102 protein-coding genes (1 of these 102 running past the window's edge) are annotated in these 115,343 nt (G+C 37.2%); 64 read left to right on the top strand and 38 right to left on the bottom strand.

Annotation, left to right across the window (positions count from 1 at the left end; all coding sequences use genetic code 11):
• From PVK70_RS07185 to PVK70_RS07175, 3 genes are all read right to left on the bottom strand, one after another.
• Window positions 1-1,102, bottom strand: the 5' portion of a protein-coding gene (locus PVK70_RS07185) for a methyl-accepting chemotaxis protein (protein ID WP_130048153.1). It extends 527 nt beyond the left edge of the window; the window shows 1,102 of its 1,629 coding nt (coding positions 1-1,102); its start codon is at window positions 1,100-1,102; its stop codon lies off the left edge, out of view.
• Between the two features lie 184 nt (window positions 1,103-1,286).
• The gene (locus PVK70_RS07180) at window positions 1,287-1,532 is read right to left on the bottom strand and encodes a DUF2164 domain-containing protein (RefSeq protein ID WP_130048152.1); all 246 of its coding nucleotides are present in this window, start codon (window positions 1,530-1,532) and stop codon (window positions 1,287-1,289) included.
• 9 nt (window positions 1,533-1,541) lie between these two features.
• The gene (locus PVK70_RS07175; RefSeq protein WP_130048151.1) at window positions 1,542-2,858 is read right to left on the bottom strand and encodes an MATE family efflux transporter; all 1,317 of its coding nucleotides are present in this window, start codon (window positions 2,856-2,858) and stop codon (window positions 1,542-1,544) included.
• Between the two features lie 286 nt (window positions 2,859-3,144).
• On the opposite strand from PVK70_RS07175, the gene PVK70_RS07170 reads away from it, so the two are divergent.
• On the top strand, window positions 3,145-3,756 hold the full coding sequence (locus PVK70_RS07170; protein WP_130048150.1) for a class I SAM-dependent methyltransferase: 612 nt from the start codon (window positions 3,145-3,147) through the stop codon (window positions 3,754-3,756).
• Window positions 3,757-3,860: 104 nt separating this feature from the next.
• Here the strand turns inward: PVK70_RS07170 and PVK70_RS07165 are convergent, their stop codons facing one another.
• The 5 genes from PVK70_RS07165 to PVK70_RS07145 form a co-directional block, all read right to left on the bottom strand.
• On the bottom strand, window positions 3,861-4,334 hold the full coding sequence (locus tag PVK70_RS07165; RefSeq protein WP_130048149.1) for an FKBP-type peptidyl-prolyl cis-trans isomerase: 474 nt from the start codon (window positions 4,332-4,334) through the stop codon (window positions 3,861-3,863).
• A gap of 29 nt (window positions 4,335-4,363) precedes the next feature.
• Window positions 4,364-4,987 carry a thiol:disulfide interchange protein DsbA/DsbL gene (locus PVK70_RS07160; protein WP_165367162.1) on the bottom strand — a complete coding sequence of 208 codons (624 nt, stop codon included), beginning with the start codon at window positions 4,985-4,987 and terminating at the stop codon, window positions 4,364-4,366.
• 118 nt (window positions 4,988-5,105) lie between these two features.
• Window positions 5,106-5,993, bottom strand: a complete 888-nt coding sequence (locus PVK70_RS07155; protein WP_130048147.1) for a peptidoglycan binding protein CsiV — start codon at window positions 5,991-5,993, stop codon at window positions 5,106-5,108.
• Between the two features lie 89 nt (window positions 5,994-6,082).
• A complete protein-coding gene (gene mfd, locus PVK70_RS07150; RefSeq protein WP_130048146.1) occupies window positions 6,083-9,538 on the bottom strand; it encodes a transcription-repair coupling factor in 3,456 nt (1,151 codons plus the stop codon).
• A 15-nt stretch (window positions 9,539-9,553) separates the two neighbouring features.
• Window positions 9,554-10,123, bottom strand: coding sequence for a PilZ domain-containing protein (locus tag PVK70_RS07145; RefSeq protein ID WP_130045833.1), 570 nt, complete (start codon window positions 10,121-10,123; stop codon window positions 9,554-9,556).
• Between the two features lie 171 nt (window positions 10,124-10,294).
• Between PVK70_RS07145 and lolC the strand changes: the two genes are divergently transcribed.
• The 6 genes from lolC to gnd all read left to right on the top strand — a co-directional run bounded on the left by lolC (window position 10,295) and on the right by gnd (window position 17,336).
• Window positions 10,295-11,503, top strand: a complete 1,209-nt coding sequence (gene lolC / locus PVK70_RS07140; protein WP_122033529.1) for a lipoprotein-releasing ABC transporter permease subunit LolC — start codon at window positions 10,295-10,297, stop codon at window positions 11,501-11,503.
• The gene (gene lolD, locus PVK70_RS07135) at window positions 11,496-12,212 is read left to right on the top strand and encodes a lipoprotein-releasing ABC transporter ATP-binding protein LolD (RefSeq protein WP_130048145.1); all 717 of its coding nucleotides are present in this window, start codon (window positions 11,496-11,498) and stop codon (window positions 12,210-12,212) included. The genes lolC and lolD overlap by 8 nt, the downstream gene beginning before the upstream one ends.
• A complete protein-coding gene (gene lolE / locus PVK70_RS07130) occupies window positions 12,212-13,456 on the top strand; it encodes a lipoprotein-releasing ABC transporter permease subunit LolE (RefSeq protein ID WP_130048144.1) in 1,245 nt (414 codons plus the stop codon). The genes lolD and lolE overlap by 1 nt, the downstream gene beginning before the upstream one ends.
• 187 nt (window positions 13,457-13,643) lie before the next feature.
• Window positions 13,644-15,146 (top strand): glucose-6-phosphate dehydrogenase, encoded by a 1,503-nt coding sequence (gene zwf / locus PVK70_RS07125; protein WP_130045837.1) that lies wholly within the window; start codon window positions 13,644-13,646, stop codon window positions 15,144-15,146.
• Complete coding sequence (pgl, locus tag PVK70_RS07120) at window positions 15,143-15,859, top strand: 6-phosphogluconolactonase (protein WP_130048143.1); 717 nt, start codon at window positions 15,143-15,145, stop codon at window positions 15,857-15,859. Before zwf ends, pgl begins: the two co-directional genes overlap by 4 nt.
• 28 nt (window positions 15,860-15,887) lie before the next feature.
• Complete coding sequence (gene gnd / locus PVK70_RS07115) at window positions 15,888-17,336, top strand: decarboxylating NADP(+)-dependent phosphogluconate dehydrogenase (protein WP_130048142.1); 1,449 nt, start codon at window positions 15,888-15,890, stop codon at window positions 17,334-17,336.
• Between the two features lie 79 nt (window positions 17,337-17,415).
• On the opposite strand, the gene PVK70_RS07110 is transcribed toward gnd, so the two are convergent.
• Window positions 17,416-18,081 (bottom strand): DedA family protein, encoded by a 666-nt coding sequence (locus PVK70_RS07110; RefSeq protein WP_130045840.1) that lies wholly within the window; start codon window positions 18,079-18,081, stop codon window positions 17,416-17,418.
• A gap of 631 nt (window positions 18,082-18,712) precedes the next feature.
• Here PVK70_RS07110 and PVK70_RS07105 point away from each other — a divergent pair.
• The 9 genes from PVK70_RS07105 to PVK70_RS07065 all read left to right on the top strand — a co-directional run bounded on the left by PVK70_RS07105 (window position 18,713) and on the right by PVK70_RS07065 (window position 29,811).
• Window positions 18,713-19,336 (top strand): outer membrane protein, encoded by a 624-nt coding sequence (locus PVK70_RS07105; RefSeq protein ID WP_130048141.1) that lies wholly within the window; start codon window positions 18,713-18,715, stop codon window positions 19,334-19,336.
• A gap of 378 nt (window positions 19,337-19,714) precedes the next feature.
• Window positions 19,715-20,191 carry a winged helix-turn-helix domain-containing protein gene (locus PVK70_RS07100; protein WP_274441300.1) on the top strand — a complete coding sequence of 159 codons (477 nt, stop codon included), beginning with the start codon at window positions 19,715-19,717 and terminating at the stop codon, window positions 20,189-20,191.
• Window positions 20,192-20,923: 732 nt separating this feature from the next.
• Window positions 20,924-22,606 carry a bifunctional diguanylate cyclase/phosphodiesterase gene (locus tag PVK70_RS07095; RefSeq protein ID WP_130048139.1) on the top strand — a complete coding sequence of 561 codons (1,683 nt, stop codon included), beginning with the start codon at window positions 20,924-20,926 and terminating at the stop codon, window positions 22,604-22,606.
• A 17-nt stretch (window positions 22,607-22,623) separates the two neighbouring features.
• The gene (locus tag PVK70_RS07090) at window positions 22,624-23,937 is read left to right on the top strand and encodes a diguanylate cyclase domain-containing protein (RefSeq protein WP_130048138.1); all 1,314 of its coding nucleotides are present in this window, start codon (window positions 22,624-22,626) and stop codon (window positions 23,935-23,937) included.
• Between the two features lie 70 nt (window positions 23,938-24,007).
• Window positions 24,008-25,360: a diguanylate cyclase domain-containing protein gene (locus tag PVK70_RS07085; protein WP_130048137.1), complete on the top strand. Its 1,353-nt coding sequence runs from the start codon at window positions 24,008-24,010 to the stop codon at window positions 25,358-25,360.
• Window positions 25,360-26,673: a glycosyltransferase family 2 protein gene (locus PVK70_RS07080; protein ID WP_130048136.1), complete on the top strand. Its 1,314-nt coding sequence runs from the start codon at window positions 25,360-25,362 to the stop codon at window positions 26,671-26,673. Before PVK70_RS07085 ends, PVK70_RS07080 begins: the two co-directional genes overlap by 1 nt.
• Before the next feature lie 5 nt (window positions 26,674-26,678).
• Window positions 26,679-27,722, top strand: coding sequence for an HlyD family secretion protein (locus tag PVK70_RS07075; RefSeq protein ID WP_130048135.1), 1,044 nt, complete (start codon window positions 26,679-26,681; stop codon window positions 27,720-27,722).
• Window positions 27,723-27,868: 146 nt separating this feature from the next.
• Complete coding sequence (locus PVK70_RS07070) at window positions 27,869-28,114, top strand: hypothetical protein (RefSeq protein ID WP_130048134.1); 246 nt, start codon at window positions 27,869-27,871, stop codon at window positions 28,112-28,114.
• A gap of 68 nt (window positions 28,115-28,182) precedes the next feature.
• The gene (locus PVK70_RS07065; protein ID WP_165367161.1) at window positions 28,183-29,811 is read left to right on the top strand and encodes a methyl-accepting chemotaxis protein; all 1,629 of its coding nucleotides are present in this window, start codon (window positions 28,183-28,185) and stop codon (window positions 29,809-29,811) included.
• Between the two features lie 48 nt (window positions 29,812-29,859).
• On the opposite strand, the gene gltS (PVK70_RS07060) is transcribed toward PVK70_RS07065, so the two are convergent.
• The 8 genes from gltS (PVK70_RS07060) to PVK70_RS07025 all read right to left on the bottom strand — a co-directional run bounded on the left by gltS (PVK70_RS07060) (window position 29,860) and on the right by PVK70_RS07025 (window position 39,689).
• Entirely contained in the window at window positions 29,860-31,083 is a 1,224-nt protein-coding gene (gene gltS / locus PVK70_RS07060) for a sodium/glutamate symporter (RefSeq protein WP_130045841.1), read from the bottom strand.
• Window positions 31,084-31,300: 217 nt separating this feature from the next.
• On the bottom strand, window positions 31,301-32,380 hold the full coding sequence (gene rodA, locus PVK70_RS07055; protein WP_130048132.1) for a rod shape-determining protein RodA: 1,080 nt from the start codon (window positions 32,378-32,380) through the stop codon (window positions 31,301-31,303).
• A gap of 241 nt (window positions 32,381-32,621) precedes the next feature.
• A complete protein-coding gene (locus PVK70_RS07050) occupies window positions 32,622-34,325 on the bottom strand; it encodes an RluA family pseudouridine synthase (protein ID WP_422836533.1) in 1,704 nt (567 codons plus the stop codon).
• A 1-nt stretch (window position 34,326) separates the two neighbouring features.
• A complete protein-coding gene (locus PVK70_RS07045; protein WP_130048131.1) occupies window positions 34,327-36,030 on the bottom strand; it encodes an RluA family pseudouridine synthase in 1,704 nt (567 codons plus the stop codon).
• A 136-nt stretch (window positions 36,031-36,166) separates the two neighbouring features.
• On the bottom strand, window positions 36,167-36,403 hold the full coding sequence (locus PVK70_RS07040; protein WP_130048130.1) for an RNA recognition motif domain-containing protein: 237 nt from the start codon (window positions 36,401-36,403) through the stop codon (window positions 36,167-36,169).
• Between the two features lie 168 nt (window positions 36,404-36,571).
• Complete coding sequence (locus PVK70_RS07035; protein ID WP_130048129.1) at window positions 36,572-37,510, bottom strand: porin; 939 nt, start codon at window positions 37,508-37,510, stop codon at window positions 36,572-36,574.
• A 180-nt stretch (window positions 37,511-37,690) separates the two neighbouring features.
• A complete protein-coding gene (locus PVK70_RS07030; protein WP_130048128.1) occupies window positions 37,691-38,554 on the bottom strand; it encodes a (2Fe-2S)-binding protein in 864 nt (287 codons plus the stop codon).
• 31 nt (window positions 38,555-38,585) lie between these two features.
• On the bottom strand, window positions 38,586-39,689 hold the full coding sequence (locus tag PVK70_RS07025; protein WP_130048127.1) for an anhydro-N-acetylmuramic acid kinase: 1,104 nt from the start codon (window positions 39,687-39,689) through the stop codon (window positions 38,586-38,588).
• Window positions 39,690-39,861: 172 nt separating this feature from the next.
• On the opposite strand from PVK70_RS07025, the gene nagZ reads away from it, so the two are divergent.
• Window positions 39,862-40,857: a beta-N-acetylhexosaminidase gene (gene nagZ / locus PVK70_RS07020; RefSeq protein WP_130048126.1), complete on the top strand. Its 996-nt coding sequence runs from the start codon at window positions 39,862-39,864 to the stop codon at window positions 40,855-40,857.
• 72 nt (window positions 40,858-40,929) lie between these two features.
• Here the strand turns inward: nagZ and PVK70_RS07015 are convergent, their stop codons facing one another.
• The 3 genes from PVK70_RS07015 to queE all read right to left on the bottom strand — a co-directional run bounded on the left by PVK70_RS07015 (window position 40,930) and on the right by queE (window position 45,299).
• A complete protein-coding gene (locus PVK70_RS07015; RefSeq protein WP_130048125.1) occupies window positions 40,930-42,717 on the bottom strand; it encodes a hypothetical protein in 1,788 nt (595 codons plus the stop codon).
• A 350-nt stretch (window positions 42,718-43,067) separates the two neighbouring features.
• On the bottom strand, window positions 43,068-44,513 hold the full coding sequence (gene pyk / locus PVK70_RS07010; protein ID WP_130048124.1) for a pyruvate kinase: 1,446 nt from the start codon (window positions 44,511-44,513) through the stop codon (window positions 43,068-43,070).
• Between the two features lie 105 nt (window positions 44,514-44,618).
• On the bottom strand, window positions 44,619-45,299 hold the full coding sequence (gene queE, locus PVK70_RS07005; RefSeq protein ID WP_130048123.1) for a 7-carboxy-7-deazaguanine synthase QueE: 681 nt from the start codon (window positions 45,297-45,299) through the stop codon (window positions 44,619-44,621).
• 183 nt (window positions 45,300-45,482) lie between these two features.
• On the opposite strand from queE, the gene mlc reads away from it, so the two are divergent.
• Complete coding sequence (mlc, locus tag PVK70_RS07000; protein ID WP_130045852.1) at window positions 45,483-46,697, top strand: sugar metabolism global transcriptional regulator Mlc; 1,215 nt, start codon at window positions 45,483-45,485, stop codon at window positions 46,695-46,697.
• 85 nt (window positions 46,698-46,782) lie between these two features.
• On the opposite strand, the gene ltaE is transcribed toward mlc, so the two are convergent.
• Window positions 46,783-47,787 carry a low-specificity L-threonine aldolase gene (ltaE, locus tag PVK70_RS06995; RefSeq protein ID WP_207216394.1) on the bottom strand — a complete coding sequence of 335 codons (1,005 nt, stop codon included), beginning with the start codon at window positions 47,785-47,787 and terminating at the stop codon, window positions 46,783-46,785.
• A gap of 489 nt (window positions 47,788-48,276) precedes the next feature.
• On the opposite strand from ltaE, the gene PVK70_RS06990 reads away from it, so the two are divergent.
• Entirely contained in the window at window positions 48,277-49,926 is a 1,650-nt protein-coding gene (locus PVK70_RS06990; protein ID WP_130048121.1) for an ATPase RavA domain-containing protein, read from the top strand.
• A gap of 32 nt (window positions 49,927-49,958) precedes the next feature.
• The gene (viaA, locus tag PVK70_RS06985) at window positions 49,959-51,407 is read left to right on the top strand and encodes an ATPase RavA stimulator ViaA (RefSeq protein WP_130048120.1); all 1,449 of its coding nucleotides are present in this window, start codon (window positions 49,959-49,961) and stop codon (window positions 51,405-51,407) included.
• 9 nt (window positions 51,408-51,416) lie between these two features.
• Here the strand turns inward: viaA and PVK70_RS06980 are convergent, their stop codons facing one another.
• Window positions 51,417-51,662, bottom strand: a complete 246-nt coding sequence (locus tag PVK70_RS06980; protein ID WP_130045856.1) for a DUF2960 domain-containing protein — start codon at window positions 51,660-51,662, stop codon at window positions 51,417-51,419.
• Between the two features lie 47 nt (window positions 51,663-51,709).
• On the bottom strand, window positions 51,710-52,147 hold the full coding sequence (locus tag PVK70_RS06975; protein WP_130048119.1) for a DUF3069 domain-containing protein: 438 nt from the start codon (window positions 52,145-52,147) through the stop codon (window positions 51,710-51,712).
• A gap of 207 nt (window positions 52,148-52,354) precedes the next feature.
• On the opposite strand from PVK70_RS06975, the gene PVK70_RS06970 reads away from it, so the two are divergent.
• The gene (locus PVK70_RS06970) at window positions 52,355-52,981 is read left to right on the top strand and encodes an OmpA family protein (protein ID WP_130048118.1); all 627 of its coding nucleotides are present in this window, start codon (window positions 52,355-52,357) and stop codon (window positions 52,979-52,981) included.
• A gap of 58 nt (window positions 52,982-53,039) precedes the next feature.
• On the opposite strand, the gene PVK70_RS06965 is transcribed toward PVK70_RS06970, so the two are convergent.
• Window positions 53,040-53,510: a CreA family protein gene (locus PVK70_RS06965; protein WP_130048117.1), complete on the bottom strand. Its 471-nt coding sequence runs from the start codon at window positions 53,508-53,510 to the stop codon at window positions 53,040-53,042.
• 383 nt (window positions 53,511-53,893) lie between these two features.
• On the opposite strand from PVK70_RS06965, the gene PVK70_RS06960 reads away from it, so the two are divergent.
• The 3 genes from PVK70_RS06960 to PVK70_RS06950 are packed head-to-tail and all read left to right on the top strand — an operon-like array spanning window position 53,894 to window position 56,640.
• Window positions 53,894-54,316 (top strand): DUF3010 family protein, encoded by a 423-nt coding sequence (locus PVK70_RS06960; protein ID WP_130045860.1) that lies wholly within the window; start codon window positions 53,894-53,896, stop codon window positions 54,314-54,316.
• Between the two features lie 47 nt (window positions 54,317-54,363).
• A complete protein-coding gene (locus PVK70_RS06955; protein WP_165367160.1) occupies window positions 54,364-54,855 on the top strand; it encodes a hypothetical protein in 492 nt (163 codons plus the stop codon).
• 15 nt (window positions 54,856-54,870) lie between these two features.
• Window positions 54,871-56,640 (top strand): HD domain-containing phosphohydrolase, encoded by a 1,770-nt coding sequence (locus PVK70_RS06950; RefSeq protein WP_274441299.1) that lies wholly within the window; start codon window positions 54,871-54,873, stop codon window positions 56,638-56,640.
• A 72-nt stretch (window positions 56,641-56,712) separates the two neighbouring features.
• Here PVK70_RS06950 and gltS (PVK70_RS06945) read toward each other — a convergent pair whose 3' ends face one another.
• From gltS (PVK70_RS06945) to PVK70_RS06935, 3 genes are all read right to left on the bottom strand, one after another.
• Complete coding sequence (gltS, locus tag PVK70_RS06945; RefSeq protein WP_130048115.1) at window positions 56,713-57,936, bottom strand: sodium/glutamate symporter; 1,224 nt, start codon at window positions 57,934-57,936, stop codon at window positions 56,713-56,715.
• A 217-nt stretch (window positions 57,937-58,153) separates the two neighbouring features.
• Complete coding sequence (locus PVK70_RS06940; RefSeq protein ID WP_130048114.1) at window positions 58,154-59,137, bottom strand: Solitary outer membrane autotransporter beta-barrel domain; 984 nt, start codon at window positions 59,135-59,137, stop codon at window positions 58,154-58,156.
• A gap of 214 nt (window positions 59,138-59,351) precedes the next feature.
• A complete protein-coding gene (locus PVK70_RS06935; protein WP_130048113.1) occupies window positions 59,352-61,178 on the bottom strand; it encodes an ABC transporter ATP-binding protein in 1,827 nt (608 codons plus the stop codon).
• A gap of 211 nt (window positions 61,179-61,389) precedes the next feature.
• On the opposite strand from PVK70_RS06935, the gene PVK70_RS06930 reads away from it, so the two are divergent.
• Entirely contained in the window at window positions 61,390-62,361 is a 972-nt protein-coding gene (locus tag PVK70_RS06930) for a CobW family GTP-binding protein (protein WP_130048112.1), read from the top strand.
• 79 nt (window positions 62,362-62,440) lie between these two features.
• Here PVK70_RS06930 and ylqF read toward each other — a convergent pair whose 3' ends face one another.
• Entirely contained in the window at window positions 62,441-63,376 is a 936-nt protein-coding gene (ylqF, locus tag PVK70_RS06925) for a ribosome biogenesis GTPase YlqF (RefSeq protein WP_130045866.1), read from the bottom strand.
• Window positions 63,377-63,441: 65 nt separating this feature from the next.
• On the bottom strand, window positions 63,442-64,245 hold the full coding sequence (locus PVK70_RS06920; RefSeq protein WP_130048111.1) for an EAL domain-containing protein: 804 nt from the start codon (window positions 64,243-64,245) through the stop codon (window positions 63,442-63,444).
• A 452-nt stretch (window positions 64,246-64,697) separates the two neighbouring features.
• Here PVK70_RS06920 and PVK70_RS06915 point away from each other — a divergent pair, with 452 nt between their 5' ends.
• The 3 genes from PVK70_RS06915 to PVK70_RS06905 are packed head-to-tail and all read left to right on the top strand — an operon-like array spanning window position 64,698 to window position 79,291.
• On the top strand, window positions 64,698-74,765 hold the full coding sequence (locus PVK70_RS06915; protein ID WP_130048110.1) for a DUF11 domain-containing protein: 10,068 nt from the start codon (window positions 64,698-64,700) through the stop codon (window positions 74,763-74,765).
• 39 nt (window positions 74,766-74,804) lie between these two features.
• Window positions 74,805-78,332 carry a hypothetical protein gene (locus tag PVK70_RS06910; RefSeq protein ID WP_130048109.1) on the top strand — a complete coding sequence of 1,176 codons (3,528 nt, stop codon included), beginning with the start codon at window positions 74,805-74,807 and terminating at the stop codon, window positions 78,330-78,332.
• 11 nt (window positions 78,333-78,343) lie between these two features.
• Complete coding sequence (locus PVK70_RS06905) at window positions 78,344-79,291, top strand: OmpA family protein (protein WP_130048108.1); 948 nt, start codon at window positions 78,344-78,346, stop codon at window positions 79,289-79,291.
• A 103-nt stretch (window positions 79,292-79,394) separates the two neighbouring features.
• On the opposite strand, the gene PVK70_RS06900 is transcribed toward PVK70_RS06905, so the two are convergent.
• Entirely contained in the window at window positions 79,395-80,222 is an 828-nt protein-coding gene (locus tag PVK70_RS06900) for a DUF2797 domain-containing protein (RefSeq protein WP_130048107.1), read from the bottom strand.
• Window positions 80,223-80,406: 184 nt separating this feature from the next.
• Between PVK70_RS06900 and PVK70_RS06895 the strand changes: the two genes are divergently transcribed.
• Complete coding sequence (locus tag PVK70_RS06895; protein WP_130045872.1) at window positions 80,407-81,789, top strand: DEAD/DEAH box helicase; 1,383 nt, start codon at window positions 80,407-80,409, stop codon at window positions 81,787-81,789.
• Between the two features lie 95 nt (window positions 81,790-81,884).
• Here the strand turns inward: PVK70_RS06895 and ppnP are convergent, their stop codons facing one another.
• From ppnP to PVK70_RS06880, 3 genes are all read right to left on the bottom strand, one after another.
• On the bottom strand, window positions 81,885-82,166 hold the full coding sequence (gene ppnP, locus PVK70_RS06890) for a pyrimidine/purine nucleoside phosphorylase (RefSeq protein WP_130048106.1): 282 nt from the start codon (window positions 82,164-82,166) through the stop codon (window positions 81,885-81,887).
• Between the two features lie 67 nt (window positions 82,167-82,233).
• Window positions 82,234-83,055, bottom strand: coding sequence for a phosphate ABC transporter substrate-binding protein (locus tag PVK70_RS06885; protein ID WP_130048105.1), 822 nt, complete (start codon window positions 83,053-83,055; stop codon window positions 82,234-82,236).
• Window positions 83,056-83,115: 60 nt separating this feature from the next.
• Window positions 83,116-83,913 carry a helix-turn-helix domain-containing protein gene (locus PVK70_RS06880; protein WP_165367159.1) on the bottom strand — a complete coding sequence of 266 codons (798 nt, stop codon included), beginning with the start codon at window positions 83,911-83,913 and terminating at the stop codon, window positions 83,116-83,118.
• 128 nt (window positions 83,914-84,041) lie between these two features.
• Between PVK70_RS06880 and PVK70_RS06875 the strand changes: the two genes are divergently transcribed.
• A complete protein-coding gene (locus PVK70_RS06875; RefSeq protein WP_130048103.1) occupies window positions 84,042-85,754 on the top strand; it encodes an SgrR family transcriptional regulator in 1,713 nt (570 codons plus the stop codon).
• A 56-nt stretch (window positions 85,755-85,810) separates the two neighbouring features.
• Here PVK70_RS06875 and PVK70_RS06870 read toward each other — a convergent pair whose 3' ends face one another.
• A complete protein-coding gene (locus tag PVK70_RS06870) occupies window positions 85,811-86,782 on the bottom strand; it encodes a coproporphyrinogen III oxidase (protein WP_130048102.1) in 972 nt (323 codons plus the stop codon).
• A gap of 125 nt (window positions 86,783-86,907) precedes the next feature.
• On the opposite strand from PVK70_RS06870, the gene PVK70_RS06865 reads away from it, so the two are divergent.
• The 11 genes from PVK70_RS06865 to PVK70_RS06815 all read left to right on the top strand — a co-directional run bounded on the left by PVK70_RS06865 (window position 86,908) and on the right by PVK70_RS06815 (window position 97,396).
• Window positions 86,908-87,159, top strand: a complete 252-nt coding sequence (locus PVK70_RS06865; RefSeq protein WP_130048101.1) for a hypothetical protein — start codon at window positions 86,908-86,910, stop codon at window positions 87,157-87,159.
• 82 nt (window positions 87,160-87,241) lie between these two features.
• Window positions 87,242-88,687, top strand: a complete 1,446-nt coding sequence (gene vxrA, locus PVK70_RS06860; RefSeq protein WP_130048100.1) for a sensor histidine kinase VxrA — start codon at window positions 87,242-87,244, stop codon at window positions 88,685-88,687.
• Window positions 88,662-89,318: a response regulator transcription factor gene (locus PVK70_RS06855; protein ID WP_130048099.1), complete on the top strand. Its 657-nt coding sequence runs from the start codon at window positions 88,662-88,664 to the stop codon at window positions 89,316-89,318. Before vxrA ends, PVK70_RS06855 begins: the two co-directional genes overlap by 26 nt.
• Window positions 89,319-89,323: 5 nt before the next feature.
• Window positions 89,324-90,235 (top strand): DUF2861 family protein, encoded by a 912-nt coding sequence (locus tag PVK70_RS06850; RefSeq protein ID WP_242509745.1) that lies wholly within the window; start codon window positions 89,324-89,326, stop codon window positions 90,233-90,235.
• Window positions 90,232-90,387, top strand: a complete 156-nt coding sequence (locus PVK70_RS06845) for a YoaH family protein (protein ID WP_207215680.1) — start codon at window positions 90,232-90,234, stop codon at window positions 90,385-90,387. Before PVK70_RS06850 ends, PVK70_RS06845 begins: the two co-directional genes overlap by 4 nt.
• A gap of 167 nt (window positions 90,388-90,554) precedes the next feature.
• The gene (locus PVK70_RS06840) at window positions 90,555-91,715 is read left to right on the top strand and encodes a conjugal transfer protein TraF (protein ID WP_130049105.1); all 1,161 of its coding nucleotides are present in this window, start codon (window positions 90,555-90,557) and stop codon (window positions 91,713-91,715) included.
• A 77-nt stretch (window positions 91,716-91,792) separates the two neighbouring features.
• Window positions 91,793-92,329 carry a molybdopterin adenylyltransferase gene (gene mog / locus PVK70_RS06835; RefSeq protein ID WP_130046092.1) on the top strand — a complete coding sequence of 179 codons (537 nt, stop codon included), beginning with the start codon at window positions 91,793-91,795 and terminating at the stop codon, window positions 92,327-92,329.
• Between the two features lie 503 nt (window positions 92,330-92,832).
• Window positions 92,833-94,911, top strand: a complete 2,079-nt coding sequence (locus PVK70_RS06830; protein WP_130049104.1) for a TonB-dependent receptor plug domain-containing protein — start codon at window positions 92,833-92,835, stop codon at window positions 94,909-94,911.
• Window positions 94,901-95,431: a YfiR family protein gene (locus tag PVK70_RS06825; protein ID WP_165367235.1), complete on the top strand. Its 531-nt coding sequence runs from the start codon at window positions 94,901-94,903 to the stop codon at window positions 95,429-95,431. The genes PVK70_RS06830 and PVK70_RS06825 overlap by 11 nt, the downstream gene beginning before the upstream one ends.
• Window positions 95,428-96,066, top strand: a complete 639-nt coding sequence (locus PVK70_RS06820) for a CHASE sensor domain-containing protein (RefSeq protein ID WP_274441294.1) — start codon at window positions 95,428-95,430, stop codon at window positions 96,064-96,066. The genes PVK70_RS06825 and PVK70_RS06820 overlap by 4 nt, the downstream gene beginning before the upstream one ends.
• Window positions 96,014-97,396: a diguanylate cyclase domain-containing protein gene (locus tag PVK70_RS06815; RefSeq protein ID WP_274441293.1), complete on the top strand. Its 1,383-nt coding sequence runs from the start codon at window positions 96,014-96,016 to the stop codon at window positions 97,394-97,396. Before PVK70_RS06820 ends, PVK70_RS06815 begins: the two co-directional genes overlap by 53 nt.
• A 272-nt stretch (window positions 97,397-97,668) precedes the next feature.
• Here the strand turns inward: PVK70_RS06815 and PVK70_RS06810 are convergent, their stop codons facing one another.
• Entirely contained in the window at window positions 97,669-100,350 is a 2,682-nt protein-coding gene (locus tag PVK70_RS06810) for a bifunctional acetate--CoA ligase family protein/GNAT family N-acetyltransferase (RefSeq protein WP_130049101.1), read from the bottom strand.
• 222 nt (window positions 100,351-100,572) lie between these two features.
• On the opposite strand from PVK70_RS06810, the gene PVK70_RS06805 reads away from it, so the two are divergent.
• The gene (locus PVK70_RS06805; protein WP_130049100.1) at window positions 100,573-101,133 is read left to right on the top strand and encodes an SPOR domain-containing protein; all 561 of its coding nucleotides are present in this window, start codon (window positions 100,573-100,575) and stop codon (window positions 101,131-101,133) included.
• A gap of 55 nt (window positions 101,134-101,188) precedes the next feature.
• Entirely contained in the window at window positions 101,189-102,181 is a 993-nt protein-coding gene (locus PVK70_RS06800; RefSeq protein ID WP_130049099.1) for a D-alanine--D-alanine ligase, read from the top strand.
• Between the two features lie 36 nt (window positions 102,182-102,217).
• Here PVK70_RS06800 and PVK70_RS06795 read toward each other — a convergent pair whose 3' ends face one another.
• Window positions 102,218-103,129: a tyrosine-type recombinase/integrase gene (locus PVK70_RS06795; protein WP_130049098.1), complete on the bottom strand. Its 912-nt coding sequence runs from the start codon at window positions 103,127-103,129 to the stop codon at window positions 102,218-102,220.
• Window positions 103,130-103,289: 160 nt separating this feature from the next.
• Here PVK70_RS06795 and PVK70_RS06790 point away from each other — a divergent pair, with 160 nt between their 5' ends.
• Both PVK70_RS06790 and yciH read left to right on the top strand, forming a co-directional pair.
• On the top strand, window positions 103,290-103,640 hold the full coding sequence (locus PVK70_RS06790; RefSeq protein WP_130049097.1) for a DUF3319 domain-containing protein: 351 nt from the start codon (window positions 103,290-103,292) through the stop codon (window positions 103,638-103,640).
• A 36-nt stretch (window positions 103,641-103,676) separates the two neighbouring features.
• On the top strand, window positions 103,677-103,988 hold the full coding sequence (gene yciH, locus PVK70_RS06785; RefSeq protein WP_130046102.1) for a stress response translation initiation inhibitor YciH: 312 nt from the start codon (window positions 103,677-103,679) through the stop codon (window positions 103,986-103,988).
• A gap of 265 nt (window positions 103,989-104,253) precedes the next feature.
• Here the strand turns inward: yciH and PVK70_RS06780 are convergent, their stop codons facing one another.
• Window positions 104,254-104,607 (bottom strand): hypothetical protein, encoded by a 354-nt coding sequence (locus PVK70_RS06780; RefSeq protein WP_130066372.1) that lies wholly within the window; start codon window positions 104,605-104,607, stop codon window positions 104,254-104,256.
• A 131-nt stretch (window positions 104,608-104,738) separates the two neighbouring features.
• On the opposite strand from PVK70_RS06780, the gene PVK70_RS06775 reads away from it, so the two are divergent.
• The 19 genes from PVK70_RS06775 (at window position 104,739) to PVK70_RS06685 (ending at window position 114,692) form a co-directional block, all read left to right on the top strand.
• Window positions 104,739-105,065 (top strand): hypothetical protein, encoded by a 327-nt coding sequence (locus PVK70_RS06775; protein WP_130066371.1) that lies wholly within the window; start codon window positions 104,739-104,741, stop codon window positions 105,063-105,065.
• Window positions 105,065-105,694: a hypothetical protein gene (locus PVK70_RS06770; RefSeq protein WP_130066370.1), complete on the top strand. Its 630-nt coding sequence runs from the start codon at window positions 105,065-105,067 to the stop codon at window positions 105,692-105,694. The genes PVK70_RS06775 and PVK70_RS06770 overlap by 1 nt, the downstream gene beginning before the upstream one ends.
• Window positions 105,695-106,431: 737 nt before the next feature.
• Window positions 106,432-107,013, top strand: a complete 582-nt coding sequence (locus PVK70_RS06765; RefSeq protein WP_130066369.1) for a hypothetical protein — start codon at window positions 106,432-106,434, stop codon at window positions 107,011-107,013.
• Window positions 107,006-107,221 (top strand): hypothetical protein, encoded by a 216-nt coding sequence (locus PVK70_RS06760; RefSeq protein ID WP_130066368.1) that lies wholly within the window; start codon window positions 107,006-107,008, stop codon window positions 107,219-107,221. Before PVK70_RS06765 ends, PVK70_RS06760 begins: the two co-directional genes overlap by 8 nt.
• The gene (locus tag PVK70_RS06755; protein ID WP_130066367.1) at window positions 107,221-107,667 is read left to right on the top strand and encodes a hypothetical protein; all 447 of its coding nucleotides are present in this window, start codon (window positions 107,221-107,223) and stop codon (window positions 107,665-107,667) included. Before PVK70_RS06760 ends, PVK70_RS06755 begins: the two co-directional genes overlap by 1 nt.
• Entirely contained in the window at window positions 107,660-108,118 is a 459-nt protein-coding gene (locus PVK70_RS06750) for a hypothetical protein (RefSeq protein WP_130066366.1), read from the top strand. Before PVK70_RS06755 ends, PVK70_RS06750 begins: the two co-directional genes overlap by 8 nt.
• A complete protein-coding gene (locus tag PVK70_RS06745; protein WP_130066365.1) occupies window positions 108,115-108,852 on the top strand; it encodes a type IV secretory system conjugative DNA transfer family protein in 738 nt (245 codons plus the stop codon). Before PVK70_RS06750 ends, PVK70_RS06745 begins: the two co-directional genes overlap by 4 nt.
• A gap of 259 nt (window positions 108,853-109,111) precedes the next feature.
• Window positions 109,112-109,912 carry a major capsid protein P2 gene (locus PVK70_RS06740; RefSeq protein ID WP_130066364.1) on the top strand — a complete coding sequence of 267 codons (801 nt, stop codon included), beginning with the start codon at window positions 109,112-109,114 and terminating at the stop codon, window positions 109,910-109,912.
• An 11-nt stretch (window positions 109,913-109,923) separates the two neighbouring features.
• Window positions 109,924-110,214: a hypothetical protein gene (locus PVK70_RS06735; protein WP_130066363.1), complete on the top strand. Its 291-nt coding sequence runs from the start codon at window positions 109,924-109,926 to the stop codon at window positions 110,212-110,214.
• Between the two features lies 1 nt (window position 110,215).
• Entirely contained in the window at window positions 110,216-110,407 is a 192-nt protein-coding gene (locus PVK70_RS06730; protein WP_130066362.1) for a hypothetical protein, read from the top strand.
• Entirely contained in the window at window positions 110,407-110,712 is a 306-nt protein-coding gene (locus PVK70_RS06725; RefSeq protein WP_130066361.1) for a hypothetical protein, read from the top strand. Before PVK70_RS06730 ends, PVK70_RS06725 begins: the two co-directional genes overlap by 1 nt.
• Window positions 110,693-111,085, top strand: coding sequence for a hypothetical protein (locus tag PVK70_RS06720; RefSeq protein ID WP_130066360.1), 393 nt, complete (start codon window positions 110,693-110,695; stop codon window positions 111,083-111,085). Before PVK70_RS06725 ends, PVK70_RS06720 begins: the two co-directional genes overlap by 20 nt.
• A complete protein-coding gene (locus tag PVK70_RS06715) occupies window positions 111,085-111,522 on the top strand; it encodes a hypothetical protein (protein ID WP_130066359.1) in 438 nt (145 codons plus the stop codon). Before PVK70_RS06720 ends, PVK70_RS06715 begins: the two co-directional genes overlap by 1 nt.
• The gene (locus PVK70_RS06710; RefSeq protein WP_130066358.1) at window positions 111,519-112,226 is read left to right on the top strand and encodes a hypothetical protein; all 708 of its coding nucleotides are present in this window, start codon (window positions 111,519-111,521) and stop codon (window positions 112,224-112,226) included. Before PVK70_RS06715 ends, PVK70_RS06710 begins: the two co-directional genes overlap by 4 nt.
• Window positions 112,226-112,729, top strand: coding sequence for a tail fiber protein (locus PVK70_RS06705; RefSeq protein WP_130066357.1), 504 nt, complete (start codon window positions 112,226-112,228; stop codon window positions 112,727-112,729). The genes PVK70_RS06710 and PVK70_RS06705 overlap by 1 nt, the downstream gene beginning before the upstream one ends.
• Window positions 112,729-113,490, top strand: a complete 762-nt coding sequence (locus tag PVK70_RS06700) for a hypothetical protein (protein ID WP_130066356.1) — start codon at window positions 112,729-112,731, stop codon at window positions 113,488-113,490. Before PVK70_RS06705 ends, PVK70_RS06700 begins: the two co-directional genes overlap by 1 nt.
• Window positions 113,477-113,953 (top strand): structural protein P5, encoded by a 477-nt coding sequence (locus PVK70_RS06695; protein ID WP_130066355.1) that lies wholly within the window; start codon window positions 113,477-113,479, stop codon window positions 113,951-113,953. Before PVK70_RS06700 ends, PVK70_RS06695 begins: the two co-directional genes overlap by 14 nt.
• 103 nt (window positions 113,954-114,056) lie before the next feature.
• Complete coding sequence (locus PVK70_RS06690; RefSeq protein ID WP_130066354.1) at window positions 114,057-114,395, top strand: hypothetical protein; 339 nt, start codon at window positions 114,057-114,059, stop codon at window positions 114,393-114,395.
• 165 nt (window positions 114,396-114,560) lie between these two features.
• Window positions 114,561-114,692 (top strand): hypothetical protein, encoded by a 132-nt coding sequence (locus PVK70_RS06685; protein ID WP_274441291.1) that lies wholly within the window; start codon window positions 114,561-114,563, stop codon window positions 114,690-114,692.
• Window positions 114,693-114,795: 103 nt separating this feature from the next.
• Here the strand turns inward: PVK70_RS06685 and PVK70_RS06680 are convergent, their stop codons facing one another.
• The gene (locus tag PVK70_RS06680; protein ID WP_165370009.1) at window positions 114,796-115,017 is read right to left on the bottom strand and encodes a DUF3653 domain-containing protein; all 222 of its coding nucleotides are present in this window, start codon (window positions 115,015-115,017) and stop codon (window positions 114,796-114,798) included.
• Window positions 115,018-115,343: the final 326 nt, after the last annotated feature.

The following is a 115,343-nucleotide window of genomic DNA, read 5'->3' as shown; positions in this document are numbered from 1 at the left end:
GCTCTTTTAAGCGGTTAACAACAACTGCTGCATCAGTTAGCGAATTTGCCATGTCTTCACTTGCTTGATTACTTTGAGTGAAAATATCCAATCCTGATTGAGCTAATTTAGTTGTATCACGGGCAGTTTGATCAGCTGATAGCGCATTATCACTTACGTTATCTGCAGTGCTTGAGAGCTCATTAACAGCAGAGGCAACTTGTTCAATTTCACTCAATTCTTTTTGTGAATTGGCTTCTGAATCCGTCATTACAGCAGCAAGCTCTGTTGATGCAGCAGCTACATCTTCACTGATGCGAGATAATGCTTCAACAGTAGTCTGTAATTGAATTGCAGTAGTGTTGATGTCTTTACTCAATACGGCAATTTCATTATCGCCATCAACGTCGGCACGAACGGTTAAATCCCCTTCAGCTAAGCGACGAATAGTTAATTGAATTTTTTTAATTGGGTTCACGATAAGGCCTGATAGCCACCATGCAGTGATCATCGATATAATAAAGACTGCTAAAATAGTTAACCCTGCTGTGATTTTAACCTGAGTGTTTTTCTCATAGCTTTCTTTCATTGCGATATCAGAAAACTCATTTACACGTTGAGAAAGGGCATTGATAGAAGAAACCATGCTATTACCAATATTACGATATTGTGAGATAAGAGCATCGTAACTTTGAGAAACGGCTTGGCCACTTTCTTTTTTATTTAGGTATCCAATAACTTTATGTGAAAACTGAACGTAGTTATTAATGTTAGTGCGAACTAGGTTAACTTCTTTAGCAAACGTTTTTCTTGCTTCTAACTCATCAAGTAATGCATTGATGTCATTCACTTTGTTTCGCAATTCAGTCGTGAATTTCTCACGACGTTCCGTATCGTAAATTGCATAAACAGCGCTTATACGTAGGGGGTAGACTTCATCATCCACTTTTGCAAGTTGGTCTTTATAGAAAACAAAGGAGTCAGTATTGCTTGCTATTATATCTTGTTCTTTTTCAAGGCTAGAGGCGGTAAAACCTAAAGAAATGAACAGCGCTAGTGCAGTAAGAATAACGGGTAGTAAAACTTGAATACGTATTGACGTATTTTTTAAAGAAAATTGCATTAAAGCCTCTTGAATTTGAGAAAGTGAGAAATTCCATTCATTAAGTCTCAAATTCTAGACTTTTGTCACACTTTTGTCGATGGTAAATGTAAATTAATATAATTAATATTGTCTTTAAATATGCATTTACCGGTTGCATTATTGTTTTAAATAATAATGTTACTGGCAATAGAGGAAAGTTCCCTTAATTTTCAACCATTTTGATTTCATAGATCTCATCAGCAATATCTTGTGTTTTTCGCTCAATAATCGTTTGAGCATCAGCCAATCCTTGATTATAAAAAACCGGACCCGCTTGCTTAATTATAAAATCTAATAAGAATTCACCATCAAATTGACCCAGTTCAGTGTCTAGTTCTTGTTCAAAATAATCTTGGAACTTTTGTACAAGCTCATCACGTTTATTTTTAGGTATCGTTATTGTGCTCATGGTATTCCCTTAATTTTGATTGTCTGTTTGAATTTTATTAATCGCTTGATTATACATAACCCATGCAATGAGCCCAGCGAGAGTATTACCAACAAGTGCGCCCATAAAAATACCATGTAAGCCAAATAAACTTGAGCCTAGCCATATCATGGGTAAAAAACAGACGAATAAACGAAGGATTGAAATCGTCAATGCGCGCATAGACACACCAAGGGCGTTGCAGGTTGACACCATTAACATGCAGATACCTAAAGAGCCAAGGCTGACGGGTACCCATAATAGATAATGGTAAATAACATCAATGACATTGCTGTCGGTACTTAGCAGACTTGCGAGTGGCTTAGCAATGATAAACAGAAGAACTGCAAGGCCAATCTGCCAGCTGAGAACAAATTTAGCCGCGATTTTGATTAGCTTTTGAATCTCGTCGAACTGTTTAGCCCCTAACATTCTCCCAACCATTGGTGGAATTGACATAGTAAGTGCAAGTACAACAACAATAGCAAAAAATTCGATACGAGAGGCCATCGCCCAACCCGCAACGGCAGCTGCCCCAAAGCCTGCGATAATTTTTGTGGCCATCATAGAGGAGAGTGGTGGTAATAATTGACTCATCATTGCGGGTGCCATTACGGCATTTAATTCTTTAATAGATTGCAGGATATTAAGATCGTGCCATGAAAAAGAGATCCAATTACGCTTAAAAATAGGGGGCAGAATGATACAAAAACCAATAGTGAAAGAGACTATCGTTGCCCAAGCGGCACCGTTTAAGCCTAAGTTAAATTGAAAGATGAAAATAGGATCAAGGATCATATTTAGGATACTGGTCGCCATCATCATTAAGCCCGGTAGTTTAGTATCACCGTTGGCACGACACACACTGTAAGCAAAATAGATCATAGCTCCTGCCCAGCAACTTGCTAACCATACTGGCCAATAACTATCGATTATGGGAAAGACATTGGCTTCTGCGCCTAGTAGATCAAGTAATAAACCTCGAGAGAACCAAATGAGCAGGCACATGATAAATACCATAGCAGCGCCTAACGTGAGAACTAATCCAGCAAGCTGCTTGGCTTTTTTTGATTGTTGAGCCCCTAATACTCGTGCGATTACCGCAGTTGTAGCAATACCTAACCCTACTTGTAAACCAATGATGACCATCTGTAATGGCATAGTAAAGCCCTGGGCAGCAAGAGGAAGTATGCCTAGTTGGCCAATAAAGGCACTATCGACAAGTTGAAAGCTCATTAAAGAAAGAACACCAAACGTCATTGGCCATGTCATATGAAAAAGTTGTTTTGAGAGAGAAGGACTTGGCATGATTAAAGGGTGCTCTAAAAGTATTGGTCGGCTATTGTACTGATTATAGAGCAAGACTCAAATGCATGAGCGAGAATAGAGGAATACTTTATGTCATAGCCGCATTTTCTTAATCATGAATAAAGAAATTACGGCTATGTTTTGAGGGATTTCTACGTTTAATAGGGATTATAATCATTAAATGAGATTTATACGGAGTAGCTAACGATAAGTAGATGAAAACTAGAATTATCAAGAGTACACTTCAGGCCGTATAATTCTAAGAATAAAATGGTAAAAACAACATATGCACTTATTAGATAGATTGAGTATTCGTCTTTATCATGATGAAAGACTGAAACAATATGCAGGTGATCATGCCAGATCATTAGGTTGGAATTCGACTGAATCTCAATTTCTACGTTTTAAAACCATAGCTAAAGCCGTTAATTTTGATGGTAAACGTGTATTAGATTTAGGCTGTGGTTACGGTGATTTTAAAACCTTTCTTGATATGAGTTGCTGTGTAGAGTCTTATACCGGTGTTGATCAGCAGGGGAGTTTCATTAAACAGGCAAAAAAACATTTTGAGCATCAACAGAATTGCGCGTTTATTAAAGGGGATTTTTCATCAACTACGTTGCCAACGGCAGATATTGTTGTGGCAAGTGGCTCTCTTAACTATCGATCTCGTAACAAAACCTACCATGCAAAAGTAATTAGAACGATGTATGAGAAGGCAGAGGAGGCCGTTGTTTTTAATTTATTAAACCGTAATCATTTTAAAGAAACCAATTTACTCGAAGCGCATGATCCGCAGCAGGTGCTTAGTTATTGTTTAAGCTTATGCCCAAATTGTGAATTGATAGATGACTATGCGGATGAAGATTTTACAATCGTCATGCGTAAATTAAGTTAAATTAGGTTAAGTTAGGTTTATCGACAATTAGATACAAAAAATGGTGGATCAAAGTGATCCGCCATTTTTATTATATGATATTGAATTTTTAAGCTGATAAATGATTATTTAAAATCTAACAGTTCAACTTCAAAAATTAATACAGAGCCAGGTTGGATAGAGCCTGCTGAACGATTACCGTAAGCTAAATCGCTAGGGATAAAGAAACGCATCTTTTGGCCAACAACCATTAATTGAACACCTTCAGTCCAACCTTTGATTACTTGATTTAAACCAAACTCAATTGGTTCACCACGCTCAACAGAGCTGTCAAATACGTTTCCATCGATAGTTGTACCGTGGTAATGAACTTTAACTTTGCTTTTAGCTGTAGGGTGCTCTGTGCCTGTGCCTTCTTCAAGTACTAGGTATTGAAGACCAGAAGCGGTAGTTTGAACGCCTTCTTTTGTTGCATTTTCTGCTAAGAAAGCCTTCCCAAGTTCGATATTGGCTTTTGCTGCTTTTGGATTGTTTACAAAGTGCTGAAACAGCATGTAACCAAGAACGATAACAGCAATGGTGATGATAATTTTAGACACGTTATTTCCTTATATTGGTATTAAATCAATTATTTTTCTAGTAGGTAACGGATAGTTTCAGCGATTTTCTTAGGATCATCATGACCACCAATTAATACGTTGTATTTACCGTTAACCACAAAAGTAGGAACAGAGCTAATACCTGATTGCTCAGAAAGCAATTTAGCAGTATCTACTTTTTGAATAAGAATATCACGTTGCTCTTCATTAAATTCGTAAGGGCTTGTCAGGCCACGCGAGGTAAAGGCTTTAGAATATGCTTCTTGTTGCTCTGTTAATGTTGTGCCTTCACCCATTTGTGTTGCTGCGAATAAGTCTTCCATAAATGCGTGATCGGGTGCGCCGTCTACTTGCATTTCTGCAGCGTAGTAGAACATAGCAGCAACATGTGCTGATTGGTTAAATGTGATGTGCATTTTACCAATGTCAGAGCCTGCTTCTTGGCTAATTACAGGTAAGAAGTTTTCCATGTTACGGCAGTGACCGCAAGATAGGGCAAATACTTCAGTTACTGGTGCTAATGAGTCATTTTGTAAAGTCGTTGAAAGTACTTCGTATTGAACGCCTTCTTTTGGCTCGTTAGTGTCACCACAAGCTGTCAGAAAAAGGGCAGAAGAAAGGACAAGCAATAATGGTTTGATAATAGATTTCATGTTGATTCTCATTGATTATGATTTCGAATGAAAATAGCATGAAATGAAGTAAGTAGAAATAAAATAGGACAACAAATGTTGTCCTATTTTGGTAAATATGTGTAAAGAATTTATATAATTAGACTTTACGCACTTGGATGATCATTCCCATTAGAGGATGGTCAATATAATGAGTTTCACCACTTCGCATTTTACGTCTTTCTTCCATGCGATAAGATTTTAAAAATTCTTTAACTTCGGTTTCTGGTGTTACGTCTTCTAAGTGACCTAACTGAACATCCGCATTTGGATCTTCAATTGCTGTCGTTTCAGTAGACAGTTTTGCGGTTTCCGTGGTTGTTACTTCGTCAGAAGAAGTAGAGGTTGTTTCTGTAAGAACTTCTTTTTCTTCTTTTGGGGTGTTGACAATAAATTCGTGTTGACCAGGAACTTTAAGATCTAAAATGGTATTTACGTATAGGTAATGCTGAACGTAAACCTGCATTGTGCCATCTAATTCAAGAAGAGGACCTGAAGTTGACGCTGTTGTATCAGATTCAATAGTTTCCGATTCTTCAATAAGCGCAGGTTTTGGTGCGTCTAAAGGAACCAGTGATAAATCAGCGTTTGCATCTTCAATAGTTCGGCCATCAGCAACAAAGCGATCAGAAAAATCCTGACCTGCTTGAATGTGGAAAATAGGAGAACGAGATGAGCCTGAATCACCTTGGCGCCAAGCGACATGTACTAACGGTTTAAATCCAGCGTGATTTTGCAGTTTAGTATAAGCTTCATTTAGTTTGTAGTAACCAGAAGGAAGTAGTGACGCACCATTACTGCTCATCATTTTTTTATCGCGGTATGAGAAAGCACGCTCTAGGTTAATAGGGGCGAGAATATCAGGCCATGCTTCTTGGTAAGAAGATGGTTCAACATTGCGTTTAAAAATGATGACTTCAATGTCAAATTGACGAGCAAAAGAAGGCCAACTTGCAAGTAAAATCAACGCGTAAATTATTTTTTTCATTCAAACTCCAGTGAGATGGTTCTATAAAGTCTTAGTTATCCATAACCAAGACTAAACATTAGTATTTTCTTATTATGTAAATCTAATAGTTAGATTCTATTTTCGTAAAACAATTTGAGCAAGTCCATTACGTATTTAATTCGCACTTGTCTCTCAGTTAAGTCTTTTATAAATTTGACCTTAGTTGGACCATCAAGAGCAAAGCCTGTTGGATCTTTTTGCAATAATGACACAAGGAACATAGGGTTTATGTCAGCGGTAGGTTCAAATTCAATATAACCACCATTTCCATGCGCTTCTAATTTCTTCACTTTCAATGATGCTGCTAACATTTTAACTTCAGAAGTGACTAATAGTGTCTGAGTTGCTTCAGGTAATCCGCCAAAGCGGTCAATGATTTCTACTTTAAGCTCATCAAGTTCACCATTATTCGATACGCTAGCAATACGCTTATACAAAGATAATCGTGTGTTTACATCTGGAATGTAGTCTTCAGGAATTAATGAGGGTAGGCGAAGTTCAACTTCAGTTTGCTCACGAAGAAGATCATCCAATGATGGCTCTTTACCTTCTTTTAATGCTTCAACTGCTTGTTCTAGCATTTCCATATACAGAGTAAAACCAACAGATTGAATTTGACCACTTTGGCCATCACCCAATAATTCACCAGCTCCGCGGATTTCTAAATCGTGAGTTGCAAGAGTAAAGCCTGCACCTAAATCTTCCAGTGAGGCGATTGCATCTAAACGTTTTCTTGCATCTTTACTTAATGCTTTTGGATGTGGTGTCAGTAAATACGCATACGCTTGGTGGTGTGAACGGCCGACACGACCACGTAATTGGTGTAATTGTGCTAAACCGAGCTTATCAGCACGATCCATAATAATGGTGTTGGCAGTTGGAACATCAATACCGGTTTCAATAATCGTTGTACACACAAGAACATTGAAGCGTTGATGATAAAAATCACCCATGATACGTTCTAATTCTCGTTCACGCATTTGACCATGCGCTAAGGTAACTCGGGCTTCTGGGATCAGCTTTTCGATCTCTTCTGCTGCATTTTGAATTGTTTCAACATTATTATGTAGAACATAAACCTGGCCACCACGTTTGATTTCACGAAGAATCGCTTCTTTGATCACGTCATCCGCTTTTTCACGTACAAAGGTTTTAATCGCCAATCGACGAGCCGGTGGTGTTGCGATGATTGATAAATCACGCATGCCACTCATTGCCATATTCAAGGTTCTTGGAATTGGCGTTGCGGTTAGCGTTAGAATATCTACGTCTGAACGCATCGCTTTTACTTTTTCTTTTTGACGGACACCAAAGCGATGCTCTTCATCCACAATTAGTAAGCCAAGATCTTCAAACTTGATGCTGTCTTGCAGTAATTTATGAGTACCGATTAAAATATCGACTTTACCTTCCACTGTGGCAGCTAAAATCTCTTTTTGTTCTTTGGCTGACTTAAAGCGAGACAGTACTTCAACGCGAATAGGGAAGTTAGCAAAGCGATCTCGGAAATTCTCAAAATGCTGCTGAGCAAGTAGAGTGGTTGGAACCAATACTGCTACTTGCTTTTCATTGTGTGTCGCTAAAAATGCAGCACGCATTGCAACTTCTGTCTTACCAAAACCCACATCACCACATACTAGGCGATCCATGGCTTTAGCTTGACACATATCGGACAACACATCGTTAATGGCGATTTCTTGGTCATGCGTTTCTTCAAACGGGAAACTGGCTCTAAAGTCGGCGTAAGCGTCGCGATCTTGTTTAAAAGCAAAACCCGGTTTAATCGCACGCTTTGCGTAAACATCAAGCAGTTCTGCTGCAACATCTCTTACTTTTTCTGCTGCTTTACGACGTGCTTTACTCCATGCATCACTGCCCAATTTACTGATTGGTGCAGTCTCATCTGCACCTGCTGAATAGCGACTTATCAGGTTTAATGACGACACTGGAACGTATAATTTGGTTTCGTTTAGGTATTCCAACATCATGTATTCCGCTGGCATGTCACCAACATCTAATGTTTGAAGTCCCATGTAACGACCAATACCGTGATCAACGTGCACAACAGGCTGACCAATTTTTAGTTCAGCAAGGTTGCGGATTAAGGTATTGCTGTTAATTGATTTATTGTCACCGCGGCGGCGGCGTTGTATTACTCGCTCACCTAATAAGTCACTTTCACAGATAAAAGCAACGCATGGATTTTGAAGAATAAAGCCTCGTTCAGCAGAACCAATCACTAACGTTGCTTTATTTTTATGGCCAACGGCGTCTTTCATTGAATCACAAATGGCAGGTTTTAATTTAATACGTGCTAATAATTCAAGAAGGGCTTCACGACGACCTTCAGATTCAACAGAGAAAATAACCTGACCACTGAATTTCTCATAAAACTGACGAAACTGTGCAAATGGTTCTTTATTTTGGTGCTGAATTGCAATTTCTGGCAGTTCTAATAAATCAGGATTAAAACGGCCGGTTTTTTCAATCTCAGGCTCTTTTGCCAGTTTTACACGCGGATATTGTTTGAATAAGCCAAACATATCAGAGGTATTTAACCAAAGTTCATTTACCGGCAACAGCGGACGAAGTGGGTCCACTCGACGTTGATCGTAACGGTACTCGGCATCGGCCAAGAAATCATTGGCTGATTTTTCTATATCACCAATAGTAACCAGCAATGTGTTATCTGGTAGGTAGTCGAACAACGTTTCGGTTTCATCAAAAAACAGTGGTTGCCAGTACTCAATACCTGCAGGCCAAGCACCTTTACTGATTTGCTGATAAACAGACTCTGGCTCACGGCGAGCATCAAAGCGTTGACGCCAGCGAATACGGAAATCTTCTATCGCGACATCATCGGTTGGGAATTCATGAGCAGGAAGCAGGTTTATAGATTTTACTTCTTCAATCGTACGTTGGTTTTCAGGATCAAACTGACGAATGGTGTCAATTTCATCATCGAAAAAATCAATACGGTAAGGATGCGCATTACCCATTGGGAATAAATCAAGAATAGATCCACGGCTAGCATATTCACCATGACTCATGACTTGGTCTACGTGTAAATAACCGGATTTTTCTAGCTGTAATTTTAGCTTATCAAACGATAGGCGATCACCTACCTTTACGACTAATGCGTGTTTGTGTAGGAAAGATTGCGGTGATTGACGTTGTAATAAGGTACTAACAGGAACAATTAGCGTCCCATCTTTTTGCTGAGGCAAATGATATAGGCGCGATAAACGGTCAGAAATAATGTCCTGATGCGGAGAAAAGCTGTCGTAAGGAAGGGTTTCCCAATCAGGAAAAACCTCTACTGAACGTTGGCTAAATTGGTTGATTTCATTTTGTAAACGAAATGCCAACTGCGGTTCAGTAACCGCAACCACGACAGGGCCAGTGTGTTGTTGCTCAATCTCTGCAATCGCAAGCGCTAGAGAAGAGCCCGTAAGATTACCAATTGAGCGTGTATCATTGGCTTTGGTTGGTAACGGTAATGACAGTAAGTTTTTTATAGGCATCAGGATATTCAGTTATTAGGTTAAGTTGCGTTCTTGAGCTCGAAGTTTAAGCACTTTCTGTTGTTGAAAGAGTGCGGCTTTGATTAGTAAATCTTGGTCGATATCACGAAGTAGGTCGTAAGCCATTTCAATGAGGTAGCCAGTTTCTGTTTCTGTGCATTGAGTTACTTTAGCATAACAGTAAATTGCTGCTGGTGGATGCTCAAGAAAAAGTTTTACTTTGGCTTTTTGATCTATATTCAGTGCGTTTTTGCTTTCGAAAGTAAATTTACTCGCTCCAAAGCTTACGGTTTTTTGGCGATAAGCTTCATCGTCTTGTTGAATTAACAAATAAGACAGTAGTAGATTCAGTTTTTGATTTTGATTGTTTAAATAATTAGCAAGGCGTTTGCCATCATCTAACTTTAGAAAAGAAAGCTCATTCTCAGAAACATCGTCAAGTGAGCTGCATTCTTGAGCAACTCGAAATGGTGCAGGTATTTCACGTTCAAACGTTTCCATGTTTGGTAGCGCAGCATCGTTCGACAGAGGTTCAACATTGATGGTTAAATCGTAGTGAACCGAAAAGTATTCATTATGTGACATAAACGTCCCTCTATTATTATTTCTTGATTATGGCGAAGTCACTGGATATCAGCAAGTGTTTAATCGGTAACAATGATGAACAAAAGAGCAAAAAAAGGAATAAATACCAGTATTTTACGTGATAGACTGTATTCATTATTATAGCTTCAAAAAGCATGATTGAGAGAATTTATGTTTCATCCAGTATCAGTATTTATAGGGTTGCGATATTTAAGAGGACGCTCTGGCGATAGATTCAGTCGTTTTATCTCTTACATGTCTACTGCGGGGATCACTATTGGGGTACTGTCCTTAGTGACGGTATTGTCTGTGATGAATGGGTTTGAAGCCCAATTAAAAGATAGAATTCTTGGCGTATTACCTCAAGCGGTAGTATCGACTATCGAAGGTCAGTTAACCCCTTTAGAAGACGACCGTAATTACGTAGCAAGTTTGCCTCATGTTACTCAAGTCACGCCTGTGGTTCGTGGTGAAGCGATTATTCAAAGCGCAAAAGGGTTGAGCGCGGGTATGCTTGTTGGTATTGATCCTAATGAATATGACCCTATTGCTTATGAATTAATTTCAGGCAATGTGCGTCAACTTAAAGCCGGAGAATACGGTATTTTCCTTGGTTCAAAATTAGCGCGAGAGTTAAGCGTTCGTTATGGTGACACCGTACGTATTATGGTAACGAATGCAAGCCAATACACTCCACTAGGGCGTATTCCAAGTCAACGTAACTTTAAAGTTGTCGGTGTATTTAATACGGGATCTGATGTTGATGGCCAATTAATGGTTGCGAACATTCAAGATACCGCTCGTTTGATGAAATTGAAAAAAGGTAATATTACAGGGTGGCGCTTATTCTTTGAAGACCCATTTCAAGTGACAGAGTTAGCTAAATTACCGTTAGAAAAAAATATGACGTGGAGTGATTGGCGCGATCAACGCGGAGAGTTATTCCAAGCAGTAAAAATGGAAAAAAACATGATGGGCTTAATGCTTGGTCTTATTGTCGCTATTGCGGCGTTTAATATCATTTCCGCACTGATTATGGTGGTAATGGAAAAACAAGCCGAAGTTGCGATACTAAAAACACAGGGCATGACGAGTAACCAAGTACTCTCTATCTTTATGGTTCAAGGGGCAAGCAGTGGCGTTATTGGAGCCATTGTTGGTGGTACGTTAGGTGCATTATTTGCTAGTAATATTAATGTTATTCTTTCTACACTTGGATTATCGTTATTTACTGTTGGTGGATCTTTACCTGCACAGGTTGAACCATTACAAGTGTGTGTAGTCATTATTCTAGCAATTTTATTAAGTTTATTAGCGACCGTATTCCCATCTTATCGAGCGGCAGTCGTACAACCAGCAGAGGCATTAAGATATGAGTAATCCATTATTAATTTGTCAGGGTATTCGCAAGGTTTACCAAGAAGGCACGATGGAAACTGAAGTGCTTAAAGGGGTTGATTTTCAAATTAATGAAAGTGAATTAGTTGCCATTGTTGGTTCATCTGGTTCTGGTAAAAGTACATTACTGCACATTCTTGGCGCACTTGATGAGCCAACAGCAGGAACGGTACATTTTCAACAAAATGAACTGACAAAATTGAGTGCGAATAAGCAAGCAAAAATCCGTAATCAACATATTGGATTTGTGTATCAATTTCATCATCTTCTGTCTGACTTTAGCGCGTTAGAGAATGTGGCGATGCCGTTGTTAATTGGTGGTGTTCATAAGAAAGAAGCCGCACTACGTGCAACAGAATTACTTGAGAAAGTAGGTTTAGCTCATCGTATTGAACATCGTCCTTCAGAACTGTCAGGTGGCGAGCGCCAGCGTGTGGCGATTGCTCGTGCGTTAGTCAACAAACCTGCTTTAGTGCTTGCTGATGAACCAACAGGTAATTTGGATCATAAAACCGCATTAGATATTTACAATTTAATGCGCGAACTGAATCAAGAGTCAGGTACTGCATTCTTAGTGGTCACACACGATAATGAATTGGCGGCTAAATTAGATAAACAACTAAGCATGCAAGATGGCCGCTTTATTACTGAAACGGTTCGCTCTACATTAAACAAAGAGCAGGAGGCGTAATGTTTTCACCGCTTTCTCTTTTTATTGGTGGCCGCTTTGCACGAGCTAAACAGCGCAACAAGATGGTGTCGTTTATTTCGATTTCATCCACGCTTGGTATTGCTATTGGTGTTGCAGTGATCATCATTGGTCTCTCTGCAATGAATGGTTTTGAGCGTGAATTACAAAATCGAGTGCTTTCGGTAATTCCACATGCTGAGCTTGAAGGGGTTAAAAACCCAGTATCTGATTGGCAAACCATGATGTTCCAAGCTAAGAAACACCCAAAGGTTACTGGTGCTGCACCCTATGTGCGATTTACCGCCTTACTTGAGCGAGGCAGTAAATTAAAAGCGGTTGAAGTTAGAGGTGTAGAGCCTTTATTAGAAGGGGCGGTTTCTAAGTTACCTGAGTATATTGATAACGAGGCATGGAAGGCGTTCGAAGCCAATAAACAAAGTGTTATCTTAGGCAAGGGCGTTGCGGATACATTAAATGTAAAGGTCGGAGATTGGATCACCGCGATGATCCCAGATGAGAATCCAAGTAAGCAGCTCCGCTCTCCAAAACGTCAACGCTTGCAAGTGGTTGGACTATTGTCTTTAGGTGGGCAGGTCGATCATGGTTTAGCGATTGTTCCTCTAAAAGATGCGCAGCAGTATATTAATCTAGGTGACAGTGTCACTGGTGTATCATTACAAGTTAGTAGCGTTTTAGATGCTCAAAATATTGTCCGTGAGGTAGGGGGAACATTAACGGAATATGTTTACTTACGCAGCTGGGTTCAGAAATACGGTTACTTATACCGAGACATTCAATTGGTTCGTTCAATCATGTACCTTGTTATGGTGCTTGTTATTGGCGTGGCGTGTTTTAATATCGTATCAACTCTCATGATGGCAGTGAAAGATCGCTCTGGTGACATTGCTATTTTAAGAACCATGGGTGCAAATGACGGTTTAATTAAACGTATCTTTGTATGCCAAGGGATATTCTCTGGCGTGACAGGCAGTTTAGCGGGTTCGGCGCTAGGTTCATTTGTTGCACTAAACTTAACACCGATGATTAAAGGGTTAGAGTCACTCATTGGTCATCAGTTTTTATCTGGTGATATTTATTTTGTTGATTTCTTACCCTCAGAGTTAGTTTGGAGCGATGTCGCTATTGTGACAGCGACGGCGATATTTTTAAGTGCTATCGCGACTTGGTATCCTGCAAGAAAGGCAAGTCAGTTACATCCTGCAGCGGTGTTGAGCTCTAAGTAAGTGATATTTCATTTAGAATAAAAAACCTCTAGATTATATAAATTAGGGGTTTTATATCCGCTTTACTTGTAGGGTTATTGTATTGTTCGGTTTTACCTATTGATATAATAACTAAAATTGATTAGAAATCCGTAAAGATTTTCTCTATTATACAGCTTACTTTGCTGTGTATCGGATTAGAGAAATAATGACAATTTCGGACAACAATACCATCGTAATTTTTGGAGCTTCGGGGGATCTTACTTTCCGCAAGCTTATTCCTGCTTTGTATCATCTGTACGCGAGTAATCAACTTTCAGAATCTTTTTCAATCTTAGGCGTGAGCCGCTCTCAATATGACGATGAGACGTATCGTGAAAAGATGAAAAAATCACTGCAAGAGATGGAAAAAACAGATCCAGAAACGCTTATTGCATTTTGTGAGCATTTACATTATCAAGCGGTAAATACCTCAGATGTTGATGATTACAGTAAACTGGCTGTTAAGTTAGACTTATTGGCTGACAAATACCAACTTGAGCAACAGAATACGCTTTTCTATTTAGCAACTCCGCCAAGCCTTTACGGTGTTATTCCAGCTTGCTTAGCAACTCATGGTCTTAACGATGAATCTAATGGCTGGAAGCGTCTGATTATTGAAAAACCATTCGGATATGATCTTGAATCAGCACAAAGCCTTGATAAAGAAATTCATAACCATTTTCAAGAACACCAAATTTACCGCATTGACCATTACCTAGGTAAAGAAACCGTTCAAAACCTACTTGTTCTTCGTTTTTCAAATGCGATGTTTGAGCCGTTATGGAACCGTAATTTTATTGATTATGTTGAAATCACTGGTGCAGAATTCCTTGGTGTTGAAGAACGTGGTGGCTATTACGATGGTTCTGGTGCCGTTCGTGATATGTTCCAAAACCATTTGCTACAAGTATTAGCAATGGTAGGCATGGAACCACCGGCTCAAATTAACGCCGATTCGATTCGTGATGAAGTGGTTAAAGTTCTTCAATGTCTTAAACCGCTTGAAGAAGATGATTTGCGTAAAAACCTTGTGTTAGGTCAATACACTGCATCTGATGTACGTGGCCAACAGTTAGCGGGTTACCGTGAAGAACATGGTGTTGCCGATGATTCTCGAACAGAAACTTACATCGGTTTAAAAGCTTATATCAATAACTGGCGTTGGAATGGTGTTCCTTTCTATGTTCGTACTGGTAAGCGTTTACCGACTCGAGTAACAGAGATTGTTATTCACTTTAAACAAACACCACACCCAGTCTTTGGCCAGAATGCCCCTGAAAATAAATTGATTATCCGTATTCAACCGGATGAAGGCATCCAAATGAGCTTTGGCTTAAAAGAGCCGGGCGCAGGGTTTAAAGCAAAAGAAGTTAAGATGAACTTCTCATACGCAGACTTGCATGAAACTCAAATGCTTACGGCATACGAGCGTTTATTGCTTGATGCCTTAAATGGCGACGCAACGTTATTTGCTCGTACTGATGCAGTGGAAGCCTGTTGGAGATATGTGCAGCCTATTTTAGACTTCAAACAAGACCCTCAATCCTTATTTGGGTATGCGTGCGGTACGTGGGGACCACAAGAGGCCGATGAGCTGCTACAAAGAGATGATCGCGCATGGCGTTTCCCATGCAAAAATTTAACAGATACGGATTACTGCGAATTATGATCAATCACAAAATTTTTGCTACACCAGAATTGGTTGTTGAAAGCTTAGCAAATGAAATGAAATCGTACAGTGAGCAGGGCCAGCCTGTTCATATCTCACTGTCTGGTGGCAGTACACCAAAAATGTTGTTTCAGCTATTAGCTCAAGCACCATATGCTGAAGGTATTCAATGGAATAACCTTCACTTTTGGTGGGGTGACGAACGTTGTGTTGCACCAGACGACGCTGAAAGCAATTTTGGTGAAGCGAATGAATTACTTTTTCGCAAAGTAAATTTACCAGTAGAAAATATCCACCGCATCCGTGGTGAAGATGAACCAAAAGCAGAAGCAGAGCGTTTTGCAAAAGAGATGGCAGATGTCATCCCAACTGAAAACGGTACTCCAGTATTCGATTGGATCCTGTTAGGTGTTGGTGCAGATGGTCACACAGCTTCACTATTCCCAGGTGCAACAGACTACCAAGATGAGAACTTATCTGTATTAGCTTCTCACCCAGAGTCAGGCCAAATCCGTGTTTCTAAAACAGCAAAAGTTTTAGAGGCAGCAAAACGAATCAGCTACCTAGTGCTTGGTGCAGGTAAGGTTGAAATCGTTAAAGAAATTCATACAACTCCTGCTTCAGAGTTGCCTTATCCGGCAGCGAAAATCCAGTCTAAGACTGGTGAAACAGAGTGGTTCCTAGATTCAAATGCAGCAAGTGCTATCGCGTAATCGCAGATAGCCGCAAGGAGATAAAATAATGAAAGGTGATATCGGTGTAATCGGCCTAGCAGTAATGGGTCAGAACCTTATCCTAAACATGAACGACCACGGCTTCAAAGTTGTGGCTCACAACCGTACTGCTGCTAAAGTAGACGAGTTCCTAGAAGGCCCTGCTAAAGGAACTAACATTGTTGGTGCTTACACTCTAGAAGAGCTAGTTGAAAAACTTGAAGCACCACGTAAAGTAATGCTTATGGTACGTGCTGGTGATGTTGTAGATACGTTTATCGATAAGCTTGTACCACTTCTAGACAAAGGTGACATCATCATTGATGGTGGTAACACTAACTTCCCAGACACAAACCGTCGTGTTGCTGCTCTTCGCGAGAAAGGCATTCACTTCATCGGTACGGGTGTTTCTGGTGGTGAAGAAGGCGCTCGTTTTGGTCCTTCTATCATGCCTGGTGGTTCTCCTGAAGCTTGGGAAGCGGTTAAGCCTATCTTCCAAGGTATCTCTGCGAAAACTGACGCGGGTGAGCCTTGTTGTGATTGGGTTGGTAACGACGGTGCAGGTCACTTCGTTAAGATGGTTCACAATGGCATCGAATACGGTGACATGCAACTTATCACTGAAGCATACCAGTTCATGAAAGATGGCCTAGGTATGAACCACGACGAAATGCAGGCTGTATTTGCAGAGTGGAACAAAACTGAACTAGACAGCTACCTAGTTGAAATCACTGCTGACATCCTTGGCTACAAAGATGAAGACGGTGAAGCGCTAGTTGAGAAGATCCTAGACACTGCTGGCCAAAAAGGTACGGGCAAATGGACAGGTATCAACGCACTAGACATGGGTATCCCACTGACTCTAATCACTGAGTCTGTATTCTCTCGTTGCTTATCTGCACTTAAAGATCAACGTGTTGAAGCTGAGAAACTGTTCGGCAAGACTGTAGCTCCAGTTGAAGGCGACAAGCAAGAGTGGGTTGATGCAATTCGTCAGGCTCTACTTGCTTCTAAGATCATCTCTTATGCTCAAGGTTTCATGCTAATGCGTGAAGCGTCGAACGAAAATGGCTGGGATCTAAATTACGGTAACGTTGCTCTAATGTGGCGTGGCGGTTGTATCATCCGTTCTGCATTCCTAGGTAACATTCGTGATGCTTATGAAGCAAACCCAGAGATCGCATTCTTAGGTTCAGATGCTTACTTTAAAGGTATCCTAGATAACTGCATGGGCGCTTGGCGTAAAGTTGCAGCTAAGTCTATGGAATCAGGCATCCCAATGCCATGTATGACTTCTGCACTAACGTTCCTAGACGGCTATACTACAGCTCGTCTTCCAGCGAACCTTCTACAAGCTCAACGTGACTACTTCGGTGCTCACACTTATGAGCGTACTGACCGTCCACGTGGTGAATTCTTCCACACAAACTGGACTGGTACAGGTGGTGACACAGCTTCTACAACGTATGACGTATAATCATAACGTTGATAGATAATAAAAAAGCCCTTAACTTATAATGAGTTAAGGGCTTTTTTTTATTTGAATGAGAGAGCTATTAAATAATGCGCTTTCTGCGGTATCTTTTTACACAGTAGCCACTAATAAAGCTGCCAATCGCAATCGTTAATGTAATCACTGGTGCAGCCATAAGAGCCATTGTGATGTATTTAGCTAATTTCTCAGGCAAGAATGAAAGTGAATAACCAAAGCCAGTTAATAGAAGAATCCAGATAATCGCACTCATCCAAGCAAAATAATGGAAGCGTGATGCTTTTTGCATTCTTAACCCCATCATTAACGGAAGAAGAGGGCGTACAACTGGAATAAAGCGAGCGACGAACAGTGCAATTAGACCATGCTTAGCAAGTAAGGAATCTACCGTTTGTAAACGATGAGCAGGAACCGCATTGATCCACTTTTGAATCATTGGAAACTTATGCAACCAACGGCCTTGAATAAAGGCAAGTTGACTACCTATCGCTGCCGCCATAATGAGACCAGCTACAATCACAGGGTAACTGATCACATTTGCTGCGGCCAGTGAGCCTGCAAGGATTACTACACTGTCACAAGGAAGAGGTGCCGCAGGTATAAAGGCGCTTTCTAACCAAATAAATAAAATTAAACAAAAGTAAATCATCGTCATACTTGCTGGATTTTGTAGTACGGTGAAATCTTGTTGCCAAAGAGCCGTTAAAATCGAAACAAATGAGTCAAACATCGTCATTCTCCAGACGAAATTCAAGTAGTTAACTTGTTGAATAAGATACATGAGAATAAGGTAAGTGATTGATAAAGTCACTATAAAAATTCACTGTCATAAAAACTTCATGAAAAATTCATAAAACTATGTTTCAAGGTGTTTTCTTGCTTATGAAATGAGCGAAAAATCAGGTGTTATATAAATATTATTACCTCTTCCAAGAGGTGAAAGTGATAAATGGAGCAATAAAATTATAAACCATAGATTAAAATAGTTATTATTCAAATAATAAGGTTTTAGTTAATTATAATTTAGGTGGTGAAAGTATAATAAATATGAGTTGTGAAAGTATATTTAAAAAAATATATTTTACTATCTATTGGGTTTTTATCTAACCTGTTGTTTTGCATGTCATTTATTTAAGTGTTGGGTTGTTTGAATTATGTTGTAAGATAAACGTTTGTTATAATTTGCTTGGTTTTTGGATTGATGTATATTTCTAGTGAAATCTAATTCTCACCACTTATACCTATAACTTATGGGAGAATTTTATTTATTAATTGCTTAGTTTCAATGGGTTACTTATTGAAATTAAGCACTGAACTATTATGTTAATGACTTATTTGGTATTTGGTATTTGGTATTTGTTATGAATAAAATACACCTTGCTGCTTTAATTTTTGGTTTGTTTTCAGCTTCATCTTTAGCAAATATGACGCCTTATGTAGGTGTTAATTTAGGTATAGGGGGTATAGAGGCTCCTGATGCTGATATCGATGGAATGAACTATTCGCAAGAGTCGGGGAAGTTTGCTTGGGGGCTTAATTCGGGGGTTTTATTTAATACTGAAATGAATAATAAATTTCAGTATGGTGCTGAAGTTAGCTACTCATCATATGCAACAAATGAAACAAAAATTGAAAATCTAAAATTTGACTATGATGGTTATAACATCGCAGCTTTAGGTGTAACTAAATATAACTTTAATAAAAAGTGGAGTGTATTTGGAAAGGCGGGTGCAGCTTATACTGTTCAAGAGCTTTCAAGTAATGCGAGTAATTTTAATAAAAAAGAATCAAAAGTATTACCAAAAATTGCATTAGGAGGGGCATATAATGTGACTGATAATATGGCACTTAATGTAAGTTTTGAGCATGTTTTTGGTGATGATCTTGCTGAATTCACGAATAAGGCAAATCGTTATCAATTATCAGACTATACCAATGTTGGTTCTGTGACAGCGATGTATATTGGTGCTAGTTATTCATTTTAGCATGCAGTAATTACTTATATGTTATAACCCATACATAGCAATATGTCGTTTATTTATGCCCTTCTTAAAGTAAAGGAGGGCATCGTTAAAGCCGCACTCATTGGCTTTGTAGTTTTTAAGTATGAAATTTGTATTATTAATTGCAATAGCCATACGCACAATTGCTTGTTCTTTAGTCATTAATTGGTAGATAATAACATTACAGTGTAACTTTTAATTATTATTGTTGCGTATGTGTATTTGTTTTGTGTTAGCTATGTGGCGGGGTTTTTATTATTCCCACTATGTTAACTTAGGCAAGTATAAGATGTTGACATTAAATGGAAATAAGTATATCTATACTTATTATTGACGAGGTACTTATTAAGTAAGGTTTTTATGCTTTTTAAACTTAATGAAATCTATTGGAACCCAAAAACTAAAAAACTGTATAATTCATTAGAAGATGCAAGAAATGATTTGAATGAATACGGCTCAACTACTCCTTTAGTATCAGATATACTTAATTTATTAATTAAGGAATACCCTTTAGTTTGTAATAACGAGTATATTAAAAATGAACTTTGGGGTACTCAGTGGATATCTAATGAAAGCATACCTCAATTAATAAAACGAACCAGAGTTGCAATCCGGGATTCAGAAAGAGAAGTTATTGAAAATGTGAAAGGAACGGGTTATAAGATTAATAACCTACAAGTAATTGATTATAAAGAAAAAGTTTTATATGCTGAATGTGAAGTAATTAAAGATAATGTAGAAAAAGTTAAGTTGAAATCTGATGGTAATATCAAACAAAAACAATTTTCAATATTTTTGTTTTCAATTTTCGCATTTTTTTTTCGATGTCATCACTAATTTATTGCATAGAGAAACATGTTTTTTATGAATTGGTCCCTTTAAGTGAAATAGTCGAAGTGAAAGGTTTTGATTTTATAAAGTTATCAGATAATAAGTACATTTTAAAAACGAAAAATCAGGAATGCGAATTCAATCTGACTAAAAAAATAGCTCGATGTAAAGTATGAGAAATAAAATATCAAAAATATTATTATTAATATCTGCCATTAACTTTCTAATTATAATAGTTTGGCATAATGTTTATAGGGTAGATCTTAGTGGAACCATTACGATTAATGATTATGTTAAGTACACTAGATATATAAAGTATTTAGATTCAGTAGAAGTGTTAACAACATATTCGAGTGATGACTGTTCTGTCTCTATAAGCAGTGACACAAGTGAGTTCGTTGTTAATTATGACTTATCTCAGGGGCAAGTTTATGCCCATGATGGCAGTAATTATTACATATTAAACATATACTCATTAGGAGACTATTGCTTTGTTACTTTACCTGCAGGAAGTAAAAGTTTAAAGAAAATCGGATTTTTTTGTACCCATAGCAATTAAAAGAAATAATCAATTAGTAATTTTTATATATAGACTGTTAATAAAACTTCATTTATAGAGAATATAATTGTCTATAATTTGTCTTTCAAAGAAATTAATGTAAATTCTCCCCTGTATCGATGCGCTAAATCCATAGCTAGCATTATTGTGTAATTATACTTTTTGTTCAGGGTATTTTCTTGATTTCTAAATGTTCATTTTTATATCAACCAAAGATTCAACATGGGAATGTGATTGGCGCAGAAGCGTTGCTAAGGATCCCTGGCGTATCAAACATAGAAAACTATATTTCATTAATTACCAATAAGCCCTTGTTTGATTACTCTGTTATAAAGAAAGTACTATTGGAAAGACGTTCGTATTATGAATACCTTGGCATCAGCTTTCCAGTATCTATAAATATTTCAATTCAAAGTTTAGAATCTGACTTCTTTGTTGAAAAAGTCTCTAAACTTTTAGTGAACGAATCTGATATTACTTTTGAAATAACAGAAAATGATAACTATTTGTCATTAAATTGTGTGAAAAATGCGATGGGGAAATTTAAGTCTTTAGGCGTTAAATTCTCTCTCGATGACTTTGGGAAAGGGTTTTCTGACATTGAACATGTTTTAGCATTAGATTTAGATGAAATAAAAATAGATGGCTCTTTAGTTAAAAATATAGAGAATAACTTTTATCACTATAGACATCTTAAGTACATACTAGATGAACTGTCTGACATTCGTGATTTTCATATTGTCATAGAAAGAGTTGAAACTAATAAGCAATTAGATTTAATTGAGTCATATGGTAAAGAGTTATCATATCAAGGCTTTTTATTCTCCAAGCCAGTGAAAATATTTGACTTAAAAATCACTGGGAACCAAGGCGAAGTTGTAAAATCAATTGATGATAAGTTAGTTTTAGAGAAATTAGTTTATGATTTAATAAGAAATGATGACGATAAAATATGTGAGAGCATCATTAATGATATCCATATTGCTGATGAATTTAATAACCTCGGTTCAAAAGTATCGGACAGTTTGAGTATTCCTGAGGTGAAATTAAATTTACTTAAAAAATATAATAAAATAGCAGTAGGATCGAATAGTCCAGAAACTCGATTTTTTAAATCGTACCTGAATTGTACTAGTAGATTAGTAATTATTCGTGATTCAGAAGGCAATGCATTATTTAATAATCAAGCGCATATTGATTTTATGCAAATTGATCTTGTTGGATTGCCTTTGCCTAAAGTTTATGAGAAATTTGAGCAGTATAAAGGCTGTATTGCGATAGATAAAAGCTTAATTGAATCAAAGTCAAATTTTTTAGCTGTAAGAGAATCTGTTGATTTTGATGGAAAGATTAAATCGTATTATACATTTAGGCAAAAAATAACTCATTATGGAAAGATACTAATAATAACAATAGTTTATGATGAAGATGATCGGGATACTTTTCCTCGTGATGCATTGACCAATTGTTTCGATAGAACTATTTTAAATAGCTATTATATGAATAGCTTCAACATGGTTGCTTTTATTGATATGGATGGTTTTAAAAAAATCAATGATAAATTTGGCCATAAATTTGGTGATAATTGTTTGAATAGATTTATTGGATATTTAAGAAACGAATTAAGAGAAGAAGACTTAATTATTCGATACGGTGGTGATGAGTTTTTAGTATTTACTAAATGCAATGAAATTAATGTATTTAATGCTAGGTTGGAGTTAATTCGAAATAAAGTCGAACGTTTATTTAAATCAGATGATATTACTTTGTCTTTTTCTTTTGGTATTGATAATTTAGCTAAAGGCATTGAAAATGCGATTAATTATGCAGATGAGAGAATGTATTTAGATAAAAATAGATGAATTAATTAAGTCATAATATGTTAACTAAGATAAATAAAATTGCTTTAATTAGCTTGTGTGTATGCTATGCTTTTATTGGTACTATTATTTTTAATGTAAGCAATGAATCTGCAAGCTCAACAAATAAAAATAATATGATTCATCTTTTGGGTAAGTATGAAAGTGAGATTTTAATTAAAATAAATGAATATCTTACACTATCTAAGGTCTATCGATATTTAATTTTTACTCAAAACGCTACTATAACTGAGAATGATTTCAATTCAATATCTGAAAATCTTATAAATAATAATATAGCAATAAAAAGTTTACAGCTTGCACCTAATGGTTTTGTTAAATTCGCTTATCCTAAAAAGGGTAATGAAAGTGTATATATTGATTTATTTACAGACGAAAAAAGAAAACAGGATGCTTTTTATGCACGAGATAATAAGGTCAGTATGATGTCTGAACCTCTTGATCTTTTTCAAGGTGGCTCAGGATTAATAATTAGAACTCCAGTATTTGTTGGGAATAAATTCCAAGATTTTTGGGGGTTTAGTATTGTTGTGCTAAATATTGAACGTTTTATAAAAACAATATCCTTAAATGAATTATCAGTTGATGGATTTAATTATAAATTAAGCTTTATAGAAAAAAGTAGTAATAAGAATAAGATGATTAGTGAGTCTTCAGAAGCGGCACTATCTAACACTGTTGAACATCAGTTTTCGGTATTGAACCAGTGTTGGGTACTCTCTGTTAACTCTAAAGATAACTGGATTAATCCAATTGAATACAAATATAAAGTTTATCTTTTGGTTTTTTTTATTGTTGCAATGTGTGTGATTTCTTATATGTTTTTGAATTTATTAGAAAAAAAGAAGGAAATGTATAAGCTTTCACATATAGATTCACTTACTGGACTTTATAATCGACGCTCTTTTGATGAGAAATTTAGCTCATTATTTAAAACATCGATATTGTTATTTTCTGATCTTGATGGTTTTAAAAAAGTTAATGATATTTATGGTCATGAAGTAGGAGATCTGCTACTGATCGAAATTGCTAAAAGAATTAGATTAATTGTTGGTAAACGAGGTTATGTTTTTAGATTAGGTGGCGATGAGTTTTCAATTATTTTAAGGGATACCTTAGATCTAGACTTAGATATTTTTAAAAATGATATTATTAATTCAATATCTGAACCTATCACTATTGATGATGTTTCTTTAAATATAGGGATTAGTATTGGATATAGCCTATATCCTAATGATGGGTTAGATAAAGAGAATCTAATTAGAGTTGCTGACAAAAGAATGTATAAAATAAAGTTTAACAATTCTAAGTAAATGTGTTTAATATAGGGTGTTCATTGTCTGATGATTGCCTTTTTAACTTGAAATTTTAATGGTAACAACTATGAATATACAACCTGGAAGTCTTATTCCTGTCTATGTTATTGGTGAATCTAAATTCATATATGGTAGTGATATTAATATTATACATATCACAAATGTAGATGAACTATTCTTACATGAACCAGCTATTTGTATATTATCTTTACCTTCTGAGGAGCAAGATAGAGCACTAGAGTACTTACATTCTAAGTTAGGGTTATGGAACTGGCGTATTTACGTATTAAAGGCAAGCGTATTAAGTCCACATCTATCTGATGGATTATGGACTCCAACAAATGTAACAGAACAATGGAATTTACACCGTTCAAAACTAGAGCTAATAAAAGAAGAACCAATCGATAAATTATTGGCGTGGCTTTGGTTAGGAAATGAACGATGTTTAAAACCTCTTTGTGATACTACAAAAAATGAGTTGTATCATTACCCATTAATTTCTTCGTATTTAGGTTATAAAAGTACGTTTATTAACTATCTTCAATTAGAAGTAAAGCGAGGAAATTTAAAGAAAGAATATACAGTTGATAGAATCAGGTTGTGTCCAAGTTGCCATAGTGGTCATCAGAACTATATTGAAACTTGTCCTTCTTGTAAAAGTGTAGATATTGAAGAGTCTATTTCATTGCATTGCTTTACTTGCGGCCATGTAGGAAAGCAAGATAAGTTTACGCAACGTGGGAAGTTAGAGTGTCCAACTTGCTTAACTCAATTGAGACACATTGGCGTTGATTATGACCGACCATTAGAAAATTATAAGTGTTTAGATTGCGACTATACGTTTTCTGAATCTGTAGCTAGAGTCAGATGTTTATCGTGTTCAGACAGTAATGAAATCGATGACTTAATTACTCGTCACATTAATACCTATAAAGCTGATGAACAAGTTAAAAACGTAATGATGTATGGTCAAAATTCATTTAACCAAGAATTATCATTAAAAGGTTTGGTTGGTGGGGAGTCATTTGATAATTTATTAGTGTGGGTTAATAAATTAGCGATTAGACATAAGCATAGCCATATTCTGTTAGGTATTAAGTTATCTGGAGTTGAATCTTATTCAAATCAATTTGGAGAGGCTAAATTAGCACAATTAATTGATCAGATATCTAATGATTTGAATGGTATTTTACGTGATACCGATATCTGTTGTCAGTATCGAACTGACATGATTTTATTACTCATGCCAATGACACCCATTGAGTCTCTATCAGTTTTACAGCAAAAAGTAGAAATCATCGCTGACAAAATTGAATCCGAATTAGTTGTTTTGAATGTTCATATTTGGTCCTTGCCTGAACCATCATTAAATGATGATGCCTCTATATGGTTAGTTGAACAACTTGGTGCTATTGAATAATGAATGAGTTTGAATACGTTTTTTATTCTATGATCGGGATGTTGCAACAAGATATAGGGTTAATATTTTTATTTTTCCCTATTATGATTTTTATTGAATTACCATTATTCTTATTAGTTACAACGGGTGTCTTTCGTTGGTCATGGAATTTAAGTGACGAAGAACCAAAGGAATACCCAACGATTAGTTTTATCATTACCTGTTATGGTGAAGGTGAAGCTATTGCTCAAACTATTGATACCTTAGTTGAACAGGTTTATCCAAGTTTTATTGAGATATTAGTTGTTGTTGATGGAGCAAAGCAAAATGAAGATACTTATAAAGCCGCATTAAATGGAGCCAAAAGACATCAGTTTTGCGAGACGAGAAGAGTAAAAGTAGTACCTAAATGGCAACGCGGAGGTCGAGTATCAACATTAAATGCAGGCTTATCAGAAGCGAAAAATGACTTAATTATCAATGTTGATGGGGATACCTCCTTCGATAATAATATGGCTTGGGAGATGGCGAAACAATTTTCTGATCCAAACGTTCTTGCTTCTGGTGGGGCGCTTCGAGTTCGCAATTGGGATGCTAACTTTTTAACCCGTATGCAGTCACTTGAGTACATGATGTCAATGCAAGCAGGTAAAACAGGAATGAGTAACTGGGGGGTATTGAATAATATCTCTGGCGCATTTGGTGCTTTTCGCGTAAATGTGATTAAACAGGTTGGGGGTTGGGATACTCATACCGCTGAAGATCTAGATCTCACTATGCGGTTAAAGCAATACAAGGGACGTCACCCTGACAGTAGATTAGCATTTTCTCCTCACTCGGTTGGGCATACTGATGCCCCTGACACATTAAAAATATTGATCATGCAGAGATTACGATGGGATGGTGATTTACTTTTTCTATTTTTGCGAAAACATAGAAGTGGACTAACCCCAAAGTTATTAGGCTGGGGGAATTTCATATATACATTAGTGTATGGGGTAATTCAAAACGTGATATTACCACTTTTAATGGTTTTATTTACTTTACATATTTTATTTAATTATCCAGTAACCGTAATTTTAGCAATGTTACTTTTTATATATCTAATATATATGGTTTTTATACTTCTTACGTTTTTAATTTATATTGGTTTGGTATCAGAACGAGCAAAGGAAGATATTAAGCTGTTGATTTGGTTGCCAATTTACCCATTGTATGCATTTTTTATGAGATTAATAACAGCATTTTCAATGGTAAATGAGATTACACGAAGAAGCCATGAAGAATCAAGTATGGCTCCGTGGTGGGTACTTAAACGTGGAAAACGGTTTTAGACATTATGAAAGTTAAGTTTCACTTAGAAAAAAATAAACAGCCAACAACTGAGAATGGCATGAAAGTCGTTTATGGTAATGCTAAAAGAGGAGGATATCGCATACGCTGGTATTCAATTCTAGCTTTAGTATTAAGTCCATTATTTGTGATGTTATATTTGTTTTTTCAAGAATATATATTAACTATTGCACCAGGAATTATTACTAGTAACCCTGTTATATTGACAGCCCCTCAAGATGGATTGGTTATCGAAATTAACGCTAAAGAGGGGGGCAATGTTTTTCAGAATGAAAATGTTTTATATTTAGAAGATGATGTTTTAAATGAAGATATTTCATTTTTGAGGCGTGAGTTAAAAAATGTAGTCAATAGTAAAGTCACAATAAAAGATGACTTTTACCCATATTTATTGGCTGTTAATAATGCAAAGTTGAATTTAATTAAAATAACCAAAATAAAAGAAAAGTATGATGGGTACATAAAAGAAGGAAAGGTATCACAAGTTGATTATGCTGCCATTATTGGTATGTACAGTAATGCTCAAAATTTAATGACTAATGCTGATATTGAATTACGTCAAGCAAAAATAAATGAACATCAGCTTAATCTTGCAGGTGGCATAGCTCAAGTTATCCGAGGGTTAAATCAAGAATTAGTAACGAAGTTAAGCCAATATAATTCACTGAATATTCGCTCACCATTAGACGGGAATATTTTAGATATACATGCAGTTGTTGGTCAAAGAGTAAAAAAAGGTGATGATTTGGTTACTGTGTCATCAAAGTTGGAACCGTTTGTTATTGTATATCTAGAACCTAAATATATAAGTAAAGCAACAGAAGGGGCTTCTGTAACTGTAACCCTGCCAAATAGAGAACGTTTGAAAGGCTATGTGTATCTTGCAATTGAAACAACGTCAAAATTACCAACTCAGCTTGCAAAACCTTTTGAAGGAGCTAAGGCCTTACTTAAGGTAAAGGTGATGTTTAATGATAAATTAGATAAAAGCTCATGGGTGGAAGGAATGCCAGTGCATGTTTCATTTTAATTTATAATTAAAAATATATAAATAGACTTAATTGTGGAGTGTCATTAATCATATAATTAAGTGTAATGGACTATAATTAGAATGCTCTCATATGTCACGTTATTATTCATTTGATTAAATAACAATGATTTAGGAGTGATTGTTCGATGAAGATAGACTATGTTTTTTTAATTAATAAAATTTCTGATGCGTGTGAAATATTAAAGTTTGCAATGGAAAAAGATCCTCTTTTGTTAGTTAATAATAAAGAGGCTGTTTTGAAACTAACGGACTTGAATTTTTGGCTCATCAATGAATTATCAAAGCCAATATATAATAATGAGCACTACAAAGGAATTATGTCAAAGTGTATTAATCTTAATGTAATGCTTAATGAGTTAGGTCGCGAGTAGATGCCATTATTGGTTGTTTATTCATTCATAATAGATTAAATAATATAATAATTATTGAAGGTTGTAAGATGAAAAATATTTCATTAAAAAATAAAATTTTATTTTTAGTGGCATTTAATGCTATAGGGTTGTTTGTCGCATTAAATATTATATATATTAATTATATTGATAATGATAAAACAGAACAGTTTTTATTTAGACAAGTGATCGAGTCATCAGAAATATTTGATAGTTTTGAAAAAAAATTAATCTCATTAAGAAGGTCTGATCTTGCATTGATTTCTATCCGTTTTGAAGATAAAAATGATTTGAATGAAAGAAATATTCTGATTTCAGATATTAATACTCTTTTAAACTCATACAGTACATTTGATTTAGATGTTATAAAAAATGAGAAGTCACAATTAATTTCGTTAAGTAATGAAATCAATGAATACGTTAAATATGTCGATGCTATTAAAGATGGCAGAACATTAGAGCCTAGAGCTAAACTGGTTAGCGATAGTTTAGTTGTCTATAGTAAAATTAATAATAATATACGTGATCTTTCAGGAAAAATAGATACTTTCCTTGAAGAGTATAGACAAATATCAAAACAAGACCGACTAAATACTTTGTACTTTGCTATATTTATTATTGTATCTATAACATTGGTTTCAGTAGTTAGTGGATTATTCATTTCAAAAGATTTGAATCGCCGTATAGCATTGATAAATGCTTCTTTAAATACTTTCATCTCATTGGATCTTCGAGATGGCGAAGTATGTAAATTTATTGAAAGTAATGATTTTGTGAATGATGAAATCGGCAGTATCATGAAATCAATTCGTTCTTTTAGATTGAAAATTGTTAATGTAATCAATGCTGTAAAAGAGAGTATTGATATTAGTAATGATGCATTTAACTTAATGAATCAGCAATCAAAAGAAAATGAAAAAGCAATAACTCAGCAACTTAATTCTGTTGATATGCTGGCAACTGCAATTAATGAAATGCAAAGTGCATCAAATGAAATTGCAAGTAATATCAATAATTCGGCTAATTTTACTACTGATGCATCCAAAGAATGTAATCAAACTAAGCAAATTGTCTCAAATACATCTGAAGTGATTGCTTTAGCTTCTACTGAAATTGATGATTGTAATGCTTTAATTTCTGAATTGCGTAATGATAGCAACAAGATAACAAGTGTTCTAGATATGATCAGTAATATTGCAGATCAAACGAACCTGTTAGCATTAAATGCTGCTATTGAGGCGGCAAGAGCAGGAGAGCAGGGCCGAGGTTTTGCTGTTGTTGCTGATGAAGTGCGTGTACTTGCTCAAAAAACACAGCATTCTACGATTGAAATTAATAGTATCATTTCTAACTTACAAACTAAGACTCTTGATGTAAGTGAGAAGATGGAACAAAGTCAAAATACAATTAAAGAGTGTGTTGAGCAATCTATTGTTTCTAGAAATAATATCGAAATTGTAGATAACAACTTAAATTCTATATCTGATATGAGTCACCAAATTTCTACGGCAAGTGAAGAGCAGACTTGTGTTATTGAAGAGATTAACGGTAATGCTGTTAACGTAAGAGATATGTCTCAAGTGTGTATGGACGTTTCAAGTGTGATTTCAGAGCAAGTTAAAAATATGAATAAAAGCATTTCTAACTTATCTAAAAACATAGATCAATTTACAATATAAGTTCGATTAATAAGCTATAAAGTATTGTACTTTATAGCTTATTTTTTATTAACCAATAAAACTAATGTAAGCCTGAAGAATGATTAGGTTGGTTATATCGATAAAGAATGCGCCAACAATTGGAACAACCATAAACGCTTGTGGAGATGGACCAAAGCGAGAAACCAAAGACCCCATATTCATCACTGCTGTTGGTGTTGCACCTAGGCCAAAGCCACAATGGCCACCAACCATTACTGCCGCATCATAGTTTGATCCCATCGCACGGAAAGTAATGAAGTACGAAAATAATGCCAGAACGATAGTTTGAACCGTTAATATAATTAAGAAAGGTATGGCTAAGTCAAAAATATTCCACAGTTTTAAGCTCATCAATGCCATTGCCAAGAATAAGGAAAGCGAAACCGTCCCTAAAATATCAACCGTTTCAGTGTCAATTTTACGTGCTTTAGTGATCTCACAGAGATTAGTAATGAATACACCGACAAATAAAGCGTAAACAAAATCGGGGATTTTTAACCAAGCAATGCCGAAGCTATTTACAAATTGACTTAAATACTTAGATCCAACCACACAGATAAGCAAGATAAATAGCATTTCAATTACTTTTTTCGCTGTGACTTTATCTTCTTCACGCTCATTATAAGTGACAAGCTCAGGGAAGCGGGTGTGAGTATCAACACCCACACCATACTCTGATTCTAAATTATGCTTTTGAATTAATCGTTGTGCAATTGGGCTACCAATTAAACCGCCCATGATTAAACCAAAAGTAGCAGAAGCCATTGCTAACTCTAGTGTATTGATTTGGTAGTTTTCCGCAAAGGTTTGTGACCAAGCAGCCCCTGTTCCGTGTCCACCAGAGAGTGTTATTGAGCCAGCAATAAGCCCCATTAGTGGATCTAACCCCATTGCGCTAGCAAGTCCAACACCAACTGCATTTTGTATGATGATATAGAATGAAGCAACAGCTAGGAAAAGGAATACTTTAGTACCGCCTTTTAGTAGTTGTGTATAGTTGGCGGCAAGGCCGACCGTGCTAAAAAACATTAGCATGAAGGTGTTTTGCAAGGGTAGAGAGAACTCAAGACTTACGCCTTGAAAGTGTAAAATAGTGATGGCAAAGGCTACAATTAATCCGCCGACGATAGGTTCAGGGATATTGTATCGTTTAAAGAGGTCAACTTTAGAATTAATGAAATGACCCAGAAACAGCACGGCAATAGCAATTAGAAACGATTCTAATGCGCCGATAGATAAAGTGTTTGTCATAGAAGCTCGAAGTTATAATTATCAAACCAATAGGTATGATGCAAGTCTAGATAGTTTAAGCGTTTTTTCTAGATTGCATTGTTAGGAAAATCGAGATTATGCTAACTTATTGAGAATGTCACTATAAATATTCACTGTCATAAAAAGTTCATATTAAAAGTGAGACTCGATAAACACAATCTCGATCTCATCTTTTTCTGTTTTAATTTATTGATTATTAAGGTTTATATGCTTTATTTAGGCACAGAGACATAATAATGCCGAAGCAAATTCCTTGAGTTATCATTGCGGTCCCGCCATAACTAAAGAAGGGCAAAGGGCTTCCCATTACAGGTAATAAGCCTGTTACCATGCCTATATTGATAAATGCATATAAAAAGAAACTAAGGGCAAAAGTAACACTTACCAAGCGGTTGAATGAGGAATCACACTGGTATGAAAGCCAAATCACTCGGCCTGTAATAAACAGATATAATCCGAGTAAGAGCAAACATCCGAAAAAGCCCCATTCTTCAGCATAGGTTGAAAAAATAAAATCAGTATGACTTTCAGGAATGAAACCAAGTTGTCCTTGTGTTGCATTCATCCAACCTTTACCACGCATTCCACCAGAACCGACAGCAATTAATGACTGAATAATTTGGTAGCCAGCACCAAGAGGATCAGATTCAGGATCAAGAAACTGAGTTACACGCTTTTTTTGATAAGCTGCCATCACAAAGATCCATAGCATTGGAACGATAACGGCAATTCCTCCGAGAAAAGAACCAATAATTTTCCAACTCATTCCTGCAAAATAAAGGACAAATAGTGCATAAATAATAGTAAATATAGCACCATCAAGATCGGGTTGAATAAAAATCAAACCGGCAGGAATAGCGGTTACCAATAAGCAGATAAGGATTTTTTTAGCATCGGGGCGTCCGGCTTCAGCAACTAGAATCCATGCAACCATAAGAGGAATCGCGACCTTCACTAATTCTGATGGTTGGAATCGAATAGGGCCAATAGCTAACCAGCGTTGGGAGCCGTTAGTACTGTCGCCTGCGACAATAACACCAAGAAGAAGAAGAACAGCCAAAGCAAATAAATAGGGTGTAATTCGTTCGTAGGTTCTTGGTGGAATACTCGACATGACAACAATACAGCCAAGAGCAATGATAGCTCGAATAAGGTGTCGTTCTAACATTGGTTCACTAAAACCACTAGCACTCCATACAGTTAGAGAGCCAAGCAAAATCAATAATGAAATGGCTATCAGTAGTGGGTAATCGATTCGAGGTGCGTATTTAAACATAGTTAATCATTCATTATAAAATAGATAGACAAGCGATCGCTCATAATATTGAGCCATAAATTGGGTAGAGAAAAGTGCTTGATTAAGGGCTTTTTATAATCGGCGATAGTTACCGAGTGATTTATAAGATGAAGGAAAATAACTCTTTTACGAAAAAAAGCAATCTTTACTTGATGGATAAGGAGAAAAAACTGACACGGCATCGTATCAGTCCTTTAGTTACATTGGCATTAGTTTGAATTTAAAATTCAGCATCAACTTCAAATTCCATTTCAATATTGGTAACAGGGTGACGTAACTTTAAATACCCTGCGTGTAAATGCAGTCTATCTGCTTTAAAACCATATAAATCATCCCCCACAATAGGGGTGTTTAATCCTGCTTGATGTGAGCAATGAACTCGCAATTGATGGGTCCGCCCAGTCTTAGGATAAAGGTAAACCTTGGTTCTATTATTAGCACGAGCAATCACTTGGTAACTAGTCTCGGCACTTCGGCCTTTATGATGACAAACCATTTGGCGAGGTCTGTCTTCCATATCTCCACATAATGGCAGAGTAATAATACCCGTGTCGTTGTCGATATTACCTTCCAGTAGAGCGGTGTAACGCTTCTCTACCGTTCGTTCAATAAACTGTTTCTGTACTTGTTTATTCGTCTCTGGCGTAAGTGTTAGCACTAATAAACCAGATGTCGACATATCCAACCGGTGAACAATTAATGGGCCAGTAGAACTAGGATAGCGTGCCTGAATGCGAGCATGAACAGAATCAGCAATAAATTTTCCAGATACCGATAAAAACTCAGCGGGTTTATTCACTACAACCATTACATCATCTTCATAAACGATGTCTAACTCTTTGCCATAAGACGGTGTCTGTTCTAATGGGCTTTCATCAAGGTTAATTCCAGTAAGCATATGTTCAAGGATCTCAAAGCATTTACTTTGGCACACAGGATAAAGGTTTTTATGCTGGCGAACTTGTTCATAAGGCGAAGAACCCCACCAAAATTCACCGAGTGCAATTGGTGTATAGTCGAAACGAAAAGCCGTTTGTAGCAGTTTTGGTAAATTCTGCTCGCTAGAATAAGGGATTGGGGTTTGCGCCTGTTCAGGAACACTTTGTTTAAACAGTTCAAATAAGCTCTTAATTACACCAGATTGATTAATAAACTGAGTTGCTTTTAGCGTATCTATATCTATTTTTTTCAGCAATTTATTGAGCTGATTTTTATGTAAATCAATGTGGTGAGTGTATTCATTGTGTTGTTGGGTCAAGTCAGCAATAGTTTGTTGCCATTGCTGTTTTAATTGCTTTAAATCTCTCTTTTCACGGCTACTTTGGTTACCAAGTTCAGCAATTAACGCTGCTAGCTTTTCAGTAGATGATGAGTCAGCCAAATATTCTGCTTGGGCACGTCGCTGCTTTCGTTCTTTTTTTGCCACTGCTATTGATTGTTGAAATGCAGAGATCTCTTGCTCTGACTGTACCGTACTTACCGATAACTTTTCTGTTAATGCGATAAACGAGGGTGAACTCTCTAATTGAGAAATACGCGATTTAAGTGATTCAATTTCGCTTTCTTGATGTGAAAATAGTTTATGGTGTGCTTGTTTATCAAAAATGGCATCGACAAAAAAATCAGGAGCTTGCTCCAGACTATTTTCTGAATCTGTAATTGTGCCAGCAAAAGAAGACAGGTAACCCAGTTCTCCTTGCTGATTTTTTACCACAAGAACAGCAAACATCTTACCTTGCTTGGTAAAGTCATGATGCCATGTTTGTTGGTTATCGAGAAAATCTTGTAGTTCCGCCATAGCTAATGATGCCAGTGGATGCGGAGCATAATAATAAGGAAACGTAAACCTTTCTGGAAGCGCGTAGGAGTCTGTTTGACTTGAGAATGGTGTGAATTTTGAGTGTGTCATTTTATCTTGTGACATATTAAAACTCCGCCTCAATATCAAATTCCATCGGTTCTTTGGTCATCGGGTGTGTTAGGGATAAATAGCCTGCGTGCAAATGTAATCGGTTCGCTTTTTTACCATAGAGATCATCGCCAACAATCGGCATATTTAAGCCTAACTTATGAGCGCAGTGAACTCGTAATTGATGTGTGCGTCCTGTTTTTGGGTACAGATAAACTTTAGTTTTATTTTTTATGCGTTCAATGACTTGATACGTTGTCTCTGCAGGTTTTCCATGTTCAAAGCAGACGAGCTGACGAGGACGATCATACAAATCACCACGTAGTGGTAATGTTATCATTCCTTCATCTTGCGTTAATACGCCTTCAATTAAGGCGGTGTATCGCTTCTCAATAGTACGGTTGATAAACTGTTTTTGTAATCGTTTATGTGCTTTTTTGGTTAGTCCTAATATCATTAAACCAGAGGTTGCCATATCTAAGCGGTGGACGATCAATCCTCCAGTAGCATTAGGGTAACGCTGTTGAATACGAGTATAGACAGAGTCTTGAATATTCTTACCAGGAACAGATAAAAAATCTGCAGGTTTATTAATGACAACCATACATTCATCTTCATAAATTATGTCGATGTCTTTGCCTTCCGCTGGGTTGATTAATAATGGGTTTTCATCCATTTCAATTCCATCAAGCATGTGACCTAAAATTGGTTGGCATTTACTTTGGCAAGAAGCATAGAATTTCTTATGCTGACGGATCTCAGATTTTGGCGCTACACCCCACCAAAACTCAGCTAATGCTAATGGTTTTAAATCATGAGTAAACGCATATTGCAGCAGTTTTGGAGCGGCACATTCACCAGAGCCTGCAGGGGGAATATGGTTGGGTGTGTCTTTGAAAATATCATTGAGATCTTTTTCGATACCATGGGTATTTAAAAATTTATATTGCTGAAATAGCTTCTTTTGTAGTGCATTAGATAGGTTTTTGCGTGCCGTTTTTAGTGTGGAAAGCTCGATATTAAATGTATCTAATTGGCTTTGAATACTAGTGATTTCGTTATCCCAAAAAAGCTTAAGATCTCTTAGCGTATTTTTCTCTTGAACACTTTCTTTGCCCAATTTTATCTTTAATTGTTCTAGTGCATCGATAGCTTCTTGATCGTTATCTTGAGCGTGTAATTCGGCTTCTGCACGTTGTGCTTTACGTGATTTTCGACCTTCAATCATCTCCTGACGCTGTGCTTCTAATTGTTCTTTTGAAGTCAGGCTTTTTGCTTTTGCTGCCGCTGTTAATTCAGCTAGTAATGGATTGGCTAGTTGTTGCTTAATGATTGCATTAATTTCGGTTATCTCAGCGAGCTCTGCTTTGAAAAAACCATCTTCCTCTAACATATCAAATACAGGAGGAACAAAATGGGGGAGGTGGTTACTGTCAGCGACTTTTCCTGAAAAAGCAGATAAGAATCCAACCTCGCCAGATATATGCTGAACGAGCAGTACGCCAAACATTTTACCAATTGCTTTATTATTTTCTTGTATTTCTAAGCCAAAATTATGCTGCCATTCTGTTTGACTCTCCAGATGACGTTGTAACTGTTCTGCAGCCAATTCACATAAAGGGTGGGGTTCATAATAAAATGGAAAAGTGAATCGCTCAGGCAAAGCGTAATGGTCAATTGGATGAGAAAAAGAGGTAAAACACAGTTCAGATGTAGGCATAATGATATCTATATTAGCAGGGATGAAATAGGGGGATATTGCAGAATGACGCACATAAAGATAAGTGATTCAAAATTAGGTAGAGACCATGTGTTTTTGAATCACTCGAATGCGTTGGTGTACAGAAGTAAGGTGTTTATTCTGCTACTTTTACGCGAATTTTTTCTTTACCGATTTTTTTACCGTCTTCAGCTGCGATCGCGGCTAACGCTTCTTCTTCAACTAGCATCTCAACAAAACCAAAACCTTTTGATTCGCCTGTAATTTCGTCGATTACTAATTTACAGTATTGGAATGAACCGTGTGCTTGGAACATTTCACGTAATTGGAATTCAGACATGGTGCGAGGAAGATTGCGAACAAGTAATTTCATGAGTAACCATATAATAGTGATTTAAGGGTACGTTATAACAGATCTTGGTGGTTTCCCCAAGTATTCTATCGATTCAAAAATAGAAAATCCGAAACCACATTAACATGATTTCGGATTTGGATTTAGCCCTCCACCCAGAGCGCTAAAATTTGGGCATATTAGGTTGGATTAGAAATCGTAACGCAGGCCAAATTGAAGTTGATCATCTAAGTTATCCATTTGCTCAAATTTATAACCTGCATAAGTACGAAAGCTTTTGTTGAGTTTATAAATGGCTTCAATGGCTGCATTGTTTACAGTGTCATTACTGTCTATTTCTTGGAAGTTATAAACGCCTTGGAAAACCCACTGGTCAAACTTATAAGCAGCGGCAAGTTCGTAGCCGGTTGCATCAAGCTTATCGACTTCACCTGTTGTAAATAAACCAGATACCATAAAGGCATTAAGCGTGTAGCGAACGGCTAAGTTGACTTGATCTGCATCTACTTTTGTTATGCCATTTGGAGATTGTTCACCAGAGGTATAACCAAGACCAAAATCTAAGCCCATTGGTAATGCATACATACCTGAAATACCAAAGCTATCGTTTTTCTTTTCGTTATTAGCAATGTAGTTTGCTTGAATTGTTAGTGCATCAAACTCACCTGAGTATAAAAAGTTATTCTCACGTTTATCTTTGTTACCTGTCGTTAAATCAGCCGCATCACCACCGAATGTAGCTAAAATATCAGTGTAATCGGTAAGCATCACTTGTGCTGAATCTTGCTGACCATACGAGAAATTACCAATGTTTGTGCTTAAGCCTGCGAATAGGTAACGGGTATTTACGGTATTACCTTTACCACTGCCAATCTCAACTTCATAAGTACCAAATGCGCCTAAGCTATCGTTGATTTTAGTTTTGCCTTTTAAATTAATACGAGCACGGCTTTTATCTTCAAATGAACTCTCTGCTGCTGTTTCATTATTATCTGAAATATTCGCGCGAGCTTCGGCTCTGCCACCAACTTTTAATTGTGTATCATCTTGATCATAAACGGTTGCAGCTAAAAGAGGGGTTGATAAAAAAGATGAGACGATAGCTGTTGATAGTAGTAATTTTTTCATTAGATTCCATACCTTTAAAATACCAAAACACTCCGCTTTGGTTTAGTTAATTGCTTGGGATCTAAGATAAATTTTATATATGAAAGATTAATGTCAGTTATGTTTAATATTTATAAAAGTAATGTGTCGTTAGGGTGACAAACACATTACTCTTGATAGTTCGCTTAATTGCGTTGTTGTTTAGTGAATGCGTTTGATGTTCTTTTTATGACGTTCTTCTTCGCTTAAGAGTTGACAGGTCGCACAATTTTTTTTGCCATCAATTTTGTATTTCATGCAGCAGGTTTCACGTTGAACATAAAGGATTGCCTGATGTTTATTTTCAGCAACTCGTATATGAGAAAGATCTTTTCCTATCTCAGGCATAATACTTTCTAACCATTGCTGGGCTTTTGGTGCTACTTGATTAGCGAGTTCTTTTGAGAGCCCTTTTTCAGTTAAGCGCATGAAAAAGACGCTTACGGCAAGAGAAATGGCTCCCCAAAATGGTTTGTGTTTCAATCTTTCTTGCTCAAATAACACACTTAGTCCACCACCTATCTGCTGTAATAAATGGGTAAATGCTTCATCAAGTTTATCTTGGCTCTCTACGACGGTTGCTTGTGATTCAGAAGCCAAAGGATCGGTTGCAAGGCAAACAAAAGGGCAAGCGTTATTAATTTTTAGTGATTTTATCTTTTCGCCATTGGGTGTCGAAATGAAAATATCGTTAAACTGAATAATAGGAACGCGATTAAAGCGTAAACGTAGAGCGACTAAGCTGGTAAAAAATTGGTTATTAAATGATTTTAGCCACATGGAAGCTGAAACATTTTGGTTTACGTTGTTTTTTTTACCGAATAATTCAATCGCGTTGGATAAATGGGCAGGTAACCACTGGTTTAATGGTAAGTGCTTATCATCAAGTTGTTCTTTATTGATTGCTTTGAGTTTGAAATTTTCATCAGCATCGTTTAACCATGCCAATTGCTCTTTTAAAGAGTGGCATGAATTAGGTGATTTTTTGCTACGCCATAATGGCATTAGTTGTTCTGCAATATGCATATGAGCTACTTTAAATTATTATTATTTGTATTTAAGATGCCGGGTAGATTACACCTAAACTTGCATAACGAGAAGCGCCCGTCACATCCGGTTCGTTACTTGGTAAATCATGAATTCGTTGATGTGCTAACCATGCAAACGCCATTGCTTCCATATTGTCACTATCTACATTGTAGTCGTTAGTGGTGGTAACTGCCCAATTTGGCAGATGAACTTGCAATCTTTCCATTAAATAATGATTATGAGCGCCCCCACCACAGACTAATAATTTTGCGTCATCACCGGTATGGAATCGAATGACTTGTTCAGCAATTGTCGTCACAGTGAACTCTAATAACGTAGCTTGAACATCCGGCGTTTGATAATGTTTATTCTCTATATATTGAGCAAACCAATCTAAGTTAAATAACTCACGACCTGTGCTTTTTGGGTATGGACGAGTAAAATATTCATGTGCTTTTAGTTGGTTTAGTAATTCATCAATTATTTGCCCTGAGCGTGCCCATGCACCATCTTTATCATAGCTTACTTGTTGGTGCTCGGTGATCCATGCATCCATTAACATGTTACCCGGGCCGGTGTCATAACCGATAACTGGTGAGTCTTTCTGTAAAATAGAAATATTAGAAATACCGCCAATGTTTAAAATAACGTGAGTACTTTCGGGTTTCCCAAATAAGGTGTGGTGGAAAGCGGGTACTAATGGTGCGCCTTGTCCGCCTAGTGCCATGTCTTTACGGCGAAAGTCAGCAATTGTATTAATTCCTGTTTTAGCCGCGATAATATTGCTATCGCCAAGTTGCATCGTAAAAGGGTATTGTGCATCAGGTGAATGAAAAACCGTTTGACCATGGCTGCCAATTGCTGTGATCTCTTCTGGTTTAATATGCAGAGAATGAAGAAGATGAAGTGCAGCATCAGCAAATAGATGACCTAAGCGATGGTCAATTTCACCAATCACCTTTAAATTAGTTTGTTGACCAGTACAAACAGCCAATAAATCAGCTTTTAATTGAGGCTCCATTGGGAAATCGGCATGACCAAGTAGATTGATTGTTGTGCCATTTGTTTCTACGACAACGGCATCAACGCCATCTAAACTGGTTCCTGACATTAAGCCAATGTATTTTTCCATGCCAACACTCCATAACTGCTGATTAATTAACGGTTTTATTGTGCCATAAAGTCGGTGAATAATATCTATATTACTCACATTATTGACATAAAATTACCATAGATAAGATGTTAATATGTGAAAGGGCATGATACTTTAAGCCTATAAAAATTAAGATGATTTGGAGAAAAATATGGGTCCATTATGGCTAGATGTTGAAGGATATGAAATTGATGCAGAAGAGCGTGAGTTACTTCAACATCCAACAGTGGGCGGATTGATCCTTTTCGCTCGAAATTATCATGACTCAAAGCAATTAGCAGCATTAACCGCTTCTATTCGTAAAGCGGCAGGGCGTCCAATCCTTATTGGAGTGGATCAAGAAGGCGGCCGAGTTCAGCGTTTTAGAGATGAATTTACTCTTATTCCACCAGCGCAAGCATACGCTGAAATGGATAATGGTCTTGAGTTGGCAAAAACAGCAGGCTGGTTGTTATGTTCAGAATTGGTTGCTCATGACATCGATCTTACGTTTGCCCCTGTATTAGATAATGGATTTGATTGTAAAGCCATTGGCAACCGTGCATTTGGTGACGATATTAATACTATCGTTAAATACAGCACGGCCTTTATGAAAGGCATGAAATCAGCAGGAACATCGACAACAGGGAAACATTTCCCTGGGCATGGTGGTGTGATAGCAGATTCTCATTTAGAAACCCCTTATGATCACCGTGATAATATTTTCGAACTCGATATGGCGATTTTTAAAGCACAAATCGACGCGGGTATTTTGGATGCGATGATGCCAGCTCATGTTATCTACCCTGAGTATGATGCATCACCAGCGAGTGGGTCTTCATATTGGTTGAAAGACGTACTGCGTAAACAGCTTAACTTTAACGGCTTGGTGTTCTCTGATGACTTGAGCATGGAAGGTGCCACAATCATGGGTGGGCCAGCAGAGCGTTCTCAGCAAGCCCTTGATGCTGGTTGCGACATGGTATTAATGTGTAACAATCGAAAATCAGCCGTAGAAGTATTAGATAACCTAGCGATTCAAACGGTAGAAAAAGCTAATTCACTATTAAAAACACAACATTTCGATAGAAAAACGTTATTAAGCACTAAGGAATGGAAAACGGCGAATGAGATCGTTACCCGAGCTTATGATCGCTGGAAAAAGTGATCACTTGAGTAATGAGTAGCTTTTAGAGATAAATAAAAACGCACAAGGTTTATACTTGTGCGTTTATTTTATTTATTGAAGTTTAAGCAGAGATGTTCTCTTTATTTCTCTTCCATCGTAAGCATTTTGTAATGTAAAAATATGACCATTATTGGATTCAAAAACAAAAAATGGCCACTCTGTGTAATTTACCCCATCTATCATAGAGGTTGTTTCTTCATAGCGTGTGATTTCTGTATTATTTGATTTTTGTAGCTGTCTGATCATATTAAATGGGTATTTTTCTATAACCCATAGATAAGCGCCTGTATCAAAAAGGTGCTTTAATTCAGCGGTTTCATCTAAGCCAACACCGTTTACATATTCTTGTAATGGAAGTTGTCCTACGTGAGTCATATCCATAAATTCAAAGTCAGAGATGAAAAAATAATCTCCTGTTTGTGAATAATAATAATTTCCAGTCCGGTCAAACCAAAAATCATCACCATGATCATAAGTACCATGATAAACATCCGATTTTGGTTGCTCATCCCAACGTTCTGAATCTAATATAACTTTTGAGAATGAGCGAGGGCTTGAGTTTATATCTTGTGTATACAAAGCCTCACCATTTGGCGTCACTTTTAATATTGGTCCGCCATAAAACTCGCTTGAATTACTGGTTTCAATATCACCAGTATTAATGTTTATTCGCTCTAAAGCCTGCCAATTATACCCAGTACTTATCGTATAAACGTGATCCCCTTTTACTGCAATATTTGATTGGCTGGAATTTGAGTCTAAAAGTTTTTGGGAAGAGGTAGATGGACTTGCTTTATTATAATCTATAACAAAAACACCATAATATTGACTAACTGCAATTCGGCCTTGTTTTTCACTATGATCAACGGATAGATTTTTAGGATAGCTTGTAAGTGCAAATTTTTCTGTTGTATTACTGCTTATGTCATAAACGTAGATAGCATTTTCAGGGGATTCTGATGTCATAACTAAAACATCTAACCCTTGTATATATTCAGCTTCATTAACTGTGAAATCAAATGCTAGAGGGGCATTTATGGCAATTGATTCGTCACCACTAGCAAGAGGAGAGTTAACTTTATAGGTCATAGGAATACTCAGTGGGCTTCCTTTGATTGGGTAGAGACATTCGGCATCATAACAAGCATTGAGCTTAAATTCTTTACTATGCGTATCAATTAATAAGTTACCGGGTAACTTTAAGCCTAGGTCAAGGTCAAATAAATACCCCGTTCGTTGTGTGACATTAAATTTATTAATTAATTCGCTATCGTTTCCTCGACTAAAGATAATTGAATTGCTATTACTGCCAGTAACTGAAATTTCTTTTGAAGTAAAGTTATCGGTAATATTAGCATCATCATAATTGTATTCTCGATTTATTGTAGACTCTGCACTTACCATCCTAATTTCATCGTCTAAGTTTACGTTATAATTGATGGAGGCATTAATTGGAGAACCAGACACTTGTTCATTACAATATTCATCATAGCAAAAATTGATAGAGATATTGTGTGTTGATTGGCCATCACCAACAGCGTAACCAGGAATAAAATCAACCTCAAGATTACCAGTGCTGTCTGAGGTGATATTCATATAGGTTGATTTGATAGCGATGCTGTTATAAAACGCACCAAAATAGAGGTTTTTTGAGGTCGTTCCTCTTGAGTTTACAGGTATAATGACTCGTGTTGATTCTGTCGCATTACCCTGTACGCTAACATGTGGTGAAGAGCTGAATACGTGTAAACTTCCGCCATTACTTCCACCGCCACTATCGCTATCTCCACCGCAACCAGCAAGAAGGGCTGCAATAGAAAGAGTTAAAATTTTATACATATATACCTCTATTTTGATTTAGTATTTTGAAGTAATATCACGTTATTTTATGATTTCAACATAAGATTATTAAACTCTCGGTGAGGTTAGGTGCTGGATTTAATAAGCTTCGATTGGCTTCAAACTTAATATCAATAGGAATGTAATATTACAAATATCAATTAAACTCTTGCATTACATATGAAATGAAAATTAAAGATTTTTAGGTAAGTCTTTTCAGTTCAGAATTTTAATAGATAGGTTAATTAATTACATTGGTATAATCTGAGTAAATATAGAAAGTAAAACACATAAAAAAGCCTCGTAAATCAATTTGATCTACGAGGCTTTTGTTTTTAAATATCGATTAATTATTCAACAGTAATGATACGCATACAGTTAGTTGAACCAACGATATCCATTACATCACCTTGAGTGATGATAACTTGATCACCAGCACTTAATAGACCTTTGCCTTTTAGTGTATTAATTGCCGCATGAGTTGATGGAAGACCAGAGTCTGCGCTTTCATCAAAGAACACTGGCGTTACACCACGGAAAAGCGCTGCACGGTTTAGTGTGCTTTCGTTACGTGATAGAGCAAAGATTGGTAAACCAGAGCTTAGACGTGACATCATTAGTGGAGTACGACCAGACTCAGTAAGTGTGATCATCGCCGTGATGCCTTCCATGTGGTTTGCAGCATACATGGTAGACATTGCAATCGTTTCTTCAGGGGTAGTGAAACGACGATCTAAACGGTGGTTTGATACGTTTACAGTAGGCACTTTCTCTGCACCCATACAAACGCTTGCCATTGATGTTACTGTTTCAACAGGGAAGTCACCAGCTGCTGTTTCAGCAGAAAGCATTACCGCATCAGAGCCATCTAGTACGGCGTTAGCAACGTCCATTACTTCAGCACGAGTTGGCATTGGGCTTGTGATCATTGATTCCATCATTTGCGTTGCTGTAATAACCGTACGGTTAAGGCTACGAGCACGACGGATAAGTTGCTTTTGAACACCGACTAGCTCAGGATCGCCAATTTCAACACCTAGATCACCACGAGCAACCATCACTACATCAGAAGCCATGATGATATCATCCATTGCTTCTTCTGTAGCTACTGTCTCAGCACGTTCAACTTTAGCGACTAATTTAGCTTCTAGACCTGCTTCACGAGCTAGACGACGAGCATAGTTCATGTCTTCGCCATTACGTGGGAAAGAAACGGCTAGGTAGTCTACTTTCATTGCCGCAGCAGTGATGATATCAGCTTTGTCTTTTTCAGTTAGTGCGTCAGCAGAAAGGCCACCGCCTTGCTTGTTGATGCCTTTGTTGTTTGATAGAGGCCCAGCAACCGTTACTTCAGTATGAACTTTATTGCCTTCAACTGCTGTTACGCGAAGTTGTACACGACCATCATCAAGAAGAAGAACGTCACCAGTAGTCACGTCTTGTGGAAGTTCTTTATAATCAAGACCAACAGAGTCTTGGTTACCTTCACCTTTAGGTAAATCGCTATCTAGTGTGAATTTATCACCAATAGCTAATTGAATTTTACCTTCTTTAAACGTAGAAACACGGATTTTAGGGCCTTGTAAGTCACCTAGAATCGCTACGTGAGTACCAAGTTTTGCAGCGATTTCACGAACTTTCTTAGTACGCTCAATATGGTCCTCAGGGCTACCGTGAGAGAAGTTCATACGAACAACGTTTGCGCCAGCGGCGATGATTTTTTCTAAGTTATTATCACGATCAGTTGCAGGGCCAAGAGTGGTAACAATTTTTGTTCTACGTAGTCTGTTAGACATATTATCTCCAAGATGGATGTTGTTGTGTTTATTCTGTGATCAAGTAAACATATATCGAGAATGATGACAATTCCATGATTCAAACAAGGTAATTATCAAAAATTATCACGCAATCGCTAAATATTTGTGCGTTTGTATAGAAAGTCGCCAGTTTCTTTTGATGCAGGTTTCAATACAAAGTTCAGTAGCGCGTGGTTTTTGGCTGATAGGTTGCAGTGCAATAGTTACGTCATCCAATAACTTTACACCATCTAATAACGCTTCTAGTTGCTCAATATCTTTGTTAGTTCCTACAGGGTGTTTAATTTCGTTTGCTCGCATTAATGCGTTTTCTAAAACGGGCAGTTTACCTTTCATATTGATTTTTGGTGAAACCGTAACCCATGTATTTTCTGATGCAAGAATAGGATAAGTACCACTGGTTTCTATTTGACAACGATAACCGTGTTGTTCTAATTCTTCAGTTAATGGTGTTAAGTCATACATGCATGGTTCTCCACCAGTGATGACCATATGTTTTGCAGTGTAGCCTTGTTCTTTAAGCATATTGATTATTTGAGTGCTCGTTAACTCGGTCCAACTTGGTGAGTCTTCTGTTTTAGCTAAAATTGAAGCTAAATCCGTTTGAACACTTAATTCCACATCCCACGTTTGTTTTGTATCACACCAAGAACAACCGACAGGGCAGCCTTGCAAGCGTAAGAAAATAGAAGGAACTCCAGTAAATGTGCCTTCACCTTGAATGGTTTCAAATAGCTCATTAATCTTAAATGTTGACGATGACATAATTATTTTACTCAAATAAAAAACTACAAAATTTGGTGATTGAAATACGTGTTAAAGTCGCATTTTCAGTAAATATTTCATGATCTTCGTGATAAACATCACGTAGGTTAACTCTCGGACTTCACAATTTGTTCGCAAAGTAAAAAAATGATATCCGATGATATTTATTTACTGGAGAGAAGCATGTACGTGGCCCAACCCGGACACATTGATCATTTAAAACAAGTAAATGCTGGACGGGTATACAAGTTAATTGATCAACTAGGCCCAATCTCTCGGATCGATCTTTCTAAGCAAAGTAATTTAGCTCCTGCCAGTATTACTAAAATCACACGTGAATTACTTGATGCACACCTTATCAAAGAAACGCAAGTACAAGAAGCAAATAGTCGTGGTCGACCTGCAATTGGCTTAGAAGTTGATAATGAAGGGTGGCAATTCCTATCTATGCGTTTAGGGCGTGGTTATCTAACCATTGCGTTACATAGCTTAGGTGGAGCGCAAATTATTGAAGAAAGACAAACGATTCATGAAATTGAGCAAGATGAATTACTTGCAAAATTACTGTCTGAAATTGAACTTTTTTTCCAAAAGCATTCTCGAATATTAGGAAGAATAACCAGTATCGCAGTGTCACTACCAGGCTTAGTGATTTCGTCACAAGGCCTTGTAATACAAATGCCTCACTATAATGTAGACAATTTGCCTTTGGGTCCTAAGATCTACGAAGCAACAGGACTGCCTGTGTTTGTTGGCAATGACACTCGTAGTTGGGCGCTAGCTGAAAAGCTATTTGGCAATTCAAAAGAACACGATAATTCAATATTAGTATCAATCCATCATGGGGTTGGTGCTGGTATTATTATGAACGGTGAAGTTTTACAAGGCAGAACAGGCAATATTGGTGAGATGGGGCACATCAAAATCAATAAATTGGGTGCTCGTTGCCATTGTGGTAATTCCGGCTGTCTAGAAACGGTTGCAAGTGCAAAATCATTACGAGATCAAGTCAAAAAGCTGATTGATGATGGGCATAAAACATCATTAAGCGGTAAAAAAATTACGATAGAAAGCATCTGTCTTGCTGCGAATGATGGGGATATGTTGGCAAAACAAGTTATTACTGATCTAGGACATAATCTTGGTGAGGCGATCGCTATTATGGTGAACTTGTTTAACCCTGAAATTGTATTGATTGGTGGAGAAATTAACCTTTCAAAGGCGATTTTATATCCTGTCATTATGGATGCGATCCAAAACCAAGTATTGCCATTGTACGCTAAAGACACCAAGTTAGTCGAAAGCCGCTTTTATACGCAAGCAACGATGCCCGGTGCGGCATTAGTAAAACAGGCGATGTGTGATGGCTCTTTGTTAATGAAGGTGATTGAAGGGTAATATTAACGCTTCTGAACATTATAAAATAGCAGCTGAAACGAGCTGCCATTTTTATTTGTAGGCACTGCTTTATTGTTGAGGTTAGTTAGACTTCGTTTTTAAGAAACGCAATAAAAGTATCAATGTCTTCTTTTGAAACGTCTTTATGAGTAACGAATCGAATAGGGTTACCTGCAGACAGTAAGATATCTTGTTGGTTCGCTTTTTGTACAATATCATGAATATCGATTTGGCTATCTAAGCGTGCAAAAACGATATTGGTTTGTATATGCTCAATATTAACGCTAAATCCAGTCACAGTATTCAGTTGTTCTGCTAAATATTTCGCATTGCTATGATCAATCGCTAACTGTGGCACTTGTTCAGTCAGCGCAAGTTTAGCCGCAGCCCCTAGAATACCAGCTTGCCTCATTCCGCCACCGAGCATTTTTCTGATACGACGTGCTTTTTGAATGTATTCTTTTGGGCCTAATAATAAAGAACCTACAGGTGCAGCTAATCCTTTAGATAAACAAATCGTCATGCTATCAAAGTGCTGAGCAATTTCTTTAATATCAACATCAAGCGCAACAGCCGCGTTATAAACTCGTGCGCCATCAAGGTGAAGTTGTAAGTTGTGTTTATTTACAAACTCACGTGCTTGTGCAAGATAAGAAAGGGGTAAGATTTTACCGTTAATGGTATTTTCTAAGCTCAATAGTTTTGTACGTGCAAAATGGAAATCATCAGGCTTAATTGCGGCTTCTAGTTTTTGAAAACAGAGTGAGCCATCAGGATTGTTTTCGATAGGCTGAGGTTGAATAGAACCTAATACGGCTGCACCGCCAGCTTCATACTTATAGTTATGTGCTTGTTGACCACATAGATATTCGTCGCCGCGCTCACAGTGAGCCATTAAGCCTAATAGATTCGCTTGAGTCCCTGATGATGTAAACAGTGCAGCTTCAAATCCATGACGCTCTGCTGCCCATGTTTCTAGCTCATTAATCGTTGGGTCGTCCCCATACACATCATCGCCCACAGGGGCATTAGCCATCGCCTCACGCATGGCTTGGGTCGGTCTTGTTACTGTATCAGAGCGAAAATCAATCATGTTACTTCCTTGCATTAGCCACTATATCTGAATATAAGATATTTGTTGGCGATGTTGTTGTTATGTTTCACTTTAAAGTCAAGATAACATAGTGCTTCTAGATGTGAAAATAATGAGAGTGAGATCTTTCAATTTAAGAGAGTTAAACATCCATCGTATTTAATAAATACACTGGTGGTAATCACTTTAAATGCCAAAGTATACCAATCTACATAAGTATTTGATCATTCTTGCTTGTTAAAATCGATTATATCTGCGTTATAAATTTTGTAATTAGATCCACTAGTTACTGTAATTTATGCCTTGTTCTAATCGATTTTTTCTACGCAATTATCTGAACAAAGACTTATCCAGAATGGTATTACGACTAAATGGTTAGTTGATTTGGTTATTTATCAGCCAATTACACTAAAGGGCTACTAGGTACAGACTAAAAATTACATTATACTCAAGAGTAATGTGATATCTGAAATGTAAGGGAATGTAATGCAAGGTAACTCAATAAGAACCAGTGCAGAACGAGCGTTGTTATCAGAGCGTATTCAAAAACTGACAACGGCGTTATCTGACGGCGTATATGAAAGAGAAGATACAATGCGATTGTGTCTACTTGCAGCGCTTTCTGGCGAGAGTGTATTTTTACTTGGACCACCAGGTATCGCAAAAAGTTTAATTGCTAAACGATTAATAAAAGCGTTTGATAATAGTAGTTATTTTGAATATTTAATGACAAGGTTCTCGACACCAGAAGAAGTTTTTGGTCCATTATCGATTCAAGAACTTAAAGACAATGGAAAATACGTTCGACTCACTCAAGGGTATTTACCTACGGCTCAAGTTGTCTTTTTAGATGAAATTTGGAAAGCGGGTCCTGCAATTCTAAATACATTGCTGACTGTGGTTAATGAGAAAACCTTTAAAAATGGCAATGAAATACTTCCTGTACCAATGCGTCTTTTGATTTCAGCTTCAAATGAATTACCAGATGAAGACAGTGGCCTAGATGCTCTATATGACCGAATGCTTGTTCGTGTATTTGTAAACCGTATTCAAAATAAAAATAATTTCAAATCTATGTTGATGACGGGCACGATTCAAGAAACAGAAATCGATTCGGCATTAGTGGTAACTGATGAAGAATATCATCAATGGCAAAGAGAGTTCGATGGACTTACTTTATCAGAAGAGGTATTTGAAAAATTATTTGAATTAAAAACAATGCTTGAAAAACACAATGCGTCTTATGATGACTCATTGTACGTATCGGATCGTCGATGGAAAAAATCAGTTAAATTATTGAAAGCTTCTGCATTTTTTAGTGGGCGCGATGAAATCAACCCAATGGATCTATTGTTGCTTCAAGATTGTTTGTGGACAACCCCTGAAAACCGAGAGCAAGTAAGAGAAAGTATTCGAACCTTTGCTTCCGATAAGGCATTTGATCAAAAGAATGTTTCTATGAATATTGAAATGATTCAAAGTGACATTGCTGAGATGGAAGCGCAGGTTCTTGTTGAGCAAGGTATCGCTCTTCATATTGAATCGGCGGGTAATCGTCTGATGAAAAAAGAAAGCTTTGAATTTGATTTCAACAAAGGCAAGCGATACAGCGTGGGTCATACGCATCAGTTGGTTAAGTTGATCATGCTGCAATCAAACATGTCTGTCTCTGAAGGTGAGAAAGGGGACAGTCGCTGGGTTTATGTTAACCCTGAAGAGCTGGCTAAGCAGATGAAAGAAGGGAGAGCAACGGTATATGGTTATGTAAATCAGAATCAAAATCTATGCAGCTTAACGTTTGAATTGGATGCTGATTGCAGATTAGTAATCAAAGATATCGCAAATCGTTCTGTTCTTGTTGGTATGGTGGGTCATAATGATCCAACACAAAGCCAGTTTGATGAATGGACACAAAAAATAGCGCATAACCAACAGCACTTAGATGAAGCAGAGCACCAGTTAAGAAAAAGTCGTGCTCAATTTCATTCTGCATTGCCTCATAACTTCATTGAAGAGAGCTTACCATCAGTGATTGAAAACAGTTTACACCTTTTAGGTCAGCGTATTGAAAGCTGTAAATCTCAATTTGAAGGGGCAAGCCGTCGCATGTTGAAATTTAGCGACTATTATTCATAGGCTATGATCTCTTTTAGAATACAAGGAAACTTATGTTAGGTGCAGATGCGCTAAATTTGGTTTTAATGGTTGCTGAGTCAGGAATGATTGACTCATCCATTACCGAAATATTATCAAGACCACAGTTTTTGACTGCAGCAAAGTCTAATCCTAATATTAAGCCTACGATTAAAAATCACATTTTGAAATGGCGTGGTAAGGTTAAGCACAAAATGACAAAAGTGTGTGAGACCGAGCGAATTCAAGAGGAGCTAGCTCTGTATCAAGAGGTGATTCATTGGAGTGAGAGTGAATTCTATTGTCAGGTAGATGATATTATGTCTAAGCTGCAGTGGCATTCCTCATTTTATATCGAAGCAAAAGAGCTTATTAACAATAATAAAAGCTTAATGAACCCAATGTTTCCACGCTTTTTTTGTGAGCGATGGTATCAGAGTTTGTCTGATTCAATTAAACAGGCTCAATTGAGCGAACTTAAAGAAGACAAAGAAAAACTGTTGGCGGATTTGTATCAGCGGATTGAAACGTTAAAAGCAATGGAATCGGTAACAGAGGAAGGTGATGATGCCCATATTGGTAAACTGTGGGATATGGCTTCAGCAAAATTAACCAAGTCCAATGTCGATATCATGAAGTTGCATGCGCGCTTCCTTAAAAAGAATAAAGGCTTGCAAGAAATAGCGTCAAAACTAGGTCGTATGGCGAATGAAGCACAAAATCATGATCGCTCTCAAGCTACTGCTGAAGAAGTTAAGGTGGTGGAAGAGAAAAGTGATTTTGTTACTGATGATATTGTTGGTATTCAAGAAGGAGATGATCTTAGTCGATTACTGCCTAATGAAACCTTATTTCTGTCACACCCTGAGCTAGAAGTGATTTTCTATCAGCATTTGGTTGATAAGCGTCTGATGAATTATCGTATGGAAGGGGCTGATAGGAAGTTACGTAAAGTTACGGCTCATTCAAGAGCATCAAATGATGCATTAGTTGAAAAAGGGCCTTTCGTTGTGTGTGTTGATGCTTCAGGCTCAATGAGTGGGTTTCCTGAGCAATGTGCTAAGGCTCTTGCTTATGGCTTGATGCAAATAGCATTAGCGGAAGAGCGAGATTGTTATGTGATTTTATTCTCAACCCAACAAATCACGTATGAATTAAGCAAGCAAGATGGCTTGAGAGAAGTTGCCGATTTTTTATCGTACAAATTCCATGGTGGAACAGATTTAGAGCCTGTATTAGAACAATCCATTGGATTGATGCATGGTGATAAATATAAAAACGCAGATTTAGTGGTTTTGTCTGATTTTATTGCACCGACGCAATCAGAGAATATTGCAGCAATGGTAGAGGACTTAAAACAGCATCAGAATCGATTTCATGCCGTTTGTTTATCAAAATACGGTAATCCAGCATTAATGGCGATGTTCGACCATACTTGGTCTTATCATCCATCAATGCTAGGTCGTTTAACGCAAATTCGTTAAGACTAGACGTTATTCACCATCTTTAACAAAACGAACTTTGCTAAAACCTAATTTAGTAAAGTAGCTATGGCGAAAATCTTTTACCGCACCCGGGTTGTTTGATGCCATCTCAACTTGCTTTAACATGGTATCAAATTGAGAGATATCGATGCCTTCTGCTGCTGCTGCTGCTTCAAATGGGCCATGAAACTCACGAAATGAAAAAGGGATCTCTTTAGTTTCAGATTTGTATGTGTATCGAACGGTACGAGCCATTATTATTCCTCGAAAATGGATGACATATTGCCATCCATAATCATCAATTATTTTTTGAAGATTTCAGCAAGTTCACGTTTCATGATTGGATCGCGACGTGCTTTTTTGATTTGTTTAACAAGATCTTTCACGCAGTTGTGAAGCACTTGGTCAAGCAGCTGAGAGCGGTATTCTGCTTTTGCGTCATCGTCCATGTTTTCAGGAAGTTCGATAGTTTCAAACTCAGCCATGAAATCATAACCCGCATAACTTTGGCTTAGAGAGACTAAAGCATGGAACTGTTCAAAGTTATCTAGCACTTTTTGTGCACTAGCAGGCATTTCATCCCAAGATTCACGAACCGCAATTTCAGCAACTTCATGAACAGAAACAAGCATGTGCCACATTTCTTCAGGAACGTTTTCAAACTCAATCACTTTTTTAAGTTCAGGAGAGATAGTTTCTAAATCGATAGCTTCTTTTTTTGTGTTTTCAACTTCAGACATGTGAGTTTCTCGTCATATAAAAGAGAAATGGTAACCAGACCACAAGAAATGTCAATTCTATTCATATCATGAGATGAAATTAGCCTTCAATTCGTTCTATTTAGAAGCAAATATGAGGAATTAATATCACAAAAATGAAGATTTAGATAAAGAATGCGCTAAATAGGTCGATACAGTTGATAGGAATTATAATAACTCGGATTAATCATGCTAAGAATTATATCGTTATGCACTTCATTGTTATTGGTAGGTTGTGTTCAACATGGAGGCAATTTATTAGATACAGCACCAAAAACAAAAAGTGACACACCATACCCAACGTTTGAAGACCCTTATACAGAAACAACAGAGCAGGAAAATACGACGGATGCTACTCGTGCGTTAACCGGCCCAAATGGTGAATTAAAAGACGATGACATGAGAAAAGTGTCTGAACAATTAACTGATTTAGGTGTTGTTTATCATGAGGTGAGTGGTGATCAGCTGGTTATTTCAATTCAAGAAAAAGTACACTTTTCTAGTGCAAAAGCTGAATTGACGCCGCTAGCAACTAATTTATTAGATAAGCTAATTTCAGTTATGTCAACAAAGCCTGAATTAGCATTGGTTTTAGATGGACATACTGATGTCACTGGTAATCCAATCAAAAATCAAAATCTGTCAGAAATGCGTTCAAACGAAGTTCGTCGTTATTTATTAACTAATAAATTAAATGCATCTCAGCTCTATTCTCGTGGTTTCGGTGAATATCTTCCATTATGTGATAACGAAACGATGCTTGGGCGTAAATGTAATCGACGTGTCGAAATTACTATTCTGAAGATTCATTGGTAGAAGATATAAGAACAGAACTCAAACTGGGTAGTGACTCACTATCCAGTTTGCATTTAGGTTATTGAGTTGCAATTACTGGCTTTTGGTAAGCCTTAGTTCCCCATAGAGGCACAGTAGACAAGCTGTGTTTGAAACTACCTTCTGTCTCTTTCGTCGTGTAAGACAAGTAGAGTAGAGTTTGATTTTCAGCATCGTAGATACGTCTAACTTTCATCGACTTGAAGAAAATACTTTTAGATTGCTTAAATACTACCTCACCTGATTTACTTCTATCGATTTGAGCGATCATCTCGGGGGTAATTTCGCCTGTTTGACGACATGAAATCGAGCTATCACTTGGGTCAGATAGGCTCAAATTCGCTTCAACTGAGGCAATGTGACAGGTTACACCTGGAATTTTCTCATCATCAAGGTTTGAGATTTTGATGTCTTTTAGTGTAAATAGACCGAGTGAAACGTCTCCAACCTCGTTGTCTGAACAACCAGCCAGCAATCCTGCGATACTTAAAGCGATCAGTAATTTTTTCATAAAGTTATTCTCTAAAGGGGCGATACAGTAACTATAACATTAAATATAATTTTTTAGTGCAGCGCTTCTCTTAAATAGTTTTTCATTTGAATATAGAGAAGAACGTTATTGAGTGTTTCATTCGCTAAAATGTATTAGTATCTGTTTAACAGAATTTAAGTGTGGATTGTATTGTGAAAAAACAAATCATTGCCGTTTTAATGATGGCTGCTTTAATGGGTGGGTGCAGCTCTGCTGCACAACAGCAAATATGTGTTCCTGACTTTTGTAATATTTGGGGGCAGTAGTTTTATCTTTGCTGTTTTATTGTTGGATTCAACGTATCTATTTATTGAATATAAGCCTATAATCAACAGGTTCAAGACATTGTTAGGATTTTTAAAATGAAAGTATGTGGCGTAGAGCTTAAAGGTAATGAAGCAATCATCTGTTTAGTAAATAAATCAGATGGCATGATTGACCTACCAGACTGTCGTGTTGCTAAATTTGATATTACTGAGCCATCTAAAACGGAATCAATCCGTGATTTTCAGTTTAAATTTAAAAAATTAATGCAAGATTACCAAATTGAAACGGTTGTTATTAAAGAGCGTTTAATGAAGGGTAAATTTGCAGGTGGTGCTGTAGGCTTTAAATTAGAAGCTGCTATTCAACTGATTGATGAGATTGAAGTTGAAGTACTAACTGCCGCAGACCAAAAAGCAAGCCTTAAACGTGCGCCTGAAATGCTGCGTGTAAAAGAGATTGGCCTTAAAGGTTACCAACAAGAAGCATATGAAGCTGCTTACGCTTTCTTAAACTTCTAAAATTTAATGATATAAAGGATGGGTGACCATCCTTTTTTGTAGGTGCTATGACTATTAATTCTGAAACATTTTTTCAACAAAAACAGGCTTGGTTATCGAACCAAGTTAATGTTGACTTTCCAACTCCTGAAAGTGTGAAAGGCCGAGATGTTTATTTAAAGCAACCTGCGAAAGCGGCAGAAGAATACACATTATCATCGGAAACACTACCTGAAACCATCTCGGTTCTATTGGTGACAGAGCATAGATTAACGATTCGCTGGGCAATAACCGTTGCCAGTCAATGGGATGCTGAATATGACGAAGTATTGGAGTTTTTAACTCAAATCGACCTATGCGATGATTATCAATTGTTTGTTGCGCTTGATGGTATGAAACCTGTAGCTGCTTGTTTATCTCAAGTTATTGACGGAATAATGTACGTTTCTGATATTGCATTAACCAGTGATGCCATTAATGAACATGCTTTTTTAAACACTGTGATGGCTCAGCAGTCTATTCAATTTGAAAGCACGCTTAAGTCTTGCATTAAAAATTAACTTGGTGTTTGTTTATTGAGCGATAAGTTTATGCGTCATTATTCTTCATTGTTATTTAGTTTAGTTTTTGTCTTTTTCTCATTGAATGCAGCGACAAAACCACTTGTAACAGAAAAACCGATTAATATCCTAGTATTACATTCATATAGCCCTTCATATGAATGGACTCAAAATATTGAAGATGGGATAAAAAATACGGCCAAAAATAGTGATAAACCCATTCGTCTTTCTATTGAGTATATGGATTCTAAGCGAATTAAAGGAAGGGCTTATCAAACTCAATATGCAGATTACTTAAGTGCTAAGTACACTCGAGATTATTTTGATGCTGTTATTGTTTCTGATGATAATGGGCTGAATTTTCTTGTTAAAAATGGTGAGTATTTATTCCCAGAAATACCTGTTGTTGCCGTTGGTATAAATGACCTTAGTGTTGATTTAGGTTCATTAGCCGATCGAACGACTGTTTATTATGAAAAAGATCATATCCTTGAAAACCTTGAGTTGGCTCAATCTCTTTTCCCGCAAACCAAAACTATCTATTTACTGAGTGATAATAGCCTAACCTCACAACTTATTCGTAAAAGCTTTTTAGATGAAGCAGAACATTTCCCTGATTTTACTATTAAGATTATTGATGATAAACCACTAATGGAGGCGGCATCTTATCTATCACAATTGTCGTCTGATTCTGTTGTATTTTTAACTCACTATAATACAGAGCTTCAACAGGGGAAATATTATGATTATGCTTCTGTTGCATCTCAACTATCCAAAAAAAGTACCGCGCCTATTTTCGTATTTTGGGAACATTATATTGGCTATGGGGTGCTTGGGGGATATGTTAACCGTTCATATTCATTGGGTGTACAGTCAATTTTATCGCTAAGCCATAAACTGAAATTTTCAATAGTTAAAAATGTAATCAATTTTCCAACGGCTTGGGAAGGGTTTGTATTTGATCATCGGGTTGTGGATGTATTTGATTTAGATATCGATGATCTTCCTTATGCATCCAGTGTTGTTAATAAGCCGTCGTCGTATCTTTATGAAAATAGAAATATAATTACAGTCACCTTTCTTTTAATTTCAATGATGTTAGGGATTATCATTACTCAGTTTATTGCTATACGTCGTAAAAAAGAGCTGAATGAGAATAAGTCTCATATTTTAGCTCTACAAAATAAGACATTACGAGTTCAAAGAGCAATGATTGAAGTACTTGGAGAGGCGATTGAAACACGATCAGGAGAAACGGGAAACCATGTACGTCGGGTGGCAAAAATGTCGTTATTGCTTGGTAAAATATACGGACTACCTAAAAGCGAATATGAACTAATTGAAGTTATTAGCCCAATGCATGATGTTGGAAAAATAGGGATCCCTGAAGCCATTTTGGATAAGCCAGGTAGATTAACTCAAGAAGAGAGAGTCATTATTGAGACGCATACAGAGCTAGGATATAAACTATTAAGCTCTGGTGATGGAGAAATAATGCAGTCTGCAGCAAGGATTGCTTTAGAGCACCATGAACGGTGGGATGGGAAAGGTTACCCGAATCAATTAGCGGCGCATGATATACATATTTTTGCTCGAATTACTGCTATTACAGATGTGTTTGATGCCTTAATGAGTAAGCGTTGTTATAAAGAAGCGTGGCCTTTAGAACAGGTGATTGAATTATTTAGTCGAGAATGTGGTAAGCAGTTTGATCCCGAGTTGTGCACTTTATTTTTAAAGAATATAGATAAATTTGTAAGTATTCGTCAGCAGTACCCTGATTGATATTTGAAATAAAAGAATAAAAAAGCCCGATAGTTCGATGAACTATCGGGCTTTTTGCTATTGATATGATTTTTACCCAATAAAGCTAATGTAAGTTTGCAATATGATTAGGTTAACAATATCAATAAAGAAAGCGCCTACAATAGGTACAACCATAAATGCTTGTGGTGATGGACCAAAACGAGAAACTAATGACCCCATATTCATTACAGCTGTAGGCGTTGCTCCAAGACCAAAGCCACAGTGCCCGCCAGCTATTACCGCTGCATCATAGTTGGAGCCCATTGCTCGGAACGTAACAAAATATGAGAACAAAGCTAATACAACTGTTTGAACCGATAAAATAATTAATAATGGAATGGCTAAATCAAAAATATTCCACAATTTTAAACTCATTAATGCCATCGCAAGAAAGAGGGCAAGGGAGACTGTGCCTAAAATATCAACGGTTTCAGTATCAATTTTATGGATCTTAGTGACTTCAGTAATATTAGTGATAAATACACCGATAAATAACGCATAAACAAAATCAGGAATTTTTAGCCAAGATATTTCAAATGTGGCAATAAAATCACCAAGATGGCCAGCACCAACAACACAAAGTAAAAGTACAAATAGGGTTTCAATTACTTTTTTTGCGGTAACTTTTTCTTCTTCACGCTCATTGTACGTTACCACTTCAGGGAAACGAGTATGGGTGTCTATACCTGTACCGTATTCTGATTCAAGGTTATGCTTGTGGATCAATTTTTGTGCAATTAGGCTACCAATAAGCCCACCCATAATTAAACCAAACGTAGCTGAAGCCATTGCAAGCTCAAGTGTATTTAGGTTATAGCTTTCAGCAAACGTATTAGACCAAGCTGCACCCGTTCCATGTCCTCCAGATAGTGTAATAGAACCTGCAATCAACCCCATTAGAGGGTCAAGTCCCATTAAGCTAGCTAGGCTAACACCAATACCGTTTTGGATAATGATGTAAATGGAAGCAACAGCAAGAAATAAGAAGACCTTTGTACCTCCTTTAATTAGCTGTTTATAGTTAGCCGCAAGACCAACAGTACTAAAGAACATAAGCATGAATGTACTTTGCAAAGGTAGCGAGAATTGTAGGTTTATCCCTTGAAAATGAAGGATAGTAATCACAACCGCTACAATTAACCCACCCACAATAGGTTCTGGGATATTGTATTTTTTAAATAGAGCAACTTTTGAATTGATGATATGTCCTAAAAAAAGGACAGCTATAGCAATCAAAAATGATTCAAGTGCGCCAATAGATAGAGTGTTTGACATAGTACTCCTAAGTTGAAATATCATTTATAGTTTCATTCAAGTTAGTGTATTTCGAAATAAAATGAAGAATACATGTATTTTAATGCATTTTTAAGAATGATATTGTCTGATTTCAGGGACTGATAGTAGCACTTTTATCAGCAAGATAGGGTTGCGGTAGAGTAAAAGATGAAAATACACTGTTATGATTAAAGATTAAGTTGGGTGGTTTTTCTTGTTATTCGTCATAAAACAACACAATACTCCCTCCTCGTAACGCACTTCCAACATTAAATGTGAAGCCAATTCCAACGTTATCAACAAGTGAAATCCATTTTCTAGTATCGATTAACCATGCAATATTGAACTCATGGTAAAAGTCAGTCCCAAGCGGTTTATTTACATCTCCGCCTAAATCAACACGTTTGGCTTTGAGATAAAGTACCTGAGCGAAACGATTCCAATGAGCCATGTTATAGCGTAATTCTATACTATTGATAAAACGCCAAACTTCAGGGTTTACCTCAGAGCTGTAATCTGAAGAACCCCCAAATCCTTGACCATAGGCATAATGGTAGCTGTTGTTAAAACGCCACTCCCCCCAAGGTTCTTCTTTTTTATATTCAAAGGAAATTTTTGGTTCAATAATAAATGCATTCGTTGAGACGTTAAAATAAACACCATTAAGATGAGGCGCTAAGGCTTGGCTATAGGCCGTATTGTACTCGTGAGTATTACGATAATGCATTAAGTGTAGTGCATTGCCGAAGGATATGGTCCAATTCTCTTGAAATACATAATTTTGGGCATATTCAGCATACAGACCGAAGATTTCGTCTAAATCAGAATCAGGTTGTGATTTATCTTGAAACTTAACATCAATGTCTGTGTTGACATAAGATGCTCGAAGCGTAATGTCATGGCTCCACCGGGATTCTGGATCATCCGTTAGTTCAAAAGTGTAGGGTAGCGAGTAAACTGTCATTTTACTGCGTAAATCTACTGAGTCCGCACTACCGATATTTTCATTATCAGTTTCTAAATAATTATTAGGATTAAAGTCAGCAATGCCAAAGGTGATCATGTTGCTATCGGATAAAACGAGAGAAGTAGCAAAAGCCTCTTCAAATTGACGAACAGGAGTAATGTTACGAGCAACAGCTTTATCCATTACTGTACTAAGTAATAAAATAACAAGAAAATAGGTTGGTCGGCGTTGCATTGTTTATCCTTTGAAGAGAGTCCCTAATAATGTAGTAGAAGTAATAATGAAAATCTATATTAAATCAGCTTGTTATCTCAACTTTTCCCAAAAAAAATACGGTTGTGAGGTGTATTGAAAAACAGAATCGCGTTAGATAGCTATTTATTCTTATAATATGAAAACACAAAAAGAATAATGTCAGATTGTGTTTTCATATGAAGATTACTTATGACTATTCACTAATGAATCCGCCTGTTTGGTGGTTCCATAGTTGAGCATAAATGCCACCTAATGCAACGAGCTCTTGATGAGTACCTTGCTCAACAACGCGACCTTGGTCCATCACTAATAGTCGGTCCATCGCTGCAATAGTTGATAAGCGATGAGCAATAGCAATAACCGTTTTTCCTTCCATAAGCTCATCTAAGCTATCTTGAATTGCCGCTTCTACTTCGGAATCGAGTGCAGATGTCGCTTCATCTAAGATCAATAGCGGCGCATCTTTCAGTAGTACTCGTGATATAGCTATACGCTGACGTTGGCCCCCTGAAAGTTTAACTCCTCGCTCACCAACTTGAGCATCGTAGCCTTTACTGCCATAGGAGTCGGTTAAGGTTTCGATAAATTCATGAGCTTGAGCCTGTTTAGTCGCAGCAAATAATTCGTCATCACTGGCATCAGGTCTGCCATATTTGATGTTATCTCTAATAGAACGGTGTAATAAAGAGGTATCTTGGCTTACCATACCTATTTGGCTGCGTAATGAGTCTTGTGTTACGTCTCTTAGATCGTGACCATCAATAGTAATAGCCCCTGACTCTATATCGTGAAAACGAAGTAATAGATTGACCAATGTTGATTTTCCGGCACCAGAACGGCCAACTAAACCAATTTTTTCTCCCGGTTTTATTTCAAGATTCAAGTCATTAATTACGCCTTTATTTTCACCATAGTGGAAATTTACTTTATCAAACTTAATAGAACCTTGGGTTACTTTTAGCTCTGAAGCTCCAGGCTTATCATTAATAGTGATTGGCTTTGATAATGTATTCATTCCATCAGTTACTGTGCCTAGATTCTCAAATAATGAGCTGATTTCCCACATGATCCAATGTGACATGCCATTAATTCGTAATGCTAAACTAATCGCGATAGCAATAGCACCAACCGACAATACATTGTCAATCCATAGCATGATAGAAACAGCTGCAATTGAAAAAACAAGAAGGTAGTTGATGATTTCTACTGAAATGTTAATCCCAGTAGCCAAACGCATTTGTTTATGCACGGTACTAAGGAATTCTTTCATTCCTTCTTCTGCGTATTCAGTTTCACGTTTACTGTGACTAAATAATTTTACTGTGTTGATGTTAGTATAGCTATCAACAATACGGCCTGTCATTGTCGAGCGGGCATCGGCTTGTTTTTCTGAAATCGCTTTTAATTTTGGAACAAAGTAAAACTGGATAGCAACATAGGCTGCTAGCCAGATCAGCATTGGCGCCATTAAACGCCAATCTGCTTGACCAACCATAACGATCATTGAGGTGAAATAAACAGAGATATATACCAATACATCAAGTAATTTCATTACCGTTTCACGAACCGACAGAGAGGTTTGCATTACCTTTGTCGCAATACGCCCTGCAAAATCATCAGAATAAAATGAAACACTCTGCTTTAGAAGATATCTATGAGCCTGCCAACGAATAGCCATTGGGTAATTTCCCAATAGCGTTTGGTGAGTAATAAGAGAGTGAATAAGGATTAAAATAGGGACCCCAACCACTACAAGTAGGCCTAGCCACATTAAAGTATGGCCCTCTTGAGCTAAAAATGTATCTCTATCATGCGTCGATAGCCAATCAACTAATTGTCCCATGAAACCAAAAAGAGAGACCTCAATAACCGCAATAATGGCACTTAGAGAAGACATTGCAATAAGAGGGAGCTCATAGCCTTTGGTGTAATGACGGCAAAATGCATACAGTCCTTTTGGTGGTTGCTCAGGGTCTTGTTTTGGAAACGCGGTGGTAAGCCGTTCAAAAAAGTTAAACATACATGAAGCCTTTAATTATTGATTTTGTTTAAGAGTAATATCAATGTGTGTTGTAAGAAAAATTTCCATTTCTACATATCATTAACATAACTCAAAACGTAATTTTATGTAATTGATTTTATGAAATAATCAATAAGTTCTTTAAAATAATTAGCAGACTGAGACGCGCTAGAGGTATCATTAACAAATCTTACTAATTATGAGCAATGTTATGAAAAAAATACCAACTAATATTATTACTGGCTTTCTTGGGGTCGGAAAAACCACCACGATATTACAATTGCTAAAAAATAAACCTGAAAATGAATCTTGGGCTGTTTTAGTCAATGAATTTGGTGAAGTTGGTATTGATGGTGCATTCTTAACGGAAAGTGGCGCAATGGTAAAAGAGGTCCCTGGGGGTTGTATGTGTTGCACCGCAGGGTTACCGATGTCGGTCGGGATAAATGCGCTTTTAAGACAAAAACCAGACCGTTTGATAATTGAACCAACAGGCTTAGGCCACCCTAAAAAAATACTGGCTATTTTGCAGTCAGAAAACTACAAGAATTATATTGACTTAAAAGCAACCATCGGCCTTGTTGATCCTAGAAACCTATCTGATGAGAAGTATACGAGTAATCAAAACTTTAATGATCAATTAAATATCTCAGATATCGTTGTTGCGACTAAAATGGATATGGCATCAGACTATGATGAATGTTTATTTCATTCTTGGGTTAAATCGTTACTACATCAACCAAAATCAACCGCTATTGACCGTGGAGAATTACCTTTACACTGGTTAGAGGAAGATCGAACCACTGACTTAATCATTGAAGAGCACCATCACCATCATGCAGAGCAAGAAATAGTGGAGATGGTATTAGAACCGGGTCAAAAATTTTGTCGTAAAGAAAATAAAGGGCAGGGTTATGTTAGCTGTGGTTGGTTCTTTGGGGCTGAATCAGTATTTGATTTTGATGAGTTATTTTCAATGCTCTCAGCGCTGACTGCTGAGCGTGTTAAAGCGGTGATGAACACGAACAAAGGCTTTTATGCATTCAATGTTGCTAATGGCGTTGTTTCTGTTAACTTACTTAGCATTGATGGCATGGAATCAAAATTAGAAGTGATTGATACTCAGTTGTTACCTTGGGATCAGTTAGAGGGTGTGTTATTAAGTTTACTTATTGAAGAGTAATAGGTTCAGTAATAACAATAAAAAAAGAGAGGTTAACTTATTGGTTAGCCTCTCTTTTTATGTATATATTTAAAAAGAATTAACGTTTGTTTTTCAAGTAACGCTTACGGCGCTCTTCTTTTTTCTTAATTTGTTGTTCAACTTTAAGCGCTGCTGCAATTTCAACGGCTTCAAGTTCAGCAGGGATCATGTCGGGAAGCTCTAGAGTTAATTGACCTAATGTGCCAGAACGTAGCTCATGAAGTAGAATTTCAGACGCTTTATAGATGTTAATTCGTCCGCCAGCTTGTAAACAACCGCGACTACGACCAATTGCTTCCATCAATTCTACATCGTTATTTGGTAATTCATCTAAGTTATAACGCTCTTTCAAACGCTCTGGGTACTGTTTTGCTAAATACTCAACAGTATAAAAGGCAACTTCATCGTATTCCATTGCTGTATCTTTAACGGCACCTGTGGCAGCAAGACGGAAACCACTGTGTGGGTTTTCAACTTTAGGCCATAAAATTCCAGGAGTGTCAGAGAGAACAACGCCATTTTGTAAATTAATACGTTGTTGGCGACGAGTTACCGCTGGTTGGTTACCGGTTACTGCAATCATACGTCCGGCTAAGGTATTAATGATGGTTGATTTACCCACATTTGGAATACCCATAATCATGGTTCGAACGTTTTTTCCCATCGCTTCACGGTGCGGGACCAACTTACGGCATCTTTCCATAATTTTATGGATTTCATCTGGATTACTGGTTGTCACTGCCATTGCTGTAACACCTTGCTCTTTCTCAAGATGCTCAATCCAAAGTTGAGTCACTTCAGGATCAGCTAAATCACGCTTGTTCAAAACTTTAATACAAGGCTTATCTTGGCGTAGAGAGGCAATCATTGGATTCTCACTACTGAAAGGGATACGAGCATCAAGTACTTCAATGATCACATCAATTTTAGGGATCACCTCAGCGATCTCTTTTTGAGCTTTATGCATGTGACCAGGGAACCATTGGATGGACATAGCGTGAATCCTTTAAAAAATCAAAAACGCTATTTTAGCGACAAAGTGAAAAGAGTAAAGGGAAGTTACGCTGCTTGGTGTTTTTGTTGATGTAACGGTAAAGGTTTACCTATTAAAAAACCTTGAAAATATTCAACACCTAATGCTTTCATTTTTTCATATTGTAATGGTGTTTCTATGCCTTCAATAACGACTTTTGCATTTTCTTTTTTTGCTAAAGCGATCGCAGATAATAATGGTTGGGTTAACCCTTTATCGTATTGCAGAAGTAATTTACGGTCTATTTTAATGATATGAGGGTTTAAACTGGATACTCTTTTTTTACTTGATGCTTCACAACCAAAGTCATCAATAGCCACATTAAACCCATGTTCTTTAATACCCTGAATAGCGGTAGCTAGTCCCTCTTCATCATGATAGTGGAATTCAAGCAACTCTAGTGTCACTTGTTGTGGGGTTAAACCTAGCTGTTTTATTCGAACCTCAAGTAAAGATATATTGATATTTTTAAGCTTATGCTGATGAAAATGGATGGCCGACTCTGGTAATACATTAAGAAAGAGTTGGCAATCGTCAGATGCAAAGGTTGAAAAGTTTCGGATATGGATAATCCGGCTAAGTCTTTCAATATTCAATATGTCTTCTAATGAATGAGTTTTACTTTTGAAAAAAAGATCGGGGCGTATTGACGTCATCTTGTGATCAAAAATACGAAGTAGTGCCTCATACCCAATCACTTTATTTTGAATATCTACAATGGGTTGAAATACACTTTGTAATATGAAATTGTCATATTTTGAGTAGTATGAGCCACTTTTACTATCAATAAATAAGTATGGTTCAAATTCATTTGGTGTGGCTAAAATCATGCTCGACTCCCTTCAATAGCATTTGATATTGATAACTGAATCAATAAATCTAATCAAATAAATTAGTATTAATTATCGAGTTAAATCACATAATAAGGCAAAAAGAAATGGTAGGGAGTAGCAACTCAAACTAATGTAACTAAATCTAATAATGAGTAAACCTTCACTCTAATTTGGGGAGGGAATAATGCCTTTTTTCTATTTTAGGTATTTATAATTTAGAGAATTCCATTTTAATTTCAGATGATTTCTCTAGATTAGTGAACAAAAAATGAGATATAGGTAGCACCAATAAAATTTCGACATAACATTCTCATAAATGTTACATATTATAATCTAATATTAACTGGTTTTGACATTGATGTGACGTTTAGGTGGTTTGTTTACTCTAAAGTAGATCATTGATTTATGAAGTTGTGACAGTTTAAAATTTGATTGGTGTATTAATAAGAATGTTTATTTCTCATTTAAAAAATAGTTTTAGTACTAAGCTATTTAGTTTGTTTATTGGCTTGTTTTTATCTATCGGCGCTCACTCTGCTGATCTGACTATTGCTATTACGGCTGATAGTGCGATTTATGAAAACAATGAAATCGTATCCTATCAAGTTACTGTCACCAATGTATCTTCAGTTACCATTGATGATATTTCAGTATCTTCCGAGTTTATGTCTGCAATGTCAGGTTCTGAACTCGCTTTTCAATCAACGGAAATATCAGGTTCTGCTACTTGGTTCTCTAATAAAGGGGATTTTAGTACGTCAGGTGACCTTATGGTTAGCAATGCGAAATTACAACAGGGTGGTGTGCTAACTTATACTGTTTTAGCAAGAGTTTCAGATACCGCTATTACTGATATTCCTATTCAAGCAAATGTAACTTCCCCATTAGAAAGTATTGATTCAAATACACAAATTATCACGCCAGCACCTTATGAATATACATTGACTCTTTCTGTCGATAAAAGCCAATACGAATTAAACGATCTGTTAACTTATACACTAAAGGCTGAAAATACAGGCAGTTATAAAGTTCAGCACCTAGCCATTAATCAATTGTTTTCCTCTTTATCGGTTGAATCTATTGATGGCAATTCTGTTTCTCCATTTTCATCGGTTTCTATTACAGCAAAAAAAAGTGGATCAGGCAGTGATACGGGTACTTTTGCTTCACAAGGAGATCTTGTAGTTAGTGATGCTACTCTTGATGTTAGTGGCAGCATAACCTACACAATCAAAGCGGCTGTTATTGGTACTTTGGTCGGTGACATTGTCACTTCTGCTGACTCAGTAACCAAAGAGGGGAATCTAAGTAGTAACCAACTCACAACGCCACCAATTATTGGTGAGTTGACCATTACAAATCATGAATTTGAAAATACAACGCCTTATTTGGTTAATGGTGAAATGAAAGTTCATCTTAGTGTTGAGAATACCGGTGGTGGTATTGTTCATAATTATCATGTCCAACATAACATTTCAGACTTGCTGTCTACTTTAGGTAATGATTTAGATGCAATTAAGCTTGATCAGACTGATGTACAAGGTAATCCATATAACTCATGGATATCTAAAGTAAATACGATTGGTAGCAACTCTGTATCGGCTCTTAATGACAGTGGTGAACTAACAGATACAGCATTTGATGATGTGGTTTCTGTCTATCCTGGTGAGACAATTGATTATTTAATTTCAGCCACAATCACCCCTGTAACTATCGGTGAAATTAAGAACTTAACCGCAAAAGTCTTAAAATCTGATGGGTCTTTAGCTAACTCGGTGAGCCAAATTACGGCTCCGATTAATGCTGAAAAAGTGCTACAAACAGCCGATCCAGAAATTAAAATCACCAAATCGACATCACAAAGTCAGTATACCCCTGGTGGCGAGGTGGTTTATGACATTACGGTTGAAAATACGTCAAGTAAGTATTTTGCTAATAATTTGATTGTCGTTGATAAACTGTCATGTATTAAAACAGAGCAAGCGGGTGGTGCTGGCTCGGCAAGTGCTTTTAAATCATGGAAGTTAGAAGTTACTGATGGCAGTGATAATCAAGGAACAGATGCGGGTAAATTTACAGCGTCAGGAACGGGTGATGTTGTTGTTTCACCCGATGTAGCTCCCGGTAAAAAGGTCATCTATAAACTGACAGCTACGGTTAATGATACTAGCATTGGGATTATCATTGATAATGATCCGAGCTGTGCCGATGATGTAACAGAAGATGGGACAGGGGTTGAAATGCCTGATGACAGTTTATCGGTAACAAAAGATGTCGATTCTTATTATTATTCATCAGGTCAACTGCTTACTTATACTATACAAGTAACAAATAACGGCGATGGCTTTGCCGATCAAGTCTCTGTTGTTGATGATTTAGCGGCAATCATGGTGACTGATATTCATGGTAACTCTGTTCCCGCTTATTCTTATTGGTCCGTTACAGCAAGCGCGGAGCATATTGATGGAACTCCTGCAAATTCAACAGATACAGGGCTCTCTGGATCTATTGTTTATCCCGATATTTTAGATGTAAAAGCGACAATTGAACCAAAAACTACAATAACTTACACCATAAGTGCAAGAACAATTGCAACAGCAAATAGTACAATAACAAATGAGGTGATTGTTGATGGTAAAGCAATCGCAGATAGAGGCTCGGTACCAAGAGATTTCGCTGTGACGATAAATAAAGCCGTAAAAATTGATGGAGCGGCGACGTTTAGTGGAGAGCAAACCTCATACTCAAAACCGGCAACAACAGTGACGTATCAACTCGTATTAAAAAATGACAAATCAAATGGCTATGCTACTAATGTTGACGTGATAGATCCGATCTCTACTATCCAAGCGGATATATTAGAACCTGATAATACTCAAATTCCAGTATTTACTACTTGGACAATTGCAACGGAGAAAGAAGTAATTGATGCTTCTGGTTTGTCATCACAAGAAGAAGCAGAGCTTTTGGCTGCTACTGATGTAGGTATCGTCGAAAATAATAAAGACTTAAATACAACAGCACAAATTCCGCCGAATGTTCGCATTATTTATACGATTACAGCACAGATTGACCGTACTGATGATAATAAAATTGTTTGGGGAAAGTTTAATAATATTGCCACAGTTTCTACACCAGACAATGGAAAGTCGAATAGTGATAATGCATGGGTTCATCCTAAAGATCCGGATGTATTGGTAACTAAAACAACGCCTAATGATGCGTTTAAAGTTGGAGAAACTGTCGAGTTCAATATTTATGTCTTCAATAAAGGAGCAGGGTATGCCAATGACGTAGATGTCAGTGATGATATTATTGGTATGGATGTATTTGAACCAGGCTGGACAATTCAAGCAGCAACAGAAGGGCACACTAAAAGTGGTAGTTATGCTGATGTAAAATCTACATGGTCAGACGGTGGAAATATTCAGTCCAAAGTTGATATTGATCCAAAAGAATCATCTGGTGATTATAATGGTATGGGTTATGTTGTTTATAAAGTTATTGGTACGGTTAAATCCGATTATGTGAAAGATGAAATATCAAATACGGTAGAAATCCATGATCCTGCTACAGGTACGGATCATTCATCAACGGCAGAAATAGGTAACGGGACCGTAACAGAAAAACTTAATATATCGATCTTAAAAACCTCAGATAAAGTGAAAGTGGTCCCTGGTGAAGACATTACCTATAGCATATCGTTATTGAACAACAGTACGACGATTACTGCAAAAAGACTTACAGTTGCTGATCTTATGTCTCAAATAAAATCTGTACTAGCAAACGATAAAGACGATCATTTTGAAAATGACGTAGACCAGTCTCCCTTTGACTATTGGCAAATAAAACTTGATGGTGAGGCTTCTTTTGGCCCTCAAAATACGGATGATTTTATTTATCCAGCAGTAGGATCATCTGATGTATTAGAGCTTGCGCCACAAGAAGTGAAAACCTTCCAAATTAAAGCTAGAGTTAAAGACAATTACGTTGGTACGGTGATGTCTGGTTCACTAACTAATTTGTTGCCTAATGATGCTTATGTTTATCGTGATTTTGGGGAGGTAACAGAACAATCTCATATTTCACATCACGAAAATGAAATTACTTGGAATGGTGCTGATACCATTAGACAGGTGTTGGTTAATGGTTCTCCTAATCAGTATTACAGCCCTGGTGATGAATTAACTTATACCATCAAAGTGCTTTCTAAAACGGGTTACTTAAATAACCATAAAGTATCTGAGGATATTTTAGGTTTGAACGTTCTACTTATGGATGGTACTTCAGAAAACCCATTCACAAACGTATTCTCTGTTGATGTAATTAAAGATGATGCTAATGGTGGTCGTGGTACTACGGATGGTACCCTCGACGGAACGGTTGAAAATAATAAAAATATTAATACCACAATAGATGTAGCCGGTGGTGACTATGTCTTATATACAGTAAAAGGCATTGTTCGAGATGATGCAGTAGGTGATATAGATATTGGTGGTATAACGATTCGACCAAATGAGTTTCATTTAACCTTCTCTAAAGAAGTTGATGAGATTAACTATAAACCGGGTGAAACGTTAACTTACCATTTGCTTATTACTAATGACGGAAAAGGTAATGCTTACGATATTCCTGTGCTTGATGAAATATCCAAAGTTCAGGTTGAGCTTGTCGATGGTAATTTAGGCCCTGCATTTATGCCAGGTTGGACAATAAACCCAGTAGTAACTGGCGGGTCGTCTGGAGGTAATGCTCAGGTTGGTACGGTGACTAATGGAAAAGACATTAATACAAGAGCGTCAATCCCAGCAGGAGCGACTATTGATTATGTGGTGACGACAACCATAAACCCAGAAGCGGTTGGGGATATTATTAACATACTATCGGTTAATGGTGACCGCGTGAGCGCCATATCTAAGCCAGATGCTCAAAAATTTGATTATTCAAAAACCATTTTAGCTTACTACGATACTGATGGTGTTACTAAGTTGAGTTCTGGTTTAGCAGGTTATAAGCCGGATGGATTTGTTGAATATCAAATTGAAATTATTAATGATAATGAAGTGCATTTGAATGATATCGCAATTATCGACAGAATTCGCTCAATAGTAACTGACTGCTATAACATTAATACTGGCAGTACTTATACGTGCCCTGCTTTTGATAGCTGGGAGATAACAACGGAAACAGATAGAAGCCCAATATCTAACCCAGGGACCGTTAAAGATAACGAGAATATTGATACAACTTTTGATCTAGCTGCGAAAAGCTCAGCTCCATTAGGCTCGTTTGTTAGATATAAAATAAAGGCTCATATTGTAGAGAGTGCGGTTGGGGAATTCAAAAATGAAGCGCTTATTGCTGGCAGATATAGTGTGAGTTCTGATCGTTCCGTTATGCTACCTTCGGTTATTAAAAAAATTCATAACGCCTATTCAGATAGCGCATTAACTTCAGTTAAAACGAATTATAACCACCAAGTTGATGATCAGAAAGTCTACTATCACTTACGTTTAGAGAATAACGGTGATGGTACAGAGTATGGGAAATCGTTGGTTGAAAAGTTCTCAGAATTAAAAGTGAAATTAGCACAAACGGCTGTAGGGCAAGGAGATAATCAGAAAGATAGCGTATATCAGCCCAATGGCTGGAAAGTAACAGCAACCACCTCAGGTGAGTCAATGACGTCAATTGGTTCGTTTGTTGGTGGTGATAATGCGGATATTGATTTGGATTATGTTTCTATCGCACCTAATGGATGGATCGACTTCGTAATGGAATCACAAATCCGTGACGATAGCTTAGATGCCATTCAAATTACGCCTTTATATAATGGCAGTGGTTTTTCAAAATCACATATTAATTCAGACCCTAGTGGACTAGAAGTTACTAAAAAGATCATATCAATTGCAGGCAATTCTTATAGTAGCGGTGACACTTATAAGCCGGGTGATAGTGTAGAATATCAATTTGTTGTAAAAAACATTCAACCTGTTTGGCGTGATAATACGATCATTCAAGATTTACTTTCTGAATTAAAAGTAGAAGTTATTGGTGGGGCGATAGAGCCTGCATTAATCAACACCAATATTACGGATGTAGTAACAACAGGTTTGGATGCTGATATTGATACAAAGCCTTTAGATTACGATCCTAAAGATGATCTTGATATTAAAGCGTCAGATGGTTTAGATATTGCTCCAATGGAAGATATTACTTTTACCATTACAGGGAATATTCGAGAGGATGCCGTAGGAATTGTTGATGCCAATACGGCAATAGGTGGTAATAATACAGTTACAACAGATCCTATTCCACCAGTAGCACCTTTATTAGTATTTGAAAAAACAGTAATTAATACAACATCAGACAGTAATACGTGTTCATTTCCGTCAACGACTGGCAGTGGTTGTCAATACAACCCAAGCGGACAAGTGACTTATGAAGTCATGGTGCGAAATGACGGTGAAGGTACTGCTAATGATATCGTAATAAAAGATCTAATTAGTGCTTTAAAAACCTCTGATGGTATTGATGCATTTACATCAAGTAATGTGCACCTTATTGAGCAGCCAGATCCTTCTCGATTTTCTATTTCAGGGCAGTATGACGGTTCATCGGACTTAAATGCAACGTTTGATTTGATGTCTGGGGACAGCTTGAAGTTTGAGATATCAGGAACGGTGTCAAATAATGCAACAGGGTCAATAGTAAATACCGCTCAGATAGATGGTGTCAATTCTAATGATGTAACATTGGCAGCGGGCACGGCTAAGATAGTTGCCATGAAAGCCTCTGATATCAGCACTTACTCACCAGGGCAACCAATTAAATACACGATTCGAATCTTAAATAAATCAGACACTAACACTGAAGTTACAGTTGTTGATCCTATCTCAACATTTATGGTGAAAGCTGCAGATGGTTCCATGCAACCGGCTTTGGAGTCATGGTTGATTACGTCACGTGTAGTATCTGATGGTGACTATGATTCATCACCAAGCTATACGGATATCAGTACGTTACCTACAAGTGGTGATATTAATTCTGTTATAAAAATGGCAGCTAAAAATCCTGATTCAACCATGACAGAAGTGGAGATCGTTATTGATGGCATGATCAGAAAAGATGCGATTGGCCAGTTTACAAATACGGTAACTGTCAACGGGGCAAAGTATCAAGTTGATGTAGGCTATATTGTTCCAGAAAAGGGTGAGCTATCCGTAACAAAAACTGCATCTAAAACTCCGGCTACTTATGTTCCAGGGGAGACCATTGGGTTTGATGTTCAAGTTGAGAATACTGGTGGTGGCTATGTAACTAATGTCAATATTAGTGATCTAAGTAAATCAATAAAAACTGATTTTGCAGGCCAAGCCAGAGAAGGGCGCGCATTTGAACAGTGGGACATTACTGATGTATCAGTTATTGGAGTTGAACCGTCATTATCACAAATGGTAGCTGGCAGTGAAGTCACAGGGACTGATGGCTATGAAGTTAATTACAATATCGCACCATCACATATCATTAATCTGCATCTAGAAGGAAACGTAAATGATGATGCAATGGGTGATATTACTAATATTGTTAATGTTACAGATGCTGAAAACAAAATAAAAAGAGCAGAGGTTACTTATACACCGGAAAATGCATCATTAACGGTAACGAAAGTAGTAGATAAACCAATCTATGAAGCTGGTGATACATTAACGTATACCATTAAAGTGACAAATACGACCGCAGCATGGGCCAAAGATGTTCAGATTAGTGATTTTGTATCTACAATTGAAAGCCCAACAATCGATGGAAATACATTAACTGCATTTGATCCCGCTTCTATTAGTATTTCTGGAAGTTCATTAACCGGGCATACGGTTATCCCAACGATTACTTCCGGTGACATTAATGGAATGATTGAGATAGCGCCAAACGATGAGTTGGAAATTACCATCAGCGGTAAGTTATTACCAACGATTCATGGCGAAGTTAAAAATACAGTTACCGTTGAACTTGATGGTGTTACTCAAACCGCAGAAGCGATTAGCCTTCCTATTATTCCAGTCGTTACTTTACTAAAAGAAGCGCCGGTTGAGACCTATGTTCCAGGTGAAACATCAGATTTTGTTATTACCGTAACCAATGGCACCAATGGCTTTGCCGACGACATTAAATTAGACGACATCATTTCAGCTTTAACTGTAGAAACGATAGATGGCATACAAGAGCAAGCATTCAGCCATTGGGTTTTAGATGTTGAAGCGAATGATTCTGATACCGTTATAACACGAACTAGTTCGACGATTAATGAAGATATTCAGGTCAATATTGATCTCGCTCCGCTTGATACCGTGACATTTATAGTTAGCGGAGAGGTGAATGTCAAAGCCTCTGGTGTTATAAAAAATACCGCCACGATGAAATTTAATGGCATAACAGCAACGGATGATGCCGAATTAAAACCTGCAGCGCAAAATGTCTCTTTTATTAAAACAGTAAAAGATGGGACTCAAGAGGCAAGATACATTGCAGGAGAAGAAGCAGAATTTCATATTACTTTAGTAAATAATGCAGCTAGCTTTGCTCAAAATATACAGATCACCGACATCATTAGTGATCTACAAGTAACGACAATCTTAGGTGCAACTGAAGATGCGTTTAGTTCATGGAATATTAATTACGACATACAAAATGATAAATACAGTACAACAACGATAGACCCATTGCCTATTGGTAATGATCTTAATGTTTCTGTTAATTTAGCCCCAAATGCCACTGTAGACTTTATTGTAAAAGGTATTGTTAATTCGAATGCTTTAGGTGATATCAGTAATACAGCGACGATGGATGATGGAACATCTGTGATAGATTCAACTGCGATTTTAAAACCTGAAGGCGTTGTTTTGATGGTGAAGAAAATAGCAGATAAAGCAGAATACACAAACGATGACGACGAAATCATCTTTACACTAGGTGTTACGAATCGAGGCTCAGCAGATGTATCAGGTGTACGCTTACTTGATGAAATTTCCAAACTTCAAGGGGCTAATGGTAATCCTCTGTTTACAGAGTGGACGTCAAAGATCATAGAATTCCCAGGTGGAACGATAATAGATACCCAAAATTCGATTGATCTTAACTCAACACAGACTCTAAAAGCTTATGAAGGTAATGCTTTTGAAATTATCGTTGTCGGTAAAATAGGTAAAGGACTTGATGATGATATTACCAACACTTTTACGGTGACTACTCCAAGTGGAATAACAGCAGAAGACAGCGTCACAATACACGTTAAGAAATTTGCAGATAATGAAGGTGAACTCCTAGTAACTAAAAGAGCACTTAAAGACAGCGCTCAAGTTGGTGATGTTATTGAGTATGAAGTGATTATTGAAAATTACAATGAAGCCGAATTTAAAGGCGTTAAACTAGAAGATAGATACCCATCAGGTTTCCAATATCTTGAAGGTTCGACTGAAATTACTAACAGTGGTCCAGATGGCGAATTTGATACATTTGATGATGTATTTACCAACCAAGACCCAAGCATCACCAGCGTTTTAACATTCAATATTGGCGATATGTTGGCGTATGGTTCAAGCGGTTCAACAATCCAAGAAAAAGTTCGTGTTCGGTACTTATTGCGTGTAACGGTAGGAGCCACATTTGGCAGTTATGTGAATACAGCCTATGCCATGACACCGGCAGAAGGGATGACAAGTGGACCATTAGAAATTAAGTCAAACATGAGTAGCGCAACGGTTGAAATAACCCCTGATAAGCTATTTGATACCGCTTCAATTATCGGGAAAGTGTTTGAAGATCATAATGGTGATGGCTACCAAGCCGAAGCCACTGCCTTTGATATTACGATCACTGCTGATATTCCGTCATCCGTTTATGTCGTTAATTCAACGACTTTAGAAATTCAAGGCCAAGAAGAGGCGCTTACTGAAAAAGAAGTTGCACCAATAAATAAAAGTATTGTTATTGATCATTTATTTGGACTTTCTAGAAACAGAACCTTACCAGAGGGTAATAAAGCGGTACTGCAATTTGCAACCACCACACGAGATAAGTTTGATTTTACGGTAACGACAGAAGATGGCACTTACATATTGTTCAAAAAAGATGATTCAGTGATCACAAGCCATACCGATGAACGACAAGAGGGTCTAACCGGAGAAAATCTGAACATCACTCGAAATCTCTATAAAGATGGATCTCATTATTTATGGGAAATTATCATAGAGAATATGGGGTTATATGAAGATGGTATTCCAGGCGTTAGGCTACTTACGGTTGAAGGTATTATTATTGAAACGGATCAATATGGTCGCTATCACGTGCCAGATCAGTGGGTATTGGATAAAAAAGGCAAACAATTCCTTGTAAAGGTTGATAGTGATTCATTGCCAACAGGCATGACCGTTATCAGTGAAAACCCAAAGGTGTTACGTATAACACCGCATGCACTGACAAAATTTAATTTCAGTATTCAAAGCAAAGATGAAAAATAACTCAATATAAAAATAAGAATAGAAGTTATTAGGAGATATATGAACGTATTTAAAAAGAGTCAGTTAACGGTGTGTGTGTTATCCGCATTACCTATAATGGTGCTCGCAAAAAATACCGACAATTTACAGCAGTTGGATTCAGACAGTATGGGTATTTCAGTAGATGCTCATGAACAAACAGACAGCTCTCGTATCTATTTAGAGGAAGGGGCTATTTGGGCAAGTCGTGATATCACTAAATTTGATCCAGTATTGGATTTAAGTGTTAACGATGAAGTTGAAATTTCGGATGGCAGTTTAGTTAATTCAGTGAATTTTTCAGTTAACACAAACTACAGTTATTACATAAAAACGTGGCAGCTAGAAGTATATCGAGGCGCTGATCGCCATTTGTCAGAGCCTCTGGTGATAAAAAAAGGCGACACGTTAGCCAATAGCACCGATATTGAATGGGATGGTTCTACGGATGTGGATTATCAATTTAAGCTTGGCGAGCAATTATTGTTTAGACTTAAAGTGTGGGATAAAGACGGAAATATGGATGTTACCACTATTGGTGTGGTTGATTTAGTTCGTCCAGATAAAGATTTGTCGATAGATAAGAATGCAAATGATGAAGAAAATGGTCGTCATTTTGGGAAGTCGACCCTAATGCGTCATAACATTCCAACCTCATCAGGATTGGCTAAATTTATTGGTACAGGACTAGATGGTGTTGGTAAAGTTATTATTGGTGAAGATGAGTTTGATGTTACAGAAGGAAAACTTTACGCCGAAATATTCTTACCAACTGACGCTTATCGATTTCCTACGACGGTCGTATTTGACTCTGGTGAAGAGCGTCGTTTTTCATTGTACGCACGAATTCCTGACACCTACTATGCGCAAGCAGGTCTAGCTGATTTTTATGTCGGTGCAAATCGTGTTGGTGGTAGTGCTGGAGCACTAGAGGTTAATGACCAGTATGCTAAAGATATCTATAACCAAGGGCGTCTCGCCTATTTCGGGCAAGGTAAATTTGGAGATAAACTGCGCGTTGTTGCCCATGTCGATACTAAAGAAAGTGCTGTAAAAGACATGTTTAAAAATCCATTTGCAGCCAATGACAGTTCAACTGTTTTTGATATTGTCGATGGAGATGATGAGATGATGTATGGCAACTATGGCGATGGTGCGAATATCCAAAAAGTTGTCAATACCAAAGGTAAGGTCTATTTAGATATCCAGTATGATAAGTCTCAATATTTATGGGGTAATTTCAATACAGGGATAACAGGAACAGATAACGGCGATTATAACCGTAGTCTCTATGGTTTTAGAGGGGATTATCGAACAAGAGAAACCACTATATATGGTGAAGATCGTTTAAACATTGTCGGTTTTGCATCACAAGCCGATTCTTTGTATTCACATGACGAATTTTTAGGTACTGGCGGTTCACTGTATTTTCTACAGCATGGTGAAGTACTTCCTGGTAGTGATAAAGTCATGATAAAAGTCATGAATAAAGACAGTGGTATTGTTGAGAAAGAGCTTCCATTACAACCTGGTCGAGATTATGAAATTGATGAGTATCAAGGCCGAATTATTTTAACTCGTCCTTTATCTGATATTGTTTCAGACAGTTTTGGTTCGGTAATTGATGACTCTCCACGTGGTGGTTATGAGAATTACCTTTCTGTTGATTATGAGTATGTTCCTCGCGGAAAAGATGCTCAAGATGCGATGGCTTACGGTGGCCGAGTTAAAGGTTGGGCGAACGATTATATTGGTATTGGTGCTACTTATATTACGGAAGAGAAAGACAGCCAAGATTACGAGTTGTATTCAACAGACCTAACGCTTCGAGCAACAGAAGGCACCTATTTAAAAACGGAATTTGGTCATACGACAGGAACACAGGCAGATAGTAACTTTGTCTCTTTTGATGGCGGTTTGACTTTCACACCAATTTCATCAGGTAGTATGGATGATCGTGAAGGTAATAATATACAAGTTCTTGGTGTAGCAAGTTTATATGACTTAGCACCTGATTTATTTGGGGCAGTAGGTAATGACGTTAAAGCGTGGTACAAATCCAAAGATGCTGGTTACTCTTATGCAAGCCAAAGCGATGATTTAGAGCAAGAGTCTTACGGTACTGAAGTTCGCTTACAAGTGAGCGACCGTGTTCAAATATCTACACGTTTTACTTCGATGGAAGAGAAAGAGCTAGATGGCACCTTAGAAACAGATACAGAACAAGTTGAAGCTGAAGCGCAATTCTTGGTTACCGAACATATAAAATTGTCAGTTGCGGGTAAACATATTAAAGAACTGAATCAGCAAAAAGAATCAGGGACAGGATCACTTGCTGGAGCCAAAGCAGAGTATTTATGGGATAGCGAAAACAGCGTTTACATTAAGGGGCAAACTACTGTCGATGCGACGGATTCTTATGATGATAATGACAGCATCACTCTTGGTGCAGAAACCCGTGTTTTAGACGATTTAACGCTAGGTGGCGCGTATACCACGGGCAGTCGAGGTGATGCTGCAGAAGCAACGGTAAATTATGATGTAACTCAAGATTACTCGACTTATGTCACCTATGTTGATGATAATTATCAAGACCAGAATAACGTTATTTTAGGTCAGAGAGCAGCATTAACACAAACCGTCGATTTCTATCAAGAAAACCAATTTGTTAATGAGAATAATGGCAAAGGCCGCATTGATTCGTTTGGCTTTGATAATGAATTTACCGATGATATTGATATCGGTATTGCTTATCAACAAGGCGAAATTGAATACAATAATGATCCAAACAATAGCATTACTGGTATTGTCTATCGTAAGGCAGTGAGCTTTAATGTTAGTTTCGATCTCGATGATGTCTTATTGAAGAATAAGATCGAATACCGCGTAGATGAAACTGAAGAAACCAATGAAAAAATAGAGCAGTGGGTAACAACCAACAGTTACACTCATCACTTAACGGAAGAATACACTGTATTTGGTAAGTTTAATTATTCTCGCTCTGAGAATGAAACAAACAATGAAATGTTAGCGCGATTTATTGAATCAAGCATCGGCTTAGCCTACCGTCCTATTTATAACGATAAACTTAACCTGTTAGCTCGCTATACCTACTTAGTTGATTTTGATAATTTAAATCGAGACGTAGAATATTCTGATGAAGAAAGTCATATCATCGAGACAGAAGCAATTTATTCGTGGGATGCGCACTGGGACTTTGGTGCAAAATATGCATATAAAGATAAATATGAACGCTTTGATAGAGCTTCAGGTGCTACCGTTGATGTAAACAGCCAAATTTATCTAACGGGTATTAGTGCCTCTTATCGTATTATGAAAAATTGGGATATCACAGGTCAATATCATTGGAAGGTTGATACACAATATGACGAAATGGAAGACGGCGCATTAATTTCATTTAATAAACACCTGACAGATAACTTTAAAATGGGTATTGGTTATAACTTCTCTCGTTTTGATGACAATTTAACGAATGATGATGATTACGATGCAAGAGGGGTCTTTATTAACCTCATCGGGAAAATTTAAAGGAAGAGAAGATGAATAGAAAAAAACAATTGCTGGTTGGGTTAACTCTTCTTTCTTTCTTTGGGTGCAGTACAGACACCTATGTTAGCCAAGAGAATATTGATAAATACGATGAACGAGTTCAAAAGTTTTTAATCGCAGAGTGTTTAGTCCCTCAACGTGAAATTCAAATTGCTGTGGCAGAGCATTTTGAGTTCGATAAATCAGAATTAATGGAAGCGGATCATACTTCATTAAACCAATTTATTAATGAAATTAAAAAATTAAAAGGTCGTGTTGCGATTGTTGGTCACACTGATTATCAAGGTTCAGTAAAATACAATGAGCAGTTATCACTTAAACGAGCTGAGTCCATAAAAGCTTACCTCCTGCAAAATCTTAATGCTGAAAACTATGAGTGGGAAATAAAATACTACGGTGAGAAAAAACCAATTGCAGAGGGGAAAACATTAGAAGCAAACGCGATTAACCGTCGTGCTTTTTTAGTGTTTGAGCAAACCGTTGAAAAAGAGACAAACCCTGCTTGTTTACCACCAGAGCCAAAGCGTAAAGTCTACGTCACTATGGCATCCCATTTTGATTTTGATAAATCAATATTAAAAGAGAAAGATAAGGTAGAGTTAGACAAATTAGCTTTAAAATTAGAAGGATTAACAGGGCGAATTTTAATCGCGGGGCATACAGATTATCAAGGTTCTGTAAGTTATAACGAGAAACTAGCCAAAGAACGCTCTATTGCGGTACAAGAATACTTAAAAACCAGAGTAGATCCAACGCAGTTTGTATGGGAAGTAAAATCATTTGGTGAAAATGATCCGATAGTTGAAGAGCATTCTTTGAAAGCCAATGCTGAAAACCGTCGTGCATTTGTTGTTTTTAAGGAAGGTCCATTACCTGAAGAAAAGATTGAATCTTTAACTGAAACTGAAAAGAATGAGTCAATCAATAATAATGAATAGATCATTAGGGGCTGATATGCGTAAAGGGATGTTTAGTAACTGAATAATATAAAAGAATAGAGAAGGAAGGGCATTCATTTATACAATGGACGCCCTTATTAAGTTACGCGGTCACGGTTACTTCGTAAGACCCGAATTTACGAATATTAATTACACCCGTATCAAACAGTAAATATTGACCTTTAATGCCATTTAATACACCAGTAACTTCAGGGTTTTTATCAAAATTATGGCTGACAATTTTGGTTGGAAATTCATTAATAGGGAATGCGATATCAAGAATATTTTCATCTAATAGTTCAACAGAATCTTCACCGTGTTCAGCTTGAATTTTCGCAATCGCTTCTTCTACTTGAGGAAGGAGTTCTAATGCCGCTTCTTTTAGCGCTAATGGCTCATTATTGCCTTTTAATAAGGTACGCCAATTGGTCTTATCTGCGATTAATTTTGCTAATTCAATTTCAACTAATCCTGAAATTAAACGGTTCTTAACTTTAGCGATAGGTAACCCTTGTGTTGCACCTTGGTCAATCCAGCGCGTTGGGATTTGAGTGTGGCGAGTAATACCTACCTTTAAACTTGAAGTGTTTGATAGATAAACATAATGATCAACAAAACAGTTAGCTTCTCCCCACTGAGGTTCGCGACAAGTCCCTTCTGCAAAATGACACGTTTCTGGTTTCATGATGCACATATCACAGCTTGCCAGTTTTTTCATGCAGACAAAACAATGTCCTTGAGAGTAACTTTTCTTTGTTTTTTTACCGCAAGAGCAACAGAAAATATTGCCCGTATGCGTTAATGTCAGCGTTTGACCAATGAGAGCGTTGAGTTCGACTTCTTCCTCTCCTACCGGTAGACGGTATTGTACTGCGCCATCAAGTAGGGATGCGCGCATTTTTGCTATTGTTCCAGTGATTTGAATGCTCATAGACTTCTCTATTACTTATTATAAATATGTTTATTATCGAATGTTTTTATTATTAAAGATATTGTCTATCTTATCGTTTATAGAAGCATTGTAGCAAAGTGATGGGTGAGTGTAAGTGACCAAATGAAGAATTATGTGCAAGGTTAAAGGAGTCTTATGCTATACTCCGCCTCATTAGACCAGAATGACTGGTTATCCATCAATAATACTCGAAATTGGAGTGCAGCTTTTGCAATTTAAAGATTTAGGTTTAGATAATCGCCTATTAAAAAATCTCGCTCACCAGAACATCAAAAAACCAACTGAAATTCAGCGTAAAGCAGTTCCTATTGCGATGGCAGGAAAAGACATTCTTGCATCATCAAAAACTGGGTCAGGTAAAACACTCGCGTTTGTATTACCAATGCTTCATAAATCACTAAAATCAAAGTCGTTTTCTAAAAATGATCCACGAGCTGTGATTTTAGCGCCAACACGTGAACTCGCAAAACAAGTATATACGCACCTACGTGCAATGTTGGGCGGGTTAACGTACGATGCTGCATTGATCACTGGTGGTGAAAACTTTAATGATCAAGTCAATGCACTTCGTAAATTCCCTAAATTTATCGTAGCAACTCCTGGTCGTTTAGCGGATCACATAGAGCATCAATCTTTATTCTTAAATGGATTAGAAATGCTTATTCTTGATGAAGCTGACCGTATGCTTGACTTAGGTTTTGCAGATCATCTTCAAAAAATTCATCAAGCAGCAAACCATCGTCGTCGTCAAACTTTAATGTTCTCTGCAACGTTAGATCATGATGCGGTAACTCAGTTTGCAGGTAACATGCTGGATAACCCTAAGTTTGTTTCTGTTGGTTTATCTACCGATGAGCATACAGATATTACGCAAAGCTTTTACTTGTGTGATCACTTAGATCATAAGCAAGCGTTGTTAGATAAAATCATTGAAACGGAAAAATACTTCCAAATCATGATCTTTACAGCAACACGTGTTGATACCGATCGTTTAACTAATTTACTGAACGAACGTAACCTTAAAGCCGTTGCATTAAGTGGTGACATGAATCAAACCGCTCGTAATAACATCATGAGCCAGTTTGAGCGTCGCGCACATAAAATACTAGTGACAACAGATGTTGCTTCGCGTGGTTTAGATTTAACTAGCGTAACTCACGTTATCAATTTCGATATGCCAAAACATATGGAAGAATACGTTCACCGTGTTGGTCGTACAGGGCGTGCTGGTAAGAAAGGTACAGCGATTTCTCTTGTTGGGCCAAAAGACTGGGAAAGCTTTAAGCGTATAGAGAATTTCTTACAAAAAGAATTAACGTTCTCTGTATTTGAAGATCTAAAAGGCAAATTCAAAGGGCTTGTACCGAAGAAGAAACGTACGTTTGTGAAGAAAGCAGATGCTAAGAAAAATACAGCAAAACGCGGAACTCATAAGCCAAAAACAGCGAAGAAACGTGATAATTCATTCCACACTAACGTAGCAGTGGGTGATCAAGTGTTTATGCCAAAGAAAAAGCCAAAAAAATTAGTAGTAGATGACGAATAAACCGTTGTTTATACATTAAGAATATAAAAAGCCAAGTGAACCTTCATTCACTTGGCTTTTTTATTAATTACTGAGTAACTTGTATACTCTAGTGATTATAAATACTCACATAAGTATGCGGTTTCAACTTCAACTTTAACGTCAAATGAAGAGTTGCCTTCAACTGAGAAATCTTCTCCAGAACTAAACACTACCCAATCAGCATCCGTAGAGCGCTTTATAGTAAGAGCCCCTGTGATTACAGACATTTTCTCTGCTGCATTTGTTCCAAAAGTATAGTTACCCGGTAACATAACACCAACAGAAATTGAATTGTTCTTTTGAACAAAGCCAATTGATTTAACTTTGTCTTCAAAATAGCTATTTACAGTTAACATGGTTCTTCCTTGTTGTGATTCTGACTGTATTAATTTTCACAATAAATTATTCGCTATTTTATTTCAACTATTCTTTTACATAACCTAATGATTTTATTTTAGAAATTGATTGCTTTGAGTTTATGTAATCAATGAATTTTTGTGAATCAGAAGGAAGGTCTTCATTTTTATATACAAACAAGAAAGGGCGAGAGAGAGGGTATTTTTTATCAGAGATGGATTCTGTGCTTGGTGAAATACCATTAATTTTAACAACTTGCAATTGTGCTAGATCACCAATCGATCCCGCAGAAACATAACCAATCGCGTGTGGGTTACGTGCCACAATACTCTTAACCATACTTGTACCGTTTACAACAATCGCTTTTTTGCTGATATCAGAAACCGTAAATGAGTTAATTTCTTTGGTTAGTTTAAGGTGTTTCTCAAATGAAAAGCGAGAGCCTGACGCTATTTCTCTTGTTATAACAGCAATCTCTTTGTCTTCACCACCAACTTGTTTCCAGTTAGTAATATCTCCATGATAGATCTTCCATATATTATCAGCAGAAAGGTTATTAATTGGATTATCTGGGTGGGTGATAATAGCAATTGCATCATAGGCGATAAGATTTGAAGAAAGAGACAGTTTTTCTTTAGGCGTAAGTTGACGAGAGCTAATCGCTAAACTGACAATATTATTTTCCAACATAGTTATGCCAGCACTAGAGCCAATGCTTTGTAAATCAATGGACGGTTTGGTTGCTTGATTATACTCTTCAATAAAAGGTTCTAATAAAGTAGAAACAGAGGTCGAACCTGCAATAACCATATTGTTATCGGCGGCAAAAAGGGTTGAGCTAAAAAGTAATCCCGTGATAAAAGTGGTGTAACTGAGTGCTTTAAACATGACCTAAATCCATAATAAAAAAAAGCATCATAAAGTCAAAATGTTACACCAATGTGACACTTAAGGTTGTATAGATTCTCTAAACTCTTTCGGAGTCCTCCCATGAACAGACTTAAAGCAGGTGCTAAAATGAGCAGCTGTTTTAAATCCTGTTTCATAGGCAATTTCAGTGATGGTTTTACGTGTTATGCGCAATTGAGTTGCGGCATAGTTAATGCGTTTCACTTTAACTAAATGTGCAAAAGAAAGTTTATCCGATTGCAATTTTCGTTTGAGTGTTGATGCGGACATTCCTAATTTCGGTGCGACAGCATCAATGGTTAAATCGGCAGAAATATTATCTTCTACATATTGAATCAATTGCTGTGAGGTGGTTAGGATAGAAATACGATGTATAAAAGCAATTAAGTCCGGATATTCATGCACCATTTCACTTAATAAAGCCAGCACCATAAATTCAAGTGAATCAGCGGTAGCGCCTTCTGCTAATTGGCTTTTTATCAGGTCTAATATTTTATTTACTGATGTATTTTCAGGCGTAAAAATGAAAGACTCTCTGTCTGACGCCGTATGTGCGGTGTTATTGGTATAAGTAATGAATTTTTGAAAAAGACTGACATCAATGACTAATGATTCGGCTTTAAAATTACCATTTTCATTAATCATTTTTACTTTTGATATGTCACCAGAGCTGTAAAGTAAAAAATCACCAGCATTAAGGGGAATAGGTTTACCTGATTTATCACAGTAATGAAATTGGCCTGATTTAACAATAAATACGCCATTTCGTTCCACTGGATAGCGATCAGATTTTCTTCGGGTTTGGGTGTTAAATTGGTGTAATTCAATTGGTGACATGATGAATTTCCTCTAAATACTCGAGATTTAGTGTAAACTTACTTATTGAAAAATCAAGAGTATAAGTTCACAGTCTCAGAATTTGAACTTATAACTAAGACTAGTATCAACTAACACAACGGTGCTTTATGGGTAGTCCACGTTTACGTACACAATTTGAGAAACTATATACGCATTATAATAATAATGATTCAGGCGTTCAAATTGATGATATTGCCGATTTGTTATGTTGTACTCGTCGAAATACACGTATGGTTCTTAAAAAAATGTCTGATGAAAAATGGATCATTTGGAACCCAGCAGTAGGAAGAGGAAAAAGCTCTATTTTAGAGTTCATTTCTACGCCTGATACGGTGTATTTATCGTTAGCTAGACAGAACATTGAAGAAGGAAAGCTAGATATAGCCCTTGAATTGCTTGATGGTAACCAAGATGCGTTATTAGATCTGATTAATAATGCGCTAGGCGTTTCTCATGAAAAAGGGAAGCAAGTCGTTAAGCTGCCTTATTATCGTCAATTACACATACTTAAGCCATCTCTTGCCATTCGCCGTTCAGAGCAGCACCTTGTTCAGCAAATCTTTAATGGACTAACGCAATGGAATAAAGCAGGAGATATTGAGGGAGATATCGCTCACCATTGGGAAATGCTTTCTCCTACTCATTGGAGATTTTATATTAGGCCAAGTATTAGCTTTCATGACGGAAAGTTATTAGCGTTCGAGGATATTAAAGAGACGTTTTTAGCGCTTAAGTCGAACTTTGTGTTTGCTCATATTCACAGTGTAAGCAGCCCAAGCCTTAATATTATTGATTTTGCTTTATCTAAAAGCGATCATCATTTTGCATCAAAACTTGCACAGTTTAACGCGAAAATCATTCCAACTACGGCTCATACACAACAGGATTACAGCCGATATCCTATTGGCACTGGACCTTATAAGATAAGTGAGAATACGGATAAAAAATTAATTCTAACCGCTAATGAGCATTATTTTGGTTATAGACCATTGATTGATTCGGTTGAGGTTTGGACTTTACCTGAAGTCGCACCAATACAACTAAAACTCGGGTTAGAAGTAAGTGAAGGGCCAGAGTCTTATTCTTCTTATGGTGAAAAAGTCGATGTAGATAAAGGGTGTAGTTATCTATTGTTCAATCGTAAAACAGGGGTTGCAAAAGATAAAAATTGGCAAGCGTATCTGTCACAAGTCATTACTCCATTAATGCTGCTTAATGAACTTCAAAATTCACAAATGAATGGGATTGGTTTATTTAATGCCTATGGTTTATTACCTGGATTACAGCACTGTCTTAATCGGCCAAAGGTCCCATTTACTTTACCGACGAAAGGGAGCGTCGTTCATCTTGGTTACGAAAAAGAGCACCCGTTATACCCATTGTTAGGTAAAGCAATAGAGCAACGTTTAGCACTTGATGGCATTGTTTTAAAAATGCATCCGTTTGATACATTAGATTTATTGTGTGAAGAAAAAACGCAATCTATTGATATGTGGCTTAGAGGTATGAGTCTTGGAACCCAATGCCCAGAAGCTTTGCTATCGTGGTTATTTGCGTTTAATGAAATAGAAAGAGCGACGCCGAAAGAGGATTTTATTCAAATAACAATGCTCATTGATAATTGGCAATCTTCATCAGAAAGCCACTTTCCTGTGAACGAAATTTGTCGTTATCTAGTCAATAGCGATCAAATTTTACCTCTTTTCCATGGTTGGATGGGAATAAGTGAAAATGCAAATAACAGTATTCAAAATGCATCATGCAATGGATTAGGTTGGTTTGATTTTGAAACCGTATGGATAAAACCAGAAATAAATTAATTGTTTATTACCGCCATTGAAAACTGACCAATGGCGTTAAATAAAGCTAATGTAGTTTACATTTTTCGATGATTAAATTCACGAATCGCTTGCGCTAACTTTGCTTTAACCTCAATGGTTATCGGGCAAACTTTGTCATCAGGTAATACAGTTAAAAGAGCACTGACTAATTCGTTAATTGGCTCAGGAGAGCATTTTTGCCAATTTTGAAGTAAGTTACGATTAATATGAGAAGGCAGAGACCCTAGCGTACCAACATCATTTTGGTTATGTACTAATAATCCAGCGGTTGTTCCCTTATCTAAAGTAAGCACTTGATAAAAATATAAAGTATGGTAGTCCAATTGTTGCTGACGTTGTTCTACTGAGGGGGCTACCTGACTAATCAAGTGGGATTTTAGAATATGAACATAGGTGTCCATAACATTGCGTGCAAAGTAACGAGTGAATATCTCACCACTTTCTTCGGTAGGATTAAATCCTTCTAAATAAAAGTGACTGACACCGCGATGTGTTTTTAATGCTGGAATATCAAAATAGTGATTTCCTGCTTTAGTGCCTTGTGAATAATACGCTTTAGCGGCAACTTTTAGGGTTTGATCGAAATATTCTTTATCGTCTTTATTAAAATGAGAAGGGTTTAGATCTGCCATAATTCGCCAGTAGCTGGAACCGTCTTTTAATATTGTCCAGCTAAAGTGCATATGAACTGAAGGCAGTAATGGGTTGGCAGGGTGGATAATTGTAGAAAGCGCTGTCGCACTGTCGTAATGCTTTGTCGTATCGTCTTCATAATGAATTTGAGAGACATTAATTGAAGCTCGGTTGAAAATTCCTCCTTCAATCGCTTCAAAGCGTTTTCCTCCGCCATGTAAACCTTGATCGCGTAACCACTCGACAGAAATAAACTCAGAAGGTTGAGTTGAGAGCTCGCTTGCTTTTATCAATTCATCTTTAAAGTAAGATTGCAGCTCATTAAGAAGGAGTAGAGCTTCTTTAGCTTGGGGGTGTTGAGCATAAGTTCGCATGGACGCTCCTTTATATACAGCAAATTAACAAATAAGAACAATCAATCAATTACTTATTTGGTTGGATTGTAACTCCAGTGTAAAGTAAAATCTTTGTTGATCGCAACCATGGATAATTGAAAGGTATGGCAAAGCCAAATAAAAAAGGTCCAACAAAAACAGTTCAAATCTATTGTGATAAGTGCAGAACAATCCTTTTTAAATATAGAAAAGGCGGTAAAGGCGCATTAATTAAGTGCTTTATTGAGCGTATTGTTGAAAACTATACTAATGAGACTTGTATTTGTCCTAATTGTAAAGGTGTCTTCGCTCGAGAAACTTTAATCAAGGGGACTCCTGCATATAAGATGATTGGCGGAAAAGTAATGGTGAAGTAAGATAAACGGTTCGTATTCCGATTGATTTATAATATACTGATTAAATTGATCTTTATTTTTACATTAACCACAGGATTCACCGTTGATAAATAAACGCTTTCTCCTTTCTTTATTACTGTTAATTAGCTCTTCTTTACATGCCGAGAGTTTAGCTACGAAAATTGACAGCTTTAAAAAAGCGTTTAAAAAACAGCAGGCTGTTGAGATTTATGACATTCGCCTGATACAAAAAGAATATCCTACAGTATTATTGTCCCCTGATACACTCTTGCCGCAAACGGCGTCTTACCCATTTAAGCAGTTACAACAGCTTTATAAAAATGCCCGTACTTGTACTGGACCTTGGGCGGTAAGTCCACTTGTTGGTGAGCCTTTGGTGTTGATCCGCGCTATATGTAAAGGCATCACATTACCTAATAGTTGGTTTGCGCGTTCAGGAATGATTCATCCTGGAGGTGGCTCATATGCTTATCGTTATGTTGAGCAGTACCCTAAGAAATTAGGTGAGCTAGAACAATATATGCATATTAAAGAGCGTCCATTAGCGCAAGAAGGAACCTTATTGCATCATCTTCAAAAAATGGATGATAAGGCAATAAGAGCGATTATCAGTGGCTCTGATACGATCATTGCCGATAAGTTACTTTGGATAAGAAAAGGAAGCCGTTATTACCTTTATCCGATGGAGCTAAAATTAAAGTACTTAGACAAATTTGACTTAGATATGTCAGTGTTTGAACAGGGAGATAACTGTTACGTAAAAAATGGGAATGTCTGTTGGAAAGATAAGAGTAATTCTCAAACACTTTCATATATTGTGCTATTTCTTGTTTTTGCTAACTTATCACTCGCAATAGGTTGGGGGATATCTCAATGGAACGGTAAGCGTCGAGAGATGAAAAGCCGTATGTTGGTTTTACAGATACTTACGCATGAATTACGTACACCAATTGCCAGTTTGGGATTGACAGTTGAAGGATTTAGAAGGCAATTTGAATCACTGCCCGAGTCACTTTATGATGAATTTAGACGATTATGCGAAGATTCTCGACGATTAAGACAACTGGCAGAAGCAAGTAAAGATTATTTACAGTCTGATGACAAAGGCCTTTCAACAGAGTGGATCCCTTCTGTTGAAGAGTGGTTAAGTTATCGCTGTATGGAGTATAGTAAGCCTGTAGAATTTAAGATAAATAAGGACTCAGCGATAAAAGTAAATATTTACTGGCTGGGGAATTGTATTGACAACTTAATTAGTAATGCTCATAAATATGGGATTGAACCTGTGCTTTTGACCGTTACTGTAGCAAATAAACATTTAAAAATTGAAGTCATTGATGGCGGACAATTAACAAAAGCAAATTGGAAAGAATTAAAAACCCCTTTTGTTAGTAAGGCAGGGCTAGGCTTAGGTCTAACCATTGTTGAGTCAATGATTAAAAGAATGGGTGGAACCATGACACTTCAAGGACCCCCAACGACATTTATATTGGAGATACCGTGTGAAACAGACAATCCTACTTGTTGAAGATGATAAAAACTTAGCAGATGGTCTTGTAGTTAGCCTAGAAGAAGCAGGGTATCGATGCTTGCATTCTGAAAATGCAACGAATGTATCAAGTTTATGGGCAGAAGCTGATATTGTGATCCTTGATCGTCAGTTACCAGAGGGCGACTCATTGACCTGGTTACCTCAATGGAAACAAATAAAAGATGTTCCAGTTATTTTGCTTACGGCATTAGTATCTGTTCGCGATAAAGTAACAGGGCTTGATTCAGGTGCTAATGATTATTTAACCAAGCCTTTTGCTGAAGCTGAATTATTGGCTCGTTTGCGTGCGCATTTACGCTCTCCAGAATCTGACGAGGTAAAAACACAATTAAATGTAGGCAACTTATCGATCGATACTTCAACAAGAGACGTTGTTAACTCTGGTGAGAATGTCACTTTAACTCGAACTGAGTTTGACCTTTTGCTTTTCCTCGCATCAAATTTAGGAAAAGTATTTACTCGTGATGAATTACTGGATCAAGTATGGGGTTACAACCATTTCCCAACAACGCGTACTGTTGATACGCATATTTTACAGCTTCGCCAAAAAATCGTAGGGATAGATATTGAAACCTTACGTGGTGTTGGCTATAAAATGAAAGCGTAATCCTGATGATGATTAAGCGAAAAATTGCCACGGTCATTGGTTTTTTTTGTTTAGTATTTATGGGGACTAATGTCGCAGCAAAAGATTGGTTTAATGAGCAATCTGCGCTATATAGTGCCCATAAACAATTTTTAGAGGGTGATTCTTTAAAGGGATTTGAAACCGCGATTGAAGTGTTACAGAGTTCGACTGACAACAATGTGAACCATAATATTGATAAATTGATTGGTGCAGCCAGTACAAAAAATTGTGGTCGAGATTTATCAACTATTGTTATCCCTAATTGGTTAAATTCGTTGAGTGTTCAACGAATGATTATTCAAAGTCCGGGTCGATTACATCATCGATTATTAGTTCAGTTTGATAGTAAAAAGACAATATCATCACTGTCCTTCATTAAATGGCCGGATGAAGAGCAATTAACTAACCCGTCGATAAGCATTACTCCGACTCAAGATGAGATAGTAAAGCAATATGTTTATGCTAGTGAGTCTCTCAATAATCGAGTTAAAAATGGGTTATATAAACTAATTATAACTGCGGACGATAAAGAGAGTACTAAATGGGAATCGTGGATTATATTGAATACACCGAAAACAGAAATGACGGTATCGTGGTTAGGAAAAGATAAGTGGAAAACTACGCAAACTGGATTATTAAAGTCTAATTGCCCATTACCAGAAATGGCGATTGGGATTTATGACCATCAAGATAGTGAATACATAAAATTGTGGGAGAAGTTCTATGATGAACAATTCCCACAAAGTCTTCCTAAAACCAATGTGTTACCAGGAAGTTATATTTTAAGTGTGTCGTTTAATCATAAACGTTTCCAAGGCCCAATATCGATTCAAGAAATACAAGCCATAACCAAAGTCATCAATTTTGATGTCACAGAAACTGTAGAGAGTAACTGATGTTAGATTTACCAACGTTAACTCATGAAGAGCAACAACAAGCGGTAGAAAAGATCCAAGAATTAATGCGTCAAGGCGTTAGCAGTGGTGAAGCCATTAAAATCATTTCTGATCAGATCCGAGCTGAAATAGCAGAGAAAGCGAAGAAATAATAAAAAGCCGAGATCATATGATCTCGGCTTTTCACTACGTTAACTATTCAAATTTTACTTATCTCCCACCTTATTCATCATTAAAATAAATGAAAGCGTAAATTTACCTAAAGTTAGCTTTTCTTAAGCCGATACCGTACTTAAGTATTTCTATTAGGTTATAAAAAATGAAACAGTGGATGAAAATTGGCTTACTTTCTTGCGCAGCAGCAACCTCAACTCAGCTACAGGCAACCAATTACAGTGTTGATGGTCGTACTGATGCAATGGGTGGTGCAGGTACAGCGTCTGCGGATTATCTTACTGGTGTTTTTTATAACCCTGCTTTAATCGCTATCTACAGCCGTAAAGATGATGCCGGCCTATTATTACCAAGTTTTGGTTTTCAGGTGATGGATCGTGGTGGCATTATTGATGATGTTGATCAAATAAAAAAAGGGCTTGATAAGCTCCCAAGTGATCCGGTCAATGCTGAAAGAGAAATTGAATCAGGTTTACGCAATTTAAATGGTGATGCGCTCAGTTTTAATCTTGGTGCCGCCGCGGCAGTTGCAATACCAAATCGTTACCTCTCTACTGCTTTTTATGCAAAAATGTCAATGGAAGGCGTGACATTGCCTAATGTTAATACCACTGACTTATCTGATCCTATCGCTGTAGCAAATAATACTACAATGAGTACGGTTAGTTTAGGCTTGATGGAAGCTGGGGTGGCTTTTGCAGGCTACACGAATTTCTTAGGTCAAAATATGACGATAGGCATAACACCTAAAATTCAAAGTTATCTTACTTATACTCATGTAGCCGCAATTAATAATTTTGATTTTAAAGATTTTGATAAAAACAAAACAACAGATAATGCCTTTAATGTTGATGTTGGTGCCGTTTGGTTTTATGGGCCTTGGCGTTTTGCTGCTGCAGGTAAAAATTTAATAAAAAATGAAATTGAAACGAAAAAAATACAAGATCCTATTGATTCTAATAAATATCACCAATATAACTATGAGCTAACACCAACATACACAGCTGGTGTGGCATTTATGACCAACTACTTTATCTTAACCGCTGATATGGATTTGAATGAGCAGGAGCGTTTTGTTGGTTTGGATGATAATGTTCAAATGTTCAGAGCGGGTGCTGAATTCGATTTATTATATCAAATTCAATTACGTGGTGGTTACAAGAAAGACCTAGCTGGAACTTACGACGATGCCTTTACCGCGGGTATTGGTTTTTCACCATTAAATATGTTCCATTTTGATTTAGCTGCCATCTACTCTATTGATTCAACTTATGGTGTATCACTAAATATGGCTTACGAATACTAATCCAATTTGTCTTTTTAGTAGAAAAATAGGTAACCACTTGTAATAATAGGATTACCTTACTTAATAAGAAATTAACTATGACTAAAAAAGCGAAAATTGGCATTGTTACGGTAAGCGACCGTGCAAGTGTTGGTATTTATGAAGACATTTCTGGCCCTGCAATCATTGCTACATTGAATGATTACCTTACCTCTGAATGGGAACCGGAGTACGTAGTTATCCCTGATGAGCAAGATGTGATTGAAAAAACACTGATTGAACTTACAGACGAGAAAGGTTGCTGCTTAGTTGTTACAACGGGTGGTACTGGCCCTGCTAAGCGTGATGTTACACCTGAGGCCACTGAAGCTGTGTGTGATCGCATGATGCCTGGTTTTGGTGAGTTAATGCGTGCAGAGTCATTAAAATTTGTTCCTACTGCTATCTTGTCACGTCAAACAGCAGGTCTGCGTAAAGATTCTTTAATTGTAAATTTACCAGGTAAACCAAAATCCATTCGTGAATGTTTAGATGCGGTATTCCCAGCAATTCCGTATTGCATTGATTTAATGGAAGGGCCATTTCTTGAATGTAACGAAGACGTTATTAAGCCTTTTAGACCAAAAGCAAAATAATACGTAAACAATGAGCCAACTGTAAACTTCCCAGTTGGCTTTTTAACAGCTTTTCTCTTTTCGTAATTTCTTCAATGCTTTTTTCTCTTTTAGTTTTTCCTTGTACTCCTTTCCTTCACTAAAGCTCAATACTTTATTTACGTGCGTTAATGTCCGTGTAAGGGTTTCGCATCGTTTTGATTGATGTTCTTTATAATATTTTTTTACAGATTTAGCATCACTTGGAAAAGAGAGCATCGTCAATAACAAGGGGTAGTAATAACTTTTCATAATTATGTTTTGTGTTGAGAATAACAACAAAGATAGCGTTAATTTGTGGATTTAGGAGGATAACGTTATCAAGTTTCGTATCATGTCGCTTCGCACTGCATTTGTGTTTGTTTTATACTTATTTGAAATGATATGTAGATCACCTTGTTAAATAATTATTATCAAAGTATTCTAACTGTATATTGTACTTTAAGTTATACTTCTATTAATTAAGATAAACGGCAAACCATATTATGAGATTCAGTACTCTCTCTTTATATTCCTCATTGTTTCTCACGTCTTCTTTCGTTTTTGCTAATGACGAAGATCTTAGTGCATTGATGTTAATGAGCTTGGAAGACCTTTCTATGTTAGAAGTAAGTGTAACCAGTGCCTCTAAGAGAGAGCAGCATATCTCAGAAATTCCTGCAGCTATTTACGTTATATCTAACGAACGAATTGTACGTAGTGGTGCAAAAACAATAGCAGATGCACTATCTCTTGCTCCTGGTATCGAAGTTAGTCAATTTAATGAGTCTAACGACTTTGTATCTTCTCGTGGCTTTCATGATGGCTTATTTAATAAAATGCTCGTGATGATAGATGGGCGGAGTGTATTTAGCCCAATGTATGGTGGCGCATTCTGGGAAAACATCGACTACATTCTTGCCGATATCGAACGAATTGAGATTATTAGAGGTCCAGCAGGAACGATTTGGGGTGGTAATGCGGTTAATGGTGTTATTAATATCATCACAAAATCGACTAAAGAGACGTTAGGCACTTATGGCCAAATCGCGTATGGGCAACATGGCTATAAAGAAGCTTCTGTACGTCATGGATTGCAGTTTAATGATAACACCACAGCAAGAGCCTTTTATAAAGCTAAAGATACTTTTAGCGTAATTGATAAGTTTCAGAGTCAATATGAAAGTGACAAAGTAAATACGATTTCAATACAAACCGCCGGAGTAAAATTTGATATCGAAGAGGGTAATTCATCTTGGATGCTAGCTTTTGGCGGAGAAAAGTCAGCACAATATTATGATTGGTATACTGTTGATATGAGTGATCTTAATAGGCAGTATGATGATAGTTACAAAAGCGTTGATAGCTCTTCACTTTACGGGCAAGTTAATCACACAATCGAATTAGCTAATTCTCAATGGCAAACTAATTTATGGTATTGGCAAGACAAAGACAACTCTCCCGATGCTCACGGAGAATTCAATACGATTGATTTAGATTCAGTTTATACCTTACAGTATGGTTCAGATGTAACGATCTTAATTGGTGGTGGTTTGAGGCATATCAATATTAAATTACAAGATTCAAGTAATTATGATGTGAGTCATGTTGATATATATAATCGCTACTCAAGCGATCCTATATCAAGCGATACAACCAGTAATGTCTATGCTCAAATTGACTATAATTTTACTGAACAATTTATGATTCAAGTTGGTGCAAAAGCCGAATACTTTACGCTTAATGATTCTTTTGAGGTTTCCCCACAGATACGAGGTTTATATTCGATCTCTGCCAGTCAAAAAATATGGTTTGGTGTAGGCCGGGCAGTGGTAACCCCTTCTTATTTTGAGCAAAAATCTACTTATACAAACTATTATAGTTATGTTTATGAAAACAAATTTTATGATGGTGTTGCCACTTATTTACCATCTGCAAGTCTAGATAATGAGAGTGTTATAACTATTGATGCTGGCTACCGCTTTGAAGGTACTAACGTCAATATGGATTTAACCACATATTTAAGTTCGTATAACAATGTTCGTGGTCACGACTATATAGGCTACCTTAATGATGGGATTGGTAATTATTATGATCTCTATGAATTTAATGATGATTACGAAGCTCAAACTTATGGTGCAGAGGTGGCTATCGAATGGAATATCAATTCTTCGCTAAAAAATTATACCAGTTATAGCTATCTTTCATTTTCACAAGATAGGGTGCAGGGTGATTCAAATGCGTCTGGCTCTGATGATTACTTCGAAATAAACCATCAAAATATGCTTTCAAACCAACTATTGTGGCAAGTAACAAATAGCATTCAGTGGGACGTTGTTGTGAACTATAAAGATATCGACTATACGAGTGATAGCAACCAATTCGTGTATGATGTTGATAACTTAATATCTTTAGATTCTCGTATTGGTTGGAAAAAACATGAAAATGCACCACTTGTAGAAGTGATGGTAAAAAATATTGGAATGTCGAGTAAATGCGAACTAAATACTAATATCTATTATGATCAATGTAACGCCTATGAAACCGAGCAATCTATCTATGGCAGGGTTTCGTATGAGTTTTAAACAGCCGAAACTACTTTCGTATCTTCTGCTCTTTCTTATTGGTTACTGTCTGCCTGTTCAGTCTCAAGCTGCTTATCAGGCCCATCAAATCGAAGCGGTTTATATCTTTAGAATTGCAAACTTTATACAGTGGACGAATAAGCCACTCGAATCACCTTTAACATTTTGTGGTGAGTCTTTTGATCCTGTGGTTCAAACCTTAATTAAAATATCGACAGATAAACGTATTCAAGATCGAAATGTTAATATTAAAACCAGCGGTGAAGATACAGCAAATCAATGTGATATCTATATTGCAAATAAGAATACTAAGCCAAGCGAGTTACAAGCAATGGCTGAAAATATCTTAACCATTAGCGGTAAGAAAAATTTCACGCATGAACGCGGTATGATCGAATTAAGGCAAGTTGACGGTAAAGTAAAACCTATCATTAACCTGGATAATCTTGAAAATACGTCCTTTAAGATAAGTTCTCAGTTACTTCGTATCTCAATTATTGAGGGAGGAAATAACAAATGAATTGGATAGAAAAAGCCTCTTTACGACAGCGCTTAGCGGTACCGCTTATTGCGTTCATTTTCAGTTTATTTATTATTCTTCAAGGTTATAATTATGTTAACACTTACCAAGTGCAGCAAACGAATTTAATCGATAGAATAAAAGTTTTATCTAATGGCGTCAGTGTTAACTTACAAGCCGCATTATTGTTTGATGATGAAATAACAGCTTCTGAAGTTCTTCATGCATTTAGTGCTGATAAAGAGATTTTGCAAGCTCTATTACTCAAAAGTGATGGGCGATTATTTGCTGAATATCGGAAAGATGGATTAGTTGCAAAAGCCCCAAATCGAACGCTTCAATTAGAAATTGCAAAGAATGGTTATGCTCTTGGAGAAGATGCAATCTATATACTTATCCCAATTTTTCTTGATAACGAAGTGATCGCTAAAATCCGTCTAATTGTATCAAAAGAAGGGTTAAATGAGACAAGATTATCTGCAATGCGAGTGGCGTTTTCCTTATTTGGACTCATTATTATCTTTAGCTATATTTTCATAGCTAAAATACAACAATGGGTAATTACACCTGTCGTTAATTTGAATGATGCAATGCAAGGGATCATTCTTAGGGGGGGAGTTTGGCCAACGTCCTAATGTGGCAACAAGCGATGAGCTAGGGGATTTAACTTTATCCTTTAATAAAATGGCTGACAAACTGGAAGAGCGTCAGAAGCAGCTTAATTTTGTATTAGATAAAGTTGAGCAAGAACGAGATTTTGGTAAGCAAATTATCACGGCAGTTCAACATGGTCTTTTTGCTATTAATAAAAAGAACGGACAAATCCTATTATCTAATGACGCATCAAAAAAACTATTTCCAGAAAAGCTAGATGATGAATTTAGCGATATATTTTTACTGGATATTATCAATGCACAGGAAGAAGGTAAGCTTAAAGAGATCATTACACAATGCCAAGAGGTTGATGATCTATTAATTCAAACAAAACAGGACTCGACGTTACAGGTAACAACTCGTGTCTTACCCAATAAAGAGCAATTGTTATTTTCGATTATGGATGTAACTGAAGTAATACAAAACCGCACGCAACAGAAATTGGCTGCAAATGTATTTAAAAATAGCCAAGATGGCGTATTAATTTTTGATTCATTAGGCAATTTAACGTTAATGAATCCTGCATTTACAGAAATGTTTGGTTATGAATTAAATGACTTAATCAGATTATCAATGACTCAGCTATTTGATGGTAAGCACTTTACTACTTCAACAAATTTGCTTGCAGAGTCAATTGAACGCTTTGGTCAATGGCATGGTGAGGTGCTAGAAAAAGATAAAAATGGTGTGGAATTACCTTTATATATTAAAGCAAGTAAGATAAAAGATGATGAACAAAACGGCCAAAATAGCTACATTTTTATTTTCAGTAACTTAAGTGACGCAAAAGAAAGAGATCGTTTGTATTACCTTGCTCATCACGATACGTTAACTGGTTTACCTAATCGTTCTAAGTTTTATAAATCAGCAAATCAGACGATTGAGAAAAACAAACTCACTACGGGTCAGTTTGGCTTATGTTACCTAGATCTAGATGGCTTTAAATTAGTTAATGATACCTATGGGCATGATGCTGGTGATGAAGTATTAAGAGTTGTTGCAAAACGTTTAGAAAATGCAGTGAGAAAAGGGGATCTTGCTTGCCGATTAGCCGGTGACGAATTTGTTCTCTTTATTGAGCCAGTGCAAGATAAAATGCAACTAGCAGAACTTTCAAGTCGAGTAATAGAATCAATTCAAAAACCAATCGCTTATAAAGGGATCACTTTGTTTGTTGGGGTTAGTATTGGGGTAACCATCGCTTATTACAATGAGGAAAAGGATATTGATTACGTGCTGAAGGAGTCTGATCAAGCAATGTATGAAGCGAAACTTTCCGGTAAAGGGCAGTATATATTTTATGAAGTGTGACAGAATGTGTGTAAATGTTAGAAAAAACTATTTACCTTATCTGAATTGATGATATATTACTCAGGTAAAGCACTTTTTAAACAATAGATAGGATAGATTAATGGAAATTTTATTATTAGTTGCATTTGTTATTGCTGGTGCAATTATGGTAAAGAAAGAAAAAGCTGAACAAGTAAAATAATATAGATATCCCTTTTTTAAACAATTTTATATCTATGTGAACCAAGATAATCATTGCGATTATCTTGGTTTTTTTATTTTTAAATTAAGATTCAATTTAGCGCTAAACTCATTTCGACTATGCCATCTGACATCTGAATGTCTACAGTAAACCCAAAATGTTGCGCTAATCCAATCATCCCTCGGTTTGATGGCATCGTCATTCCGTTCATCACTTTAATACCTTGTGATTTGCAATATCGAATAATCTTGTCCATTAGAATTTTCCCCAAACCTAAGCCTTTAAGGTCTGAGCGTACCAATACAGCGAACTCGGTATTAATGTTATTTGGATCAGATAATGCACGAACCACAGCCAGAATAACCTCTTGATTATCAATCTGTTTTGTCGCGACAAAAGCCATTTCTCTGTCATAGTCGATTTGAGTAAAGTTCGCTAGAGCTTCATGATTAAATTCACCAACATCAGAAAAGAATCGTTTATATAAATCTTCATGTGATACCTGAGAAATAAACTCTGCGTGTTTTGGCTCATCTTCAGGAAGAATTGGACGAAGTAATACTGAGCTATGATCTTTAAGTTGTGAAAATTCTTCTAATTCATTTGGATAAGGTCTAATGGCTAATCGTTTATGAATGTCGCCAGTAAAATGCTGTACCTTCATGGATGAATCAATGATAGTGAGATCAATACCCGAGACAAGAAGAGGGTGTATATCAAGTTCAACTATTTCAGGACAATCAAGTACCATCTGAGAAAGACGAACGAGAAAAGCACTTAAATCAAAGATACTCATTTTTGTTGGAGAATTGCGATGCTGAATAATATTTTCTTTAATCGCGTATTTTATGAGGTTTTCAGCTAGCGCCATATTAAGTGGTGGTAATGCAACGGCGGCATTGTTATTGAGATCCCATTCAGATCCGCCTTCGCCAAGTAAGATCACCGGGCCAAACACTGGATCTTGGCATACTTTAATCCGTAACTCTTGAGATCCCGCTCTTTGAGCCATTTTTTGAACGCTTAACCCTGAAATTCGAGCTGAAGGGTAGCTAATTGATACACGATCAATAATAGATTGTGCTGCATTAATAACTTCTTCTTTGGTGTTTAAATTAAGCATTACACCTTGAACATCGGATTTATGAGGGATATCAGGAGAACGGAGTTTTATGGCAACAGGGTAACCAATATTCTCGGCAATATAACCTGTCTCAACTGGTTCCTCTGTGATCCAAGTATCTACGGTCTTAAATCCGTAGCATGAATATAGGGTTTGGGTTTCATGGGTATCAAGGTCGGTCAGGTTATGTGATACACAATTATCTAACCATTCGCGAGCCATTCTCGCGTCATGCTTATTAATGTGGCCAGACGATACTGGGGTTTCTATTAAGAGCTTCTGATTACGATGGTATTCGACTAAATGAAGGAATGCTGAAACCGAGCTCTCTGGTGTTCGATAAGTTGGAATACTAGCTTGTGTAAAGCGTAAACGAGCTTCTTTCGAAGAGCTCTCTCCTGACCAATTAGTTAAAATAGTAAACTTTGCTTTGCGTTTGTGATTACTGATTAACTGGACTAATTTAGCAGCTGTTTGTGTCGCATTAGAAATTGCAGAAGGGCTATGCATAATTAAAATAGCATCGCAATCTTCACTGTCTAATAACGCGTTAACCGTATCACAGTACCTTTGTTCATTAGCATCACCGCCAATGTCTATTGGATTGGAATGTGACCAATTATGAGGAAGGTACAGGTTTAATTGTTCGACTAATGTGTCACTTAATTGTGCAAGACTTCCACCTTGTTGCATTAAGCTATCAACCGCCATAATTGCAGGACCACCGCCATTTGTTACTATTGCTAAACGTTGCCCGCGGAATGGAATAGGGTGTGCAAGTGTTTCTACTGCTGCAAATAATTCATGAGTGTTTGATACACGTAACATACCTGCCCGTCTAATAGCCGAGTCATACACTGCATCTAAACTGATCTCTCCATTGGTATGTAGTTGCGCCGCTTTACTTCCTGCAACGGAGCGACCACTTTTTACGACTAAGATGCGTCGATTACGAGCGGCAGCACGAGCGGCAGACATAAACCGTCGTGCGTCTTTGATTGAATCAATATAAAGTAGTATGGCGTCGGTTTTTGAATCAGTGCATAAGGCATCTAGCAGCTCACTGAAATCAATATCAATACCATCACCTAAAGAAACAAAAGCAGAGAATCCAATCTCTTTTTCTTTCGCCCAATCAAGTATGGTAGTGCACACTGCTGCTGATTGAGAGATAAAGGCAATGTTTCCTTTGTTGGCATTAATTGGAGAGAATGACGCATTAAGATTAACCCAAGGAAGGATTATCCCAAGGCTGTTTGGTCCTAAAATTCGCATATTAAATTGAGAAGCAATTCGTGCCGCTTCATAAGGTAAAGGCTCCCCAATACCGCTGCAATGTAAATGCATATCAGAAGAGAGAATAATGACTAACTTAACGCCCTTTTCTCCGAGTTCTGTTAATATTTTTACGTTCTCACGTGCCGGAGTGCATAAAATAGCAAAATCAGGCGTAATGGGAAGGGAAGGAATATCTGGATAAGCAAGGATCCCACAGACGGAATGATAGTTAGGGTGTACTGGCATTATCGGCCCATCAAACTCACCATCTAATAGGTTTCTCATTACAATATGACCAGCGCGATCCGAGTGTATTGACGCGCCAATAACCGCAATTGAACGCGGTCGAAAAAGCGTTTTTAAATCTGACATTACAGCTCCCTTAATCCTTATATAAGAATAAGATAGCTGAGAATGTATTTTTTGGCTTAATAGAATAATATAAACAAAACCTAGCGCACAAAAACACAACAATTGTACCGTAATCTAAGGAAATATTTGAGTAATTGAACAGATAGAGAGCTAAAGACTTGATTGTCTTGTATATCAGGTGCAAAATTAGGAAATCAGCATGACTTATAATTGTGAATTAAAATGAAAAGAATCATTCCTATTACGTTAACCGCACTACTTGCAGGATGTACAAGTAGTTCGTATACCACAAACATCACGACAGAAACCTCTGAAGAAGTGTACCAAGTATCTCAACCTATTGAAGAAGAGGTAACTACTTTTGAAGAGACTGAGATTGCTGCAGAACCACAAACTGAAAAGCCTGTGGTTAAATTAACGCCAGAAGAGACATCAGCAGTTGCAGAGTCTGATGCGGCTGTGAAGATTTTACCACCAACAAGTAAGCAAGACGAAATGCATAATCGCTATGGTTATACGCTTCAGATCCTTGCCTTGAGCCGTAAAACAGATCTAACGACTTATGCTGGAAAATTAGCAGGCGAACAACCTGTTTGGATGAACCGTAAAACCGTGAATAATATGCCATGGTATACGATTTTGTATGGTGATTTTGCAACACCTGCAGATGCTCGTGCAGCAATAAAAACACTGCCGGCTGAGATTCAAGCATACGGTCCATTTGTTCGTAGCATTAATAGCATTAAAAATTCAGATAACCCTGAGTTACACAAATTAAATTAAATACTAAATCGGCAGGCTTGCTTTAGCTTGCCGATTATTTTCAATAGTGAATATTATGACTCATATCCTTTTACTTTGTGGCGGTAGCGGTACCGAACATGAAGTGTCTTTGGTTTCTTCGAAATACATTTCTCAACAACTATCGGAATTAAATTCATTTCAAATCACGCATCTTGAAATTAAAGATGGTGCTTGGTTTCATATCGACTCTGGTTTGAAATATGAATTACGCTCTGACAAATCATTACTTTGTGGTGATGAGAACCTAGGTCTAGTTGATTATGTTATCCCTTGTATTCACGGTTACCCTGGTGAAACGGGCGATATTCAATCAATGCTTGATATGTTCGGTATTCCTTATTTAGGTTGTGGTGCAGAAGCAAGCACAAACAGCTTTAATAAAATCACATCAAAGCTTTGGTATGACGCATTAGGTATACCAAATACGCCATATTTATTCTTAACGGAAAACAATAAAGAGACACATAGCTCTGCATTGGCGGCATTTAAAGAATGGGGCGGATTGTTTGTTAAGGCCGCTTGCCAAGGTTCATCTGTTGGTTGTTACAAGGTCACGTCTGAAAGTGAATTATCACAAGCTATCGATGATGCTTTCGGGTTTTCTGAGCAAGTGTTAGTTGAAAAAGCAGTTAAGCCAAGAGAGTTGGAAGTTGCTGCGTATGAAATTGACGGTAAGCTATTCACAACGCCCCCAGGTGAAGTAACCGCTCCTGATGGCGCATTTTATTCTTACGATGAAAAATACGGCAGTGGCAGTCATTCAACGACAACATTAACTGCTGAAAATTTATCGGCTGAGCAAATTGAGTTAATTAATCAATACAGCCAAAAAGTATTTACACAGATGAAGCTAAAAGATTTATCTCGTATTGATTTCTTCCTAACAGAAGAGAACGAAATATTCTTAAACGAAGTGAATACCTTCCCAGGAATGACGCCAATTTCAATGTTCCCTAAATTGCTGGAACATAATGGAGACTGTTTTAAAACGTTTCTAAAAAAAGCAATTCTTAATTCAATTAAGTAATTTGTATTACTTTAAGTGATAAACAAAGGCCTGATATTATTCAGGCTTTTTTTTGAATTTATCTTTTTGCCTTTCTGAACGTTCAATATTTCCAATGTATTGATTTGGCATTGCAGGGCTAACCCAACGACCTAACTCTTGAATTTCATGAACGGTATAGCCAGACTTAGAAAGTTCTTTCGTTGCACCCACTCGAGCAGATAATCCAGAAAAATTAACCTCCAGATTAAGTAATTCGTTTGCACGACGGAAAATACGATAAATAGACGAGTCATTTAAGTGACTTGACGAAAGATTCTGATGTCGGTCAAGCCCTCTGAATAAATAGCCCTCGGTAAGATGTGATGCACTTAGCCAATTATTAAGTAATAAAGTCGTTTCTTGTGATAGTGGATAATAATTCTGTTTCAGTTGAATGACACAATTTCCAAACTCATCAAAACAAACGTCATCAAGAGTAAGGTCTCTTAACTCTCCACGCTTTAAGAGTAATTCAAACATTAAGTGCCAGATAACTAAATCTCTAATGTCTTTTAATTCAACAGAGGAAGACAGTTGGCGTTCAAGCTCTGCAAGCATACTAAGAGTAATGCCTTCTGTTTGTTTGCTGTCGTCTCTTTTATCTAATCTTATCTTTCCAACCGCTGCTTTTACTTGAGCTGTTTGAGTAGGGTCTTTCAATTCGAATGCGTTATGGACATGTGAGATAGATATAAGGGAACGCTTAATGGACGCTAACTTTTTTTCTTTCGCTTGTTTTTCAATAAAAATGCGAATTGCAGTCGTTGAGGCTGGTAAGGCCATTACATGATGTAGCTGACAAAATACAACAAAATTATTCCAATCATTTTTGAATGAAATTAAGCTATTACGTGAATATTTCTTTTTTAAGCAAGAAGCAAATGTATCTATATCGATATCTGAACTTAAGAAAATAGACTTATCCATTCTAGTGCACCATAACTAATTTTTCTGTGTGACAAAACTATATCACAAAAATTAAACGCACATAAGATCACGATTCACTATCTAAAGTCTGGTGTAAAGCTAAAAAATATTCGATCCTAACTATGTGGAAATAAGTAATTAACTAGTAAGAGTAATTGGTATGCAAAAGTCATTATATAAAGGTTTCTTCATTGAAAATAAGACAGGTATTCCTGATGACTGGAAAGTACTGATTAAAAATAAGGTGTTACACGGTCACTTAAGTGCAGTAAAGAAAAGCATTGATTGGTGGAGTGACACAGGAGCAATCATACCGCCTAAAGAATTTGGTGATATGGGCGAAACGGCAATAAATGAGAAAAGAGACAAATCACGTACCGAAGAGCATAAAGGTTTTCAAATCAAGAACGATACAGGTGAAGAAAAAGCTTGGTATTGCTTATATCATGGGAAATTAGCCAAAGGTTCATTGGCTGCAATAAAATCCTTTTTGGATAAACATGAAAAATAATTTACAATTCATCATCACTTTAAAACGAGATTAGTTATGTCTTTAGTATATTCAACCGATATTGGCCGCATTAAACAAGAAGAAGTAAAACAAGAGCGCCCAAAAGGTGATGGCATTGTTCGAATTCAACGTGAAACCAAAGGCCGTAAAGGTAAAGGCGTTTGTGTTGTTACTGGTTTAGATATGGAAGACACGCAACTTAAATTATTAGCTGCTCAGCTAAAAAAAGTATGCGGTTGCGGTGGCGCTGTTAAAGATGGCGACATTGAAATTCAAGGCGATAACCGTGAGAAAATCAAAGAGTTCCTAACAAAGCAAGGTCATACAGTAAAACTAGCCGGTGGCTAATTATTAATGGAGCTTTGAAAGCTAATAATCAAACGATGAATACGAAGTATTATTGAATGATTATTAGCTATTTTATGGTAAATAAGATTATCGTTAAATAGCCATAAGAGACGAGAGTATAAGCAGGGATAATTAATTAACTAACTAATTGAGTTTGAATCTCCTTGTACCTTATTTAACATAATATACAGTGAGCGCCCTTTCTTAACATGCTTTTATTCTCTTTTAAATCATAAACTTAACCACTGTCTCATATTGTCCCATTTTAGGAATTTAAATGGGTACTCGTTTGCGTTGTTGCTTGATTGTTATTAGCAGCCAATAGGGTGGTAACTCTATCGGTTTTGTGTCTCGAATTGCTATTAATTAAACTACTTAATAACTCTATAGCTCTTTGATTTTTAACTTTATTCTCGCATAAGTTACTAATTAGTACATCTAGCGGGTCTAACTCCAAAACATCAGCAACATGTAGCGCTATATCTATAGATGCAATATTACCCCTGTAATAGCCACTTACAGAAGTTCCAGTAATTCCTAGTATTTTTGCAATTTCCCTGTCTGATTTACAGGCAAAACGGGCTCTCACGGAATCCATTAATTCAATTGTTGTTATCATAACCCCTCCTTTTTGAAGAGGATATTTGTAAAAGAGGGCGTGAGACAGTCTCTTGCACACAAAAATGACAGATAGTATCTTTCACTCGAATTATTGAGATCCTTTTGTGATCCATTTAACGAGTGGAATGTATGGACAAGCTAGTATTAACGAAGTTACAAGAAACAATTATTGCCTTTAGAAAAGAACTCGATATCGAGTACGTAGATGATCCAGACTGTAGTATTCAAGATGTTGAAAAAGCACAATCTATGCATTTAGTCATGGTGCTACCTTTTGCTATAAGTTTAATTTCAGACACTCAAGTAATTAACGGTCTATCAGAACTATTATTAGAGCATATGAACCGTAGTATGATTGAGTCTGCTATGGGTGCGACTGCCGATGTATATTCAGATCTTAATCGTGACACTCTAAAATTCGTTACTAAAGCCGCTGTGCAGGCGAAAGCAGCATAATGACGGCTACCATTCAAACCAAACACTATAAGCGCAGTGAACGCCCGTTCGCTGCGCTTAATCGTGCGTTTTGGTCTAAAATGGTAAAAGCTCCATCTGCATATGAATTGCTGCAAGCTCCATGCGGACAAGCTACTCGTAAATCATTAGTCAAAGACGTAGCAAAATTTATGGATACGCTTGTATCTAATATGTGTTTTGTTTCTCGCAAGATTACACACACACCAACAGAGAAAGGATCTTTCTTGTTTACGTGGGACGCTATCGCGCTGAAAATGGGCGTGCCGTCATACCGTGTTAAACAATGCTTTGAATATGCAAGTGATCGCGGTTGGGTAGAATCAAGCGATCAAGCCAGGGAACGTGGCGAAGATGGTAAGTTTATTTTTAGAGTTACCACCAAGAAAGTGACAATGAAGTATTTTACTGATTTGGGACTTATCGAAAAATTCAAAGAAGCTCAAGAAGCAGCAAAAGCATACCTAACGAATAAAGCTAAAGGTTTAGGTGTGACCACTCAATTAATGCTTACCCCTGTAGGCATCCTAAAAGCTATCTGGAAGCGAAACGCTGAAAAGGGTAGTTACACACCTGATTACGTCGATAAAGGCGTAGACATACCATACTAGCCATTTAAAGCCCTATTAAATAACAGAAAGCCCCTTAACTGGGGCTTTCTTGTGTTCGCTTGTTTTTATGACTCAGAAAATAGACGCACTTGCCCGTCAATAATTAAGACATTAATTTTTAATTAAGTCAAATTAAATCGTAACACATTAATTTTGCTATCAAATTGCTCACATATCAATCAGGTTGTGTGTGGCTGTGGATAACTTCATGTATAACGCTCGTTTCAACTTCTCAACCACTCCACGTAGTGACGCTACCTACATACGCAGCATAGATTCTCTATATGTTCTTTCAGAAATAAAGGATCTTATTGTTTAAACCCCGACAAAGTCGGGGATAAGTTAATGTAACGGCCTTTCGAGGGCTTCGCCCTGAGGCCTTGTTGTCGTCGCGTTAAGTGCTTTTTGTCATACGACCGTTATGTTGGCCACACTATGAATATTAAGTGGTAGTTCTTATCGCTACGCGATGATTCTGGCATGAAGAGAAAGGCAAGATTTAAGAATGGCGTTTATCTGGCGTTATTTCGCAATCTGAGAGCTTTTAAACATATAACCCATACCATTTAATCAATACATATCAAATTGAGCTTAGAAGCGCTTACAGACGCTTAAGTATTAAAATAACCGTTTTTATGAATAAATAACCGTTTTTAAAACGGCTATTGCATAAATACTGAATATAATATCTAATTTATGCACTTAAATTGTATAGGTATTCATTTGTGAGGTTTTTAATGTTCAAGTTTATTACAAGCTGGCCTGTATGGGCTGTGTTCCAGTCATTAGTGTGTTTGGGGTTCATATTTTTATTGGTTGCGGTAGTACCTATCTTTCTTCCAGATTTACCCATTATTAATGCGCCTGAATTGGTTATTAATACATGGCTCTATACGACGTTAGTTATTATCGCTTATGCGTTTGTAATGGCTGTGCGTGACAGGAAAAAAGAATTAGAAAAAGAGCAAGAATTGCGTGTTAAACGCCTATTCGAGTATCAAGTTAAGCAAGCATTAGGGGAATCAATGAAAAATTCACATTTCCTTAAGAAATATCAGCATAAAGAAATAGTGTCCTCTCGCCTTATTTGGTGGAAAGAAAAGTATAAATTCCTATTAGCTGCAAAACACGGCAACCATAAAATGTATGCCGACGATTTACATCGTAATATTTATATTTTTGCTACGGATGAACAAATGAAAGATGCTGATTTTTTGTTGAAAGAAATATCATTTGAACGTGCTCGGAATCTTGCTCAATTTAAAAAATATGCGGTTATGACCGTTGGTTTTATTGATGAGACTGAATTAAATGAATGAATTAATCCAACAGTTAGAAATTGCAGAGCGTCGTAGAACGGTACAGTCGCGTGTCGTTATTCGTTGTTATGAAGAAATGAAAAAATCCATGCTCAAGAAAGCCATTGCGAAAGACTTAGAACCAGTTCATGAACTAATGAATTTATTCAGTGAAGAAATGAACGCGCAAAACGAATTATTAATGAAATTAGCTGAGGGCGTTAAATAATGGCTACAGAAGTCGGTTTTTTATTTTGTAAAAGCTGTGATGGTCGCGCGAATGTGCTTGAGTTTGGCGGTCAGAAAGTCGGAACATTTTATACAAAATGTGAGTGCGGAATAAATCAAGGCGGTGGCATTGCTCGCCAAGAATTTATTAAAGCTAATATGGTTAAAACGGTTTCTGAATATGAAGAAAACCGTTTACAAAAACCATTAATAACCGTTGTAGAACCATTAAAAACGGTTATTGAAACGGTTCCCGAAACTGAAAACCTAGAATTAACGGTTATTGATAACGAAAACAATCAGTTAGAAACCGTTATAGAACCGTCTGAAACGGTTATTGAAACCGTTAATAACCCACACGGAAAGGGTTTTATTGCTATGTGTGTCGGTTTAGGTACGGCTTTTGGGCTATGTGTTGGTTATAAATTGGGGGTTGCTCGTGGTTGAACCGTGGAAAGAAACCGTTATTGATGAACGCTTTTGTGGAATGGTTGAAGCGTTAAAGGCCTCTGATGCTCAAGCCGAATTAAATCAAACGCCAGAAGAGCAAGCCGAAGCAGAGGCCAATAGTGAACGCTTTGAAGCTACCTGTGCAAATGCTGAAGCTCGAGCAGCCGTTTTTACTCTCGAAAAGTTAGCGCAAAAGTTTATCCATAAGCGCATTAAAATTGATGATGAAGTGAAAGCCGAAGCAGTAGAAAACTTTGGGCCTCTTCTTATCAAATATGGTGCATTGTTGCCGTCATGGTTGAGTCAATACGAGCAAGAAATCATGGCACTTAAATCTATGGGTGAAATTGGTTGGGACGTAGCGAAACAAGCTAAGAAATACAAGCAAGAAGATGCGCAAGCCGTAGCCCAGCAACATAGCCAAGAAGAACACAAGGAAGCAGCATGATAACCATTGCAGAGCCAGTAAACCCAAACAACGCGCTAGATTGTCGTAATGCTATGTATGTCGGTTCGTCAGGCAGCGGAAAGACTACTGCAGTAAAAAACTTAAACATAGCTGCAAATGATTGTGTTGTTTTCTTTGATGCGTTCGGAGACTACGAGGGCACATTTAAAGGCCAGCAAGTTTTTACTTACTATACCTGGTCTGATTTTTCAGAGAATCTATTTAAAGCTCGTAGTTCTGGTAAGCCGTTTAAGATTGCGCGTGGTTTTAAAGGCCGAATTGAAAAAGGCGACTTTGAACTATTTTGTGCGCTTGCATGGGCGTGTGGTGACGGCAGCAAAGAGCCGTTAAATGTAGTCTTAGAAGAGTTAGCGAAGTTCTGTGATACTGCAGGAAAAATGGACGGCTATGTAGGGGACTTGATCCGTATCGGTCGTAAGTTTGGACTACGTACACACTGTATTTTTCAACGTGGCCAAGAAGTCGGTAAAACCGTGATAGGTAACTGTCCGATTAAGTGGATAGGATACCAAGACCGTGAAAATGATGCGGTGTATTTATCAAAAGAGTTAGGCATAGCATCCGAAGCAATCGCAAAACTTGAAAAACTTGAATACATCATAAAAACGGAAAAACACGGAAAAGGTGAATTTGATAACGGTAAATTCACCTTTAAGCAAGCTGAAATTAAATCAGTTAAAAAAATAAAGGGCAAATACACGCTTGAAGCGTGACTTTGATCACACTTTAAATGCAAATAACCTATAGGTTATTAACGGTTTTGGGCATTGACTCAAAACCGTTTTTTTATGTCTTATGCACTCTCATTTTAAACATGAGGGTCATTAATTGACTAAACCCCAAGAAGCTACAGCCAAGGTTGTAGTAGGTACGGTAGTACTAACATTCGTTTGTATGGCATTGATTCATAAGTATCAGCCATTCGATTTAGATCACACGTTCGGTCTTAACGACTAATAACAGGAAAGCATTATGCAAAATTGCCGACACAGAAAATTAAGTGCTTTCTCTGGTGTAGTTAAAGGTGGTACCGCCACATTAACATTACCAACGGGCGGTACGTACGAACAAATTATTTTACGTACGAACTTAACGCCAGACGAGCTAACGCGCGTTGAAATTACGTTGAATGACGATAAGTTTTATAACGTAACATCAAATCACTTGAACATGCTTCAAGCCTACCACATGAAAAAAATCGTTGAAGGTGTATATGTTATTCCTTTCTCTGATTTCAATAATATTGAGCGTGCTGCAGTCTCATCAACAGCGTTTGTAACTGAGCCTAACGATCACATTACGCTTGATTTAAAACTATCTGATTCGATTGCTGAAAACAAAGCAATCAAAATTGATACGTTTGCGATCATGTCTGATGCGCAGCCTTACCGTAAGTTATTGCCTCGTCTTTACACGCAGACAATGACCGCTACAGCGTCAGGTGAGAATGATTTCTCTGGTTTGCTATCGTCTACAAGTCGCTACGTTCGTCGTATGCACTTCAAAACAAACAAGATGGACAAGCTAGAAATTAAGCGTGATGGTCGTGAAGAAGGTGAAATGCATAAAGACATTTTACAGTTCGTTGCAGAGACTAACGGTAAAAAATGGAATGTGGATTATTTCCATTACGATCCACTTGTTTACGGTTTTATGCGCGATTTCTTGCTACCAACACAACACGCAAGCGAGTTCTTTTTCCGTGTAAACACGACTGAAGTAGTGCAATCAATTGAAATTCTAATTGAAGGTCTAGAGTCAGTCGCAGCCTAAGGAGCTTTACATTGTTTGGAGCTATAGGCGATATGATTGGCGGTGCTGTGGATTCCGTTATTGATGGTGTTCAGAGTGGTATAGAGGCGGTCGGTGATCTTGCCGATAGCCTCGGCGGTGCAAGTGACAGTGTAGCAAACGCGTCAGATAAAGTAGATAACGCAGTTGACAAAGTTGATGACGTTAAAGATACAGTGAATAACTCGTCAGGCTCGAAACCTACGCCATTGAATTGGACGTATATCGGGATTGGTGGCGTTGTTCTGATTGGAGTTATCTACGCAGTAACAAGAGGGAAATAATATGGCATTGCCATTAATTCCCCTTTTATGGATTGCGGGCGGCTCGGTGGGCGTTGCTGCGCTTCATGGCACTGCAAAAGTCGCAGAGGAAACAGGTGAAGCGGTTGAAAAGTCCGAGGGCTTTTTAACTCGCGTCATCGTTCTAACTGTAATTGGTGGCGTGATCTATTTTGGCGCTAAGGCGGTTAAATAATGTTTGGTGACATTCTTGGAGATTTGAGTGGCGTAGAAGATACCCTTTCACAGTTTGGGAATGTTGGCAATTTGGGCAATATTCCAGATTTGGGAGGAGTTGAAAGCGTGATACCAGGAATGGGCGGAATGCCTAGTTTAACAGGTGGCGCAGGTGGTGCAGCCAGTAACGAAACCACAACGAATAATAGCAGTGGTTTTCAGGGTGGTAGCATTCAGTTTGGTTCTAATGCCACTATTTCACCGTTTGTAATGGTTGCGGTTGTAATTGCTTTAGGAGTCTATTTTGTCAAACGTAAAGGGTAACTTTAAGAATGTTACTTGGGGTCGTGTTAAGCATCGTTTAAAGCCGATCCTAGGAACGCATTTTGAAGAAGCAGAGCGCAGAGTCCTAGCAGGTACAGAGCGTGTTTTTATGATTAATGACTACTCTGTTGTGTTGCTACGTCAAGAAGGCTCTGAGCTACTTGTAGCAGGGTTTGACGGCAATCTCGAAGAGTGTGCGCCATTAATCATTATGCAAGCGCGTAACCATGGTTTCAAAACCGTTCGTGCTCACGTTGAACGTCGCTCACATTTACGATTACTAAAGCGTATTGGTTTACCGTTTCAAATGGTAAACCAACAACGTTGTAAAGCCCTTAATTGTGACGAGTTCGTCATTCGGTTGGTGTTGTAATGGGTGGTGATGGCGGAGAATCAAGCAGTACAACGACAACAACGACCACAAATACCAGTGGTTCCAATGCTGCGCAAGGTGATAACAACGGCACTATGATTTCGGGAGTTAATAACTCTCAAATTACAGTAACCGACCATGGCGCAGTTAATGGATCGCTTAATTTTGCGGGGGACGTTGTTGATAAGGTGCTCGAAAGTAACACTGCAGCAAATAACAACGTTGTTGATGTTGCTAATAATGCAATGAGTACCGTTAAAGATTCAGCGTCACAAATGGCTATCAACGCTAAAGAATCAATGAATTTTGCCAAAGAAATGGCAACAACAACGATTACAGGCGGAAGCAGCGAGGGACAAAAGCAAATCGCTATGGTTGTCGTTGGGTGCGTTGTTGTGATTGGGGTTGTGTTTGGTATTAAGGCTTGGAAATCATGAAAAGAAAATACACGTTAGGTGTTGGCGAAAGTTATACGTTCACTGTAGGCCAAACCGATAATTATTTGATTTTACGTGATGCTAGCCATTCGTTAATTCTTGAAAGTGATTCGTTCAAAGACGTTGAATTAACTCGAAGTGATACGGTGATTATTACTGATTACCGTAACATGGAATTGCGCTTTTTAAACACGAGTACAGAGTCTATTTATTTTGAATTTCAACTATCAGAGGTTGATATCCGAATTAAAGAGCAACGAATGAGCGTCGAGGGTGGTATCACCATTGATGAAATCATTCAGCCTGTAGTTGTTAGTGAAATACAAAAGCCAGTATCTATTAGTGGCACTGTCCCTGTATCGCTTGAACAAGTGGTTCAAACTGAATTTGTTGAACCTCAAGAAGTGGTTCTTACGAACCATAAAGAGGTTCAGAAAGTTGAAGTACTGAATCAACCAAGCGTTATTACTAACGTTAGGGCTATAGGTGATATTCAATTGACGGCAACAGGACAACACACGATTTCAGGTAATAACAAGCGTAAAGGCTTGCTAATACAAGCAAGTGATGAAAATAAAGAAATCATTGTGCTGTGCGGCTTTATGCGTTTAAAAGCGGATGGTATGGCGACATTACCCGCTTGTAATGATGTGATCATTACAGGTGCAGAGGGTGATAGTGTTTATGTTGGAGAAATTTATTAATGCAGCCTTTAATGGTTTTAAATTCACCTAAAGTGACCGTTTCGGGCGATAGTTCGGGCGGTGGTTCATTGATTGGTGCGCCTATCTATTGGCCGTTACCTTCTTGCCCTAAAGGGTATTTGCCTATGATTGGCCAAGCATTCGATAAAGTTGCTTATCCAGAATTAGCCCTTGTGTATCCTGACGGCTTTTTACCTGATTCGCGTGAAGATTATTTTCGAATTGCCAGCGAGGGACAAGAGCCGCTAACACGTCAAGAGCAATCAGTGCAGCCGTTGGGGTTTGTTGGTGATGATTTGGGCGACCATTACCATCCCATCCAATACAACGCTGCAGCATCGCATGGTGGCTCTCGACTAGCTGGTTACACTAACGTAACGTCTTCGTATAGTAAGAGCACTGGTGCTGCTTCTGCTGGTACGCCAACTGGTGTAATTACAGGGACAGATGTAGAAACTCGGCCACGTTCTTTATTGTGGAATTGTATAACGAGGGCTGAATAATGAAGTTTGAATTTTCTAAACATGACCGTGTAATGGTGTTACATCATTTTGATAAAAATAATCAACATACTTTTACTAAAGAATGCGTTATTCATGCAAATACAGGTTTACCAGCTAAATCAACATTAAAGCCATTACCACAATTAAATGATAATGAGCGAGCGTATTTTATTAATGATGATTGGGTTAAAACTGAATTTTTCATTGGTCGTAAATATTACGATGAATACGCGCATGAATTAATTATTGATTTATTCCCTTTTGATTTGCCAGTTAATTGTTCATTTGAAAAACCATTACCACAAAAAGATGGTTACTATGTCAAACTGGTAAATAATCAATGGATTTATCTAACTGATAATATTGGCGAAATTGCCTATTCAAAATTAGATTACAATGATTTTGTTATTGAATCTAATGACGAGTTACCAGATACACATACATTAATTGAGCGTAAAGCATTCTCTGCTTGGAATGAACAATCTAATGATTGGATATATCAACAAGAATTAGAACGACCAATTAAAATAATTCAAGAAAGAGAGTGGCGAGATAATGAATTAAATATTGTGTTATCTCGAATTGACCAATATGAAAAGGATAAAAATTATCCTGTAGAACTACAGACCTCATTATTATCAGAATCACAATTTCTTGAACTATTGAACGATAGAAAATCACTGTGTGATTATCCACAAGAACCAAGCTTTCCGTTTTGTGAACGTCCAGCATTAAACGGTGAGTATTTTGTCAATGATTAAAAAAGTATTAGTTATCGGGGCCGTATGTGGCCTCTTATATGTGGGAGTTCGTCAAACCATGCCTTTAGGTATTCGTAATAATAATCCGTTAAACATTAAGTTTAGCGAGGGTAATAAATGGGAAGGTCAAACGGGTCAAAACCGCGGTTTTTGTACGTTCTCGAGCTCTAAATATGGTATTCGAGCAGCGGCTCGATTACTTAATAATTATATGACAAAAAACAGCTTAACTTCTGTCACAACGATTATTACAAAATGGGCACCGGGATCGGATAATAATCCGACCAAAGCTTATGTCGATTTTGTGGCTAAGTACATCGGTGTAAATGCTGCAGATAATAATCTTACAAGTGCGCATATTCCCGCTTTAATCGCAGCTATGACGCGATTTGAAAACGGTATACAACCGTATTCAATGTCTGCAATTAAAGCAGGTGTGGAGCTTGCAGGGATTAAGCTATGAAGAAAGGCCAAGTGATTGTACTAGAAATATCTGTGAGTGTGTTTACTGCGGTTCTATCGGCATATTTAATTGCTAAAATATTAAAGCAAAACGAAGTTAAAAAATGACGTTCTTAAAATCTATTTCGCATTATTTCGGGAGCTTCTTTGTTAATAGAGCAAAGTTAAAAGACGAAATAAACAAAATGAAAATAGAGGCGTTAATTAAGCAAGACGATTTTTCACAATTAAATCGAGGTTGGAAAGATGAATTTCTATTACTCTTGATCATCTTTCCAATGATTTTAATGTTTATACCAAGTACACAAGCGTTTGTACTTAATGGGTTCATAGCCCTTGAGAAAGTGCCTGAATGGTATTTGTATGCGGTCGTTCTTGTCTTTGTTGATACGTTTGGTTTTCGCTCGATGCTGAGAAAGATTATAGAAAGCAGGTTTAAGTGATCGGTGATTTAGCAATTATTCGCCTAGCGATAGAGCTAGGATTGACAATAGAGTCGGGCGCAATCGCTTTTCTCGGCTGGCAAATGTTCAAGATGAACAAGCAGTTAATGAGTTTAATTTCTGCGCATGATAAGCGCATTACAATATTAGAAGTAAGGAAAGACAATGGCTAGTAAAGCAGGTTTAAAATCAAACGGTAAACTAAAGAAAGGCTATAAGTTTAAGAAAGGCGGTGGCACTGTGAAAGTATCAACAACCAAGAAAAAGCCAACTAAACGAAGTCGTAAAAAGAAGTAGCCAGGATAAACATTAGCTTTTACTAATGTTTGACCAGGATATAAAAAGCCGGTGCATGTGCACCGGCTTTTTTGTATCAAAAAAATAACCTATCTGAGATAGGCTATTTGTTATTAAAATATATTTTATTGTTTTGGTTCATCATGTAGTTACACGCTGAACCGTCGATTATTATAGAGGATTCTATCCAAGCTGAATAGCTTTCTAATTGTGTAATGGTGATCCGGCGTCCGTTAGGGGTTGTGATACCGTCCTCGTCAATCGTCCATTTATCCCACCGTAAACCGTGACCACGTAACGCACGACAATTCCTATTTCTAATCATATCTAGTGCCCAAATGGGGAGCTTATCAGTCTGCATCCATCGGTAAATTGTAGAACGTGATACACCAAACCAAGCACAAGCCGACGAAATATCACCGTGAAAGTGCATATCAATCAATATTTTTACTGGGATTTTCATAAAACCAACGATGAAAGTTTTTGATTAATGGCACATTTCCATGAAATATTTTTATAGTAAGTAGTGAAAAATGCCAAAAATCGCCAAAAAGAAAAGATAGTATTATGATTGTTTTTTTGAATATATGCAGTAAAGGCTTGATAAGCTTATTAATTAACAAAGTTATTTAACATAATATACATAATGCG

The organism is Aliivibrio sp. A6 (assembly GCF_028765505.1).
Taxonomy (GTDB): domain Bacteria; phylum Pseudomonadota; class Gammaproteobacteria; order Enterobacterales; family Vibrionaceae; genus Aliivibrio; species Aliivibrio finisterrensis_A.
The sequence above is the reverse complement of the archived record's forward strand: the minus strand, read 5'-3'. Positions and strand labels throughout refer to the sequence as shown.

Bases quoted from the DNA above. Each gene is read 5' to 3' on its own strand.
- PVK70_RS06820 (WP_274441294.1), top strand. From the start codon at position 95,428: ATGAATTGGATAGAAAAAGCCTCTTTACGACAGCGCTTAGCGGTACCG.
- lolD (WP_130048145.1), top strand. From the start codon at position 11,496: ATGAGTAATCCATTATTAATTTGTCAGGGTATTCGCAAGGTTTACCAA.
- PVK70_RS07040 (WP_130048130.1), bottom strand. From the start codon at position 36,403: ATGAAATTACTTGTTCGCAATCTTCCTCGCACCATGTCTGAATTCCAA.
- PVK70_RS06755 (WP_130066367.1), top strand. From the start codon at position 107,221: ATGGCTACAGAAGTCGGTTTTTTATTTTGTAAAAGCTGTGATGGTCGC.
- PVK70_RS06885 (WP_130048105.1), bottom strand. From the start codon at position 83,055: ATGTTTAAAGCACTCAGTTACACCACTTTTATCACGGGATTACTTTTT.
- PVK70_RS06805 (WP_130049100.1), top strand. From the start codon at position 100,573: ATGAAAAGAATCATTCCTATTACGTTAACCGCACTACTTGCAGGATGT.
- PVK70_RS06715 (WP_130066359.1), top strand. From the start codon at position 111,085: ATGGGTGGTGATGGCGGAGAATCAAGCAGTACAACGACAACAACGACC.
- PVK70_RS07015 (WP_130048125.1), bottom strand. From the start codon at position 42,717: ATGTATAAAATTTTAACTCTTTCTATTGCAGCCCTTCTTGCTGGTTGC.
- PVK70_RS07075 (WP_130048135.1), top strand. From the start codon at position 26,679: ATGAAAGTTAAGTTTCACTTAGAAAAAAATAAACAGCCAACAACTGAG.
- PVK70_RS06775 (WP_130066371.1), top strand. From the start codon at position 104,739: ATGGACAAGCTAGTATTAACGAAGTTACAAGAAACAATTATTGCCTTT.
- PVK70_RS06880 (WP_165367159.1), bottom strand. From the start codon at position 83,913: ATGTCACCAATTGAATTACACCAATTTAACACCCAAACCCGAAGAAAA.
- PVK70_RS06975 (WP_130048119.1), bottom strand. From the start codon at position 52,147: ATGTCTGAAGTTGAAAACACAAAAAAAGAAGCTATCGATTTAGAAACT.
- rodA (WP_130048132.1), bottom strand. From the start codon at position 32,380: ATGTTTAAATACGCACCTCGAATCGATTACCCACTACTGATAGCCATT.
- PVK70_RS06700 (WP_130066356.1), top strand. From the start codon at position 112,729: ATGAAGTTTGAATTTTCTAAACATGACCGTGTAATGGTGTTACATCAT.
- pgl (WP_130048143.1), top strand. From the start codon at position 15,143: ATGATCAATCACAAAATTTTTGCTACACCAGAATTGGTTGTTGAAAGC.
- PVK70_RS07170 (WP_130048150.1), top strand. From the start codon at position 3,145: ATGCACTTATTAGATAGATTGAGTATTCGTCTTTATCATGATGAAAGA.
- PVK70_RS06930 (WP_130048112.1), top strand. From the start codon at position 61,390: ATGAAAAAAATACCAACTAATATTATTACTGGCTTTCTTGGGGTCGGA.
- PVK70_RS06830 (WP_130049104.1), top strand. From the start codon at position 92,833: ATGAGATTCAGTACTCTCTCTTTATATTCCTCATTGTTTCTCACGTCT.
- PVK70_RS06730 (WP_130066362.1), top strand. From the start codon at position 110,216: ATGGCATTGCCATTAATTCCCCTTTTATGGATTGCGGGCGGCTCGGTG.
- PVK70_RS06705 (WP_130066357.1), top strand. From the start codon at position 112,226: ATGCAGCCTTTAATGGTTTTAAATTCACCTAAAGTGACCGTTTCGGGC.
- zwf (WP_130045837.1), top strand. From the start codon at position 13,644: ATGACAATTTCGGACAACAATACCATCGTAATTTTTGGAGCTTCGGGG.
- PVK70_RS06745 (WP_130066365.1), top strand. From the start codon at position 108,115: ATGATAACCATTGCAGAGCCAGTAAACCCAAACAACGCGCTAGATTGT.
- yciH (WP_130046102.1), top strand. From the start codon at position 103,677: ATGTCTTTAGTATATTCAACCGATATTGGCCGCATTAAACAAGAAGAA.
- PVK70_RS06960 (WP_130045860.1), top strand. From the start codon at position 53,894: ATGAAAGTATGTGGCGTAGAGCTTAAAGGTAATGAAGCAATCATCTGT.
- PVK70_RS06780 (WP_130066372.1), bottom strand. From the start codon at position 104,607: ATGATAACAACAATTGAATTAATGGATTCCGTGAGAGCCCGTTTTGCC.
- PVK70_RS06970 (WP_130048118.1), top strand. From the start codon at position 52,355: ATGCTAAGAATTATATCGTTATGCACTTCATTGTTATTGGTAGGTTGT.
- PVK70_RS06895 (WP_130045872.1), top strand. From the start codon at position 80,407: ATGACTGGTTATCCATCAATAATACTCGAAATTGGAGTGCAGCTTTTG.
- PVK70_RS06980 (WP_130045856.1), bottom strand. From the start codon at position 51,662: ATGGCTCGTACCGTTCGATACACATACAAATCTGAAACTAAAGAGATC.
- PVK70_RS06725 (WP_130066361.1), top strand. From the start codon at position 110,407: ATGTTTGGTGACATTCTTGGAGATTTGAGTGGCGTAGAAGATACCCTT.
- PVK70_RS06875 (WP_130048103.1), top strand. From the start codon at position 84,042: ATGGGTAGTCCACGTTTACGTACACAATTTGAGAAACTATATACGCAT.
- mlc (WP_130045852.1), top strand. From the start codon at position 45,483: ATGTACGTGGCCCAACCCGGACACATTGATCATTTAAAACAAGTAAAT.
- queE (WP_130048123.1), bottom strand. From the start codon at position 45,299: ATGTCATCGTCAACATTTAAGATTAATGAGCTATTTGAAACCATTCAA.
- PVK70_RS06810 (WP_130049101.1), bottom strand. From the start codon at position 100,350: ATGTCAGATTTAAAAACGCTTTTTCGACCGCGTTCAATTGCGGTTATT.
- PVK70_RS06850 (WP_242509745.1), top strand. From the start codon at position 89,324: ATGATGATTAAGCGAAAAATTGCCACGGTCATTGGTTTTTTTTGTTTA.
- PVK70_RS07030 (WP_130048128.1), bottom strand. From the start codon at position 38,554: ATGCATATTGCAGAACAACTAATGCCATTATGGCGTAGCAAAAAATCA.
- PVK70_RS07090 (WP_130048138.1), top strand. From the start codon at position 22,624: ATGTTAACTAAGATAAATAAAATTGCTTTAATTAGCTTGTGTGTATGC.
- PVK70_RS06935 (WP_130048113.1), bottom strand. From the start codon at position 61,178: ATGTTTAACTTTTTTGAACGGCTTACCACCGCGTTTCCAAAACAAGAC.
- PVK70_RS06965 (WP_130048117.1), bottom strand. From the start codon at position 53,510: ATGAAAAAATTACTGATCGCTTTAAGTATCGCAGGATTGCTGGCTGGT.
- PVK70_RS06870 (WP_130048102.1), bottom strand. From the start codon at position 86,782: ATGCGAACTTATGCTCAACACCCCCAAGCTAAAGAAGCTCTACTCCTT.
- pyk (WP_130048124.1), bottom strand. From the start codon at position 44,513: ATGTCTAACAGACTACGTAGAACAAAAATTGTTACCACTCTTGGCCCT.
- PVK70_RS06955 (WP_165367160.1), top strand. From the start codon at position 54,364: ATGACTATTAATTCTGAAACATTTTTTCAACAAAAACAGGCTTGGTTA.
- PVK70_RS06770 (WP_130066370.1), top strand. From the start codon at position 105,065: ATGACGGCTACCATTCAAACCAAACACTATAAGCGCAGTGAACGCCCG.
- PVK70_RS06905 (WP_130048108.1), top strand. From the start codon at position 78,344: ATGAATAGAAAAAAACAATTGCTGGTTGGGTTAACTCTTCTTTCTTTC.
- lolC (WP_122033529.1), top strand. From the start codon at position 10,295: ATGTTTCATCCAGTATCAGTATTTATAGGGTTGCGATATTTAAGAGGA.
- PVK70_RS06840 (WP_130049105.1), top strand. From the start codon at position 90,555: ATGAAACAGTGGATGAAAATTGGCTTACTTTCTTGCGCAGCAGCAACC.
- PVK70_RS07065 (WP_165367161.1), top strand. From the start codon at position 28,183: ATGAAAAATATTTCATTAAAAAATAAAATTTTATTTTTAGTGGCATTT.
- PVK70_RS07180 (WP_130048152.1), bottom strand. From the start codon at position 1,532: ATGAGCACAATAACGATACCTAAAAATAAACGTGATGAGCTTGTACAA.
- PVK70_RS07160 (WP_165367162.1), bottom strand. From the start codon at position 4,987: ATGAAATCTATTATCAAACCATTATTGCTTGTCCTTTCTTCTGCCCTT.
- PVK70_RS07080 (WP_130048136.1), top strand. From the start codon at position 25,360: ATGAATGAGTTTGAATACGTTTTTTATTCTATGATCGGGATGTTGCAA.
- PVK70_RS06865 (WP_130048101.1), top strand. From the start codon at position 86,908: ATGGCAAAGCCAAATAAAAAAGGTCCAACAAAAACAGTTCAAATCTAT.
- PVK70_RS07100 (WP_274441300.1), top strand. From the start codon at position 19,715: ATGCTTTTTAAACTTAATGAAATCTATTGGAACCCAAAAACTAAAAAA.
- PVK70_RS06815 (WP_274441293.1), top strand. From the start codon at position 96,014: ATGATGCAATGCAAGGGATCATTCTTAGGGGGGGAGTTTGGCCAACGT.
- lolE (WP_130048144.1), top strand. From the start codon at position 12,212: ATGTTTTCACCGCTTTCTCTTTTTATTGGTGGCCGCTTTGCACGAGCT.
- mog (WP_130046092.1), top strand. From the start codon at position 91,793: ATGACTAAAAAAGCGAAAATTGGCATTGTTACGGTAAGCGACCGTGCA.
- PVK70_RS07025 (WP_130048127.1), bottom strand. From the start codon at position 39,689: ATGGAAAAATACATTGGCTTAATGTCAGGAACCAGTTTAGATGGCGTT.
- PVK70_RS07155 (WP_130048147.1), bottom strand. From the start codon at position 5,993: ATGAAAAAAATAATTTACGCGTTGATTTTACTTGCAAGTTGGCCTTCT.
- PVK70_RS07070 (WP_130048134.1), top strand. From the start codon at position 27,869: ATGAAGATAGACTATGTTTTTTTAATTAATAAAATTTCTGATGCGTGT.
- mfd (WP_130048146.1), bottom strand. From the start codon at position 9,538: ATGCCTATAAAAAACTTACTGTCATTACCGTTACCAACCAAAGCCAAT.
- PVK70_RS06690 (WP_130066354.1), top strand. From the start codon at position 114,057: ATGACGTTCTTAAAATCTATTTCGCATTATTTCGGGAGCTTCTTTGTT.
- PVK70_RS07045 (WP_130048131.1), bottom strand. From the start codon at position 36,030: ATGCCTACATCTGAACTGTGTTTTACCTCTTTTTCTCATCCAATTGAC.
- PVK70_RS07050 (WP_422836533.1), bottom strand. From the start codon at position 34,325: ATGTCACAAGATAAAATGACACACTCAAAATTCACACCATTCTCAAGT.
- ylqF (WP_130045866.1), bottom strand. From the start codon at position 63,376: ATGTCCATCCAATGGTTCCCTGGTCACATGCATAAAGCTCAAAAAGAG.
- gnd (WP_130048142.1), top strand. From the start codon at position 15,888: ATGAAAGGTGATATCGGTGTAATCGGCCTAGCAGTAATGGGTCAGAAC.
- PVK70_RS07110 (WP_130045840.1), bottom strand. From the start codon at position 18,081: ATGTTTGACTCATTTGTTTCGATTTTAACGGCTCTTTGGCAACAAGAT.
- PVK70_RS07175 (WP_130048151.1), bottom strand. From the start codon at position 2,858: ATGCCAAGTCCTTCTCTCTCAAAACAACTTTTTCATATGACATGGCCA.
- PVK70_RS07035 (WP_130048129.1), bottom strand. From the start codon at position 37,510: ATGAAAAAATTACTACTATCAACAGCTATCGTCTCATCTTTTTTATCA.
- PVK70_RS06790 (WP_130049097.1), top strand. From the start codon at position 103,290: ATGCAAAAGTCATTATATAAAGGTTTCTTCATTGAAAATAAGACAGGT.
- PVK70_RS07145 (WP_130045833.1), bottom strand. From the start codon at position 10,123: ATGTCACATAATGAATACTTTTCGGTTCACTACGATTTAACCATCAAT.
- PVK70_RS06920 (WP_130048111.1), bottom strand. From the start codon at position 64,245: ATGATTTTAGCCACACCAAATGAATTTGAACCATACTTATTTATTGAT.
- PVK70_RS06910 (WP_130048109.1), top strand. From the start codon at position 74,805: ATGAACGTATTTAAAAAGAGTCAGTTAACGGTGTGTGTGTTATCCGCA.
- PVK70_RS07085 (WP_130048137.1), top strand. From the start codon at position 24,008: ATGAATATACAACCTGGAAGTCTTATTCCTGTCTATGTTATTGGTGAA.
- nagZ (WP_130048126.1), top strand. From the start codon at position 39,862: ATGGGTCCATTATGGCTAGATGTTGAAGGATATGAAATTGATGCAGAA.
- PVK70_RS06680 (WP_165370009.1), bottom strand. From the start codon at position 115,017: ATGATTAGAAATAGGAATTGTCGTGCGTTACGTGGTCACGGTTTACGG.
- PVK70_RS06825 (WP_165367235.1), top strand. From the start codon at position 94,901: ATGAGTTTTAAACAGCCGAAACTACTTTCGTATCTTCTGCTCTTTCTT.
- PVK70_RS06795 (WP_130049098.1), bottom strand. From the start codon at position 103,129: ATGGATAAGTCTATTTTCTTAAGTTCAGATATCGATATAGATACATTT.
- ppnP (WP_130048106.1), bottom strand. From the start codon at position 82,166: ATGTTAACTGTAAATAGCTATTTTGAAGACAAAGTTAAATCAATTGGC.
- PVK70_RS06940 (WP_130048114.1), bottom strand. From the start codon at position 59,137: ATGCAACGCCGACCAACCTATTTTCTTGTTATTTTATTACTTAGTACA.
- PVK70_RS06990 (WP_130048121.1), top strand. From the start codon at position 48,277: ATGCAAGGTAACTCAATAAGAACCAGTGCAGAACGAGCGTTGTTATCA.
- PVK70_RS06740 (WP_130066364.1), top strand. From the start codon at position 109,112: ATGCAAAATTGCCGACACAGAAAATTAAGTGCTTTCTCTGGTGTAGTT.
- gltS (WP_130048115.1), bottom strand. From the start codon at position 57,936: ATGTCAAACACTCTATCTATTGGCGCACTTGAATCATTTTTGATTGCT.
- PVK70_RS06765 (WP_130066369.1), top strand. From the start codon at position 106,432: ATGTTCAAGTTTATTACAAGCTGGCCTGTATGGGCTGTGTTCCAGTCA.
- gltS (WP_130045841.1), bottom strand. From the start codon at position 31,083: ATGACAAACACTTTATCTATCGGCGCATTAGAATCGTTTCTAATTGCT.
- PVK70_RS06900 (WP_130048107.1), bottom strand. From the start codon at position 80,222: ATGAGCATTCAAATCACTGGAACAATAGCAAAAATGCGCGCATCCCTA.
- PVK70_RS06710 (WP_130066358.1), top strand. From the start codon at position 111,519: ATGAAAAGAAAATACACGTTAGGTGTTGGCGAAAGTTATACGTTCACT.
- viaA (WP_130048120.1), top strand. From the start codon at position 49,959: ATGTTAGGTGCAGATGCGCTAAATTTGGTTTTAATGGTTGCTGAGTCA.
- PVK70_RS07105 (WP_130048141.1), top strand. From the start codon at position 18,713: ATGAATAAAATACACCTTGCTGCTTTAATTTTTGGTTTGTTTTCAGCT.
- PVK70_RS06685 (WP_274441291.1), top strand. From the start codon at position 114,561: ATGGCTAGTAAAGCAGGTTTAAAATCAAACGGTAAACTAAAGAAAGGC.
- PVK70_RS06915 (WP_130048110.1), top strand. From the start codon at position 64,698: ATGTTTATTTCTCATTTAAAAAATAGTTTTAGTACTAAGCTATTTAGT.
- PVK70_RS06800 (WP_130049099.1), top strand. From the start codon at position 101,189: ATGACTCATATCCTTTTACTTTGTGGCGGTAGCGGTACCGAACATGAA.
- PVK70_RS06760 (WP_130066368.1), top strand. From the start codon at position 107,006: ATGAATGAATTAATCCAACAGTTAGAAATTGCAGAGCGTCGTAGAACG.